We start from the raw sequence: 115,343 nt of genomic DNA on the forward strand, positions 1-115,343 counted from the left end.
CGTTCCCACTCGGCATCCGTCAGATCTCCCCGCCCCATGTCCACATCAACGACACCACTGCGAAGTAGTCACATGATCGGCCGGACAAGTCCTAGGTGAACACGATGCGGTGCAGCAGTCCCGACACGTCATCACTCACGACAGCTACACTGCCAGACCCACCCGATACCGCCCCGACCACCTTGACCAAAGACATAGGGGTCCCCACCGCGTTGCCCCCGGTCGGCAGGCTGTGACTCACCTGCTCTGAGCTGCGTGGGTGGCGACTGCACTCGGCGTTCGCTGCGTGCAGGCGGCTCAGGCGGCTGTTGGTCCGCCAGAGTCAGGCGCGGGTTGTTGGATGAGCGGAGTGCCAGGCGTAGCCCTGCGGCGGTAGGTTCGGTGTCCTTGGCTGAAGGGGTGCCGTATGCGACTGGACAGATTCTGCGTCCCTGTGGGAGAGGACCTCCCTGTCGACTCCCATGGGTTCCTCATGGACACGTCGAGCTGGTATCGCCAGCCTCCGTCGGTTGTGCCGCTGATTGACGCCTGTTCCGCTTCTGCGGTGCTGCTCGGGGAAGCTGGCATCGGCAAGTCATCCGCGCTGAATACCGTTCTCGAGGCAACCCCGACGAGCCGGGGCTGGGATGCACAAGTGCGGGTTGATCTCGGCCAGGTCCGGTCCTGGGAGGACCTGACTCGCAAGGCTGATGCGGTACTCAGCCGACTTGGCCCTAGAGGACATACGCCCGCTGCCAGCTCGGCCGATGCCGAGGCAGGGCATGCGCATCTTCTCGTCCTGGACGGCGTTGATGAATGCCGGGCCACCGGCAAAGAAATTGCTGGCTGGTTTACCGACTTGGCCGCCACCTACGACTGCCGTCGGCTACAAGTACTGATCGCTTGCCGCAGCATGGCCTACACCGACGTCCTGAGCCAGGCAGTGATCGCCGCGTTCGATATCGACGAAGCCCGCACCTACACACTGGCACCTCTCCGCCGAAGCGACTTGGTCGCAGCCGCCTCCGCCAAGGGCGTGGATCCCAAGCTCTTTCTCGAAGCTGTGACCGACGCCGGCGCCCAAGCCCTCGCGCGTACCCCTTTGACTCTGGACCTGTTGCTCGACACGTTTCTGGAACACAGCACACTGCCTGCCAGCCACGCCAGCCTCTACTCGTTCGCCCTCCCGCATGCCGTCATGCACCAAGGCCATGACCGTGCCCCTGACGACCTTGCTGGAAGCCAGTCCCAGAGGTTCGCCACCGCAGCCCGCCTCGCCTGTTACTGCGTGCTCACCGGCGCCGAGGGCATCACCACAAGGCGCCGAACCGAGCCCGGCCAGGCTCTGCTGGCCATCGACACCTTCCTCGGCACACGAGAGGGCACCCCCGGTGACACGTTCACGATCGAGCGCCCCATCGTTGAGGGGGTCCTGAACAGCTCGCTGTTCAGCAACCGCGGCCCTGCAGCCGCTGGTCCTGCTCACGCCTCCATCGCCTCCTACCTCACCGCTCAATACCTCACCGACCACCAAGTCCCCCGCGAACAACTGCAGGGACTTCTCGTCCACCGGGGGGGGGAGGTCGGCGAGCCTGGCATTCCCACAGACCTTCATGAACTGGCTGCCTGGCTCATCTCCCTGCGTCCAGACCTCGGCCCTTGGCTGATCGAGGTCGACCCGCAGGCCATAGCCTCCTACAGCTCTTACATCGAGGACCCGCACTGCGCCGAACTCATCGTCGATGGCTTGCTGCGCCAAGCCCGACAGGACACGACTGGCGACGGCCTGCCCTGGTGGCATATGGCGCCCCTGCGACACCCCGGCCTTGCCGGCCAGTTGGAGCAGGCTCTTCACGAAGCCGTAAACCGCGCGCCCCACATCACACACGAACTCGAACTCATCCTCAACCTGATCGCCGAGAACGAGGTCGGGGAACTTTTGCAGGCAGTAGCTTCCATTGCCTGTGATGCCCAGCATCCTCACCGGCTGCGCCGCCTGGCTGCCCAATGTGCTGGCATGCTGGACCAGACAGAGGCTGCTCCACTGCTCAGGCCCATCCTCGCCGAACTAGCTCAACAGCCCGAGCACGATCCCGCCGACGGCTTGCGCGGCGCTGTCCTTCAGACATGCCAGCCCTGGCTCACCCTCGATGAACTCCTCGCAGCCCTGACGCCGCCACGAACCGATCCCAGCCTTTACACCTCTTTCTGCCGCCGTCTGCCTGCTTCTCTCTCGGAGGACCAGATCGCGCCATTTCTGGGCTGGGCCGGATCGCATCTCATGAATCCCAATTCCTTGTGGGCCGGCTGGTCCGACGAAGCAGCCATGGTCCAGGGCCTCCTCGACCGCGCACTGAGCGGGCCGGAAGCCGAGGCGCGTGTTCCCATTGTGGCTGTGTGGCTGCGTATCTACCTGCAGACGTACCCACAGTTGTCCGTTCCCGCGCCGCTGTGCGCACCGTTGGACGACCCTGACAACCAGCACGCTCGCCATCTGCGCCGCACGCTCACTCGACACCTCATCGACGTCGCCCAAGACGCAGAGGATGCCTTCCAGCTGGCCGAGGGATGGGACCCGCATTCCACACGGACCGTCCGCTCGCGTTTTGAGACATCCGTCGGCCCTGAACGAGAACAGCGCACCAGCCTGCTCGACGCCACAGATCTCGCCTGGCTCGTAAAATTCGAACAGAGCCTCAGCGACGAAAAGGCGCCGCATGCCTGGCCCATGCTGCAGCACGTGTGGTCCATGGCCAGGACGACAGACGCCGGGCAGGACACGGCATGGTCCACTCAAGGCACCAGAGTCTGGTCACAGGTGTTCGCTCAAGACCTTGAGGCCATTCCCATCGACGGCCCTCGCGCTGACCAGCTCAGGGCCCAGGCGGCAAGACGTCAGTCGCGAACGGAGCCATGGCAGGGCCGCGACGAGTACATCACCACCACCCGCGAGTTTCTCGCACAGGCGGAGTCGGGCGACCACGACAGCTTCGTGTCCCTGTGCTGGAACCTGCAATGCGATCCGGACACAGGCAGGTTCGCGGCCACCGAGTTGCTCACCGATCTGCTGTCTCTTCCCGGTACCGTCATCCTCGCCGACGGCTATGAACACCGCTTGCTGGCCGTAGCACGCAGGTTCGTCACGAACGGCCTGCCCACCGACAGCAGCTGGATCGGCACCAACAGCCTTCCCGCCCGTCCATGGGCAGCAATCTTTGCCTTCACAGCACTCCTCAACGACGACGGCGAGATACTGGCCACGCTGCCCTCAGGCCAATGGCAAGCCTGGGCACCGACACTCCTAGCCTTCCCCCTCACCAGCACTGCGGCCCGCCACGTCGGCCCGCGCGGCCAGCTGCTGGAAATGGCCCTCCTCCACGCCGCGCTGCAACTCGAGACCACCTACGACACGCTGGTCCGGGCGTTGTACGAGGCGGAAGAGACCTCGCCTGTCCTCGACCTGGCCTCCTACATCTGGACACCGGAGCTGGAGACCAGGTTGCTGCAGACACTCACTGACCTCACCGCGCAAGCTCACGAAAAGGCTCCCGCCATCGGCCCTGGCGGCCACGATGTCCTCGCTCGTGTCCTCACCATCCTTCTACGTCAAGGCAGTCCCCGTGTCTGCCACCAAGTACGGGACCGATTCGGTGCGCCGCTGAGCGAGCCCAACCCAGCACGCGACGAGCGTCTGGACGCCGCTTATCTGCGTGTCTTCCTGTTGGAGACACCCACAGAAATCTGGCCGACAGCAGAGCACCGTCTTCGTACCGACGGCACCGCGCTCGTAGCCGTTTCCGGCGCCTTTTCCCGCTCTCACAGCACTCAGGCGTGGCTCTTCAAACTGTCCGAACCGGCACTGGCCGAAATTGCCCGCATCCTCCTGGGCCGCTTCCCCTCGACGGACTCGGCTGGCTCGTCCCCGCCGGGTGCGACTGCTGCGCAGACGCACATTGATGTCGTACTCGACCACCTCGCCTCGCGGGGCACCGGTGAGGCCATCCGTCTCCTACGAGAGTTGGCGGCCGATTGGCCCAAGACCAGCATTATCCGAGCGGCGGCACAGAAAGCCGTGCAAGCGCACCGGGAAGGTTCCTGGGTCCGCCCCACCCCCGACGAACTCAGTCAGCTGATCCACGACCCACGTCGACGACTTGTCAGGGACGGAACGGATCTGATGGACGTCGTCATCGCTCTCCTGAACAAAATGCAGGAAGACCTGGCCCAAGGGACTCTCCCCGCGGCAATTCTGTGGAACGAAACCGAGCTGGAAACCCTGCCGAACGGCCAGAGCGGAAAGCAACGGCTGCGATTCCCCAAAGACGAGAACCTGGTGTCCGACTACCTCGCTTACGCCTTACGACGAGACCTCGTCGAAGGCGGCATTCTCATCAACCGCGAAGTGCAGGTGTACCGCAACATGAAGGGTGCAGGTGACCGCATCGACCTGCTCCTGCAGGCGCCCACCGCTGCGGCGACTCACTCCTCACCACAGCGGCAGGAAGAGTCCGTGGCCCAGGTCGCTATCGAAGTAAAGGGCAACTGGCACGACAAGATCAAAACCGCCATGCAAACCCAGCTCGCCGACGACTACCTCGCCGCGCTGGGCACTCGCAACGGCATCTACCTGATCGCCTTCTTCCCCACCGACCAGTGGACGGCGAAGGAACGCAAGCGGCCAGCTGCAAGGCAGACACCTGCCGGCCTGAAGGAGACCTACGATGCCCAGGCCGCTCGGCTCAACGAGAGTAGGAACCTGAACGTCCGAGCGTTCGTCCTCGACTGCACCATCCGCAGCTCAGCACAACGGAACACCTGACGAAACCGGCTTCTTAGGCGCATAGGCGAGTGCAATCGCAAAGTAGGCGCACCCCCAAACGCGTCACACGGGACAGGCCGCATGAGGAACCGACCACACGCGCCCGACAGCGCAGCCGCCCTCACGACGAAGCCGCACCGGAGAGCTCCGGTGCGGCTTCGTCGTCTCACGGCTCCGTGCACAGGCCCCACCAGGATGGTCCTCGGCGGGGCCTCGCCGTATCACCGACGCCCCTATAACGCGGGGGTGCGGGACACTGGTCTGACCAGGCTGAAGACCTCGCGGGCCGCGTACCGTTCGAGGCATCGGATGATCTCGCGTCGGGTCTTGCCCTCCTGGGTGCGACGTTCGTAGTACGCCTGGGTACGCGGGTCATGGCGCAGCCGGGTGAAGACGATGCGGTGCAAGGCGGCGTTCGCCTGGCGGTCGCCGCCGTGGTTGAGCCGACGTGTACGCCGCCGCCCCGACGAGTACTCGATGGGGCTGACTCCGCAAAGGGCAGCAAAGGACGTCTCGCTGTTCAGCCGCTCGGGATTGTCGCCCATGGTGATCAGGAGAGTGACGGCGCTGTCCGGGCCGATGCCCACCGGTTCGAGCAGCTGCGGGGCGTGGTGTTCGACGAGCCGGGTCAGGCGCTGGTTCAGCTCGTTGATCTGCGCGGTGAGCTGTTCGATGCGCTCGGCCATCATGCGCAGCGTCATGTGGGTGGCCTGGGTCACCGCGTCCTCGTCTCCCTCACCGTCGGGTGGGCCGAGACGCGCGCAGGTGCGGAACAGCTCGGCATTGCCCAGGCTCGACATTCGTTCCCGCAGGGCGGGGTCGGCGATGACCAGAACAGCCTTGAGCTGGTTGATCGCCTGAGTGCGGGCCTTGACCGCGGAGTCCTTGGCAAGCTTGAAGATCCGGGCGCTGTGCACCGGACCGTCGCCGGACTTGGCCCGGGCCCGGGCGCGGCCGCTGAGTACGGCCCGCGCTGCGGCCTGCGCGTCGAGCGGGTCCGACTTGCCGAGCAGACGGCGCGCCGACCGGTCGGGCCGGTTCACTTCAAACACCTGGATCTGCTGGGCCAGCAGGTAGCGGGACAGGCCCGCGCCGAAGGTACCGGTGCCCTCCACACCGGCCCGGCGCACCGTCCCCCGCCTGCGGGCCCAGGCGAGCAACTGTCGGTAGCCGGCCGCCGTCGCGGGAAAGGACTCCGTTCCCAGGATCTTCCCGAGCGGGGAGACCACGGCGGCAACATGCACCTCGCCGTGCGTGTCCACGCCCAGCACGACCTCGCGCCGAACCGGCGGATCCGTGCTCGAGGAGATGCTGCACTGTCGGGTCGTCATGATGGTTCGCCTCCCGCGTGGTGACGTGCTGAGTGGATGGCACCGGCCTGCTCGGGCGGTCTGAACTGTGATGGCGCCTGAAACTCGGCAAGGCCCCTATGGGGACACGCCCTGTGGCTCGGTGGCAGGCAGCATCCCGCAACGGCAGTCGACAGGTCCGTGACTGGACACCTCGGTCATAGATCTCACGAGTCAGACCTCCGCCCGGGATGACACTGCACAACCGTCCCATCGAACCTGGCACCGCGGCATGACTCGATCACTGCCGGGATGACTTCGGCCGTACCGATGCTCAACCTGACCGGGCGGGCTGACAAGGCGCTGAATTTCGTCCACTGCTGACCGGTTTTCACGGGGAGACGTCAAGCAATGAGGTGATGACCTCACCGGCTGCGGCAGATGCGGCTCCTCCCCCGTGATCAGCACCAGCCAACCGACGACGTCGGCTGGGTACACAGGTCGAAAATTCAGCGCACCCGCAGCATCCAGCCGCGCGGTGACCCCCTCGGCTGGCTCGCCCCCTGCCAGGGGCCACCGGCAACAGGTTTCCCGCCCGCCCTGACCAGGACCCCGAGTTCGATGGCCAGGCCGGTGATCGCAGGGAGGTCCACACCGCGTACCTGGTCAACGGCAGGCAGGCGTTCACCCCATCGAAGCAACGGCACCGGGCGGCCCAGACGCAGCGCCATTCCTCTGCCACGTGCGCCTACAACCTCCCCGCGTCGGCCGTGTCCACAATGCACTCCCATGCCAGCGACCGGGTGCCGAATTCGGAGCCCCCGGCCCGCCCGAAGAAGGCGAGGGTGGGCGACGACGGCGCCGACTGCCCCCGGCCTCATGGCGCTCTTCCGCCTGGATGGTCCGCCAGGTCCCGGCCCCGTTTCCGCAAGCGGGACGACCCGCAGGTCCTGGACTGCCCCGAACGCCAAGGCTCTGAAGACGAGAAGTTGGTCCCGCGCGACACTGAGCAGATCGTCCGGGGTCTCGTCCAGTGAGGGTTCGCCTCCGTCACTCGGGGGGTCTGGTAGGGAGTGGACGCCGCCAACCGGGGACGGGCTCACGAGAGTGGTGTGCACCATCATGACGAGGTGGTCGTCCTCCCAGCGGCCGGGCTCCGGCAGTACCGTTCCGCAGAGCACCTGCCGGTGCGCGACGGCGATCTCCGCCGTCGCCTGGTCCAGCTGCCACTGTCCGTCGCGCATGTCGCCGACTCCCAGTGACTTGCGCGCCTTGGCTTCGATCAGCCATGGCAGCGCCTCGACCGCGTGATTGCCGTAGAGATCTGGGAGCTTCTTCGTCGGATCCACCAGCTCGGGTATGCCGCAAGCCTCCAGGTGCACGGTGGCCGGCAGCCCCGCCATACCGACCGTCAGCCACTGGGCCATCGTCATGCCCAGGTGGTATCCAAAGGCGGCATGGGCGCTGCGTTCTGTGCCGTGGCGGTAGACGGCGTTCACGAACAGCCGCCGCTCCGCCGCTCCAGCGGGCGCCTTGAAATCCTTGAGTGTGAGATACGCCTGCAGTGGGGCAACGCGGGCGATGAGTTCGTTGACGGCGAATGCCGGCGTCTTCCGCAGCCAGGGTGCCAGGTCGCGGCCCGCGCTGGTCGCCGCCGTCACGAGTTGCCGCCAAGTGGTGGTGGCCAGGTATTCACCGTCTGCCGGGAGCGTGTCGGTCACCGGCCATGGCTGCGCGGCCTTCGGCGCCTGGCGGCGGTCCCACTTCGCCAGGTCTCCGTCGGAACGCACGCGGACAGGTATGTCGAGAGCGTCGGCCAGCGTGAAGGTGAAGTCCGAAGCCTCGGGAGGAGGAGTGAACGCCATGAGGGGAGCCTGCCAGAGCGCGCGACTCCACCTCCGCCAGTGACCGGAATGGACGGTCCGCGTTCAGCACCACAACGGCCAGTTCGAAGAGCGCGTCCGCGTGTTTGGTCAGGAGAACTCGTCCCGAAGGAGTGACCTGGTCGGCGTGGTGGCTCTCGTAGAGGTGACTGCGGTGTTCGGCAGCCAGGCGGTGACCTCGGCGTCGGCGTCCCATCCGCGCACGGCCTTCCCCACGGCCTCGCAGACCTCTTGCCCGTAAATGTCTACTCCAGCGGACATGACCGTCGTCGCCCCTCTGCGGCGTCCCCTCCGGAGCCGCTCGCCTCGGCCAACTCGTCCTTGAGCTGCTCCTTCCGCAGGACTACCTGCCCCGTGCCGACCAATACGAGACACGGACACTTCATGTGATGGGCATCACTATTGACGTACGTTTTCGACATACACATGATCAACACAGTTTCTTCGTAAGGATTTCTAAGGATCGGGTGGGGCGTGCTTACACGAAGGCGATGGCGCGGCTGGCGTCGAACCGTACGGGGTGGGGTGGTGACCGTCACGCTCCTGAGCCTGGTCCCGCTCGCCGCCGCCGGGGGAGCGCAAGCTTTCGCCACGGGGGAGGCGGCTTCGGTCGCTGCGGCCAAATCCTCGGAGTCGAGGGCAAGCGCTCTTGCTGCCGAGACGGGTGAGCGAGTGGCTGTGGACGCGGCGACCACTGAGTCGTCGCAGGTATTTGCCAATCCCGACGGCACGTTCACACAGGAGATGAACGCGGCCCCAGTCCGGGCTCGGAAGGATGACGGCACCTGGGCCCCCATCGACACCGCCCTCGTCCGTGACGGCGCAGGCTCCGTTCACGCGGGAAATACCGCAGCACATCTCACCTTCTCCGGAGGCGGCAGCGATGACCACTTGGTCACGCTGGAGAACGGGGCACACAAACTGCAGCTGGGATGGCCCACTGCGCTCCCCAAGCCTCAGCTCAACGGCGACACCGCTACATACGCCGGAGTCCTGCCGGACGTCGACCTGCAGCTGACCGCGCTGAGCTCGGGTTACACGTCGGTGCTCGTCGTCAAGACTGCGGAGGCGGCGCAGAACCCGGCGCTGGAGACGATCAAGATGACCGTCTCCGGCAGCGGCCTGGACATTGCTCCGACGGCCGACGGCGGTTTTGTCGCGCGTGACTACAACGGCACGCCGGTCTTTGAGAGCCCCGCGGGACGGATGTGGGACTCTGCTGGCGACGCACCGGCCGCTGCAGCCTCCCCCCGTGGCATCACTCCGCAACGTTCCCGCACGGCTTCGTCCACAGAGAGCGGGAATAAGCCTCAGACGGCTGAAACGGTTCCTCTGCCGGCTGCCGGGGGTGAACCGACTCCTTCGCAAGGTCCGGGAAGCGGTGACCGCGTTGCCGACCTCCCGCTGAAGGTCACGGGCACGACCCTGGAGATCACCCCCAAGCCAGCCCTTCTTCACGGTGAAGACACCGTGTTTCCCCTGTTCATCGACCCGCCGACCAAGGGCATCACTCTCGGGGATTGGACGGCTCTGGCCTCCAACGGCACCAAGTACTGGAAGTTCGACGGTGACAAAGGCGTGGGGCGCTGCTCCAACTACGCCGGCTACCTGTGCTCCAACAGTCCGTACACCCAGCGTATGTACTTCGAGTATCCGCTCTCCTCGATCCACGGGAAGAAGGTCCTGGACGCGACCTTTGAGGTCTATCAGGTGTGGACGTTCACCTGCACTGCGCACGTGTATGACCTGAGCCATGTGACCACGGGCATCTCCTCCAGCACCACTTGGTCCTCTCGTCCGGCTGCGGACGACTTGATGGGCGACCGGAGTGTGGCCTACGGGCGGGGCACCTTGTGCAGCCCGTCGCAGCCGGCGAACTGGGTTCGCTTCAGCGACAACGTTGGTGAAACCAACGAGAACCTCACGACCACCCTGGCGTCTCACGCCCAGAACAAGGAAGCACAGATCACCTTCTCGTTGACTGCACACGACGAGTCCGACGCGGGTGCCTGGGCGCGGTTCCGCAATGACGCGAAGCTGTCGGTCACTTACGTGTCGTACCCCGACAAGCCCACGGCGTACGGAGTCCAACAGGGCACCACCGGCCGGGCCTGCAACGCCTCGACGCTGCCCTTCGCCAGCAGCGATACCACGCCGAAGATGCTGGCAACAGTGCAGTCAGTCGATGGTTCCCAGGCTCAGCTGCGTGCCATGTTCGAGGTATGGAAGGCCAACGGTTCCAGCCGTGTCTGGTCCGCAGCCTCACCAGATAGTGCCTGGGTGGCCGACAACGCCGTCCGTGACGCGACCTCCAGCACGTTGCCCGCACAGACGGACTACCGGATGCGGGTGATGACACAGGCGTACTACAAAACGGACCGGGGCGCCACCGGCGTCCTGAACTCGCCTTGGTCATCATGGTGCTACTTCCGTATAGACACCGATTCGCCGCCGCCGCCCCTGGTGGCCAGCGCAGACGGCGTGTACAAGCCGTCTGAGAACTATCCGGCCGCGGGCGGAGTGGGTGTAGCGGGCAAGTTCACCTTCACCCCTGCGGACACCGATCCCGCCACATCAGGGATTCAGTCGGATGTCGTCAGCTACAAATGGAAGCTGAACAGCGGCGCGGTTTCCGCTCCGATCAGCGTTGCGAAGGGCGCAGCCACTACCCAGACGATCACGCCGAACCAGGCCGGCGAGAACACCATCCAGGTCTGGGGCTTCGACGCGGCTGGGCACAGCTCGCGCACCGGTTATTACAGCTTCCTGGTGAAGGGCGCCGAGAAGCCTTCGGGAATCTGGCACCTGGACAACACGGTCGCCGACTCTGCTCTCGCGGCCCAGCATCCGCTGACGTCCTCGGGGGCAACCTGGGACACTTTGGCCCGCAGCGGCTCCGGCGCGGCAAAGCTCAATGGTACAAGCGCGTATTTGGCCACCTCTACAGCGGTGTTGGATACGAGCAAGTCTTTCACCATCTCTGCCTGGGCACGTCTGGAAAGGAAGGACGTCAATTCCACCGTCTTGTCCCAGGCGGGCTCGAACGCCTCAGCGTTCGCGCTGTACTACTCCAGCGGCTACAATGCTTGGATTTTCAACCGCACCCAGACGGACACGCTCGATTCCGTGATAGTCCGTTCGGTCAGTGCCAAGCCCCCTGTCCTGCACGCCTGGACGCACGTGGCAGGCGTCTATGACGCCGCAGCTCAGACCATCCAGTTGTATGTGAACGGCGTTCCACAAGGCAAGTCTGTCTCATTCGCCGCGACGCCCTGGAAGGCTTCCGGCAGCCTTCAGATTGGGCGGCTGTTCTACAACGCCTCCGGCAAGGAGAACTTCTCCGGCACCGTCGATGAGGTGGAGGTCTGGTCGCGGGCGCTCGCGGACACCGAGGTCGCCCATGACGCGTGGCTGGAGGATGAGGACCTCAGCGACGGCACCGCAGGCGATCCCGTTCCGGCACTTGTCGCCAAGTGGGATGCGACGGATATGGCCAACGCAACCGGCACCACGGTCAAAGACACCAGCGGTTTCGGCCGGAACCTGACACTCAACGGTGCCACGCTGGCCCAGTTCACCACCGGTGATCCCGATATCGGCGAAGAGGTCACGACCAAACAGACGATGAGCTTGAACGGCACCAGCGCGTACGCCACCGCCACCGGCCCGGTCGTCGATGACTCCGGTTCTTTCACCGCCACCGCGTGGGTGACCCTGGACCCCGCCAAGCTCGCCGACACCAGCAAGTCGTACGCGGTCCAGGTATTCGGCCAGTCCGGCACGAGTCAGTCCTCCTGGGGCGTCTGGTACGAGCAGCCCGCCGGCAGCACCCAGGGCCGGTGGACGTTCGGACGCCCCGACAAGGACGGCACCGGCGCTGCGTGGACCAAGAGCGAGTCCACCGCCTTCACCACGGCTCAGCTCGGGGTGCCGGTCATGCTGACCGTCGTCTACGACGCCCAGGCCACAGCCGACCCCGACGACACCTCCAACCTCGGCGCGCTCAAGCTCTACGTCGACAGCGCCCTGATGGGGGACGGGAACGGCGTGCCGTACTCCGCATCATGGCAAGGAGGCGGAGCGTTCGAAATCGGTCGGGCGAAGATCGACGGTGCTGCCGCACGCTACTTCCCCGGAGTGATCGACAGCGTCCGCGTCTGGGCCGGAGCCACCTCCACCGACACGATCGCCAACCGACGCAACACCGAGCAGCAGTAGAAGTAGTGGCCGGGCGGTTCTCCCTTGTCCGCTGTCCGCCCGGCCCCTCTTCCTGCCTCCAGCATCGGGCGCATTGCCCCTGACGCGCCGCGTGAATCAGGCGTCTCAGCCTCTGACACGGCTCGAGTGCCCCCTGCCCATACCCGAGAACCAGGACATCACTGTGCCTTCATCCCCCTTCCGATCACGCCTACCAGGGACGGTCATACGCCGCTGGTTGGGACGTGGTGCGCTGGCCCTATCACTGTCCGTGCTGCCCCAAGTCATAGTGCCCTCCGGCTATGACTTCGCCGCCCAGGCGGACTCCTCGGCAGCGCGTAGACATCTGGAAGACCGCTCCCAGACGAAGATTGACAAAGTCGGTGTCCTCCAGCCCAGCACCTCCAGGGCTCCGCGGGACAAGGCCGTGGCGGCCTCTCACCGGACATCTGAGCGACTGAAGAGGTCCGCGTGGCCGGGCGCCGGGAAGGCTGAAGCCAAACTGGCGACGAGCGGCACTGCCACTGTCGCCGTCGGCGGACTCGACCTGAAACTGGCCCAAGAACCTGCCCACCCTGCGCACACGCCGGCAAGGAACACCCCGCAGGCAAAGGCCGCAGGTCTCTCCGAGGACGTGACAGTCAGCGTCCACCCGCAATCGGCGACGAAAAAAGCGGGTGTCAACGGTGTCCTTCTCACCGTCACCCCCGCAGAAGGCACAACCCGGAGATCCGCCGGGGAAAAGCTCCGGATCTCCCTGGACTACTCCTCCTTCAAGGACGTCTACGGCGGCAACTTCGGGACCCGCCTGAATCTGGTGACGCTTCCGCCTTGTGCACTGACCACCCCGGAGAAGGCAGCCTGCCGCACGCAGACCCCCGTGGCGGGTGCCGACAACGATGCGCAGTCCCAGATCCTGACGGGCGTGGTCTCCGCCCGCTCCCTGACGGCCGGCACCCCTATGCTGCTGGCCGCGGCGGCCGGCAGTTCGGGTGGCGGAAGCGACTACAGCGCCACGTCACTGTCTCCGACCGCGACCTGGGAAGCCGGCGGCAGTACAGGTGATTTCACCTGGAATTATCCGTTGAAGGTGCCTCCGGCCACGGCCGGCCCCTCTCCGGATCTGGCTATCTCCTACGACTCCGCCTCCGTGGACGGCCGCACGGCCGGGGAGAACAATCAGACTTCCGTGATCGGTGAAGGTTTCTCGATCACCGATTCCTACATCGAGCGCAAGTACGCCTCCTGCAAGGACGACGGCCAGTCCGGCAAGGGCGACCTGTGCTGGAAATACGCCAACGCCACCCTGGTCCTCAACGGCAAGGCCGTCGAGCTGGTCAACACCTGCGTCGACAAGGCAGCCTGCGATACCGCAGCTCAGTCCGAGGCATCCGGCGGCTCGTGGAAACTGAAGAACGAAGACGGCACACGAGTCGAACACCTGACCGGCGCCACCGGTAATGGCGATAACAACACAGAGTACTGGAAGGTCACGGATGCTTCCGGCATCCAGTACTTCTTCGGCAAGCAGCGGCTGCCCGGCTGGAGCGACAAGGGAACTACCAGCACCGCTGACGACGACCCCGTCACCAACTCTGTCTGGACGGTCCCCGTCTTCGGTGACGACTCTGGTGAACCCTGCTACAAGTCCACAGGTTTTGCCGACTCCTCCTGCTATCAGGCATGGCGTTGGAACCTGGACTACGTCGTCGACCCCCACGGCAATGCGTCCACTTACTGGTACAGCAAGGAGACGAATTACTACTCCAAGAACGCTGACACCACCGTCAATGGCACTGCCTACATCCGCGGCGGCTACCTGACCCGCATCGACTACGGCCTGCGCAGTGACCTGCTCTACACCAAACCCGCCGCGCAACAGGTGAGCTTCACCTACGACGAGCGCTGCGTCGTTCCGGGTGGCTGCTCGAGCCTGACGAAGGACACCAAAACAAACTGGCCCGATGTGCCTTTCGACATGATCTGCGCGGCGAACACCAAATGCACCACCCAGATAGGCCCCGCCTTCTTCACCCGTAAGCGTCTCACCGACATCACAACCTCGGTGTGGACCGGCACCGGCACCACCCGCCGCGACGTGGACACATGGCACCTGGAGCAGGACTTCCCCGACAGCGGTGACGCCTCCTCGGCCAGCCTGTGGCTGAAGTCCATCCAGAACACCGGCAAGGGCAACAGCACCACTGCCGCCATGCCGCCCGTCTTCTTCGGCGGCGACCAGATGCCCAACCACGTCGAGGGCAGCGGCCCGGACACCCTGCGTTACTACAAGTGGCGCGTGCGGACCATCAAGTCCGAGACCGGCTCGACGCTCACCGTCAACTACTCCGACCCGGACTGCCTCTGGGGCACCAGCATGCCGGCGGACATTGACAAGAACACCCGCCGCTGCTTCCCGGTCAAGTGGTCCCAGTCCGGAGCGACCCCGGTCACCGACTGGTTCCACAAGTACGTGGTCACCTCCGTCTTCCAGGATGATCCCTACGGCCACGGCGACACCGGCGAGACCTACTACGACTATCAGGGCGGCGCAGGCTGGGCCTACGCGGACGACGAGGGCCTGACCAAGCCGTCCAACCGCACATGGTCCCAGTGGCGCGGCTACGGCAAAGTCATTGAGACTTCCGGTGACTCCGAGGGCCCGCGCAGCAAGAAGCAGACGCTCTACATGCGAGGTCTGAACGGGGAGAAGGAACTCGACGGCACCGCACGGGTGGAGAAGGTCACCGACTCCACCGGTACCGCGATCGACGACTCCCGGCAGTACGCCGGCTTCGTCCGCGAGACCATCGTCTACAACGGCGCCGACGAAGTCAGCGGCACCATCAACACCCCCTGGTCACACAAGACCGGCAGCCACGCATACAGCTGGGGGACGACGCAGTCCTGGATCGTCCAGGCCGGTGAGACCGCCACCCGCACCAAGACGTCCACTGGCACCCGCACCGTCCAGCAGAAGACCACGTACGACAGCACGTACGGCATGCCGGTCACCGTGGAAGACACCGGTGATGTCGCCAAAACGGGCGACGAGTCATGCGTGCGAACCACCTATGCCCGCAACACTGCAGCATGGCTGGTGAACGCAGTCTCGCGCACCGAGACCTACTCGGTCCCCTGCGCAGCCACCCCGGCAGTCCCCGACGACGTCGTCTCCGACATCACCACCGCCTACGACGGCCAAGCCGTCGGCGCAGCGCCCACCAAGGGCGAGATCACCGCCTCCTACCGGGTGGCGAGCTACGACCCGACGAGCAAGGCTCCCGTCTACCAGCAAGTCTCCAGCGCCACCTACGACAAGCTGGGCCGCCCCCTCACCGCGACCGACGCCCTCAACCGCACGGTCAAGACCGGCTACGTTCCTGACGACACCGGCTACGGCCCGCTCACGTCCAAGACCACCACAGCCCCCGCACCCAAGCTCTTCACCACGACAACCGAGGTGGACCCAGCCTGGGGCACGGCCACCAAGACCACCGACGCCAACGGCAATGTCACCGAGTGGTCCTTCGACGCGCTCGGCCGCCTCCGCTCGGTCTGGAAGCCGGACCGCTCCCGCGCCCTCGGCGACGCCGCCAGCATCAACTACGCCTACAGCATCAACAACAACAAGGAGACCTGGGTCCGCACCGACGCCCTCAAGGCCGACGGAAAGACCTACAACAGCTCCTACGAGATCTTCGACAGCCTGCTGCGGTCCCGCCAAAAGCAGGTCCCCGCACCCGGCGGCGGCCGAGTGATCTCCGAAACCCTCTACGACGACCGCGGCCTGCCCTACATCACCAACGACCAGGTCCACGACAACAACGCCCCGACAGGCACCCTGGCCAACACCTACCCCGGATCCGTCCCCGCCTCCACCGAAACGGTCTTCGACGCCGCCGGTCGAGCCACCGAATCGATCTTCCGCGTCTACGACCAGGAAAAATGGCGCACCAAGACCGACAAACAAGGCGACCGCACCGCCGTCACCTCCGCTGAAGGCGGCACCGGCACGCTGACCATCGTCGACGCCCGAGGCCGGGTCACCGAGCACCGTGAATACGCCAGTCCCTCCCCGACCGGCAGCGACTACACCCGCACCCTGTACGAGTACACCCCAGGCGGCCAGCTCAAGAAGATGACCGGCCCCGACGGGGCGGTGTGGACATACGACTACGACCTGCGAGGCCGCAAGACAACCTCCACCGACCCCGACAAGGGCACGGTCACCACCACCTACAACGACGCCGACCAGCCGCTCACGGTCACCAGCACCCTCAACGGCGCCTCCCGCACCCTGATCACCGACTACGACGAGCTGGGCCGCAAGGCCGGCACCTGGGACGGGACCAAGGACAACGCCCACCAGCTGACCAAGTTCACCTACGACTCCCTGGCCAAGGGCCAGCCGACCGCAGCGATCCGATACGTCGGCGGCACCACCGGCAAGATCTACTCCCAGGTCGTCACCGGCTACGACGCCCTCGCCCGCCCCAAGGGCACCAAGACCGTCATCGCCGCCACCGACCCCCTGGTCACCGCCGGCGCGCCGCAGACGTTCACCACCTCCATCACCTACAACATCGACGGCACCGTCCAGTCCACCTCGATGCCCGCGGTAGCCGGCCTTCCAGCCGAGACCGTCACCAACACCTACAACGGCCTCGGACTCCTCACCGGCACCGACGGCATGACCGACTACGTCCAGAACATCGGCTACTCCCCCTACGGCGAGATCGAGGAAACCCGCCTGGGCACCTCCACCGGCGCCAAGCAGCTCCAGATCCTCAACCGCTACGAGGACGGAACCCGCCGACTGGCCAACACCCACACCGTCGACCAGACCAACACCGGCTACACCAGTAACGTCGACTACGCCTACGACGCCACCGGCAACATCACGTCGATCACCGACAACGCGGGCGGCAAGGACACCCAGTGCTTCGCCTACGACGGCCACCGGCGCCTGACCGAAGCGTGGACCCCTTCCTCCAACAACTGCACCACCGCCCGCTCGGCGTCCGCCCTCGGCGGCCCCGCCCCCTACTGGACCAGCTGGACCTACAAGACCGGCGGACTACGCGACACCCAGACCGAACACACTGCAGCCGGCACCACCAAAACCGCGTACGCCTACCCCGTCGTCAACGCATCCGGCACCGGCCAGCCCCACACCCTGACCTCAGTCACCGTGGGTGACAGCACCGCAAAGCCATACATCTACGACGAGCAGGGCAACACCACCAAGCGCTACGGGCCAACGGGCATCGCGCAGAGCCTCACCTGGGACATCGAAGGAGAACTCACCCACCTCACCGAAGGCGCCAAGACCACCGACTACCTCTACGACGCCAACGGCGACCTCCTCATCCGCCGCGACTCCGACACCACCGTCCTCTACCTCGGCGGCCAGGAACTCCACTACGACACGGCCGCCAAAAAGTTCACTGCCCAGCGCTACTACCCCGCCGGCGACGCCACCGCGGTCCGAACCGAGACCGGCCTGTCATGGATGGTCGACGACCACCACGGCACCGCCTCCATGACGGTGGACGCAACCACCCAGGCCGTCACCCGCCGCTACACCAAGCCCTTCGGCGAAGCCCGCGGTGCAGCACCGTCTGCCTGGCCCGACGACAAGGGCTTCCTAGGCAAACCCGCCGACACCGACACCGGACTCACCCACATCGGCGCCCGCGAGTACGACCCGTCCACCGGACGCTTCCTCTCGGCCGACCCCGTCCTCGCCCCCGACGACCACGAGTCCCTCAACGGCTACGCGTACGCCAACAACACCCCCGTCACCAAATCTGACCCCACCGGCCTGCGCCCAGACACCGGCTGCGAAACCGGGTGCACCGACAACAAGGGCAACACCGTCCACGTATCGGTAACACTCGGCCGCGATGGATGGGTCTACCACTCCACGAAGACCTATACCAAAACGTTCCAGTACACGACCACTGGTGGCGGTACGGGAAGCGGCACGATGACCGTCACCGTCCGCACCGACGGCGGTCGCACCTCAGCACAGATCGTCTTCAAAAAGGGACCCGATCCGAAGCCTCAGCGAAGAGACGGATCGCAATGCAGATCCTGCTACGCCATGGGCACCAACCCCTACTACGACCCCAACGCCCACGACCTTCCTGATAAGCCGAAGCTCGCAACATGGCAAAAAGTCATTCTCGGCCTCGTCGTAGGGGTAGCAGCTGCAGTGGTCGCCGCACCAGCAGCCGTCGCCGTGGGCGACGGCTGCCTGGCCGCCGCCCCGGCATGCGCCGCAGAAATCGCGGAAGTGGTGACCGGCGGGGCATCCGGTGGAAGCGCGGTAGTCGGGACTACAGGACTTGCGGCAGGAGCTGATGAAGCTGCCAACGCTGCGAGCAAAGCGCTAGTTCCCTACAGCCGCAACTGGGCGCTCAGGCAGCAGGAGAACCTCCACATCCCTTTCTTGATCACACCGGAGGGTAGGACTCTGAGTAATCACGCAGCTGAGCGAGTGGCCGGGAGCGGGCCAGGACGTCCCCCCACAACACTGCAGGCCCTCGACTACATCTTGAACAACGGCAACAAGGTGAAATACGATTCATTGCGCGACACAATCCAGGTCAGAGATACAACTCTTCCGGGCAAACCTTTCGTGGTTGTCTCCGGGAAAAATCCTAATCACATAGTCACTGTCATGATCCCAAAGGAGTTCGATATTCCATGAACCCCATAGAAGAGATTCTCTACATGGCGCGCAGATTCGTCGCCGGAGAGGATCGGTCAATAAATTTCGTTGCATCCATGGAGGATTTCGCCACGGAACACCTATTGGACACCGACGCCTTCGAATTCCTCACGGAAGGCATATCTCTCTATCGCCCGTGGGCTGGTGCACCATACTGGTCGGAGAGGGATATGGTGCAACTAATGAAGGAGTTCATCGAAGAATTCGGCCCGCCAGGGATCGAATGACAACACGAGCTATGCCCAATTTCCGCGGGACACTTGCTCGGTAAATCAGGCGCCAAAGCAGCTCCGTCTCCTCGGCGGGAGAATCTTCTCCCTCCGAGGAGATTGGCTTTCGCTGCGCCCAACAGGCAGCGGCCAGCCGGGCCAGTGCAGCCGGTCGATCAGAGGCGGCTGCGCCCCTGCGGGCGCCAAAGGCTGCCCCAACCAGCTCCGCTCCCTGCTACGCGAGTACTACCCTGGCATGCCCGTGCCGGGAGGCGGATGTGAGGTAGACAGCGACCTGGGCGTTCCGATCCTCCCAGCGGTGCCGGTGTACTGCCGCTGGAGGCCGACGGCGTGCCTGCCCTTCTTCAGATCGCCGGTCTCGTCCACCATCAGTACCGCCTGGTCGTCGGCGAGATGCTCCAGAACGAATGTGCGCAGGTCGTCCCGGACGAGGTCAGCGTCCCACTTGGCCCGGCTGAGCAGGTGCTGCAGCCCGTTGGGTGAGGCGTCCCCGGTGTGCTCGGCGATCGTCCAGCAATCCTTGCGCGGCAGGTCCGACAGCAAGCCGAGCACCAACTGCCGTGCCCGAAGGCAGGGTTCAACACGCCCGAAGCGAGTCGGCCAGCAGGTGCAGGCCGTTCAGGCCCACGATGACGGTGGAACCCTCGTGCCCGGCGACACCCAGAGGCAGCGGCGGGGTCCCGGCCAGATCCCAGATCACCAGTCCGGTGATGAACACCGCTGCGATGACCAGGTTCTGCACCACCAGGCGCCGCGCGTGCCGCGACAGGCTGACGACGGCGGGGACGGTGGCCAGTTCGTCGCGGACCACTACGGCGTCGGCGGTCTCCAGGGCGAGATCGGATCCGGCCCGGCCCATGGCGATGCCGGTGTGGGCGGCGGCCAGCGCGGGGGCGTCGTTGACACCGTCGCCGACCACCAGCACCTTGCGCCCGGCCTGCTCCAGCTCCTTCACGGCAGTGACCTTGTCCTGGGGTACCAGTCCCGCGCGGAGGTCGGTGAGGCCGACCTCCCCGGCGAGGCGGCCGGCGGCGCGTGAGTTGTTGCCGGTGACCAGCACCGGCGCGGTTCCGGTCAGGGTGGTCAGCGCGGTGACGGTGGCGGCGGCCTCCTCGCGCGGCGATGCCCAGCACCCCGACCGGGGTGCCCTCGGCCTCGACCAGGACGGCGGTGCGGCCCTCGTCCTCCAGCCGGGCGGCGACCACGGCAGCCGCGTGATCGCTGCGCCCGTTCAGTAGCCGGGCGGGGCTGCCGACCACGACGGCCTTGCCCTCGACGGTGGCCGTCACGCCGGTGCCGGGAGCGGAGGTGAAGTCCTCCGCCGCGGGGATGTCCAGGCCGCGTGTGCGCGCGGCGTCCACGACGGCACGCGCGAGGGGGTGCTCGCTGGGATGCTCGGCCGCCGCCAGGACCAGCAATTCCGCGAGCAGACCGCCGAGCCGGACCCGCAGGCAGCCGCCCTCCCGAACGCCTGACCGTCTCTGGGGGCGCCGAGTCGGCTTCCGTCCCCAGCGGTTACCGGCCGCGTGGGACGTACATAATTGCGGCCATGCCTGCCAGACAAATCACGGCACCGACGGCGTCGAACCGGTCGGGGCGGTAGCCATCGACGAAGGCGCCCCACAGCAGCGAACAGACTCCAACCGGCCAAGATGCCGCCGATGCGACCGCGCGGCTTACCATCGCGACCGGGCCGAAGCCCCTGACCGCCCTATGCCCGTGCCCGCGAACAGCGGCGCGAAGCCGGTGCGCTCGAACTCGTCAACCGGCCAGCCGGCAGGTGTCCGCTCCGCCACACACCTGTCGGTCACACCCTCGTCCCACTGGAAGGGTCCTCTTGGACCTGCGCAAAGCGCACCACCCGGTGCGCAGAAGCGGCGGCATGACGGGGCTCCAGATGACTCTGAGCGCCTGGGACTAGCGGAGAGAGCGGGTCGGGGAAGGGCCGACATTCCGCTTCGCCTGGTGAATACATGGATCCTCCCGGCGAGTGCAATCGCAAAGTAGGCGCACCCTGGAAGCGAGACAGGGGATGGACCGCATGAGGTGCCGGCCGCGTCGTGCGGCCAGCGCAGCTGATCTCACGACGAAGCCGCACCGGAACATTCCGGTACGGCTTCGTTGCCTCACGGCTCCGCGCAGAGGTCCCGCCAGGAGGGGGCCGGGCGGGGCCTCGCCGTATCACTGACGCCCCTATAACGCGGGGGCGCGGGAAACCGGTCTGACCAGGTTGAAGACCTCGCGGGCCGCATATCGCTTGAGGCACCGAATGATCTCACGCCGGGTCTTGCCCTCCTGGGTGCGGCGTTCGTAGTACGCCTGGGTGCGCGGGTCGTGGCGCAGCCGGGTGAAGACGATGCGGTGCAGGGCGGCGTTGGCCTGCCGGTCGCCGCCGTAGTTGAGCCGGCGCGTGCTCCGACGCCCGGAGGAGTACTCGATGGGGCTGACTCCGCAAAGGGCAGCAAAGGACGCCTCAGTGTTCAGTCGCTCGGGATTGTCCCCCATGGTGATCAGGAGAGTGGCGGCACTGTCCGGGCCGATACCCACCGGTACGAGCAGTTGCGGCGCGTGGCGTTCGACGAGCCGGGTCAGGCGTTGGTTCAGCTCGTTGATCTGTCTGCTGAGCTGTTCGATGCGTTCGGCGAGCATGCGTAATGTCATGTGGGTGGCCTGGGCCACCGCGTCCTCGTCTCCCCCACCATCGGGTGGGCTGAGGGTCGCGCAGATGCGGAACAGCTCGGCATTGCCCAAGCTCGACAACCGTTCCCGCAGGGCGGAGTCGGCGATCACTAGGACGGCCTTCAGCTGGTTGATCGCCTGGGTGCGGGCCTTGACCGCGGAGTCCTTTGCGAGTTTGTAGATCCGGGCGCTGTGCACGGGTCCGTCGCCGGACTTGGCCTGGGCCCGGGTGCGACCGCTGAGCACGGCTCGCGCTGCGGCCTGGGCATCGAGCGGGTCCGACTTGCCGAGCAGACGGCGGGCCGTGCGGTCGGGCCGGTTCACTTCGAACACCTGGATCTGCTGGGTCAGCAGGTAGCGGGACAGGCCCGCGCCGAAGGTACCGGTGCCCTCCACACCGGCCCGGCGCACCGTCCCCCGCTTGCGGGCCCACACGAGTAGCCGACGGTAGCCAACGGCCGTCGCCGGAAAGGACTCAGTGCCAAGGACCTTCCCCAGCGGGCAGACCACGGCGGCGACGTGAACCTCGCCGTGCGTGTCCACGCCCAGGACGACCTCACTCCGATTGGGCGGATCCGTGCTGGAAGAGGTATTGCGCTCTCTGGTCGTCATGGTGGTTCGCCTCCCGCGTGGTGACGTGCTGGGTAGATGGCACCGGCCCGCTCGGGCGGTCTGAACCGTGATGGCGCCTGAACTCGGCAAGGCCCCTATTGGGACACGCCCTGTGGCTCGGTGGCAGGCAGCATCCCGCAACGGCAGTCGGCAGGTCCGTGACTGGACACTTCGGTCATAGATCTCACGAGTCAGACCTCCGCCCGGGACGGCACTGCACAACCGTCCCATCGATCCCGGTATAGCGACATGACTCGATCACTGCCGGATGACTTCAACCGAACCGATGCTCAACATGACTGAACGCGCTGACAAGGCGTTGACTACCGTCCACTCCTGACCGATATTTCATGGCCAGCAGCGCCCAGGTCAGCACCGGCTACAACGGAATTCCTACGCCTGATCCGGTCCATCGACCCAGGGAAACTTGGTGTGTCAGCGCAGCCCTCTACGCTGGGATCCGACACGCGCACAGTGGGGCGGCAGGCCGGTCAGAGGACAGCAGTGGCATCGAACGACAGCAGGGCACACAACTGGCAGAGCATCCGTGAATGGGACGGAAGCCAGCATCGCGCGTTCGAGGAACTCTGCTTCCAGCTCCGCACGCCAGCGCCTCCGGGCTGGGAGACGATCAAGACTGCTGCTCCGGACGGCGGCGTCGAGTGGTACGACCAGGCGCCCGACGGCAGCGCTGCGCACGGATACCAGGTCAAGTTCGTCCACAACATCGACGACCTCATCCCACAGGCGAAGAAGAGCGCCAAGACAGTCGGTGAGAACATCGCGAACCGGAAGATTGTCCGGCTTGAGTTCCTCGCCCCCTTCGACCTCTCCGACCCCACCCCTGTCACCCCGCGCGGGAACGCGCGTACCGGTGCGAGGGAGCGGTGGAACAACAACGTTGCCCAGTGGAAGAAGGACCTGCCCGGTCTTGCTGGCGTGGACATCCGCTACGTCGGTGGCGGTGAGCTGCTGGAGCGGCTGACCCGCCCTGGAAATGAGGGACGTCAGTGGTTCTTCTTCGAGCGGCGGGCGCTGGGCAGCGAGTGGTTCAGGGAACAGGTCACGCTTGCTGAGCGTCTGGCCGAGGCACGGTACACACCCGAGCATCATGTGACGTTGCCCCTTGCGCGCGTGGCGGACGCGTGCGCCCTGCCGCAGGAGTTTTTGAGGCAGGGCGTCCAGCGATCCCGGGATCTGCAGGCCGCTGTGGTGACACTCCTTTCCGAGATGACGCGCTGGCACGACAGCTATCCCGCGCCGGACAGCAGCCCCGACCATCAGGCGCTGTCGCGGTGGGTGCACGCGTGGACGCCCGCATTGCAGGAAGGCGCCCACGCCTTGGTCCACGACCTGTCGACTGCATCCGCGACGTCCGGTTTCCCTGCGGAGCAGAGCTCTGCCGTGGCGGAGGACATGCTGGAGCGGCTGGGTGAGTTCAAGGACCTGGCTGGCCGGTTCGCGGAGAAAGAGCGTCAAAGCGACGACGCCACATCTGCCACCGGACGGGGCGCAAAGGCTCCAGTGACCGCGGTGCAGAGCATGCAATGGGTGTGCGAGCGCGCTCTGGCTCGTGCCCTCGACGCCTGCGAGCGCCTGGTTGGCTTGTTGCGGAGTCCCGCTGCCCAGGCAGCGGAGAAGAAGACCTGGCTGCTCCTGGGAGAGGCGGGGCAGGGCAAGACGCATTTGCTGGTCGACGCCGCGCGACGGGCCGTAGACGAGGGCCGTCCGGCGCTGGTGGTGTTCGGGCAGGAGCTCACCGGGCACAACGCGTTGAGTGAGATCGCGCAGAAGCGTGGCCTGGGGCCGCTTGCCGAGCGAGACCTCCTGCAGGCGATGGACGCCGCTGGCGCGGCCAGCGGCTGCCGCTTCCTGTTGATCATCGATGCGCTCAATGACTCCGACGATGCCGGGAAATGGAAGAGCGAACTGCTGGCGCTACAGGTGCGTCTGGCCGGGTACCGGCACATCGCTTTGTTGGTGTCCTGCCGCTCGACCTTCAAGTCGATCGTCGTGCCTGATCGTTTCGATGGGCCGGCTTCCGCGCACCCCGGCTTTGCAGGACGGGAGATGCAAGGGCTGGAGAGCTACCTGAGGGGTACGGCGGCGGTTCTTCCCAACACTCCCCTGCTGGCCTCGGTCTTCACCAACCCTTTGTTCGTAAAGCTGTATGCGGACAGTCTGAGCAAGAGCCTGAAGCGTGGCGGCTCGGGCGGCCATCCGCGTGACAGGAGCGCGGTGTTCGACGCCTATGTCGACCACCGCGCGGAGACCATCTGCTCCCGGCTCGGACTCGATCCTCTGGAGCGGCCCGTGCACCGTGCAGTGGACGCCCTGGCGTCGCGCATGGCCGCCGCACGGCGTTCCGTGCTGCCGCGTGAGGAAGCCCGCGCTCTTGTCGACGCGTACGCTCCGGCGGCCACAGCGTGGCCGGACACGATGCTCGGGCAGCTCCTCGCCCAGGGCCTGGTGTCCAACGAGCGGACCTACAAGGCCGACCAGGCAACCGGTATCGGTTTCCCCTACCAGGCGTTCGGCGACGACCGCGTTGTACGGTCGGTCTTCGCTGCCCACCAGGACGAGATCGACGCGCTACGCGAAGGACACCCACTGACCGCCGATTCCGCGCTGCGAAGCTGGCTGAGGCAGGCTGCCCCGAACTACCAGGAAGCAGCGTCGATTCTCCTGCCCGAACAAACCGGGACGGAACTCATCGACCTGCTGGCCGCCTCTCCCACATCTGCAGAGGCCACAGCTGGCCCCGCCAGACGCGTGGACGCACGAGGCTACCGGCTGGCCCGCAGCTTTCTGGAAACGCTTCCGCTGCGCAGCACACGCAGCGTCAACGAACGCACCATCGAGCTCCTCAACGAGACCGCCGCACGCCACGGACGCAATTCCGACGTGCTGGAGGCCGCGGTAGCGGTCACCGCCGAGCCGGGGCATCTGCTGAACGCCGACCGTCTCCACCGGGTGCTGCTGCGAAAACCGCGGCCCGAGCGCGACGCGTGGTGGGGCGTAGAGACCTACTCCTTGCTGTGGGACGTCACGGCACTGCACCGGCTGCTGCGCTGGGCCGAGCAGTACCCCACCCCGCGCCATCTCCACCCTGCATCCCTCACGGTCCGGCCTCGGCTCGGGGACCGGACCCGCCGACCGGTGCAGACGGCCGGAGCCAACCACGAGGAAGTCGTCCGGCTGGCCGCCACGACACTGGTGTGGACCCTCACGTCCTCCAACCGGTTCCTGCGCGACCGGGCCACCAAGGCCCTGGTGCAGCTGCTTCTGGGGCACGGAGACGTTCTCGTCTCCCTCCTGGACAGATTCCTCCACGAGGACGCGGAGAAGATCGATGATCCCTACCTCTTCGAGCGTCTAGTGTGGGTTGCGTATGGAGTCCTGGCCCGTCGCAGCGAGGACGACGGCAAGCACGACCTCCTCGGGACAGTCGCCCGGCGGCTGCTCACGTACTCCTACGGCGCGGTTGATTCGCCCGCACACGCCTCACGGAACGGGCTGCTGTGCGAAGCGGCTACACGCGTCGTCACCTTGGCGCACCGTGCTGGAGCCGTCACCGGCGAGGAAGCAAACGCGGTCAGGCATCCACACGCCTGCCCTCCGATCGGGCAGGCTCCCGCGGAGGAGGACCTCGACGTGCTCTTCCTGCGGCGGGAGCAGAACAAGTCGCGGTGGGGATCGCTCCGCTCGTCCCTTTCACCCCTGGGAGACTTTGCGGACTACCAGGTCCGGCCGGCCGTGCGTCACTTCAGTTTGCTGCCGCTGTCGACCGACTATCCCCGTCGGCCGGCGTGGCAGCGGGCCGACGATTCTGTCGTAGTCGACCCCGCCCGTATTCCGGCCTTCGCGCAAAGCCTTCCGGAGTCCGTCCGGCCCGCCTTGAGCACACCGGCTGCCGTTGAACAACTCCTCACCGCGAGGAAGGCGAGGGACGTCCTCGACCCGGACCAGTACGCGCTGCTGCGGGCCTGCCGAGTGCCCCCGCCCGACGACGAACGCCTCGCCGCTGCCCACGTCGACGCCGAGTGGGCCGCACGCTGGATCCTCGCCCGCGTCGCCGACCTGGGCTGGACACCTGAACTGTTCGCCGAATTCGACAACATGCGTTCCCGCCACTCTGGCTCCCGCCAGTCACACAAGGGCGAACGGATCGGCAAGAAGTACCAATGGATGGCCCTCCACGAACTCGTGGAACGCCTGGCGAACCACCGGCACCCCCACCGGCAGACCGAGCGCGACGCCGCCGAATACCCGGGAGCGGCACGACTGTCGCTGCTCGACATCGACCCCTCCCTTCCTCCGGCCCGACACCCCTTCTCCGACACCGACGACGACAACAGTCCAGACGAAGCCGACCACGCCACCTTCCCGACCGCCGACCCCGCACAACCGCTGGCACCACCTGTACCCGACCTGCCCGACGACGAGGGCGTCGACGAATGGATCAACCGTCCGGACAACCTGCCCGACCTCGACGAACTGGGCATCCGCACCGACAGCCAGGACCGGCAGTGGATCGTCCTTTACGAACAGGCCATGGACGACCACGACGGCCGAGGGTGGAACGTCACCCGCGGCCAGGCAGAGCAGTGGCACCGCATCCACAGCTGGCTCGTGCCTGCCCCCCAACTCACCAGCCTGCTGACGTGGCTTGAGGGACGTTCGTTCACGAACCGGCTGATGCCCGAAGGGCCCGATCGTCACAGCCTTCTCCTGGCCGACTTCCCCACCGTCCCCGGGCCCTGGACCGATCCGGAACCCGACTCCTGGCATGTGAGTACCTTTCAATATGACGAACCCGGTGCCGATGAGGACGCCTCCCTTGTCCCGGGGGACGACGATCTCTCCACTCCGGAGCCAACCCCTAGACCGCCGACCTCGGAGGAGAGCGTCGCCATCGCCATCTGGCGGGAGCGCAGGGAAAAGCGCCGGGAAGAGCTGCTCCTGGAGCTCGCAGAGCAGTGGGCGGACGGTCCGATGGAAGACGACGAGGACGACTGGCTGGAGCGCACCCTCGCCGCACAGCCGCAGGGCCAGATGGTGTTCGCCACAGATCCCGATGGGGAGCCCGTCACCGCTATTCCGACCGACCAGACATACAACTGGAGTGGTCAGAGCCTGGACTGCTCCCTCGACGCATCCGTCTCCGTGACGCTGCTCAGTGACCCACTCCTGAGAGACAGCAGGCTGCGGCGCGACCCGGACCGCCCCTTCTGGTACGACACCGACGGGCAACTGCAGGTGCAGTACCTGACATGGGACCGCCCGAGCGGCAGGGCTTACAGTCTCCTCGCGTCCAGAGAGTGGCTCGAGCACCGCCTCGAGCGCAGCGGCCATTGCCTGGTCCAGGGCATGACCGGTGAACGGCAGCCTGTGACCGCCGAGCACCCCCGTGTCTGGAGAGAGTTCGGCCAGAGCGCTGGCCGCACGGCACAGGGCCCAGGCAAGGTTGGGACCATCGTGACCGAAGTCAAGAGAAGCATCCGGTAGCAGGCCGTCGCCGGACTTGGCCCCGGGCCGGGTCATTCGTCCCTCTTCCCTGCGGCCGGGCACAATGCCACTGACATCAAGGAGGCAAGCACCTGTTCGACATCGCCGTAGGCTCATGACATGAAATCCGTCATCACGGCCATCGACGAGGTGTCGCCGGACAACCAGCTCAGGTGCAGCATGCACACCCGACCGAGTCCTCACTGCAGCGGCCCGGTCGTTGCCGTGGTGACGTTCGACGACGCGGGCGGCAAGGACAACCACTGGAACGTATGCCGCTGGTGGCTCACCAACCATCCCGACGCGGTCGCCTTCCAAGGCCAGTGACCGGCTAACAGAACGCCACTGAGCTTGCTGCCTGGCTCGTTCGCCGGTGATCTCCATTGGAAGAATGTGCCTACCGGCCGCCGTGCCTCGGTCTTCACCCTCACCGCCGCCGGGCGCGAACAGTTCGCCACCTGGACATCCGCCCAAGGTGTCCGGTAGACGCGGCGCTCACCGCCCTCGGCCAGGATTCCCGCACCGCCATCGCAAACGCACCAAAAGAGAGCCACAGGAGCCGGCTGCCCGGATCGGTGACCACCTGCACGTTCACGCCGTGTCGGCGGTGCTTGTGGGAGTCGGCGCGTCCGTCGCCGCCGCGGTCGCACTCGGCAAGCCTGCCGTCGAGCAGGAGGAAGTCCGGGTCTGCCTCGCGCAGGGTTTTGAGCAGGCCGGGCGCTCGTTCGGCGAGCAGGCCGACGATCGCGGTGGTGTAAGCCTGGGCGGTGGACTCGCTGATTTCGAACCCGGCGGCAATCTTCGCCCGGGTGTGTGCTCACGCAGGTACACCACTGCCACCAGCGCACGTTGGGACGGACGGGGCTTGCAGCAGCGGTCGCCCTCACGGGTGACCACGAGCATCGTGACCCACTCCACGAGTGCATTCGGCAGGTCGAGTCCGCAGGTGGGGTTTCCTCGTTTGTGGACGTCTCTTGAGGATCGGATCGTGGGGTCCGAGATGGAGGTGTCGCCATGGCTGCACAGCGGTATTTCGGAGGAGTTCAAGCGGTCGCTCTGGTGGAGTCCACGGGCTGCTCGATCAACTCGGGTAGCCTGAGCTTGGTTGCATAGTTCGCAGATGTCCAAATAGCGGAGCAAAGCCCACCACGTACTGAACCCGATCACTGCAACAACACCTCAACCCGGATAGGGCTGCCGCTCAGGATCGCACAGCGAACATGGGCCGCGTCGTCGTCCTCACCGCCGGCACCCATGTCTCACGCTGGTGCGGGTGGCGGGAAGTACGTGGCGCGGAACTCGGCGAGGGTCTGCTCCACACCGGCGATGGTCAGACGCCAGAAATCCCAGCCGTCGATCTTGTTGCTGCCGGTCGCGGCCCTGGCGGCGGTGGTCGGGGTGCGCCAGGGGCGGCCCAGGACGTTGATCTGGCCCTCGTGGTTCAGGACTGCCTGGTGGACCTTCTTCTCGTGCCGGCCGGTGAGGGTGATGCCGGCCTTCAGGTCGTCCGGGTCCAGATGTTGCAGCAGGTCTTGCAGGTCGACTCGGGAGCGTGCCGGGTCGACGGCGGGTGTGGGCGTCGCTGCGGTGGTGGGCGCGGCGGCGGGCCGGTCGCAGGCGCGATGCAGGGCCAGGGCCATGGCGGCTGCCGAGCTGTATGGCGCCTTGGGTCCCACTTTGTCGTCGATCAGCTGCTGGATGTCGGTCTTGTCACCGTAGCGGGCGAGCACGCCGACCTCCCGCATGAGGCGGCTGCGGAGCGGGACGAGGTGGGAGTCGTTGAGCGCGAGGATCCGTATGGTTTCGTCGGCGCGGCACAGGCCGCGTTTCGTTTCGGCCAGCGAGTAGGGGGTGTTGCTGCGTCGGGCGTAGCCGGCGCTGTCGAAGCCGAGCAGGTCGGGGTCGCTGTGGTGGGCTGGGTCCAGGAGCAGCGGTTGTTCGCGGTCCAGGTCGTCGGCTGCCGTGCGGGCGCGGGTTCCGCCTATGAGGGGGAACTGGCTGCCCTTGGCGCGGCCTTCCCGGACGCCGTTGTAGCGGGCTCCGCCGCTGTTGCAGTGTCTGCAGGCGATGCGGTAGTTCGACATGTCGTAAGCCAGCCACCAGTAACCCGGGTGGCCGGGCACGTCGAGTACTTCGGATTTCGGCCGGTAGTGGTCGACGGTGATGTCCGCGCGCACGATGAGGGTCTCGCAGTACCAGCACTTGTCGCCGACGAGTTCGAGGAGCAGGTTGCGTACGGCGTCCTCGGTCCAGTGCATGGTGAATGTGCGCTTGGTGCCGGCGGCGACGGCGGCTCTAACCGCGTCGAGGGTGCGTTTGGCCTTGGTTGCCCAGGCCGGCGGGGCGGTGAGCCCTTGCATGTTCACGTGTCTCATCGGTGTCAGATCACCGACGAGAAGCGCTCGTGGAACAGCTCGGCGACCAGGGCCTGCAGCCGTTCGGGCGAGGGCGGGTTGGGGCCTTGCGCGGCCTCGAGGAGCGCGAGGCGTCTGCGGTGGAGCTCGGCGAGGAAGGCCGCTACGAGCGGATCACGGTCGGAGTGGGGAAAGTCCATGGTCTCCAGCTGGGCGGTGACGTCGCGCAGTGCGGCCTGTTTGACCGGGTCGCCTTCCGCCTCGGGGAGCAGCGCGTACTGGCGGTCGATCAGCTCCTGGGTGTGCTCGTCGAGTTGGGTGGGCAGGTCGAACAGGTCGGTGGTCAGCAGGCCGCCGGCGCCTTGTCCGCGCGGGTTGGCCCGGGGTATCACCGCGGTGGCCTGGCCCTCCACGTCGGTGGTGACGACGCGGATCTGCTCACGGGTCATGTTGGCCACCAGGAGCGGTTCGTGGGTGGCGGTAAGGAACTGCGAGTGCTGATGCGGTCCCAGCACGCTGCGCACGGAGGAGTACCAGCGCCGGCTCCACTCCGGGTGGAAGTGGGAGTCGGGCTCGTCTAGAAGGAACAGCGACTCATGTGTCCGCTGCAGTCGCAGCAGGCCCAAAATGGTGAGGAGTTGCTGCTCCCCGGAGCTCAGGTCGTCCAAGCCGACGGTGAGCGCGCCGGGTTTGTCCAGGCGGACGTCGACGGTGAGGTAGCCGGCGTCCAGCAGGGTGGCGAGCAGGCCGAACATCGACAGGTCGCTGTCGAAGAGGTTACGGAAGGCGCGGACGTCCTCCGCGGTGCCCAGGTCGATCTGGAACCCTTCGGCGGGGCTGCCGGCTCCGTCCACCGGGTCGGCGTCGGGGATGAGACCGAATCGCCCCGATTCGGCGGCGGCCGCGAACAGGGTGCGGGCGGGTCCGCCCAGGCCCCAGTACGGGAGGGCAGCCAGGTGCGGGGCGCGTGCGGCGCGTGGCGCGCGGATCCGCAGGACCGCGGAGGCCACCCGCTGGAGGTAGGAGTGGCGGCGCAGGTAGGTGCCGAACGAGTCGGACCAGTGGGTGGTCTGCGCGAGGAGCAGGAGCGGCAGGTGCGCGGGCGTGCACAGGAACACCGGCGTGTACAGGGGGCAGTTGATGGGCAGGGTGAGCTGCTCGGTCCACAGCTCTGCCTCGTCCGGCGTGTGGTGTGCGCGCCAGTGGTCGAAGTCCTTCATCCACTGCCGCCGCCATTGGCCGATGCGACGGGCGGCGAAGCGGCGGTGCTGCTCGAACTCGCTGGTCCAGGGGGCCTGGGCGTGCGCCTGGTAGCCGAAGACGTGATCGGGCAGATGCTGCGCCCACACCGCGCGGGCCACCCGGACCGGCCGGCCCAATGAGGTGCTCACGGTCAGCTCGGGAGAGCTATCGGGGGAGGTCTGAACGACCCGGACCGTCCTGTCGTGGACCTCGTAGTCGAGCTCGAAGGCGAACCCCGCACGGCGCCCGGGCCGGTGCAGGGCGCTGAAGATCTCGGCGAGCGCGTGCAGGGCTCGGGACTTGCCGCCGCCGTTGGGGCCGATCAGGGTGGCGATGGCATGGCCGCCGTCGAGGGCGTCCGTGAGGTCCAGCTCGAAGTGGTGCAGGCCCCGGTAGGAGGGAAGGCTCAGTCGCAGCAGCCGCACGGCATCCCCCCGGTCGTGGCGCCCCTGGTCGCCATCACCGCTCCGCCTCACCATCTGGGCTGTCGGCGTGCACGCCGTAGGGGCGCAGCGCTTCGGTCAGGGAGGCGAACTCGGCCAGGGCGGCGCCCAGTTCAGCGGTGATCTCCTGGGCCATGCGGTGTAGGTCGGCCTCGGGCTCTTCCAGCGTGAAGGGCCCGGGCGGGGGTTCGGCGATCTGAAGGTCCAGGTTGACGCCGCTCCTGGCGAGCAGCTCCTGGACCGCGAAGGACCGGAAGCGGGGTGTCTCGACTCGTTCGCTGCGGGGCCGGCCGGGCCGGTAGGCGGACACGAAGTCGCCGTAGTCGGGGCCGGCCTCCGTCATGGGCTTGGCCGTCGCCGTGTGCGGGGAGCGCAGGTCGTACACCCATAGCCGTGTCGTGGACGGGCTGCCGTCGGGGCGCGGGTCGGGCTTGTCGAAGAACAGGACGCTGGCCTTGAGGCCGCCGGCGTAGAAGATGCCCGTGGGAAGCCGCAGCAGGGTGTGCACGTCACAGGCGGACAGCAGGCGGCGCCGGATCAGCTCACCGGGCCCGCCTTCGAACAGCACGCTGTCGGGCGCCACGACAGCGGCGCGGCCGTCGGTCTCCAGCAGGCTGTGGATGTGCTGGAGGAAGTTGAGCTGCCGGTTGGTGGTGAGGGTCCAGAAGTCCTCCCGGTAGGGCTCATCGCTGGTGGAGCGGCGGCCGAACGGAGGGTTGGTGAGCACCAGCGTCGCCCGCTTGACCGGCGGGCGGGCCAGCGCGTCCCCGACGGTGATGCACGGGTGGGCCTCGTCGGCCCGGGTGACGCCGTGTAGGACCAGGTTCGTCGTGGCCAGCCGTGCGGTTGCGTCGACGAGTTCGGTGCCGAAGAAGGCGCCCTGGTCGAGCCGCTTGCGCTGGGCCGCGGTGACACCTGAAGGAAAGTGGTCGACCAGGTAGTCGAAGGCTTTGATCAGGAAACCGCCGGTGCCGCAGGCCGGGTCGGCGACGGTGTCGTCGATGCCGGGCTGGACGCACTGCACGATCGCCTCGATCAGCAGCCGAGGGGTGAAGTACTGGCCGGCACCGGTCTTCGTGTCCGTGCTCATGCGGACCAGCAGCGCCTCGAAGACGGCACCGATGTCGCCTGCGGACCACTGGTGGCGGTCCACCACGTCGACGATCAATCGGTGCAGGAGGGCAGGGTCCGGGATGCGGTTTTGTGCCCGTCGAAAGAGCAGCCCGAGCGTTCCGGGCCGGGCGGCGAGCAGGTCCAGGATCTGCTCGTAGACCGGGATCAGGTGGTCGCGCTCGGTCGAGGTGAGCTGCGCCCAGGCGTCGAAACCGAGTACGTCCTGCCCGTTGAGGGGGCGTTGGCGTTGTTCGTGGGCGCGCTTGAGGACGATCAGGCTGGCCAGCTGCTCGATGTACTCCAGGCCCGAGGTGCCGTTGTCGCGCAGCACATTGCCGAAGTTCCACAGCCGGTCCACCAGGGCCTGGTCGTATCCGGGGCGGGAGGAGACGGTGGGGTTCACAGTACAGACTCCTGTTGCCCGGACGGGGAAAGCGGAGGGGACAGGTGACCGGTGAAGGCGCGTTCCAGGAGGTTACGCCGCAGCCGTCCGGCCACCACGAGAGCGCGTTCGGCGGCCGCGGAGGCCGCGTTCAGGGCCGTGGTGTGCGCCTGGACCACCGCGACCAGATGGTGCTGCTCGTCTACGGGGGCGACGGGCACCGGCATGAGCCGGATCCTGGTCAGGCTGATGGACGCCGGCCCCACGGTCTGGTTGGCGTTGTGTTTGCACCACTGGCGGCCGAAGCCGTTGGCGTGCCAGGCCAGCAGGACGGGGTAGAGCTGATGGGCGGTGATCCGGACACGGAAGAGGTGGCTGTGGGGGACGCAGTGGGGCAGTTGCTCCTCCCAGATCCAGCCGCGGCCCAGGCTGTCGCTCGATCCGCCGCCCGTCAGCAGCACATCGCCCGCCCGCAGCCGAGCTGCCTGGGCCCGTGGTGGGGGCAGCCGGATCGTGCGGACGTCGTCCAGGTCCAGGCGGCCGCGCTGCACGTTGGCGACCCGCAGGCAGGAGACGTCCACATCGGCGGGATTCCACTCCTGCTTGCCGGGCGGGGTGATGCCGCGGGTGACCTCGGCGACATCGTCAAGGCGGGTCCATCGCCAGCGTTCGGGCAGGCCGGGCAGCGTCCCGTCACCAACACCCGACACCCGGGGCAGGTCCGCGGGAATCCGAGCGGCTTCGGCGAGAGCCCCGCGCCCTGCCCGCGCGGTCAGAGTACGGCTCAGGACGTCGGCCTGGTCGAGGGCGCCGTTGGTGCGGATCGTGGTGGCGTCGATGCGGGCGAGGTGGTCCTCCAACAGGCCGACAATCCGGCGCTGTTCCACCACAGGGGGCAGCGGCAGCAGGACGTCGGCCAGATCACGCTGATTGATCCGCCAGATCGCTGCGCCGCCCTGGCGGGCACGTGCCTCGATCTGACGCCGCATGACCGGCGACTTCCACAGATGTGCGAGGTAGCGCGGATCGAGGGCATCCGGGCGTACGCGCACTCGGATCATGGTGTCGGGGATGGCCGTCGGGGCCGGGGGGCCGTCCACCAGGGCGCCCTCACCGACCAGGGAATGTGAACCGTTGACCCGGCCGACCAGCACATCCCCGTGTTCAGCGAGCAGTATCGCGCGGCCGTCGTCACTGCGGTCGCTGCTCTTGGACTGGGTGAAGTCCACAGTCGCTGCCCGAAGCGCCGTCATGCGCAGTACGGGCAATCCGCCCTCGCCGGGGCGCGGAGACCGTCCGTTGACCAGCGGTTCGCTCAGCACGTCGGCCAGCCGGACGATCCTCCAGCCGGCAGGCACCTCATTCATCACGCCAGGGCCCTGCCCAGTTCGTCCAGGAGGTCGATCGCGGCGTCGGGCCCGAAGGCGTCAAGGAAGCCGTCCGTGCCGCCGCGCGCCGAGAAGGGGACGCCGTCCAGATACGCCGGGGCGAAGCGGGACTCGGTCGCCACCACGTCCGCGATCTTCTCGATCCACCACAGCTGGGCGGAGCTGAAGGGTCCGGCCCGCTTAATGAACTCGGCCAGACGCCCGCGCACCGTCTCCGCTTCTCGGCGACGCCGGCTCGATGCCGCCACCCGCAAAGGGGCCGGCCGGTCGTACAGGCCAAGGAGCGCCTCTTGGAGTTCGGGGTTCTCGGCGAGCGGGAAAAGGGCCGCCCGCCGCTCGTCCTCGACGGCTCTCTTGCCTCCCGCCTGGCGCAGTGGTGCCAGGTGATCCGAGTCGACGGAGTCGAGGAGACGGGTCACCAGCTCCTGCAGGGACTGGCCCGCCAGTTTCCGGATCTCGGCGCCGTCGGCGTCACTGAGCGCGGGGAGGAGCCGGGCGAGCCTGATGGCGAGTTCGGCCGTCTCCTGCGGCGTCACCAGCCCGTCAGCGGCACGGCTCAGCAGGCGCTCCAAGGCGGCCCGCCCCGCCTGCCCGGATGCATCCGTCACATTCACCAGCGGCTGGAGGTGACGCGAAGCGCCCACCGCGTCGACGACCACGAGCTGCGTCTTGGCAATCGCCCCCGGGGTGACGGCGCGCAGCTCCGCGGACGCGATGGTCTGGGTTCCCATGGCCAGCAGCTGCTCGTAGTAGGCGGCGGAGCGCACCTCGCGCAGGATCAGCAGGCACTCGAGCGCCCGCATGTCGCTGAACCCGGAGATCAGATCCGTCACGACCGCGATCCGGAACTGCGGTGTTGTGCGGAACTCCCGCAGCAGGTGCACCGCATGAGCGTCGCGGTGCGTGATCCGTCGGCAGAAGACGTCCCCGGCGCCGAACACGTCGCGGATGCGCTCCACGACCTCGTCCGCATGCGATCCGTCCTGCGCCAGCACCACGGCCTTGGGGACCACGCCGAGCGCGCCGCTCTGCTGCGTCCGGTCGGGGAACAAGGTCGGCAGCGCGTCGCGGAAAGCCGTCACCACCGCGGCCAGGTGCTCGGAGGGGACAGCTCGCGCCGACCCCTGCCCCGCAGTGGAAGCCAGCTCCTCGTCCAGGTCCTCGTAGCGGGCGCGGCGCGAGCTGTTGGCTTTCACACCGACAGCGTCGACGGGGGTGGCGAACGCCAGCTGCCGGTCGTCGGCGACCCGGATCTCGTAGACGGAGTAGTCCACGGCGACGCCGTCGGCGACGGCCTGTTCGTAAGTGTAGGAGTCGACCAGGTTGCCCTTGAAAAATCCGAGAGCGGTAGCGGTCGGCGTCGCGCTGAAGCCGACGATGGGAGCGTCGAAGTATTCAAGAAGGGCACGACGCTGTCCGTAGAGCGCGCGGTGGCAGTCGTCGACGATGACGAGATCGAACGCGTCGGGCGGCAGCGCCTCGCAGTAGGTCACTTCTAGGGGTGTGGCATCGGGATGCGCTTGCCGTTCGGCGGTCTCGTACGCCGACACGCGGTCGGAGCCGTCCTCGGGTGCTGGCGTGCCGGCGAGCATGGCCGACAGCCGCTGCACCGTGGCCACGGCCACGGAAGCCGACGGGTCCAGGCCGTCCGCGGTCAGCTCCTGCACGTGGTACACGTCATCGAGACGGCGCCCTCCGTCCGGCATGCTGAACTGGCGCAGCTGAGCGATCAGTTGGTGCACGGCCAGCTTTCGGTCGGCCACGAACAGGACCCGGCCCGCGCGCGCGTAGCGGAGCTGCCGGTAGGCGGTGAACACCCCAGTGAAACTCCGCCCGGAGCCGGTGGCCATGTGCACCAGCGCCCGCCGCTGACCGGCCGCAAGGGCCTGCTCGATGGCCCGCAGCGCCCCGTGCTGGGGGTTGCGGAGCTGGTCGAGTCCCTCGTCCTGCCGCAGCAGATAGGCGGCCTGTCGGGCCCGGTAGGTCGGCGCCACGCTGTCCGCCTCCGCCTCGCGCTGCCAGCGGGCCAGCGTGCGGGGCTGGTGGAAGCCGCTGACGAGGCGAGCGTGCGGATCGGGGTCATTGGCGTCGCAGAACAGCAGACGCCGGCCATCGCTCACATACCGGTACGGCAGCGGCGAGCGCCACACGGGCCACGGCAAGGAGCCCGCCGGGGCCTCGGCCAGTGCGCCCGCCTGCTCCATGGCGTTGGTGAGATCGGCACCGTCCCGCTTGCACTCGACGATCCCGACCACCTGTCCGCCGACCGTCAGCAGCATGTCCGCGCGCCGTCCTCCAGCCAGGCGGGGCTCCACCAGGACGCAGCCCAGGGAGCGGTTGAGCTGAGTCTCCTCACCAGCGCCCAGCACGTCCCATCCCGCCTTGGCGAGCCTACGCTGCACTTCCGCGGCAATGTCGGATTCGCGCAGCGGCTCATAGGCGGCATCGCGCGCGCTGACGATCAGCTGTTCACGTTCGGTGACCGCCAGGGTCACCGGCGAGACGCGCAGGTCGAAGTCGCGGCGCAGACGGGGCAGGTCCTCTTCCAGCGCAGCGACCCGCTGCGCCAGAACACTCAGATCGGACGCGGCGACGTGGACGAAGTTCATCGACTCCGCGTCGCCGGTCAGGGCACGGAAGAACCAGGCGGCCAGCATGAAGCAGCGCTCGACCAGATGCGCCGCCGCCTCCCGCCCCTCGCGTGTGCTGCCGTCGCAACGGTGAAGGTCGTTGAACGCGTCCAGGACCTGCGGCACGAGCACCCCGGCGCGAGACAGGATGTCCAGACGGGCCGGCTGATCACCCGCGGGCAGGCGCACCCCGGTCCGGTGGCCGACCTCAGCGGCGAGAACCTCACCGAACTGGCGTGCCGCCGCCACCGCATCAGCGGGAGCAGTAGCCGCGCGGGCCTCACAGGATGCGCCGTGAAGAACAAGAAGAGGCTCGTAGGGAAGCAGGAACCCGAAATTGGCTGACGCGAGAGCCAGGTCTGTGAACCGGCTTTCGAGCACGCTCGGCTCCAGAGCCACGCCGACCCTCCCTACCTGCACTGCGGCGCCGCAGAATCCGCTACAGAACGGCTCTCACCCTACCGTCCGCCCCCTGCGCACAACACTGACGCTTTGCCAGATATGGGCGGGTTGTGTACCGGGTTCGGTGGATCAGCCCGCTCGATGCGCCGGGAGAAGCCGCGCGTGCACCGAAGCCTCCATACCAGCCAGTGGGCTGGCCGTGCCCGCCCGTCCGGTCCCGCGTTCAGGAGGGGCGCGGCCATCTCGGCGGGAGGGACCGGCGGCGCGGAGGGCAGGGACGGCCTGATGTGCGCGGAGCCGGGCTCGCGGTCCACCCGGGCCGCCTGGTTCTGCTTCCAGCCGACCCGCGGCGACCGACGCTGCTTTCACGAGACGCGGCTGGCCGCGATGGTGCTTCAGGCGGCGACGCCGAGTTCTTTGCGGGTGCGGTGGATGAACTCGCGGACGGCCGGCTCGCGCCGCCAGGAGCCTACTGTTCGTCGTCCTGAGATGGACCCAGTGCTCGGCGGGGAAGTCGTGGAACGCCAGCAGCTCGTCGACCTCGCCGGTGATCTTCTTGATGGCCTTGGGGAACTTCGCCCCGTACGCCTTCTCGAACGCGGTGATCGCCTTCTCGGCGTGCGCACGGTCCTCGGCGGTGTAGATCTCTTGCAGAGCCTTCTTCGCGCCGGGCTGCGCGGACTTGGGCAGCGCGTTCGAGACGTTCCCTATTTTGTGAACCCTACAGCGAGAAGCTCGGAGCCACCACGCCGGACAGCATCGCCACCGACGTGTGCATCAAGGTCTTCGCGACGCACGGCGTTGTCGCCTATCTCGGGCGGTCGGGCGTGCTGCCCAGCCTCCTCAACGCCATGCAGAGCGCCTGCGGTCAGTGCCAGCCACCGGAAGGCACCACCATTCCCCTGATCGCCGAGAGCGCCCGACTTCCAGCTCCACCCCGCCCGCACGGCACGAACCTACCCGTATATGACACTCTTCTACGAGACCACCAATGCCCCGACGCCGGACTCGCGGGATCCCTACGCCCAGTTCACCAGGACTTCGCAGCCGTCTTCGGGCGCCTGAGCGCCGACGCCGACGGCGGCTTCGACACCGTCGGCATCGTGTCCAAGGTCATCGAGAATCTTCTCCCGGCTTCCCAGGACGTCCGGCCCAACGACATCTACCTGCGGCTCACCGCCCACGGCGTGTCCCAGTACCCCGGTGCTTCGAGCGTGCTGCAACGGGACGCCAAGAACAAGTACCCGCCCGACAAGGCCGTCTACATCCGAGACGCCTGTAGTCGATCCGTCCCCCATCGCCTGTCCCCGTCGCTACTGGAAATCTGCAGGTCACGTACACGATTCGTCGATCGGCGATGCTGAGAAGCCCGACGCTCCGTCAGGTACGGCGTACCGCGCGGCCATCGCCACGATGCACCGTTGGTGCGATTTCGGATGGAGGTCGCCCGAGATCGGCGGTGTAGGTCCACACATCGCTGCCGTCGAGTGGCGGAGTTCGGGCGCGACGACAGGTCGGCCTGATCGACTGCCTCTATGCGACAGAGGGCGCGCGGAGGCTGATACTGCGGAGCGGGCGTTGCGGCCGGAACTGGCCTGTCTCCCGGTCGAGGCCGTCGTACCCCGGATCTACGACGACATGGTCGAGGTGCGCTGTGCGATGCGGAACAGGGCGGGCTCGCGTTGGGGTGGTGCCCGACGGCCCTCGACCGCGTCTGGGCCGGCCACAGGCCATCGCGCCCTCGCCCTGTCTCCTCTCGCGCCAGGTCAGGACGCCAGCAGGTGCGGTGCGTGCGTGCGGACCGCGTCCAGTAGTTGTTGCTTCGACGGGTTGACCATGGCGTGCCCGGCGACGGTGACGGTGGGCACCGTCTCGTTCCCGTCCGCGACGGAACGGACGAACGCTGCTGCGTCCTTGTCCCGCCAGATGTTCCGCTTGGAGTAGCGCAGGCGGGTGAAGAGCAGGCTCAGCCGCAGCTTCATGCAGAACACGCACCCAGGCCGCCAGTACATCACGACACCCTCGCGTTCCTCGGACATGCCATTCCCCCGTACGGTGTCGCTGTCCCTGACTGCTGGAACGCCCAGCCTACGGGAGGCCGGGGCCCGTCCCTCGGGGCGTGGCCAGGATCTCGCGGCCGCGGTCCGGGGTGATCATCTGGGCCAGGACCGGGTCGGCGAACAGGGATATCGGGGCGATATGGTCCTCACACACCGGCTCCCACAGGCGCAGCGCGGCATGGAGTTCGGGCCACGCCTCGTCACACAGGGCCGCGCGGGCCGCGCGGACCTTGGCGGGGTCGGACAGCGGCTCGGCTTCCGGCCGCGGGCCGCCGCCCGCGTACAGGCTGACGACGATCGGACCCGTACGGTTCGGCGGTTCGTCGGGAGCCTGGAAGGCTGGGTGTCCGGTGAGGCGGTCGGTGACGGCGTGCACGGCCGCGTCGAACTCGGGCCCGCCAAAGGTGAGCCGGAAGCCCGGCTCGGCCGTACGGGCCTCGTAGTCGGCGACGAGCGCCCGCACAGGCGCGGGCGCGTACTCCCTGAGCCGCGGCAGGGGCCGCAGGTCGTCAGGGTGCGCGAGCTGATCCTGCCGGACCAGCAGCGGCAGGAGTTGCGCGGCGAACAGCGGACTGAGCAGGAGGTCGTCGTGCCCCAGGCGGTACCACATCAGGCTCGCGATGTGGCCGCGCCAATCGCCGAGCATCGCCTTCATCTGCATGCTCAGCACGTCGGCCCGCTCCCGCCCGTACTCGTGCGCCTGGGCGAACACCGCCAGCGGTCTGTCGACGGCCCCGGCCAGCGCCTCGCAGCGGGCTCGCTCGACCTCCGCGTCCCAGTGGTCCCGGGTGGCGCCCGGCGGCTTGCGCAGGGCGTGGAAGGACACCCACTGCCGGCGCATGAGGTCGTAAAAAGAGCCGTACCGCTCCGGTCCCTCGCCGGACCAGGAAGCGAGCCAGTACGCCGCCCACTCACCGTCCTCGTCCACGTCGTCCGGGTCGAGCAGCATGACCGCCGCGTCACCCTCGAGGGACAGGCGCAGGGAGCGCGCGAGGATCTTCGCCTCCTGAACGCCGAACGCATCCTCACCGTCCTCGTCCTCCGCGAGGTCTTCCCAGACCTCGATCCAGGTACGGTCGTCGGTATCGCGCAGCCATTCCAGCTCCGCGGTGCCCGCCAGCCGGTAGATGAAGTTGCCCGCGTCCCTCCACCCGTTGGTGACCTGCAGGAACTGCCGCAGCGAAGGCGGCAGCCGGCGCCCCAGCCGGGCCTCGGCCGCGGCGACCTCGGTCTCGCTCGCCGGCGCGAACCCGAGCCAGGTGTCACGCACGACCTCCGGCGCGAGCGGCGCGTCCTTCTCCGGGTCGTGCCCCGCGATCCACTCCGCGCTCCACTGCTCCAGAAACGGTCGCCACGCCGTGCACTCACCCATCGTCCCCTCCGCCTCTCCCTCTCCGTTGTCTGACTTCACCTCACCACAGGGGTATGACAATGGGTTGCGGCCCCGGCTCGGCTCCGCTCGGCCTTCTCCTTGGCTCGGCTACCACGATGGGGCGGTCGGCGCCGTCGTCGCCCACCCTCGCCTTCTTCGGGCGGACCGGGGGCTCCGAATTCGGCACCCGGTCGCTTTGCCCGGGTCGGCACCGCGGGAGTGTCGTGGCCGCGACTCACGACCCCAGCCTCGCCCCAGCCAGAACGGCATCCCCGCGGGGCGGCCGTTCCAGATGCTGGGCGCCGCGGCACCCCGCAGCAACTCCAGGACCTCGCCGATCTCGTGGATCCTGTGACGGCCCATCCGCCGCGGGAAGAGATCAAGGCTTGTGACCGCGCCCCGGCCACGGGCTTCGAGAGAGCCAGAGGTCCCGGTTGCCCGCGATCAGCACACGCCCGTCCGTGAGGGTGGCCGCCGCGCTCGGGGGATCCTCGCTGCAGCCGAGGCCGCCGCGTTGCCATCCCGTGGTCGTCCCGTCGCCAACCCAGACGGAACTGCACCACACCGTGCGGGAGTTCGGCTCGGACTTCGGCCGGGGGGCCGAGCCGACCAGGACCGGGTGGCCCGCGGAGTCGACGGTCGCGGCAGCGATGTTGCCGGTGCCCATCGCCGAACTGTCCATCCGCATCCAGTGGGTGCCGTCCTGGCTGGTGAGAACCAGCGGGAGGGAATCGTAGAAGGCGCCGGCCTTCGCGTAGCCGCCCACGGCGAACCAGTGGCCCGACGCGTACAGGACGCGGTGCACCTGTGTGCCCGGTGGCATCCCGGTGATGTCGCCGGACGTCCAGTGCAAGCCGCCGTCCGCGCTGTGCCAGAACGGGATCGTGCCCGTGGGGTGGAAGTTGTAGGCGTTGGTCGCCGCCGCGCCGAAGGCGACGACCTGTGTGCCGTTGACGCCGAAGTCGCCCACGGGCGTGGACGGTTGCCGACCGTCGATCGCCGGCAGCGGCACGCGACGCACGGTCTTGCCCGCGTCGTCGGACGCGAACACGTACGGAGACTCCACCTGGTCGACGGTCTGGCCGCCGCCGATCAGCAGGCGCGTGCCGACCTTCATCGCGGTGTTCACCGAGGCGTCGTCCGCGGTCTCCTGCTCGGGGTGGGTTTTGAACGTCAGCGGCAGCGCGGCGAGCCGGGACTGCTCGCCGTTCGGCGCTCGGCGGGTCAGCGTGGCGCCGACCCCGATCAGTGAACCGTCGTCCCACGGCACCACCACGTCGCCCGGCAGGCCGCCGCCGAGCCAGCCGCTGCGCATGGAGTACGGCACGTCGGCTTCGTCGTCTGCGCCCGGATTCGGGGTGATCGAGAGCTTCGTACAGCCCTGCGGACCGGTCCAGTTGACGTTGACATAGCGGTACCCGTTGGCGAACGTCCCCTCTCCCAAGGCGCAGTCGCCCAGCGGCACCAGCTGGCGCAGACCCTCGCCAGGCGCCACGTACCCCTTGTTGTGCGGGCCGGTCACCGACGGGTAGCCCACCGCGCCCGCGTACTTCTTGAACCCGAGCTTTGTCGCGCTCGTCTCTCCCGAACCGGTGTTGTCCGCTCTGATCTTGCCGCAGCCGCCCAGCACCAGGGCCATGCCGGCTATCAGGCTCGCGACGGCGGCGAGCCTCCCCCCACGTGTTCTCATCCCTCCACGCTACTGAGCTCCACCGCATGATGCCGGGAGTTGCCAGGGCGGGCGCAACATGCGAGCCCCGACTATGTTCTTCAACGTCCTTGCCCCCTTCGCTGAGTTCGAGATCGACCTGCTCTGCCACCGGCCCCGTGAAGGCATGACGGAAGGTGTCGCGCTGGCGCCGTCCCCGAAGGCTCACCCCTGCAGGGCAGCCTGACGCCGGATACCGCCGTCGAGGATCCGACCGAGTCCGGCCGTGAGGGAAACCCCGCTGGACGCGCTCGCCGACGCGTGGGGCGTCCGCCGCACGGCCTGGGAATAAGCGTCTGGTTCGTGCTGCCGACCCGCCCGGACTCCGTCGCCGCGGTCGCGGCCAGGCCCCCTGACAGCTCCGCTGACGTCCGTATCCCGGCCGCACCCCGCCGGTCCCCCTGAGGCCGCACGCCCCGAACGAGCATCAGAATGGCGCTTCCGCGGTACCACCGGATGGCGTCGCACTCGGCAGCACACCTACGGGAAGCGGCAGGTTGGTCACCACGAACTGGTTCAAGATGTCGTCGCGATCCATGAACATGATCTGGCTCCGCTTCGCAGCGTCCAACGCGTTGCCCAGCCAGTTGCGTGCAGCCTTGGTGATCTCCCCGCCGGCCACGATGAACGCATGGTCGACGAGGACGCGCCGGTTGGTCTCGGGGTCGAAGATCTCGTGCGCCAGCATCATCAGAGCCTGATTATGGATCTCAGCGATGTTGGCATTGCCCGCCCTGGACTTTCCGGTGGCGTCCAGTTTCCCGCGCTTCACCTGGATGCCGAGGTACAGGAAGTGCTGGGTCGGCAGGGTGTACCGCATCCAGATGTCCTTGCCGTACTCCAGCGCCTTGTCCCGGTGCCCGGCTGCAGTGATCCGGTGAAAGCCCAGCTGACGGAAGAGCGGCAGCAGCACTTCCTCAATGAGTGCATCCTCACTGCACGTGTCCAGGAACGCGGCAAGTGCTGTGCGCCGCTGCATCTCGGCGGCACTCAGAGGGCGATGCGGGTTCTTGGCCAACATCGAGACCGTGTTCGTTCCGATGTGCCGCAGGTAGCAGTGCTTGTCCTCCCCATAGAAGGCTTCGAACCCTTCGCGGGCGAGCGCATTGTTCAGCAAGCGCAGGGCATTGGGTCGGTCGAGACCCTCATTGAGGGCATCCGCCGGATTCATCAGGTGGTCGATCACCCTGCAGAAGGACTCCGGTGGGTGTGAAGGCCCCTCGTGCGGCTCCGCCAACAATTGTTCCAGCACCTCCGCGACCCAGCGGTGCCGCGTCGAACCATCGTGCTCCCAGTCCATGTCGAGTTCCGTGAAGAACTCGGTGATGTAGCTGCTCGACCGATACGGAAAATATGCTGGCTCGGCATCAGCTTGATGATCTGCCGTACCGAGGTTTCCGCAAACGAGGTCGCCAAGCATTTCCAGCGTTCGCTTTCTGAACTTCACGACGCCCTCCCCAGAGCCGCTCCCCCAGCCACCGCGTGCGGACCATTGTGCCCTGTCACCGCAGAACCGTCCGGCACGTACGACCGAGTCCGGTTTCGTCACGGCTGCAGCATCAACGGTGGCCACGACGTCACGCATCCACCGACAGCCGGCATACCGCTGAGCCCGCCTGAGCAGGGCACACCGCATCGACCCACCACACGACACGAGCCACCCGGATTCCCGCGGGGCCGCGTCGCCTCACGAGCTCCACCTTGCTGGCTGCGATCGCAAATCCAGTGTCACCGAGCGCATCGCAGGAACACGAACTGCATGAGGAGCCGGGCGCGTCATGCGCGCAAGCACAGTCGAGCTCGACGAGACGAAGCCCCACCGGAGTGCTCCGGTGGGGCTTCGTCTCGTGGTTCCGGCAGAGGCCCCGCCAGCATGTTCCCCGGCGCGGCCTTGCTCTATCACCGCCCTGTCACAGGCGCTGTCACACGTCTGTCACCAACTACGCGGACTCCCCAGGACTTGCTGCCCTGACCTGCTCTTACGCGCCCGCCCTGGACTGACGTGGACGCCCAAAGACGGTCTCTACAACCTGTGCCATGTGGTACCCAGTGAGGGACCGAGGATCAGGACGGGAGCCTCTTCCGGCCCGTCAAAGCGGTATTGCAGGGTGTTCGACGGTGTCTCACTCACGCCCCAGACCCTCTCACGTCTCACAGACGCCCCTATAACGCGGGGGTGTGGGAGACCGGTCTGACGAGGTTGAAGACCTCGCGGGCTGCGTATCGCTTGAGGCATCGGATGATTTCGCGGCGGGTCTTGCCCTCCTGGGTGCGGCGTTCGTAGTACGCCTGGGTGCGTGGGTCGTGGCACAGCCGGGTGATGACGATGCGGTGCAGGGCGGCGTTGGCCTGGCGGTCGCCGCCGTGGTTGAGCCGGCGCGTGCGCCGCCGGCCAGAGGAGTACTCGATGGGGCTGACTCCGCAAAGGGCAGCAAAGGACGCCTCGGAGTTCAGTCGCTCGGGGTTGTCTCCCATGGCCATCAGGAGAGTGACGGCACCGTCCGGACCGATACACACCGGTTCGAGTAGCTGCGGGGCGTGGCGTTCGACGAGCCAGGTCAGGCGCTGGTTCAGCTCATTGATCTGAGCGGTGAGCTGCTCGATGCGCTCGACGGACGGTCGCGTGGCCCTACCGGCTGCCCTTCGCATCCCCCGGCGTGGCCGCGGTCGGCCGCCGCCGGGCTCAGCGACCGGTCGGACCAGCGTCCCCCGGGAGTCCCGCGGGGGCCATGCGCGGTGCCGTTTGATCGGGGTGTCCTGCACGCGCGAGACGTGCCGCCACGTCCGCGACCACGTCGGCCTGCCGAGGCACGAGGTAGAAGTGGTCGCCGGGGAAGGCACACAGGTCGAAGGAGTCCGGCGCGGTGAGATCGGACCAGGCGCGGACGCTGTCGAGCCCGCAACTCATGTCGTTCTGGCCGATGTAGGCGGTGACGAGCGCCTTGACGGGGGTCGGCTGCGAGGGGCGGTAGTTCTCGATCAGCCGGTAGTCCGATCGGAGGGCGGGCAGCAGCAGCTCACGCAACTCCGGGATGTCGTACGCCTCCGAGTGCATGTCCCCCAGGCGTCGGACGTGACTGATCAGCGTCGCGTCGTCGGCCTCGTGCAGGGCGGCGCGTTCGGCCCGTTGCGGCGCTTCGTGCGCGGACACCATGAGGTGCGCGGGGACGATGCCGCGCGTCTCCAGGCGCAGGGCCACTTCGTAGGCGACGCAGGCGCCCATGCTGTGCCCGAAGAGCGCCAGCGGCCGATCGAGCCAGGGCCGCAGTGCCGTGGCGATCGCGTCGGCCATGGCGGCCATGGACTCGATACAGGGTTCCGCGAGCCGGTCCTGGCGGCCGGGGTAGCGCACGGCCAGCACCTCGACGTCCGCCGGGAGGAGTACGGGCCAGCCGTGGAAGAGCTGGGCCGTGCCGCCGGCGTGCGGGAAGCACAGCAGCCGGAGCCTGGGCTCGACCGTACGCCGGTGGACACGGAACCACTTCTTCTCGTCGATGCCTCCCGCGGAAGTTCGGGTCACTGGCATCCGGTCGGTCTCCCTGAAGGTGTCTCGGTGGGGCGTCTGTCCGTTTTGCGGGCTCAGTGCGCTTTGGCGGCGACACTGCGGGGCTTGGCGGCGGACTTGCTCCGTCCGCCGGTCCGTCCTGCGTTTGCCTCCGCGTCCGCGTACGCCGGCCCGCCGGTCGCCGCGGCGTGCGGCGCGTGGAGGGCGCGCATCTCGGCGCTCGCCTCGGCCGCGAGGCCGTGCATCTCCGCGCCGGCTTGCTGGACGGCTCGCTGTACTTCGAGTCCCACGCCCACCGATGTTCTGACGATCCCCCGCACCAATGGCTTGCCGACCCTCTTCACCAGGGACGCGGCGACCAGACCAATCAGGAAAGGAGGTACTACAGGCGGCATGGCTCGACATCCTTTTCTTCTGGCGGAGACGAAGAAGGTGCGGAAAAATCAACGGTATTGGCCGTGAGGGAGACTGGTAGACTCTCGCCGCTTCTTCACCCGTTCGAGTGTGACGTGGCATCTTGTCGGTAATGGGAACGCCTGTCGGGCGAGCTCGCTCGGACGGGGGACATCGTCCGGCGTGTCCCCCGTCGGACTGCGGAAGGACCCACCGCCGCCCTCGGTCGCGGTGGCACGATGACCGCCATGCACCGCCGACCCGTTCCGTCCCCCAAGGCGCGGTCCCTCATAGCCTCGGCCGTCGTGTCGGCCCTGCTGGCCGGCTGCGGCGGTGACGTGTCGTCGACGCGGACTCCGGTGGTCGTGGACGGCACCGTCACGATCGCCAGTGCCTCCGAGACGCCGAGTTTCCACCCGTACTCGCAGTTCGGTCTCTCTCTGGCTCCGTACGCCTACGACTCCTTGGTCTCGATCGCGCCGGGCGGCGGGGTGGTGTCCGCCCTGGCCGAGAGGTGGCGGGCCGGGGACACGTCGGCGCGTTTCACCCTCCGCAAGGGGGTGACCTGCTCCGACGGCACGACCCTGACCGCCTCGGCGGTGGCCCGGTCCCTTCGCTACGCCGGCGACCCGCGCAACCGTCTCGTCGGCGCCCGGACCGCCCTGCCCGACGTGCCGTTCACGGTGTCGGCCGACGACGCGGCGCGGGAGGTGTCGGTGCGGACGGCGTCGCCGTACAGCTTCATCGTGCGGACGATCGGTCTGCTGCCCGTCGTCTGTCCCGCCGGCCTGGCGGATCCGGCGGCGCTGGACAGGAGCACCGCAGGCACCGGCCCGTACGTGCTGAGCGGCTACACCTCGGGAGGCCCGTACGTCTTCACACGACGCGCGGGGTACGCCTGGGGGCCGCGGGGAGCGGGCAACGCGGCCCCGGGGCAGCCGGCGCGGATCGTGGTCAAGGTGGTCCCCCAGGAGGCCACGGTGGCGAACCTGCTGCTGACGGGCGGGGTGGACATCGCCATGGTGACCGGCCCGGACCGGGAGCGGCTGGCCGGCCACGGCCTGACGGCCGTCCAGGTACCGACCGTGGTGGGGCTGACCTTCTTCAACGAGCGCTCCGGCCGGCCGCTGAGCGATCCCGTGGTGCGCCGGGCACTGGTGGGGGCCCTGGACCGCAAGGGCCTGGCCAACGTGGCGATCGGCGGCGACGGTACGCCCGCGCGCCATCTCACCGCCCGCGACTCGCTCTGCCACTCCGACGTCGCCACCGGGAACGTGCCCTCGTCCGGCGCCGTGCGGGGGCTGCGCGCGGCGGGCTGGACGAAGAACGAGCGGGGCCGGCTGGTCGGGGGAGGCCGGCCACTGCGGCTGCGGGTGCTCAGCAGCGGCGACTTCGGCTCCACCCTTCCGTCGGTCGCCGAGCTGATGGCAGTGATGTGGCGGGCACTGGGCGTCGACGTCGACCTCGTCGGCGAAAGCGGCAACGCGGTGGTCCACGCCATGTACGGGAGCGGCGACTTCGACGTCGTGGTCGGCAGCTCGCCGGGACCGCAACTGCCCGCGCAACTCGTCCCGTACTTCTCCGGCCCGCCGTCGTCGGGAGAGCTGAACTTCGCGCACGTCACCAATCCCGCGTACGACCGCCTCGTCGCCCGGGCCCTGCGTTCGCCCGGCGACACCGGCTGCGCGGACTGGAACAGGGCCGCTGCGGCGCTCCTGCGCTCGGCCGACGTGCTGCCCGTCGCCGACGGCACGAGCACGGTGTACGGCCACCGGACGACGTTCCGCCTCGCGCCGGGCGGCCGGATCGTGCCGACCAGCATTCGCCTGCACCGGTAACCGTGGCGGATGCGCCCGGGCGCCCGCCGGTCGAGGAGGTTCCCATGACGACCGTGTCCGCACGGCTCGGCGCCCGTCCCCGGGTCGCCCCGTGGGTCGTGTTCTGCGCCCGGCGCGCGGTCCGGCTGGTGGTGTCGCTCTTCGTGGTCGTCACCGCGTCCTTCGCGATGATCCGGCTGGTCCCAGGAGACCCGGTGCGGGCCGCGCTGGGCGTGGACGCGCCTGCGGACCTGGTGGCGGCGAAGCGGCACGAGCTGGGTCTGGACCGCAGCCTGACGCAGCAGTACTGGGATCACCTCCCGCGCCTGGCCCGGGGCGACCTGGGGGTGTCGCTGGTGTCCGGCGAGCCGGTGGCCGACCTGGTCGGGGCGCGCCTGCCGGCAACGCTGCTGCTCGCGGTCCTGGCGTTCGTGTGCGTACTCGTCGTCGCCCTCCCAGGAGGGCTGCTCGCCGCCGTGTGGACGCACGGAGGTCGGCGTCCGCGGACGGAACTGGCGTTCACCGCGACCACCTCGGTCCTCGCGGGCGTGCCGGGCTTCGTCCTGGCGACGGGTCTGGCCGCGGGGCTGTCGGTGGCGCTGCCCCTGTTCCCCGTCGCCGGCGACCTCGGCCCCCGGTCCTGGGTGCTGCCCGTGTTGGCGCTGGCGCTGACTCCGACCGCGGTCCTGCTGCGGATCGTGCGGGTGGAGACGCTGGAGGTCCTCGCCACGGACTACGTCCGCACCGCCCGCGCGAAGCGGCTGTCCGCCGTCCGGCTCCACCTGTGCCACGTGGCGCCGAACGCGCTCACCGCGTCGCTGACGTACGCCGGCAACCTGCTGCCGGCCCTGGTCGCGGGGACCGTGCTGGTAGAGAAGGTGTTCGCCTGGCCGGGCATCGGTTCGGCGATGGCGCAGTCCGTGGCGGCGCAGGACTACGCGGTCGTCGAGGCGTCGGTCCTGGTGCTGGGCTCGTCGGTCCTCGTGGTGAATTTCCTGGTCGATCTGGCGCTGGCGCTGCTCGACCCCCGATCCGTCATCCGGAAGACGTGATCCGATGGTGCTGTCCTCCGCTTCCCCGTCCCCCGTCCCCCCGTCCCGGCTGTCCGCCCGCCGCGGCCGGTCCCGTGCGTCCCGGTCGGGCTGGGCCACTCCCCTGGGCGTGACCACCCTGGTGATGCTCTCCTCGCTCGCCGTCCTGGCCGTCGCCGGGAAGGTGCTGTGGGGGCGGCGGGCCGACCGGCCGGACCCGTCGGCGGTGCTGCGGGGGCCCAGCACGGAGCACCTGCTCGGCACGGATCACCTCGGCCGCGACCAGCTCGCCCGGCTGCTCTCGGCGACCTGGCCCTCCCTGCTGCCGGCTGTCACGGCCACACTCGTCGGGGCCGTCGCGGGCATCGCCCTCGGCGCGCTCACCGCCGTCGTGGGCCGGCGCGCCGCCCGCCTGCTGGGAGCTGTGATCAACCTCCTGCTGGCCTTCCCCGCGATCCTCGTCGCGATGTTCCTCGCCGCCCTCTTCGGGGCGGGCGCGGCAGGCGCGGTGATCGCGCTCGCAGTCGCCTCCGCACCGGGCTACGCGCGGATCACGCAGACACTCGCCGCCCAGGTGGCCGGGACCGACTTCATGGCCGCGGCGCGCGTGCTCGGGCTACGCCGTCACCGGCTCCTGCTGCGCCATGTGCTGCCCCACATCACCGGACCGCTGGTGCTCAACACCACGGTCGCCGCGGGATCGGCGCTCTCGGCGCTGTCGGGGCTGAGCTTCCTCGGGCTGGGGGTGCGGCCGCCGGCGTACGACTGGGGACTCCTGCTCAACCAGGGGCTGGACCGTATCTACACCGAACCTCTGCCGGCCGTGGCGCCGGGCATCGCGATCGTCTACGCCTCCGTCGCCTTCCAGTTGCTCGGCGAGATGCTGGCCGGAGCCGCCGCGCGACGAGCCCGCCCGTTCCCGGAGGAAGAGCCCGCAGCCGGGCCGGCCCGCGCCGCCCACCCGGCGTCCGCGGACCACGTGCTGGAGGTGGACGGCCTACGGGTCGACCTCCCCAGCGCGGACGGTGTGCTCCGGCCCGTCCGCGGTGTGACCCTCGCCCTGCGGCGTGGCGAGATGGTCGGCCTGGTCGGCGAGTCCGGTTCCGGCAAGTCGATGACCGCGCTCGCGCTTGCCGACCTGCTGCCCGACGGCGCATGCGCGACCTGGAGCACCCACCGGTTCCTCGGCACGGACGTAGGGTCGGTGACCCGCAAGGAGCGACGCGGGCAGCTGGCCACGGGCATCGCGTTGGTCTTCCAGAACCCGGCCTCCGCGTTCAACCCGTCGCTGCGCATCGGCACGCAGATGACGGAGGCCGTGCGCACGCACCGGGGCGTCCGCCGTGCGGAGGCCGTCGACCTGGCGCTGGACCGGCTGCACCGGGTCGCCCTGCCCGCCGGACGCCGGTTGCTCCGGTCCCGCCCCTTCCAGCTCTCCGGCGGTCAGCGCCAGCGTGTGGCGATCGCGACGGCGTCGATGATGCGTCCCGCTCTCCTCATCGCGGACGAACCGACGACGGCCCTGGACGTCACCGTGCAGCGGCAGATCATGGGGCTGCTCCACCGGGTCCGGGACGAGGACGCCACGGCGGTCCTTCTGATCAGCCACGACATCGCTCTGGTCGCCGACGCCTGCGACCGGGTGCTGGTCATGTACGGGGGCACGATCGTGGAGGACCTTCCCGCCGGCGAACTGGCGGCCGGGGCACGGCATCCGTACACGCGAATGCTCGTCGCCTCGGTCCCCGACCTTGACGCGGAACCCGGCAGCGCCCCACGTGCCATCGAGGGGGGCCCGCCCGATCCGTACGGCACAGCCCCGGGCTGCGCGTTCCGCGACCGCTGCCCCCAGCGGCTGGAGCGGTGCGCGGTGGAGGGCCCCGTGCTGTCCCCGCTGGGCCCGGGACACGACGTGGCCTGCTGGCAACCGCTGTCCGCGCCGCCGTCCCGTACGCGGCAGGGATCCGAGGAGGCGCAGAGGTGAGGGCAGGACCGGGACTGGAGCTGAACGAGGTCACCGTCCGCCACCACGGTCCGCTCGGGCCGGTCACGGCGGTGGACCGCGTGTCGCTGGACGTTCCCGCGGGCACGACGGTCGGCCTGGTGGGCGAGTCCGGGTCGGGGAAGTCCACGCTGGCACGAGCCGTCGTCGGGCTGGACCCGTTGTCCGGCGGACGGATCACCGTCGGAGGGCGGGAGTACGGCGGGCGCCGGACGGCCGACCGGCGCGGGCTGGGGCAGCAGGTCCAACTGGTGTTCCAGGACCCGGACACGGCGTTGGACCCGCGCATGACGGTCCGGCAGTCGATCGCCGAAGCGGCCGGGGCGTTCGTCCGGCTGGATCGCCACGAGCGCGCACAGCGCGTGGCCGGTCTGCTGGAACGGGTCGGTCTCGACGCCGGCTGCGCCGATCGGCTGCCGCGGCAGCTCTCGGGCGGCCAGCGCCAACGGGTCGCCGTCGCCCGCGCGCTCGCCGTGGAACCGGCGGTGCTCATCGCCGACGAGATCACCTCGGCCCTCGACGTGTCGGTCCGGGCGGCGCTGCTCACGACGCTCCGGGACCTGCAGCGGCGCATGGGCTTCGCCATGCTGTTCATCAGCCACGACCTCGCCGCCGTCCGCCACGTGTCGGACGCCGTCGCCGTGATCTACCTCGGCCGGATCGTCGAGACCGCCGCCACCGAGCGCCTGCTGAGCGGCCCCCGGCATCCTTACACGCGGGCGCTGCTGGCCGCCGTGCCGCGTCTGCACCCCGGCAGACGTCCGGCGGCAGAACCCCTGCTCGCCGGGGAGCCGCCCGATCCGGTGTCGCCGCCGGCCGGGTGCCGCTTCCATCCGCGCTGCCCCGTCGGGCCGGACCGGCGCCCAGGGCGGGACGTCTGCGTCGTGCAGGACCCGCAGGAGGACGCGACCGGACGGCCGCATCGCGCCGCCTGCCACTTCCCCTGCCTCGCCGACGACCGCCTGCCCCACGCGCGGCGCGTCCCCTGGGACGGGAACGGTGCGGGGCCGGTGCCGTCCGGCGGTTGACGCGCCGGACGGCACCCGTGCCGCGACGAGCGGTCTACCGGCGGCGGGCCGGCGCCGAGCCGAGCTTGGCGCCGAGCACCGACAGGAAGGTCGGGAGCTTCGCCACCGCGGATTCGGGGACGGGGGTGACCTGGACGGTGTCCCGGACCACGTCTCTCACCACGAGTTTGTAGGTGCCGTCCTCGCGGACGAGTTCGGCTGCGTAGAGCAGTGTTTCCACCAGAGGTCCTTCGGTCGTGTCGTGCGACGGGGATCAGGCGCCGTCGAGCCAGGCGTGCCACGCCTCGGTCGCCGCCGCCTCGTCCGCGTCCTCGGCGAACAGGTGGTGGCCCAGCCAGATCGGCCAGTTCCAGGAACTGCCGTTGAAGAAGCGGTACAACGCGTCAGGGGCCCGCAGGCCGAGGAAGTCGGCGTCCAGCCAGTCCACGACCAGCTCCGTCGGGCCGCCGTCCGTGCTGGGCAGGTCGAGCGTCAACCGGTCGCCGACGGCCGAGTCGTCGGCCAGGCCGAGGCGTCGGCGCAGCGCGGCGAAGTCCGCCGGGTCGGCGGTGCGCTCGGTGCGCGAAGCCCTGACGTAGACGGCGGGGCGGCCTGCGAAGTGGGTCAGGTACGCGGCGAGGGAGTGCTGGTAGAAGTCGACGTGCCGTTCGGCGGCGTCCGTCTTGGTGTCCCACTCCCAGGCGTCGTCGACGATCCCGGCGTGCACCCAGTGGATGCCCGTCCGCAGGCGGGTCGTGCCGCCGTCGGCGGGCACGACGCGGTAGGTGAGCGTGTTCGAGAACCCTCCCTCCTGTTCCGCCCGGACCGCGAAGTGGCGCGGCGGTTCCCACGCCACGACGGTGCTGTCGCCGCGCGTCACCTTCCCTCCGACGCGCGGTTCGACCTCCATGGGGTACAGCCAGCCGAGATTGCCGGCGCCGGTGGCGACCGCATCCCACACCCGTTCGGGCGGGGCGGGCAGGTCCTGTTCCCGGCTGACCTCGAATTGTCGTGCCATGGGCACGTCTCCTTCGTCGTTCTTCATGGTCGGTACGTGAGTGGCAGGGCGGTGAGCCTGCGCTGCAACGGGTTGGGCCGCCAGTCGAGGACCGCGCCGTCGGCCGGCCGCAGGTGCGGGAGCCGGTGGACCAGCGTGCCGACGGCCACCTCGGCCTGGAGCTTGGCCAGCGGTCCGCCGAGGCAGAAGTGGGGACCGTGGCCGAAACTGAGGGCCCGGCTGCCGGAGCGGGTCAGGTCGAGCCCGTCGGGGTCCTGGAAGCGCTCGGGGTCCCGGTTGGTCGCGGCGAGGAACAGGTACACCAGCTCGCCCTCGCGCAGTCTCCGCCCGCCGATCGTGAGGTCCTCGGCGACGACCCGGACGATCGCCTGGGTCGGCGTGTCGTAGCGGGCGAGTTCCTCGACGGCCGGGCGGATGAGCATCGGGTCGGCGCGCAGCCGGGCCAGTTGGCCGGGGTGGCGCAGCAGGGCGAGCATGCCGTTGCCGATGAGGTGGGTGGTGGTCTCGTCGCCGGCGGTGATCAGGACGAAGCAGGTGGACAGCAGCTCGGAGTCGGTGAGCCGGTCGTCCTGGGCCTGGGTGGCGACCAGGGCGCTGATGAGGTCGTCGCCGGGGTGGGCGCGGCGGCTGCTGACGAGCCCGGCGAGGTACTCCTCGTAACCGGCGATCGCCGCCTCGGACTTGTCGATGTCCTCGCTCAGCCGGCCGAAGCGCCGGAACCAGGTCTTGACCTGCGGGAGGTCCTCGGACGGGATGCCGAAGAGTTCGCAGACGACGGCCAGCGGCAGCGGCGAGGCGACCGCCTCGATCAGGTCCATGGTCGGGCCGGCCGCGACCGCCTCGTCGATGAGCCGGTCCACGATGTCCTGCACCCGGCCGCGCAGGGCTTCGACCCGCCGGGCCGTGAAGGCCCGGTTGGCCAGCTTGCGCAGCCGGGCGTGGTCCGGCGGGTCGGTGTTGCTCATGACCCGGCCGAGCCGGACGGTGAGCCGGCTGAACGCCTTCAGGTCGCCGCCGAGCGCGCTGTAGGCGCGGGTCATCCGGTCCCGGTCGCTGGAGAATCGGGGATCGCCCAGTGCCGCCTCGACGTCGGCGTACCGGGTGAGGTACCAGATGCCCTGGGTGCTGCGGTGGACGGGGTCCTCGCGGCGCATGCGGGCGTAGAGCGGGTACGGGTCCCGGCGGGCCTCCGGCGTGAGCAGGGCCGCGGCGAGGTCGTCGGACCGGGCGAGGCCCGCGCCGTCGCGGGCCTCTTCGGTGGTTTGGGTCAGGTTCACCGCGGACCGCGCTACTGCTGGGCGTTCATGGCATCGGCGAGGCTCTTGGGCCGCATGTCGGTCCACGAGCGCTCGACGTACTCCAGGCAGGCGGCGTGGGTGTCGGGGCCGTGGGCGACGGTCCACCCGTCGGGGACGTCGGCGAACTGCGGCCACAGCGAGTGCTGGTTCTCGTCGTTGACGAGGACGAGGAAGGTGCCGTCCTGGTCGTCGAACGGGTTGGTCATGGGTCAGTCCTCCTGGTTGGGGGTGGTGTCACCGGTGGCCTCGGCCAGGCGGGCGGCCAGGATCGGTCCGATCTGGGCCAGTGAGCCGGCTTCGGTCATCTTGTTGTGCCGGGTGGTGATCTCGTGGGACGTGATCCGGCCCGTGAGGTAGGGGCGCCAGGTCGCGGGCCCGGCGTCGTTCCCGTCTCGGTCGATGGTCGAGTTGAACAGCAGCAGGTCGCCGTCGAACACGGAGGGGACGAAGTCGACCGCCAGTCTCGCGTTGTTGATCATGATGTGGACGATGACTTCGACCTGACGTTCCGTCAGGCCCTGCAGCGCGCTGCCCCGCCGGTTCAGGACCTCGGCGACCTCGGCGTAGGTCAGTTCCCGGTCGCCCAACTCGTCGGGGTCGACGTCGAGCACGCCGACGAGCACGTCCCGCTCGGTGGGCACGGGCGTCTCCTCGAACCGCACGTCCTTCACCGGGTAGGCGTCCAGGACGGCCAGCAGCGCGGTCCGCTCGCCGCGCGACTGCAGCTCGCAGGCGAGGGCGTGGGCGATCAGCCCGCCGGCGGACCAGCCGAGCAGCAGGTAGGGGCCCTGCGGCTGGATCTTGCGGATCTGGTCGGCGTAGTCGGCCGCCATCTCCTCGAAGGAGGCGGGCAGGGGTTCGGGGCGGCCGAGGCCGCGCGCCTGGATCGCGTAGACCGGGTGCTGGGGACCGATGTGGTTGAGCAGCCCGCTGTACGACCAGCTGATGCCGCCGCCGGGGTGGACGCAGAACAGCGGCGTGCCGGTCCCGGTCGGCCGCAGCGGCAGGACTACGTCCAGCGCGTCCTCGGGGTCGTCCATGACCAGGCGCTCGCTGAGCCCGGCCACGGTCGGCGCCTCGAACAGCGTGCGCAGGCCCAGTTCCAGACCGAGGGTCTCGCGGACGCGGGAGGCCAGGCGGGCGGCGAGCAGTGAGTGGCCGCCGAGATCGAAGAAGTTGTCGTCGATGCGCACCTGTTCCCGGCCGAGGACCTCGGCGAAGAGGTCGCACAGGAGCTGCTCCCGCGGCGTCCTCGGGCCGCGTCCGGCGCCCGTCGCCGCGTACTCGGGGGCGGGCAGGGCGGCCCGGTCGATCTTGCCGTTGTCGGTCAACGGCAGTGTGTCCAGGACGACGAAGGCCGACGGCACCATGTAGTCGGGCAGTTCGCGGCGCAGCCGCCCGGAGAGCTCACCCGCCTCCGGTACGCCCTCGGGGGCGGCCACCAGGTAGGCGACGAGCCGCTTGTCACCGGGCCGGTCCTCGCGGGCGACGACGGCCGCCTGGGCGACATCCGGGGAACTCGCGAGGATCGCCTCGATCTCGCCGGGCTCGATGCGCAAGCCGCGGAGCTTTACCTGGTGGTCGGTCCGTCCGGCGAACTCCAGTGTGCCGTCGGCCGCCCACCACGCCAGGTCGCCGGTGCGGTACATCCGGCTCCCGGGCGGCCCGTACGGGTCGGCGGTGAAGCGCTCCGCCGTCAGGCCGGGCCGGCCTAGGTAGCCGCGGGCCACGCCGGTGCCCGCGAGGTACAGCTCGCCGACCAGGCCCACGGGCGCCGGGCGCAGGTGCGCGTCGAGCACGTAGGCGCGCGTGTTCGCCATGGGCCGGCCGATCGGCACGGTCGCGGCGTGCTCGGGCAGGTCGCGCACCGGGTGGCAGGTGGCCAGAGTGGTCGCCTCGGTGGGCCCGTAGCCGTCGACCACCTCGATGCCGGGGCAGGCCCGGAGCACCCGGGCGACGGCGGCCGGGGAGACCACGTCCCCGCCGGTCCAGACCTCCCGCACTCCCGCGAGCAGGTCCGGCCGCTCCTCGGCGACCAGGCGGAACAGGCCCGCCGTCAGCCACAGTCCGGTCACCCCGTGCGTGCTGATCGTGTGCTGCAGCAGGTCCAGGTCGAGCCGCTCGGGCGGTGCGACCACGACCGTGCCGCCGCTCAGCAGCGGCACCCACAGCTCGTAGGTGGAGAGGTCGAAGGCGGTCGGGGAGTGCATGAGCACCCGCTCGTGTCCGCCCCGGTGCCATTCGGGGCTCAGCGCGAGGCCCACCACGTCGCGGTGGGTGACGGCCACGCCCTTGGGCCGGCCGGTCGAGCCGGAGGTGTACATCACGTACGCCAACTGCTGCGGGTCGCAGCATACGTCGAGGTCGGAAGCGTCGGGCTCACCCTCGATCAGCGCGGTCAGCACCTCCTCGGTGAGCACCAGCGCGGCCCCGGCTTCCTTGAGGATCAGCTCGATCCGGGGCTGGGGGAAGCGCGAGTCGAGGGGCACATAGGCGCTGCCCGCCTTGGTGATCGCCAGGAGAGCCACGACCAGGTCCGCCGAGCGGTCCAACAGCACCGCGACCGGTGTCTCCGGGCGTACACCCTGGCGGATCAGTGCCCGCGCGAGTCGGTCGGACCGCTTGTCGAGTTCCCTGTACGTCAGCTCGCCGGGGCCCGCGACGACGGCCACCGCGTCCGGGGTGGCACGGACCTGGCGGGCGAACAGCTCCGGCAGCGCGGCCCCGGGCAGCGTGGCCGGGACGCCGGTGGACGCGGACAGCAGCCGGTCGCGTTCCTCGTCCGACAGGACGTCGATGCGGCCGATCGGCCGGTCGGGGTCGGCGACCGCCGCGCGCAGCAGCCGGGCCCAGCGGGCGAACAGCAGCTCCACGGTGGCCGGTTCGAACAGGTCGGTGGCGAACTCCACCGCGCCGACCAGGCCGTCGGGTCCGCCGTCCGCGCGGAACCGCTCGGCGAGGCTGAACGTCAGGTCGACGCGCGAGGTGCCGGTCGACGCCTCCAGGTGGCCGGTGGACAGTCCCGGCAGCGTGAACTCGCCCACCGGCGCGTTCTGCAGGGCCAGCATGACCTGGAACAGCGGGTGGTGGGACAGCGACCGGGCCGGGTTGACCACCTCGACCAGGTACTCGAACGGCACGTCCTGGTGGTCGTAGGCGGCGAGCGCCTTGTGCCGCACCCGGTCGAGCAGTTCGGTGAAGCCGGGGTCGCCGCTCGTGTCGGTACGCAGCACCAGCGTGTTGACGAAGAAGCCGACCAGGTCGTCCAGCGCCTCGTCGGTGCGCCCGGCGATGGGGCTGCCGATCGGGATGTCGGTGCCGGCGCCGAGGCGGGTGAGCAGCGCGGCGAGACCGGCCTGGAGCACCATGAACATGCTGGCGCCGCGCGCGGCGGCCAGGTCGCGCAGCGCCTGGTGCAGGTCCGGGTCCAGCGCGACCGCGACGCGGTCGCCCCGCTGGGTGGCGACCGGGGGGCGGGGCCGGTCGGCGGGCAGCTGCACCTGCTGCGGGATGCCCGCCAGCTCGTCCTTCCAGTAGGCCAGTTGCCGGGAGAACAGGCTGTCCGGGTCGGCGGTGTCGCCGAGCAGGTCGCGCTGCCAGCAGGTGTAGTCGGCGTACTGCACCGGCAGCGGGGGCCAGTGTGGCTCCTCACCCCGGCAGCGCGCCGTGTAGGCGGCCGCGAGGTCGGCGGAGAGCGGTCCCATCGACCAGCCGTCGGCGGCGATGTGGTGCACCACGACCAGCAGGACGTGCCGGTCGGGCGCGAGCGCGTACAGCTCGGCCCTGACCGGCGGCTGTGCCGCCAGGTCGAAGCCCCGCCGTGCCGTCGCGGCCAGCCGCTCGGCCAGCCGGTCCTCGTCGAGCGGGATCACCGGCAGCTCCGGGTACGCCTGCCCGGCGTCCAGTACGACCTGGTACGGCACGCCGTCCGTCTCGCGGAAGACCGTCCGCAGGCTCTCGTGCCGGGCGATCACGTCCGCGAGTGCGGCGTGCAGGGCCCGGCGGTCGAGCGCGCCGGTCAGGCTCAGCGCGAGCGGCATGTTGTAGGTGGCGCTCGGCCCGTCCATCCGGTGCAGGAACCACAGGCGGCGCTGGGCGAAGGACAGCTCCACGCGGTCAGGGCGCGGCCGGGCGGTCAGCGCGGGCCGCGCCGTGCCGGAGCCGTCGAGGCGGGCCGCCAGTCCGGCCACGGTCGGCGTCTCGAAGAGCGTACGGACGTCCAGTTCGGCGCCGAGGGTCGCGCGGACGCGGGCGGCCAGGCGGGTGGCCAGCAGCGAGTGTCCGCCCAGGTCGAAGAAGCTGTCCTCGACGCCGACCTGGGCCAGACCCAGCAGCTCGGCGAACAGTCCGGCGAGGAGCTGCTCCTGCGGGGTGCGCGGTGCCCGGGCGGTCCCGGCCGTCCCGAGGCCGGGCGCGGGCAGCGCGCGGCGGTCGAGCTTGCCGCTGCCGGTCAGCGGCAGTGCCTGGAGCACCACGAACGCCGACGGGACCAGGTGGTCGGGCAGTCGTCCGCGCAGCCATTCCCGGAGTTCGCCGATGAGGGCGCCGGTGCCGCGGCTGCCGGTCGGGCGGTTGGTCAGTGACGACAGGGGCCTGGAGGCGGTGACGGCCGGCCGGTAGGGCTCGACGGGGGCCCCGTGGCACGCCCGCGGGTCGGCGAGGACGACGTCCACGGCGTCGTCCTGCGCGGCCGACCAGGTGACGCCCACCCAGCGGCCGAACTCCTGCCCGAGGGCCGCGAAGTCCTCCGGGTCGGGCAGTGCGCTGTCCTCCGGGCCGTGCAGCCGTTCCAGCAGCCCGGCGAGCGAGCCGTCACCGTCCTGCAGGGCCCGGGCCAGGGCGGCCTCGCGCGCCACGCGGCGGTTCGGCACCCCGGTGATCCGCAGCAGGTCCGCGTGCGGCCGGGCGAGCAGCTCGCGCAGCTCGTCCAGCCCGGTGACCTGCCGCCCCCACTCCAGCTCGGCCGTCCGGCGGGGGGCGGCCGGGGTGACCGGCGCCTTGCGCAGCGTCACGTCGTAGCGGTAGCGGGTAAGTTCGTTGTGGTGGCGACCGCGCTTGACCTCGACGCTCACCGCGCCGAGGTCCGTGCCGCGCGCGCGCAGGACGGTGAAGAAGTCCGGGTCGACGAGGAGTTCCTTCTCGACCCTGACGGCCTGCTCCACAGCCCGGCGCACCGCCGCGAGGTCGCCGTCGGCGCCGGTCCGGTGCAGTTGGACCGCGGTGGCCAGCGGGCGCAGCAGCCGCAGGTTGCGCACGTCGCCGACGAAGAGCGTGCCGCCGGGCGCGAGCAGCTCCATCAGCTTTCCGATCACGTCCGCGAGGTACTCGGCGGACGGGAAGTACTGCACCACCGAGTTGATCACGACGGTGTCGAAGTGCCCGGCCGGCAGGCCGTCGGTGTCGTGCGCGGGGCGGGTCTGGAGCACGGTCCGCCCGGCCAGGTCGTCCCGGCGGGCGATCTGGGCGGTCAGCGCGTCGATGGCCGTGGCGGAGAAGTCCGTCGCCCAGTAGGTCTCGCAGTGCGGTGCGATCTGTGAGAGCAGCAGTCCGGTGCCGACGCCGACCTCCAGTACCCGGCGGGGGCGCAGGGCCAGGATGCGGGCCACGGTGGCGTCCCGCCATTCCCGCATCTGCTCGACCGGGATCGGGCTCGTGTCGTAACTGCTGTTCCAGCCGACGAAGTTCTGGCCGAAGCCGGCCTCCTCCGGGGTGATGGGCAGGCCGTCGTAGATGTCCCGCCACTCGCTCACGTGGTCCGTCTCCAGGCCGCTGTCCCGGTCCTCGTCCTGCTGCGGGACGATGTAGCCGACGAGCCGGTCGTCCTGGGCGAGGACGGCGGCCCGGGCGACGGCTGGGTGTTCGGCCAGCGCCGCCTCGACCTCGCCGGGCTCGACCCGGAAGCCGCGCACCTTCACCTGGTCGTCGGTACGGCCGACGTACTCCAGCTCTCCGTCGGCACGCCGGCGCACCAGGTCTCCGGTGCGGTACATGCGCTCCCCGGCGCCGAACGGGCAGGCGACGAACCGCCCGGCCGTCAGGCCCGGCCGGTTCAGGTACCCGCGCGCCAGGCCGGCGCCCGCGACGTACAGTTCCCCCGCCACGCCCTGCGGCACGGGTCGCAGCCGCTCGTCCAGCACGTACACCCGGGCGTTGGCGATCGGACGGCCGATCGGCGGCACGCCCGTGCCGGGTGCCAGCGGGTCGCTCATGGTCGCGCACACCGTGGTCTCGGTCGGTCCGTAGGCGTTGACCATCCGGCGCCCGGACGCCCAGCGGTCCACCAGCTCCGGCGGGCACGCCTCGCCGGCCACCACCAGTGTCGACAGCCGCACCGAGTCCTCCGGGACGGCGGCGAGGACGGACGGGGGCACGGTCGCGTGGGTGAGCGCCAGGTCGCGGTCTGCCAGGGCGGCGACCGGGTCCCCCGTCGGCGGCAGGACCAGGGCGGCGCCGCACAGCAGCGCGGTGCAGATCTCCGACACCGAGGCGTCGAAGCTGGGCGAGGCGAACTGCAGCACCCGGCTGGTGGGGTCGATCGCGAAGCGCTCGGTCTGCGCGGCGACCAGGCTCGCGATGCCGCCGTGGCCGACGACGACACCCTTGGGGCGGCCGGTCGACCCGGAGGTGTAGATCACGTAGGCCGGGTGCCGGGCGTCGAGTGCGACCGCGGGATCGGTCTCGGGCCACGCGGACACCTCGGTCACCAGCGCCGGGTCGTCGACCACCAGGGACGGCCGGGCGTCGTCCAGCATGTACGCGATCCGCGCCCGCGGGTACGCCGGGTCCACGGGCAGGTACGCGGCCCCGGCCTTCAGCACGCCGAGGACGGCCACGACGGCCTCCACCGAGCGCGGCAGGGCCACGGCCACCGTCTGCTCCGGCCCGACGCCCCGGGCGATCAGCGCGTGCGCGAACCGGTTCGCACGGGCGTCGAGCTGTCGGTACGACACCTCGGTGTCGCCGCACACCAGCGCCACCGCGTCGGGGGTCGCCGCCACCTGCGCCGCGAACGCCTGCGGCACCGGGACGGCCGCCACCTCCCGGGCGGTCTCGTTGCTCCCCTCCAGCAGACGGTGCCGCTCGTCGGCGCCGAGCAGTTCGATCGCGCCGATCGGCCGGTCCGGGTCGGCGGTGACGGCTTCCAGGAGGCGCGTCCAGCGTGCGGCGAGGGCCGTGACCGTGGAGCGGTCGAACAGGTCGGTGCTGTACTCGATCGCGCCGACGATCCCCGCCGGGCCGCCGTCCGGTCCGGACCGCTCGACGAGGCTCACGCCGATGTCGAACTTCGCGGTCCTGGTGTCCACCGCGTAGGTGGTGACGTCCAGGCCCGGCAGGGAGAAACGGCCCATGGGAGCGTTCTGCACGGCCAGGATGGTCTGGAACAGCGGGTGGTGGGACAGTGACCGGGACGGGTTCAGGACCTCCACGAGGTGCTCGAAGGGCACGTCCTGGTGCGCGTACGCCGACAGCGCGCTCTCCCGCACCCGGCCCAGCAGCTCGGTGAAGGTCGGATCGCCGCCCGTGTCGGTGCGCAGCACCAGCGTGTTGACGAAGAACCCGACCAGATCGTCCAGCGCCTCGTCGGTCCGCCCCGCGATCGGGCTGCCGATCGGGATGTCCGTCCCGGCGCCCAGCCGCGTGTACAGCGCGGCGAGCGCCGCCTGCAGCACCATGAACAGACTCGCGCCCGAGCGGCGCGCCAGCTCCAGCAGGGACGCGTGCAGTTCGGGGCTCAACTCCAGAGCGACATGGTCCCCGTGCCACCCGGCCACGGCCGGCCGGGGCCGGTCGGTGGGCAGCCGGAGCAGCTCCGGCAGGTCGGCGAGCTGGTGCTTCCAGTGGTCGAGCTGCTCGGCGAACCGGCTTCGGTGGTCGGCGGCGTCGCCGAGCAGGTCCCGTTGCCACAGCGTGTAGTCCGCGTACTGCACCGGCAGGGCGCGCCAGTGCGGCGCGCGGCCCTCGCACCGGGCGGTGTACGCCTCGGCCAGGTCGCGGGCCAGGGGGCCGGTCGACCAGCCGTCACCGGCGATGTGGTGCATCACCAGCAGCAGGACGTGCGTGTCCGGCGCGAGCGCGAACAGCTCCGCCCGCAGGGGCGCCTCGTTCTCCAGGTCGAACGGCAGCCGGGCGAACTCGGCCAGTCGCTCGGGGAGGTCCGCCTCCGACACCCGGATCAGTCGCGTCCGGGGCCGGGCCGTGGCGGGCGCGAGGACGAGCTGGCGGGGTACGCCGTCGACCTCCGGGAAGACCGTCCGCAGGCTCTCGTGCCGGGCCACCACGTCGGCCAGCGCCGTGTCCAGCGCGGTCCGGTCGAGCGTCCCCGTCAGCCGGAGCGCGAGCGGGATGTGGTAGGTCGCGGCGGCGCCGTCCATGCGGTGCAGGAACCACAGGCGGCGCTGGGCGAAGGACAGCGGCACCGCCTCAGGCCGCTCGCGCCGGGCCAGTGCCGGGCGGGTACGGCCGTCCTCGGTCAGCGACTCGGCGAGGCCGGCCACGGTGGGCGCCTGGAAGAGGGCGCGCAGTCCCACCTCCACGCCGAGCACCGAACGCACCCGTGCGGCCAGCCGGGTGGCGAGCAGGGAATGCCCGCCCAGCTCGAAGAAGTCCTCGTCGACACCGACCCGCGGTACGCCCAGCACTTCGGCGAACAGCTCGCACAGGATCTGCTCCCGCGGTGTGCGCGGCGCCCGGCCGCCGGCGGCCGTGTCCGGCGCGGGCGCCGGCAGCGCCGCCCGGTCCAGCTTCCCGTTCGGCGTCAACGGCAGCGCGTCCAGCAGCACGAACGCGGACGGCACCAGGTAGTCGGGGAGCCGGTCACGCAGGTGCGCCGCCAGCTCCGCGGGGCGGACGGTGACGCCGGGGCGGGCGGCGACGTAGCCGACGAGCCGGTCGTCCCGGGCGAGCACGGCGGCCCGGGCGACGTCCGGATACTCGGCCAGCGCCGCCTCGACCTCGCCGAGCTCGATCCGGAAGCCGCGCACCTTCACCTGGTCGTCGGCGCGGCCGACGTACTCCAGCTCTCCCCCCGCCTCCGGCCGGGGGGACCCCCAGGTGCGGCGGCGCACCACGTCCCCGGTGCGGTACATCCGCGCACCCTCCGGGCCGAACGGGCAGGCGACGAACCGTCCGGCCGTCAGGCCCGGCCGGTTCAGGTACCCGCGCGCCAGGCCGGGGCCGGCGACGTACAGCTCCCCCGCGACACCGGGCGGCACGACGCGCAGCCGCTCGTCGAGGACGTACGCCCGGAAGCCCGCGACCGGCCGGCCGATCGGCGGTGCGCCGGACCCCGGGGACAGCGGGTCGCTCATGGTCGCGCACACGGTGGTCTCGGTCGGACCGTAGGCGTTGATCATCCGCCTGCCCGGCGCCCAGCGGGCCACCAGCTCCGGCGCGCACGCCTCACCAGCGACGACCAGGGTGGTGGCCGTGAGGTCGGCGCCGTCCACCGCGGCCAGGGCCGACGGCGGAAGGGTCACGTGCGTGACACCGAGCCGGCGGTCCGTCAGGGCCTCCAACGGACTGTCGGACGGAGCCAGGACGAGAGCGGCCCCGGTGAGGACGGCAGCGCACAGGTCCCAGAAGGACGCGTCGAAGCTGGGCGAGGCGAACTGGAGCACCCGGCGGCCCGGCGCCACGCAGAGCCGGTCGGCCTGCGCCGCCACCAGCCCCGACACGCCGGCGTGGCTCACCACCACGCCCTTGGGGCGGCCCGTCGAGCCCGAGGTGTAGATCACGTAGGCCGGGTTCCGGGCGTCCACCGCGACACCCGGATCGGTCTCCGGCAGGCCCGCGGCGCCGGCCACCAGGGCCGGATCGTCGACGACCACCGTCGGCCGCGCGTCGTCCAGCATGAACGCGATCCGTGCCGCCGGGTACGCCGGGTCCACCGGCAGGTACGCGGCCCCGGCCTTCAGCGTGCCCAGCACCGCCACCACCGACTCCACCGACCGCGGCAACGCCACCGCCACAATGTGTTCCGGGGCCACGCCCCGCGCCCTGAGCGCGTGCGCGAACCGGTTCGCCCGGGCGTCGAGCTGCCGGTACGACACCTCGGTGTCCCCACTCACCAGCGCCACCGCGTCGGGCGTCTGCGCCGCCTGGGCGGCGAACAGCGCCGGCAGGCTCTTCCCGGCCGCCTCGCTCCCGGCGGCGGGCAGCAGCTCGTGGCGCTCCTCGGCGGACAGCAGGTCGATCCCGCCGATCGGCAGGTCCGGCCCGGCGACGACCGCGGCCAGCAGCCTGGCCCAGCGGGCGGCCAGGGCCTCGACCGTCGCGCGGTCGAACAGGTCGGTGCTGTACTCGATCGCGCCGCTGAGCCCGGCCGCCGCACCGTCCGGCCCGTGCTCCTCCGCGAACCCGAAGGTCAGGTCGAGCCGTGCGGTCCCGGTCAGCACGGGGATGCCGGTGACCCTGAGACCCGGCAGGTCGAAATCACCACCCGGTGCGTTCTGCACGACCAGGCCGGTCTGGAACAGCGGGTGGTGGGACAGGGACCGGGACGGGTTCAGCACCTCCACGAGGTGCTCGAACGGCACGTCCTGGTGCGCGTACGCCGACAGCGCGCTCTCCCGCACCCGGCCCAGCAGCTCGGTGAAGGTCGGGTCCCCGCTCGTGTCGGTGCGCAGCACCAGCGTGTTGACGAAGAACCCGACCAGATCGTCCAGCGCCTCGTCGGTCCGCCCCGCGATCGGGCTGCCGATCGGGATGTCCGTCCCGGCGCCCAGCCTCGTGTACAGCGCGGCGAGCGCCGCCTGCAGCACCATGAACAGGGTGGCCCCCGAGCGGCGCGCCAGCTCCAGCAGGGACGCGTGCAGTTCTGCGTCGATCCGCATTTCCAGCAGGTCGCCGCTGTACGACATGGTGGCCGGGCGCGGCCGGTCGGCGGGCAGCGGCACCTGCTCGGGCAGCCCGGCCAGCGCCTCTTTCCAGTAGGCGACCTGGTGGGCGAAGAGGCTGTCCTCGTCGTGCTCGTCGCCGAGGACGTCGTGCTGCCACAGTGTGTAGTCGCCGTACGTCACCGGCAGCGGGGGCCAGGCGGGCGCCCCGCCGCCGCGCCGGCTGGTGTAGGCGGTGGCCAGGTCGCGGGCGAGCGGGCCCATGGACCAGCCGTCGCCGACGATGTGGTGCATGACCAGCAGCAGCACGTGCTCGTCGGGGGCGAGGGCGAACAGTTCGGCGCGCAGCGGCACTTCCCGGGTCAGGTCGAACGCCCGCACCGCAGCGGCGCGCAGCAGGGCGGGCATCTCCGCCTCGCCGGCCGCGCGCACGGTCAGCGGGACGGGGACCTCCGCGGTGTCCACGACCCGCTGGTGCGGGATCCCGGCGGTGTGCGGGAAGACCGTGCGCAGGGTCTCGTGCCGGGCCACGACGTCGGCCAGTGCGGCGCTCAGCGCGGCCCGGTCGAGGTCGCCTGAGAGCCGCAGGGCGAGGGGCATGTGGTACGTGGCGCTCGGGGCCCCGAACTGCTGGAGGAACCACAGGCGGCGTTGGGCGAAGGACAGCGGCATGGCCTCGGGACGTGGCCGGGGCACCAGGGCCTTGCGTGCGGCGCCCGTGCCGTGCAGCCCGGCGGCCAGTCCGGCGGGGGTCGGGTGCCGGAAAAGGGAGCGCAGCTCCAGTTCGGCGCCGAGGGTCGCGCGGACCCGCGAGACCAGCCGGGTGGCGAGCAGGGAGTGCCCGCCGAGGTCGAAGAAGCCGTCGTCGACACCGACCCGCGGTACGCCCAGCACCTCGGAGAACAGCTCGCACAGGATCTGCTCCTGCGGCGTGCGCGGCGCCCGGCCGCCGGCGGCCGTGTCCGGCGCGGGCGCGGGCAGCGCCGCCCGGTCCAGCTTCCCGTTCGGCGTCCACGGCAGCGCGTCCAGCAGCACGAACGCGGACGGCACCAGGTGGTCCGGGACCCGGTCGCGCAGGTGCGCCGCCAGCTCCGCGGTGCTCGCCACGGTCGTGGCCGGCGGGACGACGTAGGCGACGAGCCGGTCCTCCCGGGCGAGCACCGCGACCTGTGCGACCGACGGGTGCGCGGCCAGCTCGGCCTCGATCTCGCCGGGCTCGACCCGGAACCCGCGGATCTTCACCTGGTGGTCCGCCCGGCCCGCGAACTCCAGCTCGCCGTCGGCCCGCCAGCGGACCAGGTCGCCGGTGCGGTACATCAGGGTGCCGCCCGGACCGTGGGGGTCGGCGACGAACCGCGTGGCGGTGAGCCCTGGCCGGTTCAGGTAGCCGCGGGCCAGACCCGCCCCGGCGAGGTACAGCTCACCCAGCACGCCGGGGGCGACCGGTCGCAGCGCCGCGTCCAGCACGTACGCCCGGCAGTTGGCGATCGGGCGGCCGATCGGCACGGGCAGCGGGCAGTCGGCGGGGTCGGCCGGGAGCGGGTAGGCGGTGATCACATGGGTCTCGGCGGGGCCGTAGTGGTTGTGCAGCTCCCGGCCCAGGCGCCGGGCCGCGAAGCGGCGTACCACACCACCGAGCCGCATCGCCTCCCCCGCCTGCGCGATCAGCCGCAGCCTCGGCAGCGCGAGACCGGCCTCCTCGGCGGCCTCGGCCAGCGCCTCGATCACCAGGTTGGGCGCGAACAGCTCCTCGACCTCGTTGCGGTCCAGCCAGCGGGCGAAGAGCTCGGCGCTGCGGCGCTGCTCCTCGGTCGGCACCACCAGCGTCTTGCCGTACAGCAGCGCGGAGAGGGTCTCCTGCACCGAGACGTCGAAGCTGAGGGCGGTGAACTGCGCGGTGCGCGTGCCGGGTGCGCCGCCGACGGATTCGTGGTGCCAGGCCAGCAGGTTCAGCAGGCCGGCGGCGGGCATCACGACGGCCTTGGGCCTGCCGGTGGAGCCAGAGGTGTAGATGACGTACGCGGGGTGGCGCGGATCCGCGGCGGCGGCCGGGTCGTGCTCCGGCCAGGACCCGTCCGGTACGACGGCCCCGAGGTCGTCGAGCACCACGGCCGGGCGTGCGTCATCCAGCATGTAGGCGATCCGGGCGGCCGGGTAGTCAGGGTCGACCGGAAGGTAGGCCGCGCCCGTCTTGAGCACGGCGAGGACGGCGACGACCAGCTCGGCGGAGCGCGGCAGGCGCAGGGCCACGACCTGCTCCGGCCCGGCCCCGCGCGCGATCAGCGCGTGCGCCAGGCGGTTGGCCCTGCGGTTCAGCTCCCGGTAGGTCAGCACGGTGTCCTCGAACAACAGCGCCGGCGCCTCGGGAGCCGCCCGGACCTGCGCCTCGAACAGGGCGGGCAGGGTGGCGGCGGGAACCGGGCGCGCGGTGTCGTTGCGCGCGACCAGCAGGTCGTGCCGTTCCTCGGCGGTGAGGACGTCGATCCGGCTCAGCGGCCGGTCCGGGTCGGAGGCCACCGAAGCCAGCACACGCAGCCACCGCGCGACCAGTGCCTCGACCGTGGTGGCGTCGAAGAGGTCGGTGCTGTACTCGACCCGCCCGACGATGCCTTCGGCCGGTCCGCCGGGGCCGCCGCACTCCAGCAGGTGGAAGCCGAGGTCGAACATGGCCGTCGGCGTCCGCACCGGGAAGATCTCGGCGGTCAGACCGCTCAGGGCGAACTCGGTGCCGGGCACGTTCTGCAGCGCGAGCAGCACCTGGAACAGCGGCTGGCGGGCGAGGGACCGGGACGGATTGCACGCCTCGACGACGTGCTCGAAGGGCAGGTCCTGGTGCGCGTAGGCGCTCAGCGCGCCCTCCCGGACCCGGCCGAGCAGCTCGGCGAAGGTCGGGTCGCCGCTCGTGTCGGTGCGCAGGACCAGGGTGTTGACGAAGAACCCGACCAGGTCGTCCAGCGCCTGGTCGGTCCGCCCGGCGATCAGGCCGCCGACCGGGATGTCCTGTCCGGCGCCGAGCTTGTCCAGCAGGGCCGCCAGCGCGGCCTGGAGCACCATGTACACGCTGGCGCCGTGTTTCCGGCCCAGGCGGACCAGGCCGGCGTGCAGACCGGCGTCCAAGGTGATCGGGAGCCGGCCCCCGGACCAGGAGGGGGTCGCGGGGCGGGGGCGGTCGGCGGGGAGCCGGAGCTGCTCCGGCAGGTCCGCCAGCCGCTCCGTCCAATAGGCCCGCTGGCGGGCGAACAGGCTGTCCGGGTCGGCCGGGTCGCCGAGCAGCTCGCGCTGCCACAGGGTGTAGTCGGCGTACTGCACGGGCAGCGGTGCCCACCGCGGCTCCTCGCCCGCGCGGCGTGCCGCGTACGCGGTGGCCAGGTCGGCGGCGAGCGGGCCCAGCGACCAGCCGTCGCCCGCGATGTGGTGGATCACCAGGAGCAGCACGTGGTCGTCCGCCGCGACCCGGAACACCTCGGCGCGCAGGGGCGGTTCGGCCGCGAGGTCGAATCCCCGGGTCGCGGCCCGCGCCAGCAGGTCCGGCAGGTCCGTCTCGTCGGCCGGGACGACCGACAGCGCCGGGCGCGCCTCCTCGGGCGGCAGCAGCCGCTGGTGGGGCACGCCGTCGACGGCCGGGAAGAGCGTGCGCAGGGTTTCGTGCCGGTCGACGACGTCGCCCAGCGCCGTCTCCAGGGCGGGCACGTCCAGCGGCCCCGTGAGCCGCCAGGCCAGCGGCATGTTGTAGACGGAGTCCGCGCCTTCCATCTGCCGCAGGAACCAGAGCCTTCGCTGCGCGGACGACAGCGGCACCAGCGCGGGCCGCTCGACCCGCCGCAGGGCGAGCCGGGCGCGGTCCGCGTCGCCCAGCGCGGCGGCCAGCCCGGCCACCGTCGGGCTCTGGAACAGGGTGCGCAGGGCGAGTTCCACGCCGAGAGCCGCACGGACCCGGGCCGCCAGCCGTGTGGCCAGCAGGGAGTGCCCGCCCAGGTCGAAGAAGTCGTCGTCGACACCGACCTCGGACACGCCCAGCACCTCGGCGAACAGCCTGGCCAGCACCTGTTCCCGGGGCGTGCGCGGGGCGCGGCCGGACCGGGTCGCGTCGGTGTCCGGCTCGGGGAGCGCGCGCCGGTCCAGCTTGCCGCTGGTGTTCACCGGCAGGGCGTCGAGGGGGACGAATACGGCGGGCACCATGTAGTCGGGCAGCCGCTCGCGCAGGTGCGCCCGCAACTCCTCGGGGCGCAGCGCGGCCCCTGCGGCGGGTACCGGGTAGGCGACCAGCCGGGGATCCTCCGCCCGGTCCTGCCGGACGATCACGGCGGCCTGGGCGACCTGCGGGTGTGCCACCAGGGCCGCCTCGATCTCGCCCAGCTCGATCCGGAACCCCCGGACCTTGACCTGGTCGTCGGTGCGGCCGAGGAACTCCAGGTTCCCGGCCGCGCCCCAGCGCGCCAGGTCGCCGGTGCGGTACATCCTCGTGCCGGCCGGGCCGGACGGGTCCGCCACGAACCGCGCCGCGGTCAGCCCGGGCCGGTCGAGGTAGCCGCGCGCCAGGCCCGCACCGGCGAGGTACAGCTCACCGGGCACGCCGGCGGGCACCGGCTGCATGGCGGCGTCGAGCAGGTGCAGCCGTACGCCGGCGAGCGGTCGGCCGATCACCGGGTGGGAGTGCGGCGCGAGCGGCGCGCACAGCGAGTCCACCGTGCACTCGGCCGGCCCGTAGTAGTTGAGGGAGGACACGCCCTCGGCCGCCCGCAACCGCTTCCAGAGCCGCTCCGGTACGGCTTCCCCGCCCAGGCCGACGAACGAGGGCCGCCACCGCGGGTGGTCCAGCAGGCCGTGGTCGACGAGGACTTGCAGGTAGGAGGGGGTACCGCCGACGGTGTGCAGCCCGGCCCGCGAGGCGTACGCGAGGTAGGCGTCCGGATCGGTCCAGGTCGCCTCGTCCAGCATGTGCAGCTCGTGGCCGGCGTAGAGGGCGAACAGCTGGTCGCAGGAGGCGTCGAACGACACGGACGTCGTCAGCCCGATCCGCATCCGCTCACCCGTACGGAAGACCAGCGGGCGCTGGGCGGCGAACAAGTTGGCCAGGCCGCCGTGCGTCACCACCACCCCCTTGGGCTGCCCGGTGGAACCGGAGGTGTAGACCACGTAGACCGGGTGGTCGGGATGGACAGTGACGCCCGGATCGGTCGACGGGCACGCGGCCACCGCCGCGGCCGTTCCCGGATCGTCGGTCACCAGCCACCCGGCGGGACCGGCCTGCGGCAGCCGGCCGCGGGTGCGGGTGTCGGTCACCCCCAGGACCGGCCGGGCGTCGTCGAGCATGTACGCGACCCGCGCGGCCGGGTACCCCGGGTCGACCGGGAGGTACGCGGCGCCGGTCTTCTGCACCGCGAGGACGGCCACCACCAGCTCGGCCGACCGCGGCAGGGCCACCGCCACCAGCCGCTCCGGGCCCGCGCCCCGCGCGCGGAGCGCGTGCGCCAGCCGGTTCGCCCGCGCGTCCAGCTCCGCGTACGTCAGCGAAGCGTCCGGTCCCACCAGTGCGAGTGCGTCCGGAGTCTCGCGGGCCTGTGCCCGGAACAGTTCGGGCAGGCTTTCGGTGAACGGCCGGGCCGCCGGGCCGACGCCCAGCGCCTCCAGTCGGGCGCGCTCCTCGGCACCGAGCAGGCTGAACCGGCTGAGCCGGGACCGCGGGTCGGTGACCACGGCGCGTAGCAGCCGGACCCAGCGCTCGCACATCGTCCGGACGGTGGCCGGGTCGTACAGGTCGCAGGCGTACTCGACGAAAGCGTCGATCCCCGCCGGGGAGCCGTCCTCGGTGTGCCGCTCGGCCAGGGTGAAGAGCAGGTCGAGCTTGGCGGTGGTCGAGGCGGGCGGCATGCCGGCGACGCGCAGGCCGGGTGGCGCGAAGTCGGCGCGGGGAGCGTTCTGCAGCACCAGCATGACCTGGAACAGCGGGTGGTGCGCCAGCGACCGGGCCGGGTTGAGGACCTCGACCAGGTACTCGAAGGGCAGGTCCTGGTGGGCGTACCCGGCCAGTGCGGTCTCCCGGACCCGGCCCAGCAGTTCGGCGAACGTAGGGTCGCCCGAGGTGTCGGTGCGGAAGACCAGGGTGTTGACGAAGTAGCCGACCAGCTCGTCCTGGGCCTGGTCGGTCCGGCCCGCGACGGGGCTGCCGACCGGGATGTCGTCGCCCGCGCCGAGCTTGCTCAGCAGGACCGCCAGCCCGGCCTGGAGCACCATGAACAGACTGGTGCCATGGGCTCGGGCCAGTTCGTGCAGCATGCGGTGCAGGCCGGCGTCCAGCTCGGCCCGGACGGACCCGCCCCGGTGCGAGGCGAGGGCCGGGCGGGGCCGGTCGCCGGGCAGCGGAAGCTGTTCGGGCAGGTTTGCCAACTGCCGTGTCCAGTAGGCCGTCTGGCGGGCGAGTGGGCTGTCCTCGTCGGCGGCGTCGCCGAGCAGCTCGTGCTGCCACAGCGTGTGGTCGACGTACTGGACCGGGAGCTCGGCCCACTGCGGTGCCTCGCCGCGGCGGCGCGCCGCGTAGGCGGTGGTCAGTCCGTGCGCGAGCGGGCCCAGCGACCAGCCGTCGCCCGCGATGTGGTGGAGCACCACCTGGAAGACGTGTTCGTCCGCCGCCAGCTCGAACAGCTCGGCGCGCAGCGGCATGTCGACGGCCAGGTCGAACGTCCGGGCCTGCGCCTGCGCCCTGACGTCCGCCAGCTCCGCCTCGGTCGCCCGGCTCACGAGCAGCCGCGGGCGGGCCTCCGCGACGTCCAGCACCCGCTGGCGGGGGACGCCGTCCACCGCCGGGAAGACGGTGCGCAGGCTCTCGTGCCGTGCCACCACGTCCGCCACGGCGGCCTCCAGGGCCCGCCGGTCCAGCTGCCCGGACAGGCGCCAGGCCAGGGAGATGTGGTAGCCGGCGCCGGCGTCCTCCAGCTGGTGCAGGAACCACAGGCGTCGCTGGGCGAAGGAGAGCGGGATCGCCTCGGGACGTTCGCGCCGGGCCAGGGCGGGCTGCGCCGGTCCGGCCGCCACCAGGGCGGCGGCCAGACCGGCCGGGGTCGGCGCCTCGAACAGGGCTCGCAGCGGCATCTCCACCCCGAGCGTCGCGCGGATCCGGGCGGCGAGGCGGGTGGCCAGCAGGGAGTGCCCGCCCAGGTCGAAGAAGCCGTCGTCGACACCGGCCGACGCGACGCCCAGGACCTCGGCGAACAGCTCGCACAGGATCCGCTCCTGCGCGGTGCGCGGCGCGCGGGCCTGGGCCGCCGGGGCGAGGTCAGGTGCGGGCAGGGCCCGGTGGTCCAGCTTGCCGTTGGTCGTCAGCGGCAGCGCGTCCAGCACGACGAACGCCGACGGCACCATGTACTGCGGCAGGCGGGCTGCCAGGTGCGTGCGCAGCTCGTCCGGCCGGGGCCCGGCCCCGGCGTCGGGCACCAGGTAGGCGACCAGCCGGGTGTCGTCGGCCCGGTCCTGCCGGGCGAGGACGGCGACTTGGGCTACGCCGGGGTGCGCGGCCAGCGCCGCCTCGATCTCACCCGGCTCGATCCGGAAGCCGCGCACCTTCACCTGCTGGTCGGCGCGGCCGACGTAGCGCAGGCTGCCGTCGGCCGCACGGCGGACGACGTCGCCGCTGCGGTACATCCGCGATCCCGGCGTGCCGAACGGGTCGGCCACGAACCGCCCGGCGGTCAGGCCGGGCCGGTCCAGGTAGCCGCGCGCCAGGCCGGCGCCCGCGACGTACAGCTCGCCGGGCACGCCCGGGGCGACCGGGCGCAGGTGGGGGTCCAGCACGTACGTCCGCAGGTCCACGAGGGCCGTGCCGATCTCGCCGGCGGCGGCGCCGGTCCGGCCGAGCGCCACGTGGGTGACGTGCACCGTGGTCTCGGTGATGCCGTACATGTTGACCAGCCGCGGCGCGTCGTCCGGGTGCCGCGCGTACCAGCTCGCCAGCCGGGTGTGCTCCAGCGCCTCGCCGCCGAACACGATCGTGCGCAGCGCGAGGCGGCGGCCGGTCTCCGGAGCATCCGCGTCGGCCTGCATGAGCTGGTAGAAAGCGGACGGCGTCTGGTTGAGCACGGTCACCCGCTCACGGGCGAGGAGCGCCAGGAAGCGGTCGGGCGAGCGGCTGGTCTCGTGGTCCACGACCACCAGGCGGCCGCCGTGCAGCAGCGGCCCCCACAGCTCCCACACCGAGAAGTCGAAGGCGTAGGAGTGGAAGAGCGTCCAGACGTCCTGGGCGTGGAAGCCGAACAGTTCCCTGGTCGCGCCGAACAGCCGCACCACGTTCCGGTGCGGGACCACCACGCCCTTGGGGGCGCCGGTGGAGCCGGAGGTGTAGATGACGTAGGCCGCGTGCCGCGGGTCGAGGGGGACCGCCGGGTCCGTGTCCGGCAGGCCGTCGAGGTCTGTGGCGTCCAGCAGCAGCCGGTCCACGTGGTCCGCGCCGGGCAGGTCGCCGATCCGGCTCGTGGTCACCAGGAGCGCGGGCCGGGCGTCCTGGAGGAGGTGGCTGATCCGCGCGGCGGGGTACGACGGGTCCACCGGGAGGTAGGCGCCCCCTGCCTTGAGCACGGCGAGCACCGCCACGATCTGCTCCGCCGAGCGTGGCAGGGCCAAGGCCACCCGCCGCTCCGGGCCCACTCCCCGGGCGATCAGGGCGTGCGCCAGCCGGTTGGCGCGGGCGTTCAGCTCGGCGTAGGTCAGGGAGAGGTCGCCGTCGGTGACCGCTACGGCGCCCGGGTTCTGCCGTACCCGCCGCTCGAACAGCGCGGTCAGGCTGTCTGCCGTAGGCTCCTCTCGCCGGTCGGCGGGCGCCGGGAGCAGTGCGCGCAGTTCCTCCTCGGACAGGACGTCCACCTGGCCGAGCCTGCGGCCCGGGTCGGTGACGACAGTGCGCAGCAGCCGCAGCCACCGCTCGACGATGCCGGTCACGGTGGGCTCGTCGAACAGGTCGGTGCTGTACTCCACCACGCCCGACAGGCCGTCCCCGTCGGGCTGTTCGGCGAGGACGAAGGTGAGATCGCACTTGGCCGTCCCGGTGGGCGCCAGGTCGGTCGTCACTCGCAGCCGGGGCAGGTCGAAGGCGTCCAGCGGCGCGTTCTGCAACGCGAGCATGGTCTGGAACAGCGGGTGGTGCGCCAGCGACCGGGCCGGGTTGAGCGCCTCCACCAGGTGCTCGAACGGCACGTCCTGGTGCGCGTACGCGGCGAGCGCGTCGGTGCGTACCCTGCGCAGCAATTCGGTGAACGAGGGGTCCCCGGAGAGGTCGGTGCGCAGGACCAGGGTGTTGACGAAGAAACCGACCAGGTCGTCGGCGGCCTCGTCGGTGCGTCCGGCGACGGGTGTGCCGATCGGGACGTCGGTGCCCGCGCCCAGCTTGCCCAGCAGGGCGGCCAGTCCGGCCTGGAGCACCATGAAGAGACTGGCGCCGCCCCTGCGGGCGAGCGTGCGCAGGCCCTGGTGCAGTTCGGCGTCGATCCGCACCGGCAGCCGGTCGCCCCGGTAGGACATCGCGGCCGGCCTGGGCCGGTCGAACGGCAGCTCCACCTGATCGGGGAGGTCCGCCAGCCGGCGGCGCCAGTAGGCGAGCTGACGGTTCAGGAGGCTGTCCGGGTCCGTGCCGTCGCCGAGCAGCTCCCGCTGCCAGAGGGTGTAGTCGACGTACTGGACCGGCAGCGGCGACCACGTGGGTTTCGCGCCCTCGGCGCGGGCGGCATAGGCGGCCGTGAGGTCCCGCGAGAGCGGGCCGGTCGACCAGCCGTCGCCGGCGATGTGGTGCACGACCAGCAGCAGTACGTGCTCCTCGGTCGTCAGCCGGAAGAGTTCGGCGCGCAGCGGCGGCTCCTCGGCGAGGTCGAAGCCGTGCCGGGCCGCTCGCGCGAGCCGCTCGGGCAGCTCGTGTTCGCCGGTCTCGGTCGTCCGCAGCCGGGGCCTGGCCTTCTCCGGGTCCAGCACCCTCTGGCACGGCACGCCGCCGATCGCGGGGAAGACGGTGCGCAGGCTCTCGTGCCGCTCGACCACGTCCGCCAGGGCGGCTTCCAGGGCCCGCTGGTCCAGGTCCCCGGACAGCCGCACCGCCAGCGGAATGTTGTAGGTGGCGCTCGGGCCCTCCATGCCGTGCAGGAACCACAACCGGCGCTGCGCGAAGGACAGGGGGACGACGTCGGGCCGCTCCTGGGGCACGAGCGCCGGACGGGCCCGGCCCGCGCGGTCCACGGCCGCCGCCAGTTCCGCCGCAGTCGGCGCGTCGAACAGGTCACCCAGCCGCAGCTCCACGCCGAGGACCGAGCGGATCCGGGCGACCAGCCGGGTGGCGAGCAGGGAGTGCCCGCCGAGGTCGAAGAAGTTGTCGTCCGGTCCGGCATCGGGCGCGGCGAGCACCTCGGCGAACAGCCCGACGAGCAGGCGTTCGGTCGCGGTGCGCGGGGCGCGGCCCGGTGCGGTGGGCCCTTCCGGTCCGGGCGCGGGGAGGGCTCGCCGGTCGAGCTTGCCGTTGGGGGTCAGGGGCAGCGCGTCCAGCAGCACGTACGCGGCCGGCACCATGGGCCGGGGCAGCCGGTCGCGCAGGTGGTCGCGGAGGACGGCGCCGGTCACGGTGGCGCCGGGTTCGGGCACCGCGTAGGCGACGAGCCGTGGCTCCCCTCCCGGTTCGGTGTGCGCCGTCACGGCGGCCCGGGCGACCTGCGGGTGCTCGGCGAGCACGGCCTCGATCTCGCCCGGTTCGACCCGGAAGCCGCGGACCTTGACCTGGTCGTCGGTGCGGCCGAGGAACTCCAGGTTCCCGGCCGCGTCCCAGCGCACCAGGTCCCCGGTGCGGTACATCCGCGACCCGCTCGGCCCGAACGGGTCCGCGACGAACCGCCCCGCGGTCAGCCCCGGCCGGTTCAGGTAGCCGCGTGCCAGCCCCGCGCCCGCGATGTACAGCTCGCCCCGCGCACCGGCCGGCAGCGGCCGCAGAGCGCCGTCGAGCACGTACAGCCGGGTGTTGGTCACCGGCCTGCCGATCACCGGGTGCGGGCTCGACTCCATCGGCGCGACGACCGAGTTGACGGTGCATTCGGACGGTCCGTAGAGGTTGAGGCAGGTCACGCCCTCGGCCGACCGCAGCCGGTCCCACAGCGCCTGCGGGACAGCCTCGCCGCCCGCGGCGACCAGCGCCGGGCGCCACTGCGGGTCGCTCAGCAGCCCGTGCGCGACCAGTTCCTGCAAGTAGGAGGGGGTGGCTTCGAGGTAGTCCAGTCCGCGGCGCGCAGCGTAACCGACGAGGGCGGCGGGGTCGGACCATGTCGCCTGATCGAGGACGTGCAGCTCGTGGCCCCCGAAAAGGGCGAGCAACTGGTTCCAGGAGGCGTCGAAGGAGACCGAGGTGGTCAGCGCCACCCGCAGCCGCCGACGTGTTCTCAGCGCCGGCGCGAAGTGCTGCTGCCGGAGGTCGGTGAGCAGGTCGAGCAGACCGCCGTGGGTGGGCAGCACGCCCTTGGGCCGTCCGGTGGAACCCGAGGTGTGGATGACGTACGCGGGGAGGTCCGGGACGATGGCCACTTGCGGGTCGTCCGCCGGACAGGCGGCCACCGAAGCGGCCGTCTCCGGGTCGTCGAGGACCAGACGGCCGAAGGGGCCGCACTGCGGCAGCCGCTCCGCACCGCCGGAGTCCGTGACGAGCAGGGCCGGCCGGGCGTCGTCGAGCAGCAGGGCCGTCCGGGCGGCGGGGTACCCGGGGTCGACCGGCACGAACGCCGCCCCGGTCTTCAGCACCGCGAGGACCGCCACCACCAGCTCGGCCGAGCGCGGCAGGGCCACCGCCACCAGCCGCTCCGGGCCCGCTCCCCGGACGATCAGGGCGTGCGCCAGCCGGTTGGCCCGCGCGTCCAGTTCCGCGTACGTCAGGGAGACGTCTCCGCACACCAGGGCGGCGAGGTCCGGGGTCGCCCGGACGTGCTCCCGGAACAGCTCCGGCAGGCTCGCGGCCGGGACTTGGGCGACCGGGCCGGTACCGAGCGCCGCCGGCTCGCGGTGCTCCTCGTCGGTGAGCAGCGGGACCCGGCCCACCGGCTCGTCCTCGTCCCAGTCCGCGAGGGTGTCCAGCAGCGCGAGCAGCCGCCGCTGGTGGTCGGCGAGGTCGCCGGGTCCGTACGCCTGGGGGGAGCCGTGCAGCCGGAGCAGCGGCGGGTTGCCGTCGCGGTAGTCGAAGACCCAGACGGCGAGGTCGGTGGTCGACCCGGACACGAAGTGGTGCACGGAGGCCGGGTGCCCGGCGAAGCTCGGCCGGGAGTTGAAGGCCATGATGTTGACGATCAGCGGGAACGCCGTCCCGATGCCGCCGGCGAAGCCGAGGTCCCGCAGCAGGTCCTCGCTGCGGTACCGCTCGTGCGCGACCGCCGCATCGACCTCCCGCGCCGCCTGGGCGACGAGTTCGCCCCAGGGCATGTCCGGCCGCACGCTCAGCCGCAGCGGCACCACGTTGGAGGTCGTGCCCGGCACCGCCGTCAGGTCTCGGTCGGCGCCCCGGCGGGCGGTGACGGGCAGGGCCAGCACGACGTCCTGGTCGCCGGTCAGCCGGTGGGCGTAGAGGGCCGTCGCGGCGACCAGCAGCCGGGACCAGCGGACCCCGGACCGGTCCGCCGCCGCCCGCAGAGCCTCCGGGCGGCGCAGTTCCCGCTCCTCGGCAAGCCGGAGGGGGCGGTGCGGGTCGGTCACGGAAGCGTCGGTGAGCCGGGTCGGGGCTGGAACGTCGGTGAACCGCTCGGTCCAGTAGGCGCGGTCGGCGGCGAAGTCGGTGGAGGCACGGTAGGCGGTGTCGCTGTCGACCAGGACCCGCAGCGGGCCGAAGGGGCAGGGGGGCACGGCCGTACCCTCGGCCAGGGCCGAGTACACCTCACCGACCCGCTGGCGGAGCATGGAGCTGCTGATCGCGTCGAGTACCAGGTGGTGGTAGTTCAGGTACCAGAGGTACTCCATCGGTGACGCCTTGATCAGCGCGTGGCCGAACAGCGGGTCACGGGCGAGGTCCAGCGGGCGCAGCAGGTCGCGCTCCATCCAGCGAATGGCCTCTGCCCGGGGGTCTGGCTCGGCGCTGAGGTCCAGGTGGGCCGGGGCCCAGTCCCAGCTCTCCCGGAGGATCTGGCGCGGGCCGTCGCCGTCGTCGGTGAAGGTCACGTGCAGGGCGTCGACCTCGTCGACCACCTGGCGCAGTGCCGTCTCGAACAGTTCCCGGTCCACCGGGCCGTGGATCTCCAGGCACTCGCCGACGCGGTAGCCCGTCACGGGCGTGCGGGCGCTCTGCTCCGCGAGCCAGATCTCGCGTTGGGCCGCGGTCAGCGGCAGGGCGTCACCATCGCGACGGGACATGCGGGTACCTCCGGAAGTTGGGCAGGCGTGGTGACAGGACACGCCGGAGCGCGCCGGCCGCGGTGTCGTCACGCGGTCGGCCGGGGGGAGAAGGATGGTCAGGCGGCGGGTTCGCCGGCCTGGAGTTGCCACAGGGACGCGTAGAGTCCGTGCCGCGCGAGGAGTTCGTCGTGGGTGCCCTGCTCGGCGACGACGCCGCCGGCGTCCATGACGTAGATGCGGTCGGCGTGGCGGACCGTGGAGAGCCGGTGGGCGATGACCAGCATGGTCCGGTCGGCCGCGAAGCCGCGGAGCGTGCGCTGGATGGCGGCCTCGGTCTCGTTGTCAACGGCGGAGGTGGCTTCGTCGAGGATGACGACCGGCGCGTTCTTCAGGATGGCGCGCGCCAGCGCGATCCGCTGGCGCTGTCCCCCGGAGAGCGCCGCACCGCGCTCTCCGATCACCGTCTCGTAGCCGTCGGGCAGCGCCGCGACGAAGGGGTGGGCCTCGGCAGTCCTGGCGGCTTCGACCACGGCCTCGTCCGAGGCGCCGAAGGTGCCGTAGCGGATGTTGTCGGCGATGGTGCCGTCGAACAGGAACGGGTCCTGGGCCACGAAGCCGATCGCGTGGCGCAGCTCGCGCCGGGGCATCTCGCGCACGTCCCGCCCGTCGAGCAGTACGCTGCCGAGGTCTGCGTCCTGGAACCGCATCAGCAGCCTGGCGATGGTGGTCTTGCCCGAGCCGGTGGCACCGACCAGGGCGGTGACCTGCCCGGCCGGGATGGTCATCGAGAGGTCGTCAAGCGCCGGCGTCCGACCGGGGTAGGCGAAGGACACGTGCTCCAGGGCGATCTCTCCCCGCACCTTCCCGACGTCAACCGTTTCACCCGTGCCGTCGGCCTCGACGGGCAGGGCCCGCAGCCGCTGAACCCGGTCGTAGGAAGCGACGGTGCGCTGGTACTGGTCGACGATGCCGCCGAGCCGGCTCATCCGCATCAGCAGCATCTGGGGCAGCCCGATCAGCGGGCTGAACACCTCGAAGCGCAGGGTGCCGTTGAGCACCGAACGGCCGCCGATCAGCAGGGTGCCGGCCATGGACGCGGTGGTGCAGGCCCGGACGGTCTCGGCGTGCCGGATGGTGCTGCGGTCGGTCCGCCGGCCGCTCTCCAGGGCGGCCTCGCTCAACTCGTCGGTGCGCTCGGCCTCGTGTTCCTCGGTGCAGAAACTCTTGACGGTGGCGCTGGCCTCCAGCGAGTTGATCACTTGGCTGCCCAGCCGGGCCCGCCGCTCCCCGGTGACGGCGTAGTCGGCGGCGGCCTTGTCCTGGTGACGCAGCGACAGCCAGGCGACGACCGGGATCGGCAGGAACGCGATCCAGGCGATCTGCGGGGCCAGCAGCAGGAACGCCGGGACCAGGAGGGCCAGGCTGGTGCCCAGTTGCAGCACCTCGTTGGCCGGTCCGGCGAAGAAGGCGCCCAGTTGGCCGACGTCGTCGGTGAGCGCGCCGGCCAGCCGGGTGGTCCGCTCGCCCTCCAGGTGCCGCAGTTCCAGGTGCTGGACGTGCCGGTACGTGCGGCTGCGCCAGTCGTGCTCGACGTCCTGGCCGAGCCGGCGCCACTGGAGGTTCGACGCGTACGAGAGGCCCGCCACGGCAGCGCACGCGCCCGCCACCAGCCCGGCGAGGCCCAGGAGTTGCGCCGACGCGGTGGTCAGGCCGAGGCGGGCCAGCGGGGCTGCCTGGCCCTTGATGAGGACCAGTCCGGTCCAGCCGAGGAAGGTGCCGAGCGCGACCTCCGAGACCTGGCAGGCGACGGACAGGGCAGCTGCACGGGAGAGCCTGCGGCGGTGGGGTCCGACGATCTCCAGCAGGGGGTGCCGTCCAGCGCCCCGCCCGGCCGCGTCCGGGGCGTTGCCGGACGTTGCGCGCCCGCCCGGCTCTGAAGGCGCGTCGGCCGTTCCGTGCCATGCCTTGCGCAGGACGGCACCGGTCGCGACGGCCACCCCGCCCAGCGCCACCAGTTGCCTGGTCAGCGCGGATCCCTTGGCCAGCGCGACTGCCGCCGCGGTCCCTGTGGCGACTGCCAGTACCGGTCGCACGACCGGGCCGTGATCCGGGTGGGGTGCCGACGCTTCGGCGTCTCGGGCCGACGTCGGACGTCCGCCGGCGCCGGCCGGATCACCGGCGATCACGGTGACCGCTCTGCGGACCATCCGGCCGACGTCCGCGGCGCGCACCCGGGCGTCGTGCCGGACGAGCAGTCCACCGGTGACGGGGTTGGCCCGGGCCTCGGTGATGCCGGGGATGCGACGGAGTGCGGCGGTGAGGAGTTCGGCCGTCCGTGGCCGTCCACGCACCAGTCTCACGTCCCAGCGCTGGCGGCCCGGGGTGACCGAGCGCGGGCGCGCGTCGCCTTCCACGGTACGGAGTCCTGCTGCGGCGCCCACTAGCAATGCCATGCGTACGATCACCTGTTCGCGGAGGTCCCGGATAACCCGTCGACGGGCGCGGCAGAGTGCGGCGCGCGGCGGATCACTGCGAGGGAACGGAAACCCCGGCAGGGGCGGGGGTGCGGCCGGCGCGGGGACGGGCCGGGGCGGCTGGCCGGACCGGGCATCAGAGGGTCACTGTCCCTTTCCGGTGCCGGTGGTCGCGCGGGTCCTCGGGATCTTGCCCTCCGCTTCGCCCCGGGTCCCGGCCTTGGCCGCCTCGCCCGCCGCAGCCGTGCCCTCGGCGGACGCGATCTGCGTCGCCATCACGTCGGCAGCCACCTCGGCCGCGAGGTCGTTGATGTTCTCCCCTGCCTCGTGGGCCGCCTTCTTGACTTCCATGACGACACCGACGGACGTCGTGATGACGCCCCGCACGAGCGGCTTGAGGATGCGCTTGGCCAGGGGGGCCACGATGAGACCGATCAGGAACGGGGGGACGACGGGGGGCATGGCGCTCCAACCTCTTCACGCGAATTCTGGACAGGGGCCCAGGGCGCGGCTGATTCCGGACGCACGACGAGGGAGACGGAAGAAATCCGCCTTCGCCGCAGTGGGAAATTCCGTGCCGGACGGCCTGCCGGGTGGCTTCGTTCGCCGAAGGGGCGAACCGTCCGCTCCCAGATCACCGTAGTCCAGCCACGTCCGATGAGACCAAATGGTCCTGACCGTTTCACTCATGCGAGTGCTCTTCTCCTCACTCTCCCGATAATCCTGTTAATTCACTCTTCCGATATTCGCTCCGCACGGACGAGTGAACTCCCGGTCGGTCGGTGGCACACCGGCTGCCGCCGACACGAGCATGGCCGGCATGACCATCACGCATTCCCGGACTGAAAGGGCCGCTCAGGCCCGGGCAGCCGAAGCCCAGCTCGAAGCCGACGGAATCGACGGGGTGGTGTTCGGATGGGTCGACAACGCCGGCCTCACCCGGGTGAAGTCCGTCCCGCGCGCCCGGCTGGCGCACGCTGCCGAGCACGGCGTGGGCGCGGTGCCCTGCTTCGACCTCGCCCTGGTGGACGACTCCTTCACCGTCACGCCCTCGAGCACCGGCCCGGTGGGTGACCTGCGGCTCATCCCCGACCTCGATCGGCTCGTCCCGCTCGCCGCCCAGCCCGGCTGGGCCTGGGCGCCGGCCGACCGCTACGCGCAGGACGGCACCCCGCATCCCGGCTGCCAGCGCGGCTTTGCGCGCCGGGCCGCCGAGGCGGTCGAACAGCGGGGGTTCTCGGTGAGGACCGGCATCGAGGTCGAATGGGTGGTGGCCGACGCCGCCGGGGCGCCCGCGGCGCTCGGGCCCGCGTACGGGATGACCCGCTTCGTCGAGCACTCCGACTACCTGCGGGACCTGCTGCACGTCCTCACCGACCAGGGGCTGACCGTGCTCCAGCTCCATCCCGAGTACGCCGCCGGACAGTTCGAGGTCTCGGTCGCCGCCGAAGGGCCGGTCGAGGCGGCGGACACGACCATGCTGGTGCGCCACACCATCCGGGCCGTCTCCGCCCGCCACGACCTGCAGGTCTCGTTCGCGCCCGTCTTCGCCGAGGGCTCGCTCGGCAACGGCAGCCATCTGCATCTCAGCCTCTGGCGAGAGGGCCGCAACCTCGCGCACGGCGGCCCCGGGCGCCACGGGATGCACCCCGATGCCGAGCACTTCCTCGCGGGCGTACTGGCGGAGCTGCCCGCCCTGCTCGCCCTCGGTGCGCCCAGCGTCGCCTCCTACCTGCGGCTGGTGCCCTCGCGTTTCGCGGGAGCCTACCGCTGCTGGGGCCTGGAGAACCGTGAGGCGGCGCTCCGCGTGATCACCGGCTCCGCCGCCGGGCAGGCCAACGCCGAGGTGAAATGCTTCGACGCCGCCGCCAACCCGTACCTGGCGGTCGGCGGCGTACTGGCCGCCGGGCTCGCCGGCCTGGAATCCGGGCTGCCGCTCCCGCCCGAGACGCCGAGTGACCCAACCACCCTCGGCTCCGCCGAGCGCCTCCCGGCGAGCCTGGCGGAGGCGATCGACGCGCTGAAGAAGTCGGCGCCGCTGCGGGAAGCACTCGGCGGCGAGCTGTACGAGGCCGTGCTGGCCGTCCGGCAGGCGGAGGCGGAACTGTTTTCCGGGTACACGGACGCGGAAGTCGTCGAGGCCGTCCGCTGGCGCTACTGACAAGGGTGTTCCCGGCCGGCGCATCCGGCCGGGAGCGACGTCCAGGGGGCAGAGTGTCCGGGTGCGGCGGACGCGCTCGCGGTCCTGTCGCGGGTATGCGGGTGTCGCGTGGACCCGCAGGCGTCCGCGGCCGACGCGACACGCCTCGATGAGCGGTAGGGGGGCGGCGGGGTCGTCGGGCGTGCGGGCACGGGCATCAGCTCGTTCCGCGGGCGCCGCGGACGGATTCGGGCGGCGCGTCGGCGGTGGGAGCCAGCGGCTTCGTCATGTAGACCGCCCCGGCGCCGTAGCTCGCGGGCAGCGCGACCTCGGGCCGGGTGCGGTAGCCCAGCCGGGCCCACAGCGGGCGGGAGCCGTGCACGGCGACCAGCGAGAGGGACCGGTAGCGGGCATCCCGGCCGGTCTCCTCGAGGTGCCGCACCATCCGGCGGGCCATGCCCCGGCCGCGGACGCGCTCGGCGAGCGCCAGGTCGTGGAGGTGAAGGTTGCTTCCCCGATGACCTTCGCGCCCGGCGCCTCGCTCTGCCAGGCTCAGGTCCGGGCAGCGGAACAGCGGGTACGGCAGGGCCAGCAGGTAGCCGCCGAAGGCGCCCGCGTGTTCCAGCACGAAGCAGGTCGACGGTGAGGCACGGTGCCGCGAACGCAGCGCGTCGCGGCCTTCGGACAGACCGCTCGCGCCGTAGGCGGCCGCCTCCAGCGCGGCCACGTCGTCCCAGTCCACGTCCTGGAGCAGCCGGATCCTGGTGTCGGTCATACGTCCTCTCCGCTCCGCGCCCGGCCGCCGACGCAGGTGCACGGCAGCGGCTCGAAGCCGTTGAAGCCGCGGGTGGCGTAGGCGGTGGCGTACGCGCCGCAGGAGTGGACCCACACCGGGTCGCCGGACGCGAGCGCGCGCGGGACCCGTACCGGACCGCCCTCCTGGGCGAACGCGTCGTCGCTGTCGCAGGTCGGCCCGGCCACCACGGCGTCGACGAACTGTCCGCCGGAATTGACGGGGAACTCCAGGCGGTACTGCAACTGGTCGATCTCGTACAAGCCGTTGAACTTGCCGCAGCTCAGAAAGAGCCAGCGCTCGCGGGTGCCGTCGAGCCGGTGCCGGGAGGTGAGCCGTACGACGTGGGCCCGGATCGCACCGTGGTCGGCGACCAGGTACCGGCCGGGCTCCAGGAGGAAGTGGAGCGGGACGGCGTGGGCGGCGCGCAGCCGTTCCATGCCCTCGCGGATCGCCGAGAACATGCTGCTCAACGATGGCACCAGCGGCCGCCCGTACCGGTCGAGGACACCGAGGGCGGGCAGTCCGCCGCCGAGGTTGATCCGGTCCGGGGTGATGCCGCGCCGGCCGAGCGCCCGGAGCACGGCGGCCAGCGCGTCGATCGCCGTGACCCATGCTTCGGCGGTCATCTGCTGGGAACCGACGTGCAGGGACAGGCCGGAGGGAACCAGCCCGAGGGTGCGGGCGGCGCAGAGCACGAGCAGCGCGTCCTCGGGTGAGCAGCCGAACTTGCGGCTCAGGCCCCACAGCGCTCCTTCGCCGGTGGTCGCGATCCGGCAGAACACCCGTGATCCGGGGGCGTGTTCGGCGATGGCCACGACGTCCTCAAGGCTGTCGGTGGCGAAGTCGCGCACACCCAGCCGGTAGGCGGCGGCGATGTTGCGGTCGGACTTGACGGTGTTGCCGTAGTGGATCAGCCCGGGGGCGACTCCGGTACGCAGCGCCTGGACGATCTCCTGCGGACTCGCGGCGTCGAAACCGGCGCCGAACCGGGCGAGATGACCGAGCACCTCGTCCACCGGGCACGCCTTCATCGCGAAACGCACGGCGATGCCTGGGAGCTCGGCGCAGAGAGCTGCGTACTGGCGGCCGATGCCGTCCAGGTCGTAGATGATGGCGTCCTCGGTGGCAGCGGCGAGCGCGGCGCGCAGGGCGGAGTGGTCCTGCTGGAAGGGGAGGGACCCGTCGGTCCTGTGCGAGTGAGGGAGCGCCGTCGCGGCGCGGTGGTGGGCTCTGCCGAGATCAACGGCCTGGCGCGGTCCGGTGATCCGATGCATGTCGGTGATGTGTGGCCTCACGTGTGAACTTTCGTTCCGACTGGAAAAGGGCGCCAAGAGCTGGCTGGCACGCGGAATGCCGAGCGAGGGAGCGCAAAGGCAGGCCCTGACGGGCGACTTGGGCTCCCTCTCCGCTTCGCACTCTATGCGGCCCGGCAGGTCTTCGAACGGGCCGAAGACCACGGCACCCGGTGACGAGGTCTCGGCTGTGTACGGAATCTCCGTCCCCGAGCCACTCGAACGGCGTCGACGCGGGTCATCACAGAATTGACGCACGAACTCTCGCAGTCACCTATCACTCAGACGACCATGTCAAGCGGTTGAGCATTTCATCACGCAGACGAAGGAAATCCGATGTCCGCGATCAGTGCTGCATGAAACGATGCCGGAGCGGTAGAGATCGATTCCGGCGAACCGCCGAAGAAGGGAACGGACATGGCCTTCTCCCGAGGTGAACCGATCGCGCAGGAACGGAGCACCCTGGCGTGACCGTCGCCGAGGACCGGACCCTGTTCCACCAGACCGGCGCCGGCCTGCCCGTGCCATTCGCCGTCGCCGGGACCGGCATGCACCTACCACCGGCGGTCGTCACCAACCAGGAGCTCACCCGCACCCTGGACACCAGCGACGAGTGGATCACCAGCCGCACCGGCATCCGGGAACGCCGCCGCCTGGCCCCGTCCCTGGCGACCTCCGACATGTGCGTCGCCGCCGCCGCGCCGGCCCTGGACTCGGCCGGCGTCGCCCCCCAGCGCCTGGACGCGGTCATCGTCGCCACCTACACCGGGGACCAGCCGCTCCCGTCGACCGCGCTGATCGTCAAGGACGCCCTCGGCGCCCACACCGCCCTGGCGCTGGACGTCACCCAGGCTGCCTGTGCCAACGGCGTCCAGGCCATGCTGATCGCCGCCCATTTGTTGCAGAACCCGTCCCTCACCACCGTCCTGCTCATCGCGGCCGACTGCGCCTCCCGGGTCACGGACCCCGCCGACCGCACCACCGGTGTCTTCTTCGGGGACGCCGCGGCGGCCATCGTCCTCACTCGTACCGGCGCTGCCGGAGCGGGCCTGCTCTCCTACGACCTCGGCTCCCAACTGTCCTACGGCGTCCAGATCGCCGCCGGCGGCTCCCGTATGCCGACCAGCAGCGCCACCGTGACCGCCGGCCACCACTACCTGCGTATGGACGGCCGTGCCGTCTGGGACACGGCGACGGTCCGCCTGCCCGAAAGCATCACGAACGCCGTCCGACGCGCGGGCGTGCCGATCGACCGCGTCCGCCACTTCTTCCTGCACCAGGCGAACCTGAACATCCTCACCGAGACGTTGGCCGCCCTGGGCGTCCCCCCGGAGCGCGCTCCCGTCACCGTCGACCGACTGGGCAACACCGGATCAGCCGGCATGTTCACCGCTCTCCACTCCGCCCTCACCGAGGGAAGCCTGCTCCCGGGAGACACCTACGTACTCTCCGGGATCGGCGCGGGCTTCCAGTGGGGCACCCTCTGCCTGCGCCACGCCTGACGCTCACGGACGCCCCTATGACCCGGAGGTGCGGGAAGACCGGTCTGCCCAGGTCGAGGGTCTCGCGGGCGGCACAAGGGCCTTGACCCTTGATCTTGGATACACGAGGCACTGGATCCTGAGGATCTGAGGACGGACATCTCGTGGTCATGAAGAACCATCCGCCGCAGTCCGAGGCGGACGCGGTCGCGCTCGCGAGCAGCTGTGGGGCGCGGCGTTCGACGAGCCGGGTCAGGTGTTGGTTCAAGCTCATCGATCTGCGCGGTGAGCTGTTCGATGCGCTGGGCGAGCATGCTCAGCGTCATGTGGGTGGCCTGGGCCACCGCGTCCTCGGCTCCCCCACCGTCGGGTGGGCCGAGGCGCGCGCAGGTGCGGTACAGCTCGGCGTTGCCGAGGCTGGACAGCCGTTCCCGCAGAGTAGACGTCCCTGCCGGAGTTTCGGTCCCGCAGCCGTCTGAGCTGGCCGGGTCGACCCTGGTCCGGGGAACACGACCACCATTCCGGGGCGCCGTCCCGGTGGTCGGCGACGTCGTAGCACCCGTCGGCCAGTTCGGAGGCCGGGGGCTACGAGAGAGGACAACCGAGTGCGACGTGCCAACGCCAGACGCTGCAACCCACTGCTTCGGACGTCCCGCCGGGCCGCGTCGGCGGGGCTTTCGCCGAACGCCGCTCTCACACGCCTATCACGCCTATCACCGACTGCGTCGACTCCCCCGGACCAGTTGGCCGTGAAGTGGCATTACGCGCCCGTCATGGACTGCCCTGGACCCGGTTGGACGGCCCTTGCAACCTGTGCCAGGTCGTCCCGAGTGAGGGGCCGAGGATGAGGACCCGGGCGCCCTTCCGGGCCGTCGAAGCGGTACTGGAGGGCAGGGGTCGTCGCCTCACTCACCGCTCCACGCTAACCGCAGGTCATGGGCCCTCTGTCCCTGGGCCCCACTCTCCATACCGCACTGCCGGCTCAGGTCGGCAGGTCACAGGCCGGCGGACGGGTCCAGACCGGTCAGGGCGCCGACCGGGTCCAGGTCGGGGGTGCCGCGGGGCCACCAGTCCTCGCGGCCGGGCTCGGACTCGTACGCGTACCACAGGCCGTCTCGGCCCAGGCGGAGCTGGAGCCTGCCGCCGGGGTGGGTGAGGCGGTTGCGGTGCGGGCGGAAGGCGGGCAGGTCGGCGGCGAGGAGCAGGGGCCGGGCCCGGTCGAACCGGCCGGCCGGCGGGTCCCAGGGTTCCTCCAGGACGGTGAGCCCTTCCGCGCCGCCCTGCCGCCAGGCGGCCACCGCGCGGGCCAGTTCGGCCGGGGTGCGTCCGGCAGCGGAGGCCAGCGAGGCGTACAGGGAGCGGGTGGCAGCGGTCAGTCCCGAGCCGGGGCGCGCCGCGGCGAGGCGCACCGCGTCCTGCCACAGGGTCAGCCCGCCGACGGGGTCGCGGCCCGTGGTGAGCAGGGCGTGGGCGCGTACGGCGGCGTCGGTCGCCAACTGGTCCAGGGCGAGCGGGTCCGGACCGCCGGGCGCCGAGGGGTAGGCCGGAGGCTGCTCCGGATGCGGCGGGTGCGGCAGCGCGGCGGGCAGGGGCAGCGGGCGGCGCGTGAGGGCGTCCGAGGCCCGTGTCCCCGGCAGCGGCTCCGGTTCCCGTTCCTGGGCGGCACGGGCGGCGCGGGCCGCACTGCGCCGGGACAGAGCGTCGAGCAGTTCCCGCTCGCCCCGGCCGCGGAGCAGCAGCAGGACGAAGGGGTCGGCGTCCAGCAGCCGCGCCGTCTGGTAGCACAGGGCCGCGGCGTGTTTGCAGGGGTGGCCGCGGTCGGGGCAGGAGCAGTGCGCTTCCAGGTCGTGCGGGCCGGGGAGCAGCGGGATGCCGCAGTCGGTCAGGGTCTGCGGCATCTCCTTGTCCAGGAGCGCGGCGATGTGGGCGGGCCGCTCGGCGGCCGCGTCCAGGAACCGGTCCCACTCGGTGTCGTCCAGCGTCCGCAGCCGCACCTGTGCGCGGTACGGCCGCGGACGGCTGCCCTGTACGTAGGCCAGGACCAGGCCGGGCGTCACGGTGATGGCGTCCACGTGGCCCGTCCGTGCGTAACCGCGCCCCCGGGCCAGGCGCGCCGCGTCCATCGCGCCCTCCTCCAGGGCGGTGACCCACGCGTTCCCCCACCAGGTCCCGGCGGAGCGGGAGTCCGCGGGGGCGGGTGCCGGGAGCGCGGGGAAGGTGCGCCTGAGCTCGCCGTCACGGCGGGGGGATGCCATGGTGCGGGGGATTTCGGGAGTGCCGGCCGGCGTGGCGGCAGGGCGGTCCGCCTCGCCGCCTGCTGCCCGCTCCGGGGGCGGGGGTGGCTGCGAAGGCTGCGGATGTGGTTGCGCTCGTGGTTGAGGTTTCGCCTGTGGCGGGGGTTTCTCCTGTGGCTGTTGTTGTGCTTGTGGCTGCGGTTTCGCTTGTGGCTGATGTTGTGGTGTTTGTCGCTGGAGTTTCGCTTGTGGTTCTGGTCGCGGTGTCTGGGACATCGGAGGCGGCGGCGTCGGCGGCAGACGGAAACCGTCGGCGAGCAGTGCTCCGACGGAGCGGATCGAGGCACCGACGCCGTCGGCCGGACCGCCGCTCGTCGTCGGCCCGCTCCTGTGTGGCTCGCCGACCGGTGGGGTGGTCCTACGGGATCCACTCGTTCGCGGGGTGGAGCGGCGTGGGGTGCGGGCGGCGGGGAGATCCCTCGGTCGTACGTCCGGTGCCGCACGCTCCTCCCTTTCCGCGTTCTCTTCCCCCCCGTCCCGTTCATGGTGGGCACCGCGAGCGCGGGCGGCGCGCAGGGCCTCGCGGGCCACGTCGGCGGGGCGAGAGGCACCCGAGCGGGAATCGGTTGGCCGTGCGCCCGACACGGGCTGGTCACGGGGTGGTTCGGTGGGCTCCTCCGGTGCCGTGGCCGGGTCCTCCGCCGTCTCCTGCCGACGCGGCTCCGCCCAGGTGCTCCGGCGCAGGGCCGCGCGCGCCACGTCACCCGGCCTGGGCGGCTGGTGCGCCGGGAGTGGGGCGTCCGGTGCCGGGGCCTCGGCCGCCGGCGTCCCGGCCGGTGACCGATGTGCCCGTGCCGCCCGCAGTGCCTCGCGGGCCGCGTCGCCCGGCCGGGGCGGCTGGGGGCGGGCGGGTGTCAGCGCCGCGGGTTCCTGGTCGGCGGCGGCCCGCGCGCCGACGCCGGGGGCGCTGCTGCCGATCACCGGTGCCGGCTCGCCCGAGCGGCCCGAGCCGTCCGCGTGAGGGGGCCCGGCCCAGTCAGCCTCGTCCGCCTGAGGAGACCCGCCCCGCTCGACCTCGCCTGCCTCAGGAGGCCCGCCCCGCTCGGCCACGCCCGCCTGAGGAGACCCGCCCCGCTCGGCCGCGTACGGCTCTTCGGCCGCGGTCGGCTGCTCCGCCCTCATCAGGCCCCCCTCCGCAACGACACCAGGTCGGACAGTTCCCGGTCGGAGAGTTCGGTGAGGGCGGACTCGCCGGAGCCGAGGACGGCGTCGGCCAGGGCTCGCTTGGCGGCGAGCATCTCGGCGATACGGTCCTCGACGGTGCCTTCGGTGATGAGGCGGTGGACCTGGACGGGCTGGGTCTGGCCGATGCGGTAGGCGCGGTCGGTGGCCTGTTCCTCGACCGCCGGGTTCCACCAGCGGTCGAAGTGGACCACATGACCCGCGCGGGTGAGGTTGAGGCCGGTGCCGGCGGCCTTCAGGGAGAGGACGAGGACCGGGGTGGCGCCCGCCTGGAAACGGTCCACCATGCGCTCGCGCTCGGGGACGGGGGTGCCGCCGTGGAGGAGGTCGACGGGGACCGCGCGGGCGGTGAGGTGGGAGGTGATCAGCCGGGCCATGCCGACGTACTGGGTGAAGACCAGGGCGGAGCCGTCCTCCGCCAGCAGGGTGTCCAGCAGTTCGTCGAGCAGGGCGAGTTTGCCTGATCGGGCGGCCAGGCGGTCACCGCCGCCCGGCGGCGTGCCGTCCTTGAGGTAGAGGGCCGGATGGTCGCAGATCTGCTTGAGCGAGGTCAGCAGTTTGAGGACCAGGCCGCGGCGGGCGATGCCGTCGGCGGTCTCGATGGCGAGCAGGGACTCGCGCACCACCGCCTCGTAGAGGGCGGCCTGCTCGCGGGTGAGCGGGACCGGGTGGTCCGTCTCGGTCTTGGGCGGCAGCTCGGGGACGATGCCGGGGTCGGACTTCCTGCGGCGCAGCAGGAAGGGGCGGACCAGGCGGGCGAGCCGTTCCACGGCCTCCTCGTCCTCGCCGTTCTCCACCGCGCGCGCGTGGCGGGCGCGGAAGGACTGGAGGGGGCCGAGGAGGCCGGGCGTGGTCCAGTCGAGGAGGGCCCACAGTTCGGAGAGGTTGTTCTCCACCGGGGTGCCGGTCAGGGCGACACGGGCGGGCGAGGGAATGGTGCGCAGGGCTTTCGCGGTCGCCGAGTGGGGGTTCTTGACGTGCTGGGCCTCGTCGGCGACGACCATGCCCCAGGAACGGTCGGCGAGCAGGGGCGCGGCCGAGCGCATGGTGCCGTACGTGGTGAGGACGAAGCCGCCGTCGAGGCCGTCCAGGGTGCGGTCGGGGCCGTGGAAACGGCGGACGGGGACGCCGGGCGCGAACCGGGTGATCTCCCGCTGCCAGTTGCCCAGCAGGGAGGCGGGGCAGATCACCAGGGTGGGTGCGTGATGGTCCCGCTCGAGGTGGAGGGCGATGACGGTGACGGTCTTGCCGAGGCCCATGTCGTCGGCGAGGCAGGCGCCGAGGCCGAGGGAGGTCATGAGGTCGAGCCAGGCGAGGCCGCGCAGCTGGTAGTCGCGCAGGGTGGCGTGCAGGCCGCGGGGCGGCTCGGCGGGGCGGACTCCGGCGGTGATGCGGTCCCGCAGGGCGGCGAGGGCCCCGGTCGGCACGGCCTCCACGGTCTCCCCGTCGACCTCCGCGGTGCCGCTGAGGGCGACCGAGAGCGCGTCGACCGGGTCGAGCAGGCCCAGGTCGCGCTTGCGGGCCTTGCGGACGAGGGCGGGGTCGACCAGGACCCAGCGGTCCCTCAGCCGGACGACCGGACGGTGGGCTTCGGCGAGGGCGTCCATCTCCGTGTCGGTGAGTGGATCGCCACCCAGCGCCAGCTGCCAGCGGAACCGGAGCAGTTCCTCGCTGTCGAAGAAGCCGGTGCCGTCGGTGGCGGAGCCGGGCGCGGGCCGGACCACGGCGGTGGCGGTGAGGTCGTGCGCCAGGTCACGGGGCCAGTGCACGGCGACGCCGGCCGCCGCGAGCCGGGTCGCGGCCACCCCGAGCAGGTCGCTCACCTCGGTCTCGGAGAGGGCGAGGACGTCGGGCACGTCCTGTGCGGAGAGCCGGTCGAGCGGGGGCCAGACGCGGGCCGCGCGGCGCACGGCCAGGGCGGCGTCCACGCGCGCGCGTGGGCCGAACGCCGTGTCGGCCTCGCCGGCCCACAGGGCCGCCGCGTCGGCGACGAGGGTGGGGTCGGCGAGACCGTGCACCTGGACGACCGCCGCGCCGGCCCGGCGGGACGGCTCCCGGCGGGCCGTGTCCGCCGCGCCGGCCCCGTCGTCCGCGGGGTCGGCGTCGAACAGGTCGTACGCGGAAAGGTCCAGGCGCAGCGAGATCCGGACGCCGGCGTCCATGCCCGCGGCGACCTCGGCGGCCCAGTCGTGCGCGGCGGGGAGATGCTGGGCCGTGCGATGCGCGAAGGGTTTCCCGGCGGTGTGCGGGGCGGCCGGGGTGCGCGGCAGGGTGTCGGCGACGGCGTCCAGGAAGGCCCGCAGCAGCGCTTCCGGTTCCGGCAGCCGGAGCGGGCCCGGGCCGGGCAGCGGCACGGCGTGGCCCTCGGCGGGCAGGGCGGCGGCGATGGCACGCAGGTGGGCGATGTCGTCGGGGTCGAGCGGGCCGGCCCGCCAGGCGTCGTGCCCGGTGGCGGTCAGGCCGGGCAGCAGGCGTCCGCGTGCCGCGAGCCGCAGGGCGTGCAGGGCGGCGGCGCCCCAGCAGGCCGTGGCAGGGTGGGCGGCCGGGTCGTGGCGGGCGCGCACGAGGTGGGGCAGCGCCACGTCGATCGGGAGGGACAGAGCGGGGGCGGTCCTGCGGCGGGCGCCGGCGCCGTGCGGTCGTACCACCGTGAGGGCCGTGTGCACGGGCGGGGCGCCGGCCGGTGGCGGGGCGGTCTCGGGCGGGCTGCCGGGCTGCGGGCCGTCCGGGTCCCACAGGACGATGCGGCCTTGGCGCGGCAGCGGCGCGGGCACGAAGACGGCGGGGAGGCGGAGGGACACGGCGTGCTCGGCGCCGGCCTGCTCCGCTCTGGGCGCCCCCGTCCGGTGCGCCCCGGTGCCGGGTGGCCTCGCCCCGGTCGTCTCGGCCACGGCCATGTCGCTCATACGTCCTGTCACCTCCCGCTCGTCGGTCGAGTCAGCCGTCTTCGACTCTACGGGCGGGGTCTGACAATCGGCTCCGGGCCGGTCCGGGTGCCGCTCCTCGGGGCCGGGCGGGAAGGGGTGCGGCGGGGGCGGCCGCGGGTCGGGGAGGCGGGTCTGCGGCTCAGGGAACGGTCTGGGAGACGACGTACACCATCGGCAGCACGGGGTTGGAGAGGTTCACGATGACGTCCTGGCTGGGTGCCGGGTTGTCCTGGCTGTGGCTGAGGCCCCACCAGGGACCGGGGCCCTTGAAGTTCCAGCCGGTGACGTCGCGATCGCGGCGGCTGAAGGTGATGTCCCCCTTCCTGAGGTCGCTCCGGTTGACCCCCATGGCCTCCAGGAAGGTGTCGAGTCCGGGCTGGGTGGTCCGGAACTGGACGTAGAGGCGGCTGGTCTTCCAGTTGTTCGTCTCGTAGGAGGCGACGCGGTCGGCGGGGTGCGGGACGGGCACCTGGTAGAGGCGGCGCTGGACCTTGGCCGGGTAGGTGGGGGTCAGGCCGGTCGCCGCGTACTTGGCTTCCTTGTCCTTGCCGCTGTCGCGGCTCTGGGCGGCGGAGATGACCAGGTACCCGGCCGGGACGCCGATCAGCAGCATGATGATCAGCAGGGTGAGCGCTCTGCGGCGGTTGCGGTGGCGGCGGTCCTCGGTCGGCGGGGGCGGCGGTTCGTCCGGCGCCGCCGCCTGCCGCGGCAGGGACATCGTCACAGCGCCTCCCGGGCCTCGCGCCGCGTCTGGGCGTACCGCTCGTAGCGCTCGTGTCGCTCGACCCGGCGGCGCTTGGCGCGCCGGAAGCGGCGGGCGACCAGCCGGGCGAGGTCGGCGGCGCCGACCATGCCCGCCTCGGGGCCGAGCTGGGCGCGGACGATACGGGCCTCGGGGCGGTAGCCGCGACCGGTGAGGTGGCGCTTGAACGCGTCCCGGGCGGGGCCGATCAGCAGGTCGTCGGCGGCGGAGACGCCGCCGCCGATGACGAAGCAGGACGGGTCGAGGGCGGCGGCGAGGTTGGCGATGCCGACGCCGAGCCACTGGCCGATGTCCTGGAGCAGTTCGACGCACATGGCGTCGCCCTCACGGGCCAGCTCGGTGATCATCGGGCCGGTGATGTCGGAGATGTTGCCCTTGACGTGTTCGATGATGCCGTAGGCGACCGGGGAGTCGGCGGCGGCCAGCTCGCGCGCCTCGCGGACCAGGGCGTTGCCGGAGCTGTACTGCTCCCAGCAGCCGCGGTTGCCGCACGGGCAGCGGTGGCCGCCGGGCACGACCTGCATGTGGCCGAACTCGCCGGCGACGCCGAACCTGCCCCGCTTGACCTGGCCGTCCTCCAGGATGGCGCCGCCGATCCCGGTGCCCAGCGTGATCATGACGAGGTGGTCCTCGCCGCGGCCGGCGCCGAAGCGCCACTCGGCCCAGGCGGCGGCGTTGGCGTCGTTGTCGACGAGGACCGGTACCGACAGGCGTTCGGAGAGGCGGTCGCGCAGCGGCTCGTTGCGCCAGGACAGGTGGGGTGCGAAGAGCACGCGGTTGCGGTCGGCGTCGACCCAGCCCGCCGCGCCGATGCCGACGGCGTGCACGTCGTGCCGGTCGGACAGGTCCAGGACCAGCTCGGCGATGGTGTCCTCGACGACCTTCGGGCTCTTGGACTTGTCCGGGGTCTCCGTGCGGAGCTTCTCCAGGATGTTGCCGTCGGCGTCGACGACGCCCGCCATCACCTTGGTGCCGCCGATGTCGATGCCGACCGTCGGGACCCGGGGCGCCGTCAGGTGGGAACGGCGCTCACGGGTGCCCACGGTGCGCAGGACCGGGGCTCGGCGGGAGCCGATGGGGGCGGTGAGGTCGCGGTAGGTGCTCATCGGCCCCGATTCTGCCGCACGCCCGGTAAGGGTGCTGTACGGGGCACCGGACGACCGGTGCCCCCGGCGTAGCGCACGCGCGCGCGTGGAGGTCGCCCGCGCGGGTGCCAACACCCTTCAGGAGGTGCCCTTTTCGAGTTCGTGACGGAGATCGTCGAGTTCGCTGCCGCCCGCCATCTGACGGGTCAGCTCCTCCAGGGTGATCTCGTCGCGTGTGTGATGCCCCACCATCGTGCCCCTCTTCAGGAGCACGAACCGGTCCCCCACGAGGTACGCGTGGTGCGGGTTGTGGGTGATGAGTACGACACCCAGGCCCTGGTCGCGCGCCGCGGCCACGTACTTCAGCACCACGCCCGACTGCTTGACGCCGAGCGCCGCCGTGGGCTCGTCGAGGACGAGCACCTTGGCGCCGAAGTGGACCGCCCGCGCGATGGCCACGCACTGGCGTTCGCCGCCCGACAGGGTGCCGATGGGCTGGTCCACGTCCCGCAGGTCGATGCCCATGCGCAGCAGCGCCTCGCGGGTGATGCGACGCATGAGGTCGACGTCCAGGCGCTTGAGGGGGCCGACGCCCTTCCTGGGCTCGGAGCCGAGGAAGAAGTTGCGCCAGACCGGCATCAGGCCGACGACGGCCAGGTCCTGGTAGACGGTCGCGATCCCCCGGTCCAGGGCCTCGCGCGGGGAGGACAGGGAGGTCTCCTCCCCCTCGATGCGCAGGACGCCGCCGTCGTGCCGGTGCAGTCCCGCGATCATCTTGATCAGTGTGGACTTGCCTGCGCCGTTGTCGCCCAGCACGCAGGTGATCTCACCGGCGTGCACTTCGAGGGAGACGCCTTCGAGGGCGCGGACGGTGCCGTAGTGCTTGCTGACGTCCGACAGCTCCACCAGCGCCGTGCGGGTCTCGGTCTGCGTCACTTGGCGGCCTCCGCCCGCTTGCGGACCCAGGCGTTGAGCAGGGTCGCGAGGAGCAGCATCGCTCCGAGGAAGAACTTGAACCAGTCGGGGTTCCACTCGGCGAAGACGATGCCCTTGCTGGTCATGCCGAACAGCAGCGCGCCGACCGCCGAGCCGACGGCGCTGCCGTAGCCGCCGGTGATCAGGCAGCCGCCGATGACGGCGGCGATGATGTAGATCAGTTCGTTGCCGACGCCCTCGCCGGACTGCACGGCGTCGAAGGAGAACAGCAGGTGCTGCCCGGAGATCCAGGCACCGAACGCCACGCCCATGTACAGGCCGATCTTGGTCCTGGTGACGGGTACGCCGACCGCTCGGGCGGCGTCCTGGTTGCCGCCGACGGCGAAGATCCAGTTGCCGGTGCGGGTGCGCAGCAGGATCCAGGAGGCGACGGCGACCAGGGCGATCCACCACAGGATGGTGACCTTGAAGTCGACGCCGCCGACGGTGAACGTGGAGGCGAAGACGGCGTGGGCGGCCGGGAAGCCCTCCATGTCGCCGATGGTCTTCGTGGAGACGGTGTCGTCGATCAGCTTGGTGAAGCCGAGGTTCATGCCGGTCAGCATCAGGAAGGTGCCCAGAGTGATGATGAAGCTGGGCAGTTTGGTGCGGGTCAGCATGAAGCCGTTGAAGGCTCCGATCGCGAGGGTGACGAGCAGGGAGACGCCGACGCCGACCCAGACGTTCGCCGTCATCTGGTAGCTGAACATCGACGAGACCAGCGCCGAGGAGGTCACCATCACGCCCGCGGACAGGTCGAACTCACCGCCGATCATGAGCAGCGCGACCGGGACGGCCATGATGCCGATCGTGGAGGAGGCGTACAGCACGGTGCTGAGACTGGACGCCCGTACGAACCCGTCGGCGGCCACGGCGAAGAAGACGAAGACGGCGATCGCCCCGACGACCGAGCCCAGCTCGGGCCGGGAGAGCAGCTTGCGCAGCGCCGAGGTGCGCAGGAGCCTTTCGTCGGTGAGGGTTGCCGCCCGGTCCGGGGCGGCGCTCATCGGGTGCCCCGATTCGCGTACTCCTCCAGGGCCGCCGCCTGGTCCTTGGTGACGATCTGCGGGCCGGTGAGGACCGGCTTGCCGCCGCCGAGGACGTCGCCGTTGTACTTGTACAGCCACAGCAGGTCGACGGCCTGGTAGCCCTGGAGGTAGGGCTGCTGGTCGACGGCGAAGCCGAGGGTGCCGTCCTTCAGCTCGGCGGCGACCTTGGCGTTCAGGTCGAAAGTGTCGACCTCGGCCTTGCTGCCCGCGTCCGCCTTGGCCTTGACGGCGGTGTCGGCGTAGGGGGCGCCGAGGGTGACGACCGCGTCGACGGACTTGTCCGCCTGGAGCTTGGCCCCGATCGCGGACTGCACGTCGGGCATGTTGGTGCCGTTGACGTAGAGGTTGTCGACCTTGCCGGTGAAGGTCTTGGCGACACCGGCGCAGCGCTGCTCGTGGCCGACGTTGCCCTGTTCGTGCAGGACGCACAGGGCCTTCTTCTTGCCGCGCTTGTTCAGTTCCTCGCCGACGGCCTCCCCGGCCACGGTCTCGTCCTGGCCGATGTGCGTGAGGGCGCCGAAGGCCTTGGACTCCGCGGAGCCGGAGTTCACCGTCACCACCGGGATGCCGGCCTTCTCGGCGCGGGCCACGGCGGCCTTCATCGCGTCGGGCTTGGCGAGCGTGACGATGATGCCGTCGACCTTCTTGTCCACCGCCGCGTCCACGAGCTGTGCCTGCTGCTGGGCCTCGTCGTCGTGCGAGTACAGGAAGTTGATGTTGTCCTTGACGGCGGCCTGCTTGGCGCCGTTCTGCACGATGTCCCAGAAGGTGTCCCCGTCACCGGAGTGGGTGATCATCGCGAAGGTCCAGCGGGGCGTGTTCACCGCCGCCCTGCCCTGGGCCGCCGCGGCCTTGCGGGCGTCCTCCGCCCGCTTGCCGCCGGTGCTGCTGCATCCCGCGAGGGACAGCGACAGCGCCCCTGCGAGCGCGATGCCTACCCAGGTTGGAAACCGTGCCACGAGGCCGTGCCCTTCTAGCTGTGTTCTCCGGTAGCCGTGTTCTCCGGCTGTGTCCGAACGTACGCGCGGGGCCGATGGCCCACCCATCAACCCCGAACATCGCATTATCGGGCATGGACGGTGGAGGCAAACGGCCGGGGGCCGGAACCTCCTCGCCTTGTCCGGACATTGTGACGCCGGGCCGCCGGATTCAGGCGCGGTTCTCGGTCCGGGCCGGGCCCCCGGTCCAGGGCGGGGCTCCCGGGTCGGGCCGGGTCAGGACCGCACGAGCAGCTGGAACTCGAAGGAGTAGCGGGAGGGCCGGTAGGTGTGCGTGCCGAACTCCACCGCGCGGCCCGTGTCGTCGAAGGTGGTGCGCTCCATCGTGAGCAGGGGCGCCCCCTCCGCCTCGGCGAGCCGCTCCGCCTCGGAGGGGGTGGCGGCGCGGGCGCCGATGGACTGGCGGGCGCTGTGCAGGGTGATCCCGGCGGAGCGCATCAGCCGGTACAGGCCGGTGGCCTCCAGCTGTCCGGTGTCCAGGTCGAGCAGTCCGGTCGGCAGGTGGTTGGTCAGGTACGCCATCGGCTCGCCGTGCGCGAGTCGCAGCCGCTCCACGCGGTGCACGTCCGCCCCCTCGGCCACGCCCAAGGCGGCGGCGACCTCGGTGGACGCCGGGACGACCGTGTTGACCAGGACCCTGCTCGTGGGCCGCTGCCCGGCCGCCTCGAGGTCGTCGTAGAGGCTGCTCAGCTCCAGCGGGCGCTTGACCTGGCTGTGCACGACCTGGGTGCCGACACCGCGGCGGCGCACCAGCAGCCCCTTGTCGACGAGCGACTGGATGGCCTGGCGGACGGTGGGACGGGACAGGCCGAGCCGGGCGGCCAGATCGATCTCGTTGCCCAGCAGACTGCCGGGAGTGAGGGCGCCCTGCTCGATCGCCGCTTCGAGCTGCTGTGACAGCTGGTAGTACAACGGCACGGGAGAACTCCGGTCGACACTGAGCGCGAGCGACACGGTGGGGTCCACATCTGGTTTGGGCACGGGCCGAGCGTAGCCCGGTGGTCGGTTGACGGGAAGTCGTATAGTCAGGTTGTCCGGACATAGTGCATCAGCCGACCGCCCGGGAACCGGTGCTCCCGGTTCCTGCGGCCGCCTCCTAGTGGGGGCAGGGCTTCTGGCACGCCCCCGCCCTTGCGGCAGCCGACCGGGCGGCGGAACGCCTGCACCGGCCTCCAGGGTGGCCGGTCTCGCCCCGGCCGACTGCGGAACGGCTGCGACCGGCTACCAGCGCACCGGTAGCGTCCGGGTGCCCCGGATGAGCATGCCCGGCAGCCACTCCGCCGCCGGGGCGTCGAGGGCCAGGGCGGGCGCCCGGCGCAGGAGGGTGTGCAGGGCGGTGCGTGCCTCCAGCCGGGCCAGGGGCGCACCCAGGCAGAAGTGGATGCCGTGGCCGAAGGCGAGGTGGCCCCGGGTGTCGCGGTGGAGGTCGAAGCGGTCCGCTGCCGGGAAGCGGCCGGCGTCCCGGTCGGCCGCGGCGAGTCCGATCAGCACCGGTTCGCCGCGCGCGATGGCGGTGCCTCCGATCTCCAGGGGCTCGGCCGCGTACCGGAAGGTGGCGTTCTCCACCGGGCCCTCGTAGCGCAGCGTCTCCTCGACGGCGGCGTCGACCAGTGCGGGGTCGGCCCGCACCTCGGCGAGTTGTCCGGGGTGCCTGAGCAGCGTGTGGACGGTGTTGGTGATGAGGTTGACCGTGGTCTCGTGGCCTGCGATGAGCAGCAGGAACGCCATGCCCTGCAACTCCTTTGGGGAGAGCCGGTCGCCGTCCTCCGCGGTGGTGCGGATCAGCGCCCCGAGCAGGTCGTCGGAGGGCCCGGCGCACCGCTTGTCCTCGATCAGTCCGGAGAGGTAGGCGGCGAGCCGGTCCACGGACCGGAGGAAGCCCTCCTCGCCGGCGGGTGCGACGAACTCGTTGGACATCTCACGGAACGCGGTCCGGTCCATCTCGGGCACGCCCAGCAGTTCGCAGATGACCGTGATCGGCAGCGGGTAGGCGAACGCCTCCACGAGGTCCGCGCGCCCGAGCGGCAGCATCGCGTCCAGCAGCTCGTCGGTGATCGTCTGGATCCGGGGCCGCAGCGCCTCCATGCGGCGCGCGGTGAACGCGCGGGTGACCAGGGCGCGCAGCCGCGTGTGCTGCGGCGGGTCCGCCACCAGCAGGTGCTCGCCGAGCACCTGGTCCTCGACGGCCCGTAGGTTCTCGTCGCCGGGCCGTACGTCCATACCGGTGGCGTCCTTGGCGAGGCGGGGGTCGGCGAGGGCTGCGCGCGCCTCGTCGTACCCGACGACGAGCCAGCTGTCGTAGGACTCCGGCGGTGGCAGCCGCACGCGGTGGACCGGGCCCAGCTCGCGCAGTCGCGCGTAGACCGGGTGGGGGTCGTCCCGGAACCCCTCGCCGTACTCCGCCAGGTCGATCACGTCCGCCATCTCGGCTCCCCTCCGGGGCGCGCACGCCACCCGGCGCCCGCCCCGTGCCCGGACAACGAGCGGCGGCGACGCGAAGTGCCCCGCGAGGCGTCCTCTTCGACACGCGCCGCCACGGCTTCGAGGCGTCCTCTTCGACAGGCGCCGCCACGGCTTCGAGAGGCGCCCCTGCGACGCCTCCTCTTCCCCCTACGAGGCGTCCTCCTCGAGGAGTCCCGCGTCATGGGCGAGCAGCGCGATCTGCACGCGGTTGTTGAGGTCGAGCTTGGCGAGGATGCGGGAGACGTGCGTCTTGACGGTGGCGACGCTCATGAACAGTTCGGTGGCTATCGCAGCGTTGGCCAGGCCCTGGCCGATCCGGACGGCCACGTCGCGTTCGCGGTCGTTGAGCGCGGCGAGGCGCTCACGCGCGCGGGAGCGCCGGTCGTCGCCCGCTGCTCCGGCCGCGTGCCGCATCAACTGGCGTGTGACGGTGGGCGAGAGCACGGGGTCGCCGGCCGCCACCCGGCGCACCGCCTCGACGATCTCGGCCGGCGGGGTGTCCTTGAGGACGAAGCCGGCGGCACCCGCGCGCAGCGCCCGCAGCACCTGCTCATCGGCGTGGAAGGTGGTCAGGACCACGACCTGCGGTGCCTCCGGGCGGGCGCGCAGCCGTTCCGTCGCCGTGATGCCGTCCACGCCCGGCATGCGCACGTCCATGAGGACGACGTCCGGGCGGGTGCGCTCGGCCAGCGCCTCCACCTCGCCGCCGTCGGCCGCCTCACCGACGATCTCGATGTCGGCGGCGCCTCCCATCATGAAGGACAGGCCCGCCCTCACCAGCGGGTCGTCGTCGACGAGGAGCACTCGGATCACGGTCATGGGCCCAGCCAACCAAACCGCCCGCACCGGAGCCACACCGGCTCGCCGCCCCGCGGCCTCCGCCCGGTCCCCGGCCCGGGCGTCTGCCCCTGGCCGGGGCCGGGGCCGGGTCCGGGTCCCGGGCGCCCCGGGCAGGCGCACCGAGGCGCACCGACGGCCACGATGTCGGCCCTGGAAGCCCGGCGGTGGCACCATGGGCGTTCATGCGTGCCGCTTACATCGAAAAGCTGGGTCCGCCCGACGTCATCCGCTGGGATGAGCTGCCGCCGCCCGTGCCGAAGTCCGGCGAGGTGCTGGTGGACGTGCTGGCGACAGCGGTCGACCCCGTGGACACCTTCGTCCGGTCCGGGGTGTTCCGTACGCCGCTGACCTTCCCGTTCGTGGTGGGGCGCGACCTCGTGGGGACGGTGGCGTCCGCCGGGTCGGGGTTCGCCGCCGGCGAGACGGTGTGGTGCAACAGCCTCGGCCATGACGGGCGCCAGGGCGCGGCGGCCGAACAGGCGGCCGTACCGGCCGACCGCCTCTACCGCCTGCCTCCGGGCGTGCGCCCCGAGGAGGCGGTGGCCGTGTTCCACCCCGCGGCAACCGCGCACCTGGCCCTGTTCGCGCACGGCGGCCTGCGGCCCGGGGAGACGGTGCTGGTCGGCGGAGCCGGCGGCAATGTGGGCAGCGCACTGGTGGAGCTGGCGGCGTGCGCCGGGGCGCGTGTCCTGGCGACGGCCGCGCCCCGCGACCACGCGCACGTGCGGTCCCTGGGTGCGGCGGAGGTCGTGGACTACCACGCCGACGATCTCGTGGAGCGGCTGGCGGCCCTGGCCCCGGACGGCGTGGACGTCCATGTCGACACCTCGGGCCGCAACGACCTGCGGGCCGCGGTCGCCCTCCTCGCGCACCGGGGCCGTGTCGTGCTCCTCGCCGGTGCCCGGGACGAAGCCGCCCTGCCGGTCGGCCCGCTCTACATGAAGGACGGTTCCCTGCGCGGCTTCGCCATCTCCCACGCGACGGTCACCGAGCTGGCCGGGGCGGCGGACGCCGTGAACGAACGGCTGGCGCGGGGCGGGCTGCGACCGCGCGCGGTGGAGTACGGCTCCCTGAGCGAGACGGCGCGCGCGCATCAGCGGGTGGAGCGCGGCGAACTGCACGGACGGCGCGTGGTGTTGCGGCCCTGAGGAGGCGGCGCGGGAACGGGAGGCGGCCCGGGCCGCTCGGGGACTGCTCGGGCGGTGACCGGGGCCGTCGGGGCTGACTCGGACCTGTGCTCGTACCGGGGAACAGGCCATGGAACGGGCCGGGGCACGCACCGGGGAACAGGCCGCCGAACGGACCGATACACGGACGCAGCACCCACCAGGGAGCGGGCCGAGGCACGGACCAGGGCACGCACCACGGAGCGGGTCTCGGTGCAGGCCGGCGTGCGCACCACGGAGCGGGCCGCGGTGCAGGCCGGCGTACGCCCGGCGCGAGTGGTCGTCGGGTCGGCACCGGCGCGGATCGGCGTACGCCCGGCGCGTGCGGTGCTCAGGCCGGCCATGGCAGGTGCGCCCGGATCTCGAAGCCGCCGTCCGGTGTGGGCCCGTGGCGCAGGGTGCCGCCGGCCAGGGCGGCGCGTTCGGCGAGGCCGATGAGGCCCTGCCCGGAGCCGGGAACGGGCGGGACCTCGCCCTCGGGCGGCGGGTTGCGGACGTGGACGGCGAGGTCCTGCCCGGCGCCGCCGGTGACGGTCACCGTGACCTCCGCGCCGGGGGCGTGCTTGCGGGCGTTGGTCAGGGCCTCCTGCGCGATGCGGTAGGCGGTGCGGCCGACGGAGGCGGGCACGGCGGCCGGGTCGACGACCTGACCGGTCAGCGTCACCTTCATGCCGGCCTCGCGGGACTCGGCGACCAGGGCGTCCAGCGCGGCCAGCGTGGGCTGCGGGCGGCCCGCGTCGTCGGAGTCCCCGGCGCGCAGGACGCCGATGATCTCCCGCAGGTCCTGTAGAGCCTCGTGCGCGCTCTCCCGGATGACCCCGGCGGCCCGCACGATCTCCGCGCGGGGCGCGTCGGGCCGGAACTCCAGCGCGCCGGCGTGCACGCTCAGCAGGGTCAGCCGGTGCGCGAGGACGTCGTGCATCTCCCGGGCGATGGCCTCCCGGGCGAGCCGCTGTGCCTGCTCGGCACGGAGCCTTGCCTCCGTCTCGGCACGCCGCGCCCGGTCCCGCAGACTCAGCATCAGCTGCCGCTTGGAGCGTACGAACATGCCCCAGCCGATCACCGACAAGGTCAGCAGCTCGCCGAAGACGACGACGCCCGGGTAGGACAGCTCGGGGTCCGGGCGCAGCCAGTAGAAGACCGGGATCAGCGCGAGCTGAGCACCGCCCACCCAGACCACGTACCGGAACGGACGGTGCACGGTGAGGGTGAAGAGGGCGACGACGAGGGCGCCGCCCGCGCTGTTCGAGACGAGGCTGACGGGGACCGCGGCAACGGCGAGCCCGAGGGGCCAGCGGCGGCGCAGCCAGATCGCGGCGCAGGCCAGCGCGCCGACCACCTGGTCGGTGACGGCCAGGGCGCGCGGCAGGTCCGTCTCGTTCGGCAGCGAGCGGACGGCGCTGATGCCGATGAGCACGGCCAGGAAGAAGCAGAAGAAGTCGACGAGCCAGTCGCGGGCGGTGCGCCGGGTCCGGCCGGTACGCCCCGCGTCGGGGTCGAGTTCGTCGGCCACGGCGGAGGGCAGCCACCAGCGCCGCCCGTTGAACACCGTCGGCTCCGGCATCGTCCTGTCAGCTGTCACAGTCGACAAATCTACGCAACGGAAAAGGCCCGCCGTCGCGCGCGAAGCACATCCGCGACCGAAGTCGCCGGGGCCGGCGACCTTCGGCTCCCGGCGCCGGGCGCCCCGTGGACCTTGGTCGGCCGGAACCCGCCCCGCGGCCGATGCGCGCGGGGGGAGCGCGGGGCGAGTCTCGGATGCATGAAGAAGGTTCTGGAGGTCGTCGGATTCATCGCCCTGGTGCAGGGGGCGCTGGGTTTCGTGCAGGAGTTCACCGACTGGCACGTGGGCCTGGTGCGGCGCGTGCCGTTCCTCCACGGCTACGAGGTGTTCGTGAGCTTCGTCCTGATCGTGCTGGCCTGCGCCCTGTTCGCCGCCGCCGACAGCCGCAAGCGGTGAGCGTGCGCCGGGCCGTCGATGCGGTGAGCGTGCGCCGGGCCGTCGGTGCGGTGAGCGTGCGCCGGGCCGTCGATGCGGTGAGCGTGCGCCGGGCCGTCGGTGCGGTCGCCCGGCGGCGGTTGTGACGGCCCGGCGGCAGGCTCAGCAGCCGAAGTCGACGAGGTCGAACGTGGCGTAGTGGTCGGAGGTGTAGTAGTCCTCCTGGGTCCGCTCACCGGTGATGATCCGGCGGGCGCCCCGGGTGGGGGAACCGGGGGTGACCACCGTGTACTCGTGGTAGTAGCCGCCGGCTTGACTGGGCAGGACGCCCTCGCGGTTCTGGAAGACGCTGCCGTCCTGCGAGTAGGGGAAGGGCCCGCCCTGGTCGATCAGGTCGAGCGTGTGGTGCGCCTGGGAGGGCAGGGCGCCGTAGCAGATGCTGCCGACCGAGGACGTGGCGGCGCCGGCCTGGCCGGCGGAGACGGTGCCGCCCACGAGGAGGGCGGACAGGAGGGCGCCCGCGGCGCCGATGCGGGTCATGCGTGGGGGGAATCTCATGGACTCATGATGACGCGCGTAGATAGTGGCATGTCAATGTCAAAGCCGTGGAGTTTACCGTCAAGTGCGGTGAATTCACTCTTGGTTGACCCTGATCGTTCAGGTGTTCCCTGGACGTTCATGCGAACTCGAACTGGGTCGAGAGCGGACGCGCGTTGCCCGCTGCCGCTCCGGGCGCCGCCCGGGACCTCGGCGTCCGATGGCCGCCAGCACCGGTGGCGGCCGGCCGCTGGGATGAGGACATGACTTCTCAGCGGAACCTCGAAGACAACACCCTCGACAGCGGGGCCCTCCACGGCGAGGGCCTCCAAGGCAAGGTGGCGCTCGTGACCGGCGGCAGCCGCGGGATCGGTGCGGCGACGGCTCTGCGGCTCGCCCGCGAGGGCGCCGACGTGGCCCTCACCTACGTGAACGGAAAGGATGCGGCCGAGGACGTGGCGCGGGCCGTACGGCGGCTCGGGCGGCGGTCGGTCGCCCTGCGCGCCGACGCGGCCGAGCCGGGCGAGGCGGCGGATGTCGTCGGCCGCGCGAGCGACGAGATGGGCGCGCTCGACGTGCTCGTGAACAACGCGGGCGTGGGCTTGCTGGGACCGGTGGAGAGCCTGACCCTGGCCGACGCCGACCGGGTGCTCGCGGTGAACGTGCGCGCCGTCTTCCTGGCTTGCCGGTCCGCCGCCGCGCGGATGCGGGAGGGCGGCCGGATCGTCACCATCGGCACCTGCATGACCCAGCGCGTGCCGGGGCCGGGCGGGACCCTCTACGCGACCGGCAAGTCCGCCCTGATCGGTCTGACCAAGGCGCTCGCCCGGGAGCTGGGCCCGCGCGGGATCACGGCGAACATCGTCCACCCCGGTCCCATCGACACCGACATGAACCCCGCCGACGGGCCGCACGCGCCCGGCCAGGCGGCCATGACGGCCCTGGGCCGCTTCGGCACCGCCGACGAGGTCGCCTCGATGGTGGCGTACCTGGCGGGGGCCGACGCTGCCTACGTCACGGGTGCGGAGTTCTCCGTGGACGGCGGACACGCCGCCTGAGGCTCCGGGCGACCGCACCGCGCGCGGACACCCCGCGTACGGCCCGTCCGACGGGACCGCGCGCAGACGCCCAGCGCGCGGCCCGGACGACGGGACCGCGCGCAGACGCCCAGCGCGCGGCCCGGGCGTGCGGCCGGCCCGGACCCCGTACAAGCTCACGGGCCCCGCTCAGACGCCGTACAGGGCGGTCCGGGCGGGGCGGGGATCGCGGGGCGCGCCGGTGCTGTCGGGCCGGGCGCCCCGCGGGCCGTGGGGCGGGTCAGCCGCCCAGTTCCTGGTGGCGGGCGGCCAGGCGCTTCGCGCCGTCCTCCGTCAGGGAGCCGAACAGACGCAGGCGGGAGATGCCTCCGTCCGGGAAGATGTCCACGCGCGCATGCGTGCCGACGGCGGGCACGGGCAGCACGAAGCGGTGGTTGGTGTCGGGCTGGCAGCGGGTGCGCGGCAGGACCTCGCGCCACTCGCCGTCCTCACCGTCCTTGACCGACACCGACGCCCAGCCGGCGCTGTTGCCCTTGAGGTAGGCGGTGTCGATCTCGACGGCGCGGATCTCGGAGCGGGCGACCAGCTCGTAGCGGATCCAGTCGTTGCCCTGGTCGCGGCGGCGGCGGGTCTCCCAGCCGTCGTCCATCTTGCGGGAGCGGCCCGGCTGGATGGTGTTGGTGGCGGGCGAGTAGAAGAGGTTGGAGGCGTCCTCGACCCGGCCGCCGTTCTCCAGGGCGACCACGTCGAAGGTGCCGAGCACCTCCAGCCACTTCGGGTCGGGCACGACCTCGCCGTACACGCGCAGCCGCGCGATGCCGCCGTCGGGGTGCTGGTTGACGCGCAGGTGTGTGAAGCGCTGCTCGACGTCGACCTCGAAGCCGTTGGCCGCGTGGCCTCCGATCGGGGTGCGCGGGACGAGGGTCGTCCACTTGACGTCCTGGGCGAGGAGTTCCTCCGGCGAGGGGGAGCCCGGTACGCAGGTGCCTTCCACCGACACGGCCTGCGGGTAGTTGCCGCGGAAGTGCGCGGTGTCGATGACGACCCCGCGTACGACGCCCGGCGCGCCGAGCCGGATCAGCGCCCAGTCGTGGTCGTCCTCGGTGGGCCAGGGGTGCCCGGCGGACGCGCCGCGGCGGCGGCGGGTCTCCCAGCCGTCCATGACCTTGCCCTTGTGCCCGAAGTGCTCGGGGTCGAACTCGGCGCGCTCGGGCACCAGCAGGTTCTCGCGCTGGGCGAAGAACTCGTCGTTGGCGGCGATGACCCCGGCGCCCAGGCGGCGGTCGGCGAGGTTGGCGTGCTGGGTGAAGGGGAAGTCGGCGGTGCGGTAGTCCGCGTACGGGTCACCGCCTCCGTAGGGGTTCGCGTCGCCGGTGAAACGGGGAGTCGCCGTCACGGTGATCAGTTCTTCCTTTCGGGAGTCGGCCGGTGCGGGTGGGGGCGGCGGGTGCGGTCGCGGTACGGCCGCGGTACGGCCGCGGTGGCACCCGCGGTTGGGTGGGTGGCTCAGTGGGACCTGGTCAGCAGCCGGCCCTTCGGCTCGGTGAACTCGCCGCCGGAGACGATGCGCTCGCCGCGCAGCCAGGTGGACTTCACCACGCCGTGCAGGGTCCGGCCCGCGTACGCGGTGACGCGGTTGCGGTGCTGGAGGTGGGCCGGGTCGACGGTGAAGGTCTCCTCGGGGGCGAGGACGGCGAAGTCGGCGTCGCGTCCGGCCTCGATGGCGCCCTTGCGGTCCAGGCCGGCGAGGGCGGCGGTGCGCGTGGACATCCAGCGGACCACGTCCTCCAGGCCGTACCCGCGCTTGCGGGCCTCGGTCCACACGGCCGCGAGACTCACCTGGAGGGAGGAGACGCCGCCCCAGGCGGTGGCGAAGTCGTCGGTCTTCAGGTCCGCGGTCGAGGGCGAGTGGTCGGTGACGACGCAGTCGATGGTGCCGTCGGCCAGCGCCTGCCAGAGCAGGTCCTGGTTGGCGGCCTCGCGAATCGGCGGGCAGCACTTGAACTCGCTGGCGCCGTCCGGGACCTCCTCGGCGGTCAGGGTGAGGTAGTGCGGACAGGTCTCGACCGTGATCCGCACGCCCTCCGCCCTGGCCTCGGCGATCAGCGGCAGCGCGTCGCTGGAGGAGAGGTGCAGCACGTGCACGCGCCCGTCGAGGCGCTTGGCCTGGGCGATCAGCGTGGCGATGGCGGTGTCCTCGGCGTCGCGCGGGCGGGAGGCGAGGAAGTCGGTGTACTTGGGTCCGCCGTGCTGCGGGGCGGCGTCGAGGTGATGCGGGTCCTCGGCGTGCACGATCAGCAGGCCGCCGAAGCCGGCTATCTCCGCCAGCGAGGTGGCGAGCCGGTCCTGGTCGAGGTGCGGGAACTCGTCCACGCCGGACGGCGACAGGAAGCACTTGAAGCCGAAGACGCCGGCGTCGTGCAGCGGGCGCAGGTCCTTGACGTTGTCGGGCAGGGCGCCGCCCCAGAAGCCGACGTCGATGTGCGCCTTGTCCCGGGCCACGTCCTGCTTGACGTGCAGGTTGTCCACCGTGGTGGTGGGCGGCAGGGAGTTGAGCGGCATGTCGATCAGGGTGGTGATGCCGCCGGCCGCCGCGGCGCGCGTGGCGGTCCAGAAGCCCTCCCACTCGGTGCGGCCCGGGTCGTTCACGTGCACGTGGGTGTCGACCAGGCCGGGCAGCAGGACGTCGTCGCCGAGGTCCTCCAGACGGGCCCCGGCGGGCACCTCGGCGTCGTGGGGCAGTACGGCCGTGATCACGCCGTCGGCGACCACGACGGACGCGGCGCGCGTCCCATCGGGCGTGATGACTCGTGTCGAGCGCAGCACCAGTCGATCGTCGGACACCGGGACCCCTCTCTTCTTCGCCGCCGTGCTTCCAGGACACGAGGGCACAGGGACTTACGCCCATTTACACCCATGTAACGGACTTCAACGTTCTGTTGAAGGAGTCTTCACTCCCGCCCTCACCCCGTCAAGGGGCACACTGCTGGACAGCTGGTCGGCGCACACACTCTGGACGTTTCCACAAAGCGGAATTAGAATTCCAATAGACAGAACGTAGTTCCGTACAGGCAGGGAGTCAACCGTCCCCCCGGTAGGCTTTGGCCCTTCCTGCCCGCCCCGAAAGGAACGCGCCGTGCCGACGTCCAGCGCCAGCACCACCGACTCCGCCAAGTCCTCCGCCAGCGGTGGCGTCCAGTCCCTCGAGCGCGCCTTCGACCTGCTCGAACGGATGGCGGACGCGGGCGGCGAGGTGGGCCTGAGCGAGTTGTCCGCCGCCAGCGGACTGCCCCTGCCGACCATCCACCGCCTGATGCGCACGCTCGTGGCCTGCGGGTACGTCCGCCAGCAGCCCAACCGGCGGTACGCGCTCGGCCCCCGGCTGATCCGCCTGGGCGAGTCCGCCTCCCGCCTGCTGGGCACGTGGGCCCGCCCCTACCTCGCCCGGCTGGTCGACGAGACCGGGGAGACGGCGAACATGGCGCTCCTCGACGGCGACGAGATCGTGTACGTGGCGCAGGTGCCGTCCCGGCACTCGATGCGGATGTTCACCGAGGTCGGCCGGCGCGTCCTGCCGCACTCCACCGGCGTGGGCAAGGCGCTCCTCGCGCACACCCCGGACCAGGAGGTGCGTGCCCTGCTCGCCCGGACCGGCATGCCCGCCACCACCGAGAAGACGATCACGACTCCCGAGGGCTTCCTCGCCGCCCTGGAGGACGTGCGCAAGCTCGGTTACGCCATGGACGACAACGAGCAGGAGATAGGGGTGCGCTGCCTCGCGGTCACCGTGCCCGACTCCCCCACCGCGGCGGCGATCTCCATCTCCGGTCCGGCCGGCCGGGTCACGGAGACCGCGACCGAGCGCATCGTCCCGGTCCTGCAGCAGGTAGCGGCGGAACTGTCCCAGGCGCTGACCAGCGCGGGGGCGACGGCCTGAGGGGGAGCGGACGCGGAAGGGCACTGCGAGCGCCGCGGGCGGGCGGGGGCGGGTGACGGTGGACCGGCTGGGCGGTGAGGCCGACGGTGGGCACCCCGCCGGGTGAGACGGACGGTAGTGCGGTTGGCCGGTGAGGCCGACGGTGGGCACCCCGCCCGGTGAGGCCGACGGCGGGCCGCCCGGCCGGTGAGACCGCCGACGGGCAGGCCCACTCGTGAGGGGGCGTTGCCGTGCTGGTCCCGCGCACGGTCCACCGGGCCGCGCCCCGTCGGCCGCACCCCACCAAGGCCGCACCCCCGCCCGGCCGCACCCCAGTCCGCGGTGATCAGCCGCCCGGCCCGTGCAGCGGCCACGCGCACGGGCCGGCGTGCCTGCACCCCCACGCGCACGCCCAGCGCCCACCCGCCCGTTCTCCGATGTGACCGGCGTGGCCACAGGGCAGCGAGCAGGCCGGGCCCGCCCGGGTCGGAGGCCCCGGTCACCGTCGTGACGGCGCCCCGCGGGCAGGCGCGAGGCGATGCTGAGGACCCCCGAGCCGCCGCCCCGAGCCCCACCCCGGACCCCACCAGCTCGGCGGCTCAGCGGGGACCGGCGGCTCAGCGGACCGGTGACTCAGCGGACCGGCGGTGGCTCCGGCCGGCCGAGGGGTGGCGGCCCGAACATGTCCACTGCCGCCCGCACCTCGGACAGACCGCCCCGCAGGGCGCTGACGGAGCCCATGGAGCCTGCGATCAGCAGCAGGGAGCGGCGCAGCCGGGGGATCTCGGGGGTGCCGTGGGCGACCATAGCGGCGAGCGCGGCGAGTTCGTCCTCGGCTATGGCGCGGTCGGGGAACTCGCGGGGATGAGCGGCGAGTTCCCGACGTAAGCGGGATACCGCAGTGCGCAGTTCCGCCACCCGCGGGTCCTCTCCGCTGCCGGTCACCGGTCTTTGTCCCAAGCTCCGCAACACAGCCCTCCCCCTCGCACGTCGTCGTGCGCAGTCCCCGGACGCGGGTCAGTAAACGCCACCCGGGGCGCGGCGCGCCACCGTACGGACCGAAATTCAGCCCCGCGCGCCGGGCGCGGGCCACGGACCCTCAGGTATGCAGGACGTATGACACGCATGACACCTGTGGACGGCAAGGACGGCGGCAAGGACGGCGGCAAGGACCGCACGGACGACGAGGTCGCCGGTCTCGTCCTGGCCGCCGGCGGCGGACGGCGGCTCGGCGGCCGGCCCAAGGCGCTGCTCACGCACCGGGGCCGGCCGCTGGTGGAGCACGCGGTGGGCGTGCTGCGGGCGGCGGGGTGCACGCGTGTGCACGTGGTCCTGGGCGCGCGGGCGCCGGACGTACGGGAGCGGGCACACCTGGAGGGGTGCGTCCTCGTGGACAACGCCGACTGGGAGCAGGGCATGGGCTCCTCCCTGCGGGCCGGACTGGACTCGCTGGCGGGTTCGGGCGCGCGGGCGGTGCTGGTCTCGCTCGTCGACCAGCCCGGCATCGGGGCGGAGGCGGTGGCGCGGGTGCGGGCGGCCTTCGGGGACGAGACGTCGTTGGTCTCGGCGGCCTATGACGGCGTGCGCGGGCACCCGGTGCTGTTCGGCGCGGCGCACTGGGCGGGCGTCGCGGCGAGTGCCAGCGGGGACCGGGGGGCACGCGCCTATCTGAAGGAGCACGCCGCGCGGATCGCCCTCGTCGAGTGCGGTGACGTCGCACAGGCGTATGACGTCGACACGGAAGCGGACCTGGGCCACCTGGAGTGAACGGGATGGCACCCAGCGCCACGTTTCCTCGACTCAGAGAATCTCGACATCAACAAACCATTGAAGTTCCACGATGAGGAAACTACTATCCACTGTTCAGAAGCACCCCACCGCACAGCGGGTGCGAATCGCCCTTTCCGTCCCCCTTGGCACCCGGTGCCACCGCTGAAGGAAGTGACAGCTCATGTCCGCACCAGCGCCGTCCCCGCTGGCCATCGTCGACGCCGAGCCCCTGCCCCGGCAGGAGGAGGTCCTCTCCGACGCGGCGCTCGCCTTCGTGGCGGAGCTGCACCGGCGGTTCACGCCGCGCCGCGACGAACTCCTCGCCCGCCGTGCGGAGCGCCGCGCCGAGATCGCCCGCACCTCCACCCTCGACTTCCTCCCCGAGACGGCCGCGATCCGCGCGGACGACTCCTGGAAGGTCGCCCCGGCCCCCGCGGCCCTTGACGACCGCCGGGTCGAGATCACCGGTCCCACCGACCGCAAGATGACCATCAACGCGCTCAACTCGGGCGCCAGGGTCTGGCTCGCCGACTTCGAGGACGCCTCCGCCCCCACCTGGGAGAACGTCGTCCTCGGCCAGCTCAACCTGATCGCCGCCTACACCCGCAGCATCGACTTCACCGACCCGAGGTCCGGGAAGTCGTACGCACTGCGCCCCGCCGAGGAACTGGCCACGGTCGTCATGCGCCCGCGCGGCTGGCACCTCGACGAACGCCACCTCACCGACGCCGACGGCAAGCCGGTCCCCGGGGCGCTCGTCGACTTCGGTCTGTACTTCTTCCACAACGCCCAGCGCCTGCTCGACCTCGGCAAGGGCCCGTACTTCTACCTCCCGAAGACGGAGTCGCACCTGGAGGCCCGCCTCTGGAACGAGATCTTCGTCTTCGCGCAGGACTACGCCGGCGTCCCGCAGGGCAGCGTGCGCGCCACCGTCCTGATCGAGACGATCACGGCCGCGTACGAGATGGAGGAGATCCTCTACGAGCTGCGCGACCACGCCTCCGGGCTGAACGCCGGCCGCTGGGACTACCTGTTCTCCATCGTCAAGAACTTCCGTGACGGCGGCGAGAAGTTCGTCCTGCCGGACCGCAACGCGGTGACGATGACCGCCCCGTTCATGCGGGCGTACACCGAACTCCTCGTGCGCACCTGCCACAAGCGCGGCGCGCACGCGATCGGTGGCATGGCCGCGTTCATCCCGTCCCGCCGGGACGCCGAGGTCAACAAGGTGGCCTTCGAGAAGGTCCGCGCCGACAAGGACCGCGAGGCCAGCGACGGTTTCGACGGCTCCTGGGTCGCCCACCCCGACCTGGTGCCGATCGCCATGGAGTCCTTCGACAAGGTGCTGGGCGACAAGCCCAACCAGAAGGACCGGCTGCGCGAGGACGTCGACGTCAAGGCGGCCGACCTGATCGCGATCGACTCGCTGGACGCCAAGCCGACCTACGCGGGGCTGGTCAACGCCGTCCAGGTGGGCATCCGTTACATCGAGGCGTGGCTGCGCGGCCTCGGCGCGGTCGCCATCTTCAACCTCATGGAGGACGCGGCCACCGCCGAGATCTCCCGCTCGCAGATCTGGCAGTGGATCAACGCGGGCGTGGAGTTCGAGAACGGCGAGAAGGCCACGCCGGAGCTGGCCCGCAAGGTCGCCGCCGAGGAACTGGAGAACATCCGTGAGGAGATCGGCGACGAGACCTTCGCCGCCGGTCACTGGAAGCAGGCGCACGACCTGCTGCTCCAGGTCTCCCTCGATGCGGACTACGCCGACTTCCTGACGCTGCCGGCGTACCAGCAGCTCCAGGGCTGACGGACAGCCGGGAAGTGGAGTTGCCGAGCGGGCGGTCCCGGGAGAAGTTCTCCCCGGGGCCGCCCGCTCGGCGGTTCACGCGTCGCGGTCCAGGTGGACGGACCAGTCCTGCTCCGCGGACGGCTTGCCGTGCAGGTCCGGGACCCGCTTGAGCCAGTCCGGCCGCCCCTGCTGCGTCCGCGCCGCCCGCCGGGCCTCCTCGGCGGCCAGTTCCGCGCGGCCGGGGAAGTCGGTGGGCAGCCAGGCGGAGGACGCACGCACGCGCGCGTGCAGGTAGCCGACGTAGGCGTCGCGCACCTCGTCGGCCGTGGCGAACCCCGTCTCGTCGCGCAGCCACGCGTCCGGCACCTGGGCCACGATCTCGCGCAGCAGCGCCTCGGTCACCCGCGGCGCCAGCTCGGCGTCGGCCGCGCGCACGTCGGGCGCGTACTGGCCGAGGGCGTGATGCCGGAAGTCGTACGCCTTCTCCGGCGCGGTCAGGTCCCAGCGGTGGTGGAAGACGAGCGCCGCACCGTGGTCGATGAGCCACAGGCGCGGGGGCGTGACGCCGAGCGTCGGCCAGATCATCAGATTGGAACTGTGGACGGTACGGTCGACGTTCACCGTCAGCGCGTCCAGCCAGACGATCCGGCCCGCCTCCAGCGGATCCACCCGGAACGACTTCGCGACCTCCGGGGTGAAGTCCCGCGCCCCCGGCAGGTAGTCCATCCCGAGGTTGACCCCGGCACTGGCGCCGTGCAGCTCCCGCACCTCCTGGTGGACCTCGTGCGCGGCGATCGCCGGATCGAAGTGCACCAGGACCAGCTCCGGGAACCGCAGCCCGAGCGCCCGCGCCAGCTCCCCGACGATCACCTCGGCGACCAGCGCCTTGCGCCCCTGCGCGCTGCCGGTGAACTTGACGACGTACGTACCGAGATCATCGGCCTCCACGACGCCGGGGACGGAGCCGCCGGAGCGCAGCGGGGCGATGTAGCGGGTGGCGGTGACCTCAGTCAGCATTTCCTCAGGCTATACGGGCTTTCCAGCCCACCCGCTCCCTCACCTGGCCCCATCCACCGGCCACCTCGCCCCTGACGATCGCGCGGCCCGCCTGACATCACTGTGCTGCCCGCCATGCAGTGCCCAGGGCGGTGTCGAGGGCCCGGCAGGCG

At 71.1% G+C, this 115,343-nt stretch carries 64 protein-coding genes and 5 pseudogenes (1 of these 69 running past the window's edge); 21 read left to right on the top strand and 48 right to left on the bottom strand.

The window, feature by feature from the left end:
- Positions 1-472 precede the first annotated feature (472 nt).
- Complete coding sequence (locus tag AB0G56_RS24185; protein WP_360972617.1) at positions 473-4,798, top strand: NACHT domain-containing protein; 4,326 nt, start codon at positions 473-475, stop codon at positions 4,796-4,798.
- Positions 4,799-5,031: 233 nt separating this feature from the next.
- Here AB0G56_RS24185 and AB0G56_RS24190 read toward each other — a convergent pair whose 3' ends face one another.
- From AB0G56_RS24190 to AB0G56_RS24200, 3 genes are all read right to left on the bottom strand, one after another.
- Complete coding sequence (locus AB0G56_RS24190; protein ID WP_360972619.1) at positions 5,032-6,129, bottom strand: IS110 family transposase; 1,098 nt, start codon at positions 6,127-6,129, stop codon at positions 5,032-5,034.
- A gap of 467 nt (positions 6,130-6,596) precedes the next feature.
- A complete protein-coding gene (locus AB0G56_RS24195) occupies positions 6,597-7,952 on the bottom strand; it encodes a hypothetical protein (RefSeq protein ID WP_360972621.1) in 1,356 nt (451 codons plus the stop codon).
- 108 nt (positions 7,953-8,060) lie between these two features.
- A complete protein-coding gene (locus AB0G56_RS24200) occupies positions 8,061-8,231 on the bottom strand; it encodes a hypothetical protein (RefSeq protein WP_360972623.1) in 171 nt (56 codons plus the stop codon).
- A 267-nt stretch (positions 8,232-8,498) separates the two neighbouring features.
- Between AB0G56_RS24200 and AB0G56_RS24205 the strand changes: the two genes are divergently transcribed.
- The 3 genes from AB0G56_RS24205 (at position 8,499) to AB0G56_RS24215 (ending at position 19,133) form a co-directional block, all read left to right on the top strand.
- On the top strand, positions 8,499-12,188 hold the full coding sequence (locus AB0G56_RS24205; protein ID WP_360972625.1) for a LamG domain-containing protein: 3,690 nt from the start codon (positions 8,499-8,501) through the stop codon (positions 12,186-12,188).
- Between the two features lie 205 nt (positions 12,189-12,393).
- Positions 12,394-18,885 carry an RHS repeat-associated core domain-containing protein gene (locus AB0G56_RS24210; protein ID WP_360972842.1) on the top strand — a complete coding sequence of 2,164 codons (6,492 nt, stop codon included), beginning with the start codon at positions 12,394-12,396 and terminating at the stop codon, positions 18,883-18,885.
- Entirely contained in the window at positions 18,882-19,133 is a 252-nt protein-coding gene (locus tag AB0G56_RS24215; protein WP_360972627.1) for a hypothetical protein, read from the top strand. Before AB0G56_RS24210 ends, AB0G56_RS24215 begins: the two co-directional genes overlap by 4 nt.
- Positions 19,134-19,362: 229 nt before the next feature.
- On the opposite strand, the pseudogene AB0G56_RS24220 reads toward AB0G56_RS24215, so the two are convergent.
- The 4 genes and pseudogenes from AB0G56_RS24220 to AB0G56_RS24235 all read right to left on the bottom strand — a co-directional run.
- Positions 19,363-19,691, bottom strand: a pseudogene (locus AB0G56_RS24220) (transposase); the annotation flags it as partial.
- Between the two features lie 22 nt (positions 19,692-19,713).
- Positions 19,714-20,554, bottom strand: a pseudogene (locus tag AB0G56_RS24225) (HAD-IC family P-type ATPase); the annotation flags it as partial.
- Positions 20,555-20,651: 97 nt separating this feature from the next.
- Positions 20,652-20,819, bottom strand: a complete 168-nt coding sequence (locus AB0G56_RS24230; RefSeq protein WP_360972629.1) for a hypothetical protein — start codon at positions 20,817-20,819, stop codon at positions 20,652-20,654.
- Between the two features lie 510 nt (positions 20,820-21,329).
- Positions 21,330-22,427 carry an IS110 family transposase gene (locus AB0G56_RS24235; protein ID WP_360972631.1) on the bottom strand — a complete coding sequence of 366 codons (1,098 nt, stop codon included), beginning with the start codon at positions 22,425-22,427 and terminating at the stop codon, positions 21,330-21,332.
- 504 nt (positions 22,428-22,931) lie between these two features.
- Here AB0G56_RS24235 and AB0G56_RS24240 point away from each other — a divergent pair.
- Together AB0G56_RS24240 and AB0G56_RS24245 are read left to right on the top strand one after the other, a co-directional pair.
- Positions 22,932-27,935: a hypothetical protein gene (locus AB0G56_RS24240; protein ID WP_360972633.1), complete on the top strand. Its 5,004-nt coding sequence runs from the start codon at positions 22,932-22,934 to the stop codon at positions 27,933-27,935.
- 120 nt (positions 27,936-28,055) lie between these two features.
- Positions 28,056-28,262, top strand: coding sequence for a hypothetical protein (locus tag AB0G56_RS24245; protein WP_358782623.1), 207 nt, complete (start codon positions 28,056-28,058; stop codon positions 28,260-28,262).
- Positions 28,263-28,479: 217 nt separating this feature from the next.
- Here the strand turns inward: AB0G56_RS24245 and AB0G56_RS24250 are convergent.
- From AB0G56_RS24250 to AB0G56_RS24280, 7 genes and pseudogenes are all read right to left on the bottom strand, one after another.
- Positions 28,480-28,838, bottom strand: a pseudogene (locus AB0G56_RS24250) (transposase family protein); the annotation flags it as partial.
- 356 nt (positions 28,839-29,194) lie between these two features.
- Positions 29,195-30,310, bottom strand: coding sequence for an HNH endonuclease (locus AB0G56_RS24255; RefSeq protein ID WP_360972635.1), 1,116 nt, complete (start codon positions 30,308-30,310; stop codon positions 29,195-29,197).
- 5 nt (positions 30,311-30,315) lie between these two features.
- Positions 30,316-31,956 carry an AAA family ATPase gene (locus tag AB0G56_RS24260; protein WP_360972637.1) on the bottom strand — a complete coding sequence of 547 codons (1,641 nt, stop codon included), beginning with the start codon at positions 31,954-31,956 and terminating at the stop codon, positions 30,316-30,318.
- Between the two features lie 34 nt (positions 31,957-31,990).
- On the bottom strand, positions 31,991-33,490 hold the full coding sequence (locus AB0G56_RS24265) for a class I SAM-dependent DNA methyltransferase (RefSeq protein WP_360972639.1): 1,500 nt from the start codon (positions 33,488-33,490) through the stop codon (positions 31,991-31,993).
- The gene (locus AB0G56_RS24270) at positions 33,487-34,836 is read right to left on the bottom strand and encodes a hypothetical protein (protein WP_360972641.1); all 1,350 of its coding nucleotides are present in this window, start codon (positions 34,834-34,836) and stop codon (positions 33,487-33,489) included. The genes AB0G56_RS24265 and AB0G56_RS24270 overlap by 4 nt, the downstream gene beginning before the upstream one ends.
- Positions 34,836-37,736, bottom strand: coding sequence for a DEAD/DEAH box helicase family protein (locus AB0G56_RS24275; RefSeq protein WP_360972643.1), 2,901 nt, complete (start codon positions 37,734-37,736; stop codon positions 34,836-34,838). Before AB0G56_RS24275 ends, AB0G56_RS24270 begins: the two co-directional genes overlap by 1 nt.
- Positions 37,737-38,363: 627 nt before the next feature.
- Positions 38,364-38,618 (bottom strand): annotated as a pseudogene (locus AB0G56_RS24280) (transposase); the annotation flags it as partial.
- A gap of 41 nt (positions 38,619-38,659) precedes the next feature.
- Here AB0G56_RS24280 and AB0G56_RS24285 point away from each other — a divergent pair.
- The gene (locus AB0G56_RS24285; RefSeq protein WP_360972645.1) at positions 38,660-39,253 is read left to right on the top strand and encodes a hypothetical protein; all 594 of its coding nucleotides are present in this window, start codon (positions 38,660-38,662) and stop codon (positions 39,251-39,253) included.
- 402 nt (positions 39,254-39,655) lie between these two features.
- On the opposite strand, the gene AB0G56_RS24290 is transcribed toward AB0G56_RS24285, so the two are convergent.
- The 8 genes and pseudogenes from AB0G56_RS24290 to AB0G56_RS24325 form a co-directional block, all read right to left on the bottom strand.
- A complete protein-coding gene (locus AB0G56_RS24290) occupies positions 39,656-39,928 on the bottom strand; it encodes a glutaredoxin domain-containing protein (RefSeq protein ID WP_319594182.1) in 273 nt (90 codons plus the stop codon).
- A gap of 49 nt (positions 39,929-39,977) precedes the next feature.
- A complete protein-coding gene (locus AB0G56_RS24295; protein WP_360972647.1) occupies positions 39,978-41,321 on the bottom strand; it encodes an SMI1/KNR4 family protein in 1,344 nt (447 codons plus the stop codon).
- A gap of 379 nt (positions 41,322-41,700) precedes the next feature.
- Positions 41,701-43,011: a hypothetical protein gene (locus tag AB0G56_RS24300; protein WP_360972649.1), complete on the bottom strand. Its 1,311-nt coding sequence runs from the start codon at positions 43,009-43,011 to the stop codon at positions 41,701-41,703.
- A gap of 445 nt (positions 43,012-43,456) precedes the next feature.
- Positions 43,457-44,476 carry a hypothetical protein gene (locus tag AB0G56_RS24305; protein ID WP_360972651.1) on the bottom strand — a complete coding sequence of 340 codons (1,020 nt, stop codon included), beginning with the start codon at positions 44,474-44,476 and terminating at the stop codon, positions 43,457-43,459.
- A 585-nt stretch (positions 44,477-45,061) separates the two neighbouring features.
- Positions 45,062-45,160: pseudogene (locus AB0G56_RS24310) on the bottom strand (3-oxoadipate enol-lactone hydrolase); the annotation flags it as partial.
- Between the two features lie 32 nt (positions 45,161-45,192).
- Positions 45,193-45,678 carry a transposase gene (locus AB0G56_RS24315; protein WP_360972653.1) on the bottom strand — a complete coding sequence of 162 codons (486 nt, stop codon included), beginning with the start codon at positions 45,676-45,678 and terminating at the stop codon, positions 45,193-45,195.
- 34 nt (positions 45,679-45,712) lie between these two features.
- Entirely contained in the window at positions 45,713-46,555 is an 843-nt protein-coding gene (locus AB0G56_RS24320) for an alpha/beta fold hydrolase (protein WP_360972655.1), read from the bottom strand.
- A gap of 53 nt (positions 46,556-46,608) precedes the next feature.
- The gene (locus AB0G56_RS24325) at positions 46,609-46,929 is read right to left on the bottom strand and encodes a DUF5132 domain-containing protein (RefSeq protein WP_360972657.1); all 321 of its coding nucleotides are present in this window, start codon (positions 46,927-46,929) and stop codon (positions 46,609-46,611) included.
- 246 nt (positions 46,930-47,175) lie between these two features.
- On the opposite strand from AB0G56_RS24325, the gene AB0G56_RS24330 reads away from it, so the two are divergent.
- The 4 genes from AB0G56_RS24330 to AB0G56_RS24345 all read left to right on the top strand — a co-directional run bounded on the left by AB0G56_RS24330 (position 47,176) and on the right by AB0G56_RS24345 (position 52,805).
- A complete protein-coding gene (locus AB0G56_RS24330; protein WP_360972659.1) occupies positions 47,176-48,765 on the top strand; it encodes an ABC transporter substrate-binding protein in 1,590 nt (529 codons plus the stop codon).
- A gap of 44 nt (positions 48,766-48,809) precedes the next feature.
- Positions 48,810-49,796 carry an ABC transporter permease gene (locus AB0G56_RS24335; RefSeq protein ID WP_360972661.1) on the top strand — a complete coding sequence of 329 codons (987 nt, stop codon included), beginning with the start codon at positions 48,810-48,812 and terminating at the stop codon, positions 49,794-49,796.
- A gap of 109 nt (positions 49,797-49,905) precedes the next feature.
- The gene (locus AB0G56_RS24340) at positions 49,906-51,759 is read left to right on the top strand and encodes a dipeptide/oligopeptide/nickel ABC transporter permease/ATP-binding protein (RefSeq protein WP_360972663.1); all 1,854 of its coding nucleotides are present in this window, start codon (positions 49,906-49,908) and stop codon (positions 51,757-51,759) included.
- Positions 51,756-52,805 (top strand): ABC transporter ATP-binding protein, encoded by a 1,050-nt coding sequence (locus AB0G56_RS24345; protein WP_360972665.1) that lies wholly within the window; start codon positions 51,756-51,758, stop codon positions 52,803-52,805. The genes AB0G56_RS24340 and AB0G56_RS24345 overlap by 4 nt, the downstream gene beginning before the upstream one ends.
- A gap of 34 nt (positions 52,806-52,839) precedes the next feature.
- Here the strand turns inward: AB0G56_RS24345 and AB0G56_RS24350 are convergent, their stop codons facing one another.
- From AB0G56_RS24350 to AB0G56_RS24380, 7 genes are all read right to left on the bottom strand, one after another.
- On the bottom strand, positions 52,840-53,025 hold the full coding sequence (locus tag AB0G56_RS24350) for a hypothetical protein (protein ID WP_360972667.1): 186 nt from the start codon (positions 53,023-53,025) through the stop codon (positions 52,840-52,842).
- 33 nt (positions 53,026-53,058) lie between these two features.
- A complete protein-coding gene (locus AB0G56_RS24355; protein ID WP_360972669.1) occupies positions 53,059-53,802 on the bottom strand; it encodes an SRPBCC family protein in 744 nt (247 codons plus the stop codon).
- A 23-nt stretch (positions 53,803-53,825) separates the two neighbouring features.
- On the bottom strand, positions 53,826-55,079 hold the full coding sequence (locus AB0G56_RS24360) for a cytochrome P450 (protein ID WP_360972671.1): 1,254 nt from the start codon (positions 55,077-55,079) through the stop codon (positions 53,826-53,828).
- Positions 55,080-55,090: 11 nt separating this feature from the next.
- Positions 55,091-55,306 carry an MbtH family protein gene (locus tag AB0G56_RS24365; RefSeq protein ID WP_311578353.1) on the bottom strand — a complete coding sequence of 72 codons (216 nt, stop codon included), beginning with the start codon at positions 55,304-55,306 and terminating at the stop codon, positions 55,091-55,093.
- A gap of 3 nt (positions 55,307-55,309) precedes the next feature.
- Entirely contained in the window at positions 55,310-79,279 is a 23,970-nt protein-coding gene (locus AB0G56_RS24370; protein ID WP_360972673.1) for a non-ribosomal peptide synthase/polyketide synthase, read from the bottom strand.
- 98 nt (positions 79,280-79,377) lie between these two features.
- Entirely contained in the window at positions 79,378-81,714 is a 2,337-nt protein-coding gene (locus AB0G56_RS24375; RefSeq protein ID WP_360972675.1) for an ATP-binding cassette domain-containing protein, read from the bottom strand.
- 165 nt (positions 81,715-81,879) lie between these two features.
- Positions 81,880-82,197: a DUF5132 domain-containing protein gene (locus AB0G56_RS24380; RefSeq protein ID WP_360972677.1), complete on the bottom strand. Its 318-nt coding sequence runs from the start codon at positions 82,195-82,197 to the stop codon at positions 81,880-81,882.
- 358 nt (positions 82,198-82,555) lie between these two features.
- On the opposite strand from AB0G56_RS24380, the gene AB0G56_RS24385 reads away from it, so the two are divergent.
- Positions 82,556-83,896 (top strand): glutamine synthetase family protein, encoded by a 1,341-nt coding sequence (locus tag AB0G56_RS24385; RefSeq protein ID WP_360972679.1) that lies wholly within the window; start codon positions 82,556-82,558, stop codon positions 83,894-83,896.
- 196 nt (positions 83,897-84,092) lie between these two features.
- Here AB0G56_RS24385 and AB0G56_RS24390 read toward each other — a convergent pair whose 3' ends face one another.
- Positions 84,093-84,650: a GNAT family N-acetyltransferase gene (locus tag AB0G56_RS24390; protein WP_360972681.1), complete on the bottom strand. Its 558-nt coding sequence runs from the start codon at positions 84,648-84,650 to the stop codon at positions 84,093-84,095.
- Positions 84,647-85,966, bottom strand: coding sequence for a type III PLP-dependent enzyme (locus AB0G56_RS24395; protein WP_360972683.1), 1,320 nt, complete (start codon positions 85,964-85,966; stop codon positions 84,647-84,649). The genes AB0G56_RS24390 and AB0G56_RS24395 overlap by 4 nt, the downstream gene beginning before the upstream one ends.
- A gap of 464 nt (positions 85,967-86,430) precedes the next feature.
- Here AB0G56_RS24395 and AB0G56_RS24400 point away from each other — a divergent pair, with 464 nt between their 5' ends.
- Together AB0G56_RS24400 and AB0G56_RS24405 are read left to right on the top strand one after the other, a co-directional pair.
- The gene (locus AB0G56_RS24400) at positions 86,431-87,465 is read left to right on the top strand and encodes a ketoacyl-ACP synthase III (RefSeq protein WP_360972685.1); all 1,035 of its coding nucleotides are present in this window, start codon (positions 86,431-86,433) and stop codon (positions 87,463-87,465) included.
- Between the two features lie 143 nt (positions 87,466-87,608).
- Positions 87,609-87,923 (top strand): hypothetical protein, encoded by a 315-nt coding sequence (locus AB0G56_RS24405; protein ID WP_360972687.1) that lies wholly within the window; start codon positions 87,609-87,611, stop codon positions 87,921-87,923.
- Between the two features lie 516 nt (positions 87,924-88,439).
- Here AB0G56_RS24405 and AB0G56_RS24410 read toward each other — a convergent pair.
- On the bottom strand, positions 88,440-90,323 hold the full coding sequence (locus AB0G56_RS24410) for an SWIM zinc finger family protein (RefSeq protein WP_360972844.1): 1,884 nt from the start codon (positions 90,321-90,323) through the stop codon (positions 88,440-88,442).
- 22 nt (positions 90,324-90,345) lie between these two features.
- Between AB0G56_RS24410 and AB0G56_RS24415 the strand changes: the two genes are divergently transcribed.
- Positions 90,346-90,699 (top strand): hypothetical protein, encoded by a 354-nt coding sequence (locus tag AB0G56_RS24415; protein ID WP_360972858.1) that lies wholly within the window; start codon positions 90,346-90,348, stop codon positions 90,697-90,699.
- A gap of 160 nt (positions 90,700-90,859) precedes the next feature.
- Here AB0G56_RS24415 and AB0G56_RS24420 read toward each other — a convergent pair whose 3' ends face one another.
- From AB0G56_RS24420 to AB0G56_RS24460, 9 genes are all read right to left on the bottom strand, one after another.
- Positions 90,860-93,826, bottom strand: coding sequence for a DEAD/DEAH box helicase (locus AB0G56_RS24420; RefSeq protein ID WP_360972689.1), 2,967 nt, complete (start codon positions 93,824-93,826; stop codon positions 90,860-90,862).
- Between the two features lie 160 nt (positions 93,827-93,986).
- Complete coding sequence (locus tag AB0G56_RS24425) at positions 93,987-94,571, bottom strand: sugar kinase (protein ID WP_360972691.1); 585 nt, start codon at positions 94,569-94,571, stop codon at positions 93,987-93,989.
- The gene (locus tag AB0G56_RS24430; RefSeq protein WP_360972693.1) at positions 94,568-95,716 is read right to left on the bottom strand and encodes an ROK family glucokinase; all 1,149 of its coding nucleotides are present in this window, start codon (positions 95,714-95,716) and stop codon (positions 94,568-94,570) included. The genes AB0G56_RS24425 and AB0G56_RS24430 overlap by 4 nt, the downstream gene beginning before the upstream one ends.
- Positions 95,717-95,833: 117 nt before the next feature.
- Positions 95,834-96,631 carry an ATP-binding cassette domain-containing protein gene (locus AB0G56_RS24435; protein WP_360972695.1) on the bottom strand — a complete coding sequence of 266 codons (798 nt, stop codon included), beginning with the start codon at positions 96,629-96,631 and terminating at the stop codon, positions 95,834-95,836.
- Positions 96,628-97,677, bottom strand: coding sequence for an ABC transporter permease (locus tag AB0G56_RS24440; protein ID WP_360972697.1), 1,050 nt, complete (start codon positions 97,675-97,677; stop codon positions 96,628-96,630). Before AB0G56_RS24440 ends, AB0G56_RS24435 begins: the two co-directional genes overlap by 4 nt.
- Positions 97,674-98,678: a sugar ABC transporter substrate-binding protein gene (locus AB0G56_RS24445; RefSeq protein WP_360972699.1), complete on the bottom strand. Its 1,005-nt coding sequence runs from the start codon at positions 98,676-98,678 to the stop codon at positions 97,674-97,676. Before AB0G56_RS24445 ends, AB0G56_RS24440 begins: the two co-directional genes overlap by 4 nt.
- A gap of 255 nt (positions 98,679-98,933) precedes the next feature.
- A complete protein-coding gene (locus AB0G56_RS24450; protein ID WP_360972846.1) occupies positions 98,934-99,671 on the bottom strand; it encodes a GntR family transcriptional regulator in 738 nt (245 codons plus the stop codon).
- A gap of 267 nt (positions 99,672-99,938) precedes the next feature.
- A complete protein-coding gene (locus AB0G56_RS24455; RefSeq protein WP_360972701.1) occupies positions 99,939-101,141 on the bottom strand; it encodes a cytochrome P450 in 1,203 nt (400 codons plus the stop codon).
- Between the two features lie 186 nt (positions 101,142-101,327).
- On the bottom strand, positions 101,328-101,999 hold the full coding sequence (locus AB0G56_RS24460; protein WP_360972703.1) for a response regulator transcription factor: 672 nt from the start codon (positions 101,997-101,999) through the stop codon (positions 101,328-101,330).
- 203 nt (positions 102,000-102,202) lie between these two features.
- Here AB0G56_RS24460 and AB0G56_RS24465 point away from each other — a divergent pair, with 203 nt between their 5' ends.
- Complete coding sequence (locus AB0G56_RS24465) at positions 102,203-103,168, top strand: NADPH:quinone reductase (RefSeq protein WP_360972705.1); 966 nt, start codon at positions 102,203-102,205, stop codon at positions 103,166-103,168.
- A gap of 349 nt (positions 103,169-103,517) precedes the next feature.
- On the opposite strand, the gene AB0G56_RS24470 is transcribed toward AB0G56_RS24465, so the two are convergent.
- On the bottom strand, positions 103,518-104,750 hold the full coding sequence (locus AB0G56_RS24470; protein WP_360972848.1) for a histidine kinase: 1,233 nt from the start codon (positions 104,748-104,750) through the stop codon (positions 103,518-103,520).
- Positions 104,751-104,948: 198 nt separating this feature from the next.
- On the opposite strand from AB0G56_RS24470, the gene AB0G56_RS24475 reads away from it, so the two are divergent.
- Positions 104,949-105,146 (top strand): hypothetical protein, encoded by a 198-nt coding sequence (locus AB0G56_RS24475; RefSeq protein ID WP_360972707.1) that lies wholly within the window; start codon positions 104,949-104,951, stop codon positions 105,144-105,146.
- Positions 105,147-105,287: 141 nt separating this feature from the next.
- Here the strand turns inward: AB0G56_RS24475 and AB0G56_RS24480 are convergent, their stop codons facing one another.
- Complete coding sequence (locus AB0G56_RS24480) at positions 105,288-105,683, bottom strand: ribonuclease domain-containing protein (RefSeq protein ID WP_360972709.1); 396 nt, start codon at positions 105,681-105,683, stop codon at positions 105,288-105,290.
- 242 nt (positions 105,684-105,925) lie between these two features.
- On the opposite strand from AB0G56_RS24480, the gene AB0G56_RS24485 reads away from it, so the two are divergent.
- On the top strand, positions 105,926-106,720 hold the full coding sequence (locus AB0G56_RS24485; protein ID WP_360972711.1) for an SDR family oxidoreductase: 795 nt from the start codon (positions 105,926-105,928) through the stop codon (positions 106,718-106,720).
- Between the two features lie 259 nt (positions 106,721-106,979).
- Here the strand turns inward: AB0G56_RS24485 and alc are convergent, their stop codons facing one another.
- A complete protein-coding gene (gene alc / locus AB0G56_RS24490; protein WP_360972713.1) occupies positions 106,980-108,095 on the bottom strand; it encodes an allantoicase in 1,116 nt (371 codons plus the stop codon).
- A gap of 110 nt (positions 108,096-108,205) precedes the next feature.
- On the bottom strand, positions 108,206-109,543 hold the full coding sequence (gene allB / locus AB0G56_RS24495; protein WP_360972715.1) for an allantoinase AllB: 1,338 nt from the start codon (positions 109,541-109,543) through the stop codon (positions 108,206-108,208).
- Between the two features lie 292 nt (positions 109,544-109,835).
- Here allB and AB0G56_RS24500 point away from each other — a divergent pair, with 292 nt between their 5' ends.
- Complete coding sequence (locus AB0G56_RS24500; protein ID WP_360972717.1) at positions 109,836-110,636, top strand: IclR family transcriptional regulator; 801 nt, start codon at positions 109,836-109,838, stop codon at positions 110,634-110,636.
- Positions 110,637-111,248: 612 nt separating this feature from the next.
- On the opposite strand, the gene AB0G56_RS24505 is transcribed toward AB0G56_RS24500, so the two are convergent.
- Positions 111,249-111,587, bottom strand: coding sequence for a DUF5955 family protein (locus tag AB0G56_RS24505; RefSeq protein ID WP_360972719.1), 339 nt, complete (start codon positions 111,585-111,587; stop codon positions 111,249-111,251).
- 153 nt (positions 111,588-111,740) lie between these two features.
- Here AB0G56_RS24505 and AB0G56_RS24510 point away from each other — a divergent pair, with 153 nt between their 5' ends.
- Both AB0G56_RS24510 and aceB read left to right on the top strand, forming a co-directional pair.
- Complete coding sequence (locus tag AB0G56_RS24510; protein WP_360972721.1) at positions 111,741-112,382, top strand: nucleotidyltransferase family protein; 642 nt, start codon at positions 111,741-111,743, stop codon at positions 112,380-112,382.
- A gap of 184 nt (positions 112,383-112,566) precedes the next feature.
- Entirely contained in the window at positions 112,567-114,192 is a 1,626-nt protein-coding gene (gene aceB, locus AB0G56_RS24515) for a malate synthase A (protein WP_360972723.1), read from the top strand.
- 75 nt (positions 114,193-114,267) lie between these two features.
- Here aceB and AB0G56_RS24520 read toward each other — a convergent pair whose 3' ends face one another.
- Together AB0G56_RS24520 and rfbC are read right to left on the bottom strand one after the other, a co-directional pair.
- The gene (locus AB0G56_RS24520; protein WP_360972725.1) at positions 114,268-115,191 is read right to left on the bottom strand and encodes a HipA family kinase; all 924 of its coding nucleotides are present in this window, start codon (positions 115,189-115,191) and stop codon (positions 114,268-114,270) included.
- 97 nt (positions 115,192-115,288) lie between these two features.
- On the bottom strand, positions 115,289-115,343 hold the end of the coding sequence (gene rfbC, locus AB0G56_RS24525; protein WP_360972850.1) for a dTDP-4-dehydrorhamnose 3,5-epimerase. The gene runs 554 nt beyond the window's last position; the window shows 55 of its 609 coding nt (coding positions 555-609); its start codon lies off the right edge, out of view — the gene reads right to left on this strand; its stop codon occupies positions 115,289-115,291.

This window comes from Streptomyces sp. NPDC021356 (genome assembly GCF_040641015.1).
Lineage (GTDB): Bacteria > Actinomycetota > Actinomycetes > Streptomycetales > Streptomycetaceae > Streptomyces.

Bases quoted from the DNA above. Each gene is read 5' to 3' on its own strand.
- AB0G56_RS24295 (WP_360972647.1), bottom strand. From the start codon at position 41,321: ATGGGTGAGTGCACGGCGTGGCGACCGTTTCTGGAGCAGTGGAGCGCG.
- AB0G56_RS24185 (WP_360972617.1), top strand. From the start codon at position 473: ATGGACACGTCGAGCTGGTATCGCCAGCCTCCGTCGGTTGTGCCGCTG.
- AB0G56_RS24385 (WP_360972679.1), top strand. From the start codon at position 82,556: ATGACCATCACGCATTCCCGGACTGAAAGGGCCGCTCAGGCCCGGGCA.
- AB0G56_RS24475 (WP_360972707.1), top strand. From the start codon at position 104,949: ATGAAGAAGGTTCTGGAGGTCGTCGGATTCATCGCCCTGGTGCAGGGG.
- AB0G56_RS24520 (WP_360972725.1), bottom strand. From the start codon at position 115,191: ATGCTGACTGAGGTCACCGCCACCCGCTACATCGCCCCGCTGCGCTCC.
- AB0G56_RS24470 (WP_360972848.1), bottom strand. From the start codon at position 104,750: ATGCCGGAGCCGACGGTGTTCAACGGGCGGCGCTGGTGGCTGCCCTCC.
- AB0G56_RS24460 (WP_360972703.1), bottom strand. From the start codon at position 101,999: ATGACCGTGATCCGAGTGCTCCTCGTCGACGACGACCCGCTGGTGAGG.
- AB0G56_RS24510 (WP_360972721.1), top strand. From the start codon at position 111,741: ATGACACCTGTGGACGGCAAGGACGGCGGCAAGGACGGCGGCAAGGAC.
- AB0G56_RS24420 (WP_360972689.1), bottom strand. From the start codon at position 93,826: ATGAGCGACATGGCCGTGGCCGAGACGACCGGGGCGAGGCCACCCGGC.
- AB0G56_RS24300 (WP_360972649.1), bottom strand. From the start codon at position 43,011: ATGAGAACACGTGGGGGGAGGCTCGCCGCCGTCGCGAGCCTGATAGCC.
- AB0G56_RS24255 (WP_360972635.1), bottom strand. From the start codon at position 30,310: ATGAGACACGTGAACATGCAAGGGCTCACCGCCCCGCCGGCCTGGGCA.
- AB0G56_RS24370 (WP_360972673.1), bottom strand. From the start codon at position 79,279: ATGTCCCGTCGCGATGGTGACGCCCTGCCGCTGACCGCGGCCCAACGC.
- aceB (WP_360972723.1), top strand. From the start codon at position 112,567: ATGTCCGCACCAGCGCCGTCCCCGCTGGCCATCGTCGACGCCGAGCCC.
- AB0G56_RS24380 (WP_360972677.1), bottom strand. From the start codon at position 82,197: ATGCCCCCCGTCGTCCCCCCGTTCCTGATCGGTCTCATCGTGGCCCCC.
- AB0G56_RS24270 (WP_360972641.1), bottom strand. From the start codon at position 34,836: ATGAATGAGGTGCCTGCCGGCTGGAGGATCGTCCGGCTGGCCGACGTG.
- AB0G56_RS24485 (WP_360972711.1), top strand. From the start codon at position 105,926: ATGACTTCTCAGCGGAACCTCGAAGACAACACCCTCGACAGCGGGGCC.
- AB0G56_RS24215 (WP_360972627.1), top strand. From the start codon at position 18,882: ATGAACCCCATAGAAGAGATTCTCTACATGGCGCGCAGATTCGTCGCC.
- AB0G56_RS24335 (WP_360972661.1), top strand. From the start codon at position 48,810: ATGACGACCGTGTCCGCACGGCTCGGCGCCCGTCCCCGGGTCGCCCCG.
- AB0G56_RS24465 (WP_360972705.1), top strand. From the start codon at position 102,203: ATGCGTGCCGCTTACATCGAAAAGCTGGGTCCGCCCGACGTCATCCGC.
- AB0G56_RS24320 (WP_360972655.1), bottom strand. From the start codon at position 46,555: ATGCCAGTGACCCGAACTTCCGCGGGAGGCATCGACGAGAAGAAGTGG.
- AB0G56_RS24455 (WP_360972701.1), bottom strand. From the start codon at position 101,141: ATGGCGGACGTGATCGACCTGGCGGAGTACGGCGAGGGGTTCCGGGAC.
- AB0G56_RS24245 (WP_358782623.1), top strand. From the start codon at position 28,056: ATGAAATCCGTCATCACGGCCATCGACGAGGTGTCGCCGGACAACCAG.
- AB0G56_RS24365 (WP_311578353.1), bottom strand. From the start codon at position 55,306: ATGACCAACCCGTTCGACGACCAGGACGGCACCTTCCTCGTCCTCGTC.
- AB0G56_RS24190 (WP_360972619.1), bottom strand. From the start codon at position 6,129: ATGACGACCCGACAGTGCAGCATCTCCTCGAGCACGGATCCGCCGGTT.
- AB0G56_RS24355 (WP_360972669.1), bottom strand. From the start codon at position 53,802: ATGGCACGACAATTCGAGGTCAGCCGGGAACAGGACCTGCCCGCCCCG.
- AB0G56_RS24390 (WP_360972681.1), bottom strand. From the start codon at position 84,650: ATGACCGACACCAGGATCCGGCTGCTCCAGGACGTGGACTGGGACGAC.
- AB0G56_RS24325 (WP_360972657.1), bottom strand. From the start codon at position 46,929: ATGCCGCCTGTAGTACCTCCTTTCCTGATTGGTCTGGTCGCCGCGTCC.
- AB0G56_RS24290 (WP_319594182.1), bottom strand. From the start codon at position 39,928: ATGTCCGAGGAACGCGAGGGTGTCGTGATGTACTGGCGGCCTGGGTGC.
- AB0G56_RS24440 (WP_360972697.1), bottom strand. From the start codon at position 97,677: ATGAGCGCCGCCCCGGACCGGGCGGCAACCCTCACCGACGAAAGGCTC.
- AB0G56_RS24200 (WP_360972623.1), bottom strand. From the start codon at position 8,231: ATGTCCGCTGGAGTAGACATTTACGGGCAAGAGGTCTGCGAGGCCGTG.
- AB0G56_RS24430 (WP_360972693.1), bottom strand. From the start codon at position 95,716: ATGAGCACCTACCGCGACCTCACCGCCCCCATCGGCTCCCGCCGAGCC.
- AB0G56_RS24235 (WP_360972631.1), bottom strand. From the start codon at position 22,427: ATGACGACCAGAGAGCGCAATACCTCTTCCAGCACGGATCCGCCCAAT.
- AB0G56_RS24330 (WP_360972659.1), top strand. From the start codon at position 47,176: ATGCACCGCCGACCCGTTCCGTCCCCCAAGGCGCGGTCCCTCATAGCC.
- AB0G56_RS24315 (WP_360972653.1), bottom strand. From the start codon at position 45,678: ATGCGAAGGGCAGCCGGTAGGGCCACGCGACCGTCCGTCGAGCGCATC.
- AB0G56_RS24230 (WP_360972629.1), bottom strand. From the start codon at position 20,819: ATGGTAAGCCGCGCGGTCGCATCGGCGGCATCTTGGCCGGTTGGAGTC.
- AB0G56_RS24195 (WP_360972621.1), bottom strand. From the start codon at position 7,952: ATGGCGTTCACTCCTCCTCCCGAGGCTTCGGACTTCACCTTCACGCTG.
- AB0G56_RS24480 (WP_360972709.1), bottom strand. From the start codon at position 105,683: ATGAGATTCCCCCCACGCATGACCCGCATCGGCGCCGCGGGCGCCCTC.
- AB0G56_RS24375 (WP_360972675.1), bottom strand. From the start codon at position 81,714: ATGGCATTGCTAGTGGGCGCCGCAGCAGGACTCCGTACCGTGGAAGGC.